Here is a 115,343-nt window from a genome sequence, read left to right on the forward strand (position 1 = left end):
AAGAAGATCCTCGACGACGCCGGGTGGAAGCCGGGCGCCGACGGGGTCCGCGTCAAGGACGGCGTGCGCGCCGAATTCCCGCTCTGGTACCTCTCCGGCGACAAGCTCCGCCAGGACCACGCCCTCGCCTACGCCTCCGACGCCAAGAAGGCCGGCATCGCCATCAAGACCCAGGCGGGCACCTGGGAGGTCATCGAGCCGCGCATGAAGGACGACGCGGTCCTCGCGGGCGGCGGCTCGCCCGGCGACCCCGACTTCGACCAGTACACCCTGCTGCAGTCCTCCCTCGCGGGCGACGGCTTCAACAACATGGCCTGGTACGACAACAAGGCCGTCGACACCGCCCTGGAGGCGGGCCGGCGCACCAACAAGGACGCCGAGCGCAAGGCCGCGTACACCACCGTCCAGCAGGAACTGGTGAAGAACCCCGGCTACACCTTCCTCACCCACATCGACCACCTCTACGTCGTCGACGACAAGTGGGACACCCTCACCACCCAGATCGAGCCGCACGACCACGGCCTGGCGTCCGGCCCCTGGTGGAACGTCGAGGACTGGAAGCCGAAGAAGTGACCTCGGCCGTCGCTGTGCGCCGTCGGCTCCCCGGCGGGCCGATGGCGCGGATGGCGGGTCGGCGGATCCTGTTCGCCGTGCCCGTCCTCCTCGTCGTCACCTTCGGCGTCTTCGCCGTCGCCGACGCGTCCCCCTTCGACCCGGTCAAGGCGTACGCGGGCACCGCAGGCCTCACCTCCTCGCAGGCCAACCTCGACCAGCTGCGCGCCAACCTCGGCGTCGACCAGCCGCTCGTGACCCGCTGGTGGAACTGGATCACCGCCGCCCTCACCGGCGACCTCGGCGACTCCGGCGTCATGCGCCAGCCCGTCGCCGACGTCATCACCGAACGCCTCGGCTGGTCCACCCTGCTGGCCGCCACCGCGTTCCTGATCGCGATCGTGCTCGGCGGCGGGCTCGGCGTGCTGGCCGCACGCAAGCAGGGCGGCTGGCTCGACCGCTGCGCAGGCTCCGCCGCGTACACCCTGGAAGCCGCGCCCGCCTTCTGGCTGGGACTGCTCGCCATGTGGTTCTTCGCGCTCAAGCTCGGCGTGCTGCCCGCGGGCGGCCTCACCGACACCGACAGCGACGTCATCACCTTCGGCCAGGTCGCCTCGCACCTGGTGCTCCCCGCGTGCGTCCTCGGCATCACGCAGCTGCCGTGGTTCTTCCTGTACGTACGCCAGGGCGTCGCCGACGCGCTGGAGGAGGACCCCGTACGGGGTGCGAGGGCACGCGGCACCAGCGAGCGCACCGTGCTCTTCGGGCACGCCCTGCGCTCCGGGATGCTGCCCGCGCTCACCCTCGTCGGCTCGCGCGTGCCCGAACTCATCACCGGGGCGCTCCTCGTCGAGACGGTCTTCAGCTGGCCCGGCATCGCCGCCGCCACCGTGCAGGCCGCCACCTCCGTCGACTTCCCGTTGCTCGCCGCGCTGACCGTGCTCGCCACGGCGGCCGTGCTGGTGGGCAACCTCCTCTCCGATCTCCTGTACGGAATCGCCGACCCGAGGGTGGGCTTCGATGGCTGACACCACTGCACGGCCTTCGCCGGAGCAGGTGCGCTGGCGCACCCACGGGCGCACCCGCCGATCCACCCGCACCCTGCGCATGCGCACCTCCGCGGTGATCGTCACCCTGGTGGTGCTCGCCGTCCTGGTCGTACCGCCCCTGGTGAACCTCGACGAACAGGCCGTCGACCTGGCCCTGAAGCTCCAGCCGCCGTCCCCGGCGCACCCCTTCGGCACCGACGACGTCGGCCGCGACCTGCTGCTGCGCTGCGTCTACGGGCTGCGTGTGTCCCTGCTGGTGGGACTCGTCGCCGCCCTGGTCGCCACCGTCATCGGCACCGCCGTGGGCGCGGCGGCCGCAGCCTTCGGGGGCTGGGTCGACCGGATCGTCATGCGCCTGGTCGACACCTTCTCCTCCGTGCCGCACCTGCTGCTGGGCATCTTCATCGTCGCCATGTTCCGCCCCGGAGTGTGGCCGGTGATCGTGTCGGTCGCGCTCACACACTGGCTGTCCACGGCACGCATCGTGCGCTCCGAGGTGCTGTCCCTGCGCTCGCGCCCGTACATCGACGCGGCCGTCTCCGGCGGCGCCTCCCGGCTGCGCGTCATCGTCCGCCACCTGCTGCCGGGGGTGATGCCGCAGGCGGCGCTCGCCGCCGTCCTGATGGTGCCGCACGCCATGTGGCACGAATCGGCGCTGTCCTTCCTCGGCCTCGGCCTGCCCAGCCACCAGGCCAGCCTCGGCAACCTCATCCAGACCGCCCGCAGTTCCCTGCTCGCGGGCGACTGGTGGCCGACGCTCTTCCCCGGTCTCTTCCTGATCATCCCGACACTCGCCATCGCGGGCCTCGCGGGTGCCTGGCGCGAGCGCATCAACCCGCGCCGCCGATCGGAGCTGATGCTGTGAGCACCCGTCCCGCCGAAGCCGTCGTCATTGCTCCCGTCGCGGACACCGCGCCCGTTCTCGCCGTACGCGATCTGTCCGTACGTTTCCGGATGCGCGGCGGCAGGCACGTCGCCGCCGTCACCGGGGCCTCCTTCGACCTTCCGGCGGGGGAGTGCCTGGCCCTCGTCGGCGAGAGCGGCTGCGGGAAGTCCGTACTGGCCTCCGCGCTCCTGGGGCTGCTGCCCGGGAACGCCCAGACCGCAGGACGTGCCCTCCTCGGCGACACTGACCTGCTCGCCGCCGACGAGAAGACCCTCGCCCGTACGGTACGAGGACGACGCATCGGACTCGTACCGCAGAGCCCGGCCGCCCACCTCACCCCCGTGCGCACCGTCGGCGACCAGCTCGCCGAGACGCTGCGGGAACTGACCGGGGTCCGCAAGGCCGACCTGAACAAGGCGGTGCTCGCGGCCGCCGAGCGGGCGTCCTTCCCCGTCGGACACCTCGACCGCTACCCGCACGAGTTGTCCGGCGGCCTCGCCCAGCGCGCGGCCACCGCCCTCGCCCTCGTCGGCGACGCGCCCCTGCTGCTCGCCGACGAACCCACCACGGGCCTCGACCGCGACCTCGTGCACCGCACGGTCGACGAACTGCGCCGCCACGTCGACAAGGGCCACGCCCTGCTGATGATCACCCACGACCTGGCCGCCGCCGAGCGCATCGCCGACCGGATCGCCGTCATGTACGCCGGACGCATCGTCGAACTCGCCGACGCCAAGAGCTTCTTCGGCACACCGGGGCCCCGCCACCCCTACGCGCGCGGGCTCCTGGCCGCCCTGCCCGAACGGGACTTCACCCCGATCCCCGGCATGCCGCCCGAGCTGGGCGACCTGCCGCAGGGGTGTGCCTTCGCCGCCCGCTGCGCGCACGCCGCCGAAGCCTGCGACGCCCAGCCGGAGTTCGCCGACGGCATCGCCTGCCACTACCCGCCGGACGAAGGGGCCTCCGCCCGGGCTCCGCAGCCCTTGCCCGCTCCGCAGCCCTTCCCCGAGGAGCACACCGGTGCTTGAACTCGCCGCCGTCACCGCCGGATACGAACGCGGCCGCCCCGTCGTCCGCGACGCCCACCTCACCGTGCACCCGGGGGAGTCCGTCGGGCTGCTGGGCCCCAGCGGCTGCGGCAAGTCCACGCTCGCTCGCGTGGCCGCGCTGCTGCACCGCCCCGACGCGGGCACCGTCACCCTCGACGGCACCCGCGTCCAGGGCTGGCGGCACCGCGCCCCGCGCGCCCAGCGCACCGCGATCGGCGTCGTCTTCCAGCAGCCCCGGCTCTCCGCCGACCCCCGGCTGCGGCTGCGCGACCTGATCGGCGAACCCTTGCGGGCGACCGGGCGACGGGACGAAGTGCCGTCCCGGGTGGCCGAGTTGAGCGCCACCGTCGGCCTTGGCGACGACCTGCTGGGCCGCCGCCCGCACGAGGTCAGCGACGGACAGCTCCAACGGGCCTGTCTGGCGCGCGCGTTGGTGCTGCGGCCGCGCTGGCTGGTGTGCGACGAGATGACGGCCATGCTGGACGCCTCGACCACCGCAGCCCTGGTCGCCGTGGTCGAGGAGTACCGCAGCGCGCACGGTGCGGGGCTTCTGACGGTCGGTCACGACCGGGTGCTGCTGGAGCGGTGGTGCGACCGCACGGTGCGCTGGGACGAGGTCGCCCCGGGGGCGGCTCCCGTACAGGGCTGACGGATCAGGCCTCGTTGGGGTTGCTCGGCCGACCCTGCACCGCGTCCAGGCAGCCCCGTACCCAGGACTCGGGTGCGTCCTCGGCCTTCTTGCCGCCGTCGGCGACCCAGCTCGCGCAGCCCCCGGCGACGGCCTCCTTCACCTTGTCGCCGGTGCGGTCCATCTTGCGGATCTGCTGGCCCCGGTAGTAGCCGGCCTCGTAGCCCACGTTCTGCGCCCACGGCGGGCGCTCGTTGAACTGTGTGACGAGCACCCACAGGCCCGCCGCGAGGACGGCCGCCGCGACCACCCCCGCGATCAGGAGGTTCTTGCGGCGCGGGCCGGGGACATGGGTGGACAGCTCGCCTGTGAGGACCATGTGAGCACTCTTTCAGACGGTTCGCACGGATGATCCACCGGGTCCGCCCGGTCCGACGGGAGGCCGGTACGCCGACTGGGCGCACCGATGGCGGGAACTCGCGTGCGGGAACTGACACTTGGACGCCGAGGGGCGGATACTCTGCGGCACGCCCCGAAGCGCACCCCGCTGCACGCCCTTCCGATGCACTCTCCGCCGACCCCGGAGGCGCCCTCCTCATGTCGTCCCTCACGACCCGCCGCACCGCAGCCGCCGTCCTCGCCGGAGCGCTCGTGGGCGCCGCGGGCTGGGCCAGCACCCTGTCCGCCGCGGGCTCTCCGTACGGATCACACGAGGCCAAGCGCCCCGAACGCCCCCTGCGACGCGCGCACGCCCACAACGACTACCTCCACCGGCGCCCCCTCCTGGACGCCCTGGACCACGGCTTCACCAGCATCGAGGCGGACATCCACCTGGTCGACGGCCAACTCCTGGTCGCCCACGACCCCGCGGAGGTCGACCCCGAGCGCACCCTCGAAGCGCTCTACCTCGACCCCCTCGCCGCACTGGTGCGCAAGAACCACGGCACCGTCCATCCCGGACACCGCCGCCCGCTCAACCTGCTGGTCGACATCAAGACGCAGGGCGCGGCCACCTACCGGGAACTCCACCGCAGGCTGCACCCGTACCGGCGCATGCTCAGCACGTACGGCGGCGGCCGCGTCCGGCTGGGCGCGGTCACCCCCGTCGTCTCCGGCGACCGGTCCGCCCGCGCCCCCATGGAGGCACAGCGCACCCGGTACGCCTTCTACGACGGACGCCTGCCCGACCTGGCGACCCCGGTCTCGGCCTCGTTCATCCCGCTGATCAGCAGCAACTGGACGGAGAGCTTCACCTGGTCGGGCACCGGCCCCTTCCCCCGTGCGGAACGAGACAAACTGCACGCCCTGGTGCGCAGCGCCCACAAGCGCAGTCAACGCATGCGCTTCTGGGGCGCCACCGACACCCCGGGCCCGGCGCGCGACGCCCTGTGGCACGAACTGCTGGCCGCCCGCGTCGACCACATCAACACGGACGACCTGGACGCCCTGGAGACCTTCCTGCGCACGTACGACCCGGAGTCCGGCGGAAAGGGCCCCCGGGCGGTGTGAGCCTCAGCAGCGTCAGATCACCCGGGACCTGATCAGGAAGCGCACCCCTTCCGGCGCCTCCAGGGAGAACCCGCTGCCCCGGCCCTCGACCACGTCCACGATCAGCCGGGTGTGCCGCCACACCTCGTACTGACTCGTCGACATCCAGAACGGAACGCTCTCCTCCACGCCCTCCACGGCGAGCGAGGCCAGCAGCACGTCGGAGCCGCCCGTGCGGAACTCGCCGTCCGGGTAGCACATCGGGGCGCTGCCGTCGCAGCAGCCGCCCGACTGGTGGAACATCAGCGGCCCGTGGGCGTCCCGAAGCCGCCGCAGCAGTCCGGCGGCTTCGGGCGTCAGCTCCACGAGCGGAGCCTCGGGAACGGAACTCATGGGCACAGCCCCTCTCGCGTACGGTCGGTCGTCTTCGCCCAGCATCCCTCCCGGACGCTGTCACCGACACCCCGCGAGAGGGGAACGGGCCCTCCTGCGGCCCTAGTTGGCGAGCGCCGCCGACACGACCGCCTTGGCCTCCTCCTGGACGCGGGCCAGGTGGTCCGCGCCGTGGAAGGACTCCGCGTAGATCTTGTACACGTCCTCGGTGCCCGACGGGCGGGCCGCGAACCAGGCGTTCTCGGTGGTCACCTTGATGCCGCCGAGCGACGCGCCGTTGCCGGGGGCCGCGGTCAGCACCGCCGTCACCGGCTCGCCCGCGAGGGTGTCCGCGCCGACCTGCTCCGGCGACAGCTTCCCGAGCACCGCCTTCTCCTCCGGCGTGGCCGCCGCGTCGATGCGCGCGTACGCGGGCTCACCGAACCGGGCGGTGAGGTCCGCGTAACTCTCCGACGGCGTACGCCCGGTGACCGCAAGCATCTCCGAGGCGAGCAGCGCCAGGATGATGCCGTCCTTGTCGGTCGTCCACACCGAGCCGTCCCGGCGCAGGAACGACGCACCGGCCGACTCCTCGCCGCCGAAGCCCAGCGACCCGTCGGACAGCCCGTCCACGAACCACTTGAAGCCCACCGGCACCTCGACCAGCGTGCGCCCCAGATCGGCGGCCACCCGGTCGATCATCGACGACGAGACGAGGGTCTTGCCGACCCCGGCGGACGCCGCCCACTCCTTGCGGTGCGCGAACAGGTACGAAATCGCCGTCGCCAGATAGTGGTTGGGGTTCATCAGCCCGCCGTCGGGGGTGACGATGCCGTGCCGGTCGGCGTCCGCGTCGTTGCCCGTGGCGATCTGGTACCGGTCGCGCTGCTCGATGAGCGAAGCCATCGCGTACGGCGACGAGCAGTCCATCCGGATCTTCGCGTCCCAGTCCAGCGTCATGAACCGCCAGGTGGGGTCGGTCAGCGGATTGACCACGGTCAGATCGATCCGGTGCTGCTCGGCGATGCGCCCCCAGTACGCCACGGACGCGCCGCCCAGCGGGTCCGCGCCGATGCGCACCCCGGCCGCGCGGATCGCGTCCAGGTCGAGCACGGCGGGCAGGTCGGCGACGTACGTCCCCAGGAAGTCGTAACGCTCGGTGGTGTCGGCGGCCAGCGCGCGCGTGTACGGGATGCGGCTGACGCCCTTGAGGCCGTGCGCGATGAGCTCGTTGGCCCGGTCCTGGATCCACCCGGTGGCGTCCGATCCGGCCGGACCGCCGTTCGGCGGGTTGTACTTGAAGCCGCCGTCGGCGGGCGGGTTGTGCGACGGGGTGACCACCACGCCGTCCGCGAGACCGTTCGTACGGCCCTTGTTGTACGTCAGGATGGCGTGCGACACCGCGGGGGTGGGCGTGTAGCCGTCGGCCGCGTCGATCAGCACCCGTACACCGTTGGCGGCGAACACCTCGACCGCGGTGACCTTCGCCGGCTCCGACAGGGCGTGCGTGTCGGCACCCAGGAACAGCGGCCCGTCGATGCCCTGCTGGGCGCGGTACTCGCAGATCGCCTGGCTGGTCGCGGCGATGTGGTCCTCGTTGAACGCCGTGTTGAGCGAGGAACCCCGGTGACCCGAGGTGCCGAACGCGACCCGCTGGCGGGGCTCGGCCGGGTCGGGGTGGAGCGCGTAGTACGCGGTCACCAGCCGGGAGACGTCGACGAGATCTTCCGGCCGGGTCTGCTGTCCCGCTCGTTGGTGCGGCATCCGCCCGTTACCTCCATGGTGTGTCGCAGTGCGGTCGGCACATTGTCCCGGATCGGACGGGATGCGTGCACGCACGGGTGTTCGTGGGCGAAGGAGTCGTAACGGGACAGGAGTGACTCTCGTTGCGGCGGGTAGCAGGGCCGATGTCGGCGAGTGGAATACCGCATCAAATGGGTGGAAACTCGTCGGAGAGCCACAGAACCATCGAACGTGAGGAGAGGCACCATGTCGTCGAAGCGCCGCCGCAAGAAGAGGGCACGTCGCAAGAACGGTGCCAACCACGGCAGCCGTCCCCAGTGCTGAGCCGTCAGCGGTGAATCACCGCTGACGGTGGTGCCCGAGTGGCGCTTCTCCCGGATGCCGGGAGGGGCGCCGCTCTGCGTTGCGTGCGGGTTCGTTGTGCGCCCCGTTCCGTGCGGGTTCGTTGTGGCTGGTCGCGCAGTTCCCCGCGCCCCTGATGGCATGCCCTCCGGGCAGCCATCCCCTGCGCGGAAGTGTGCGGCGTACGGACAGTAGAGTTTCGGCTGCGTCGTCCACCGAGCACCGAGGTACCGTCCGTGACCCCCGCAGCACCCACCCACCCCGCCCCACCTGCGGTGACCGTCATAGGCATCGGCGCGGACGGCTGGCCGGGCCTCCCCGAGCGGTCACGTTCCGTGCTCCAGGACGCCCAGGTCCTCATCGGCGGCGGACGCCAGCTCGATCTGCTGCCCGCCTCCTGCGCGGGCGAGCGCGTCTCCTGGCCGTCGCCGCTGCGCCCCGCCGTCCCCGGGCTGATCGCCGCCCACGCGGGCCGCCGGATCGCGGTCCTGGCCAGCGGAGACCCGATGTTCTACGGGATCGGGCGCGCCCTCACCGAGACCTTCGGCCCCGACGCCCTGCACGTCCTCCCGCACCCCTCCTCCGTCTCCTACGCCTGCGCCCGCGTCGGCTGGCCGCTGGAGGACACCGAGGTCGTCACCCTGGTCGGCCGCCCGGCGGCCCGCCTGGCCGCGGCCCTGCACGACGGACGCCGGGTCCTGGTGCTCAGCGCCGGCGCGGACACCCCCGCCACCGTGGCGTCACTCCTGCGCGAGCGCGGCTTCGGACCGAGCCGGATGCGCGTACTGGAGCAGCTCGGCAGCGAGGACGAAAACGCGCTGGAGGGCACCGCAGACACGTGGTCGCACGCCCCCGGCGACCCCCTGAACGTCATAGCGATCGACTGCACCCGCGCACCCGACGCCCTGCGCCTGGGCGCCGTGCCCGGCCTCCCCGACGACGCCTACGAGCACGACGGCCAGCTCACCAAGCGGCACGTCCGCGCGGCCACCCTCGCCACGCTTGCCCCCGCACCCGGCGAACTCCTCTGGGACGTCGGCGGCGGCTCCGGCTCCATCGCCGTCGAGTGGATGCGTACGCACCCCTCCTGCCGGGCGATCACCGTGGAACGCGCCCCGGTACGCGCCGAACGCATCGCCCGCAACGCCGACCGGCTGGGCGTCCCCGGCCTGCGCGTGGTGAGCGGCCGCGCCCCGGCCGCCCTCGCCGACCTGCCCACCCCCGACGCCGTCTTCATCGGCGGCGGACTCACCGCACCCGGCCTCCTGGACGCCTGCTGGGAAGCCCTCCCGCCCGGCGGCAGGCTGGTCGCCAACACCGTCACCCTGGAGTCCGAGGCGCTTCTCGCCTCCTGGCACCGCGGCCACGGCGGCGACCTGGTACGACTCGCGGTCGCGCACGCGGTGCCGGTGGGCGGCTTCACGGGCTGGCGTCAGGCGATGCCGGTCACCCAGTGGTCCGTCACCAAACCCTCCTCCTCCCTCCCTGGAGCTGTCTCATGACCGTGTACTTCATCGGCGCCGGCCCCGGCGCGGCCGACCTGATCACGGTGCGCGGCGCCCGCACGCTCGCCGCGTGCGGGGTCTGTCTGTACGCGGGCAGCCTCGTCCCCCGTGAGCTGCTCGCCGAATGCCCGCCGGACGCGCGTCTCGTCGACACGGCGCAGCTCGACATCGAGCAGATCACCGCCGAGCTGACCGCGGCCCACGCGGCCGGCCACGACGTCGCCCGCCTCCACTCCGGCGACCCGTCGGTCTTCAGCGCGGTCAACGAGCAGATGCGCCGCCTGGACGAGGCGGGCATCCCCTACGAGGTGATCCCGGGCGTCCCCGCCTTCGCCGCCGCAGCGGCTTCCCTGAAGCGTGAACTGACCGTCCCCACCGTCGGCCAGACCGTCATCCTCACCCGCATCGCGCAGCGGGCCACGGCCATGCCGGAGGGCGAGGACCTGGCGACGCTGGGGCGCAGCGGGGCGCTCATCGTGCTGCACCTGGCCGCGCAGTACGTGGACCGGGTCGTCTCCGAACTGGTCCCGCACTACGGAACGGACTGCCCGGCGGCAGTCGTCGCCTACGCCTCCCGCCCGGACGAGATCGTGCTGCGCGGCACCCTTGAGGACATCGCGGCGCAGGTCAAGGAGGCGGGTGTGCTGCGCACGGCGGTCATCATGGTGGGCCGCACGCTGGGCGCGGAACAGTTCCACGACAGCCACCTCTACTCCCCGGCCCGCGACCGCCACGTGTGCTGAGCGGGTCCGCCGCGGTCCTCAGATCGCCATCGCCTCCTGGGTCCACCGGCTCACCCGGTACGGCACCCACCAGGCCAGCGGGCCCAGGTGCAGGACCAGACGTTCCTCGGTGAAGTCGTCGAGGGCGTCCTGGGGGACGGAGTCCTGGGGGGCTCCGTGGGCGAGCGCGTCGACGGCGGTGCGGTAGTGAGGTTCGTCGGCGGTGAAGCGTTGCAGGTTGCCCCAGCGGCGGTCGCGGATCTGGAAGAAACCGGGGCCGTTGCGCCACAGGCACTTGCCCAGGTAGTGCCCGCTGCGCCAGGTCGCCAGCGCCGCTTCGGGCTGTGCGTGGCCGTGCAGCGTCCGGGGCGGCTGGAGGTGGCTGAGGACCAGGGTGTCGTCGGGGCGGGCCGGATCCAGGCGCAGGTCCCATTCGACGAGTACGGCCCGGGCGGTGAGGTCGCGAACCAGGCTGAGCGCCCGTACGGTGCGGCGGGCCGCCGCGAGGCCGTCGGTCGCGGTGAGATCGACGGGCTCGGGCAGCAGGACCCGGCGGGCGCCGCTGTCCCAGAGCCGGTCGGCCTCCTCGTCCACGGGGCCGGTCAGTTCGAGATCGCCCAGGAGCATTCCGGGCAGGGCGCAGGCGGCCTCGTCGTAGTCGCGCCAGGCGGTGACGGTGAGCGGGGCGGTCGTCTCGGAGGGGGCGAGGGCTGTGTCCATGGCGGCGGTCTTTCGTCTCGGGGCGGGGGCGGGCCGGTGCGCGGGAGGGGTCAGACCGGTACGGGGGTGAGGTCCGGGGCGGTGTCCTCGGCCGGGTCCGGGGCGGGCGCCGCGTGCAGGTGGCGCATGAAGTCCAGGCGCAGCAGGTCCTCGTTGACGGCTGCCGGGGCGAGATGGACGTAACTCCCGGCATCGGTGAAGACCAGCCCGAGACGCACCCACTCGGTGAGCAGCTCCACGACGTCGGCCTCGGTGCGGTCGTGGCCGCGCACGCGTGCGCTGGCCTTGCGCAGGAGGGCGGCGGGGGCGTGCGGCTGGTCCAGCAGGCGGAACAGGGCGACCTCGAACGGGTCGGTGAGCTCCTTCGTACGCCAGTCGAAGGCGCGCCGCCTGCTGACCAGGACGATCCGGCTCCCGAGGTCGGTGTGGGTGAGGCGGGCGTCCGCGTGGTGCTTCTTCCACAGCGCGAGGGCGTCGTTGAGGGCGGAGACCGTGGGCTCGGAGATGCCGCGCTCGGGGGCCTCGAAGACGTACGCGAGGTCGTAGAGCTCCTTCTCGGGGAGGTCGTACGTGAAGCGGTAGTGCGCCTCGGGGCGCAGCCCGTCGAAGCCGAGCTCGGGGCGGTTGAAGTACGGGCTGAAGCGCTCGATGGCGATCCGGGCGGAGAGGTCGACGGGCGGGTCGAGGTGTTCGAGGGCGGCGATCTGGCCGATGACGCCGTCGTAGTCCTCGGCGCTCTCGCCGGGGAAGCCGTGCAGATAGTTCCAGGAGACGGAGAGGCCGGTCTCGGCGCCGTCGCGGAGCATGCGGACGTTCTGGCAGCCGCTGACGCCCTTGTCCATCAGGTCCAGGACACGGTTGTTGAGGGACTCGATGCCGGGCTGGACGTAGATGAGGCCCGCGTCGGAGAGCGTGCGCAGCTGGTTGCGGCGCATATTGGCCTTGATCTCGATGTGCAGGCGCAGGTCGTAGCCGCTGTCGATGATGCGGGGCAGCACGGTGTTGAGGTAGCCCATGTCGAGGATGTTGTCGACGACGTACATGTCGAGGACCTTGTGCCGGCGCGCCAGGTCCATGATCTCTTCGTAGAAGACGTCGGGGCTCTTGCTGCGGAACTGCATGAAGGAACCGTTGAGCCCGCAGAACGTGCAGTGGTGCTTCTCGCCCCACCAGCAGCCGCGCGCACCCTCGACGACGAGTTTCGGCTCGACCCAGTTGCGGGCGACGGAGGCGGCCAGGCGCTCGAAGTAGCCGCTGTAGTCGGGCGGCAGGATCGTGGCGGGCGGCAGCGGACTGGTGGCCATCGCGTTGGCGACGGACTCGCCGTCCTCGGTGCGCCGGCAGAGCCCGGAGACCTTGCTCAGGTCGCCGCCCTCGCCGAGCGCGGTGAGCAGCTGCGGGAAGGCGGCCTCGCCCTCGCCCCGTACGACGAAGTCCACGAAGTCGAAGTTGCGGTGCAGGGCCGCGCCCTGTTCGGCGTCGCAGTTGGCGCCGCCGATGACCGTCTTGATGTGCGGGGCGAGGCGCTTGACGTGCTTGGCGGCGGCCAGCGCGGCGGTGTTCTGCTGGAAGGTGGAGGTGAAGCCGACCACGTCGGGGTTCTCGGCGACGATGCGCCGGGCGATCTCGTCGACGAACTCCGGTACCACCGCGTGCAGTTCGTGGGACATCTGCATGCGGGCCTTGTTCAGGCGGGACCGCATGGTCTCGGTGAACTCCTTCTCCCGCCAGGCCGGGTCGTCGTACAGGGCCGAGGAGAACACCCAGTCGCCGCAGCCCATGAAGTACGAGGACAGCGCGTAGTACTCGTAGTCGTCGGCGGTGAACTCGGTGCGGGCGGTGATCCAGTCGGTGAATTCGAGATTGGCGTGCAGGACGGTCGCCGACGCGCCGGGCACGCGCTCGTCGACGCTGCGTTTGAGTATCCCCAGGGCGAGCGACGGAAGGTCGATGGGCGACCAGGGCATGTTGACGAGCAGGACACGCACGGGGAGCACTCCTTGGGGGTGGTGGGGGAGGGGCGGAACCGGTCCGGGGCGCGGACGCCCCGGACCGGCCCTTCACTGAGGAGCGGCGCTGCGGCCGCTCCTCAGTACGGGAGGGGGGTAGCCCCTACTCCTCTTCCTGGCCTTCCTCGGTGTTGCGGAAGGGAACCGTGACGGTGATGCCGACGCTCGGCTTGCGGTTCTCCTCGTCACCCGCGAGCGGGTCGTTGTTGATGATGTCCTTCTGCATGGTGGGTCGTCCTCTCCGTGGGATGGTGCGGTGTGCTGCCTCCGGCCGGTGCGGCGGCGTGCTCCGCGGGGCCGGACTCCCCGCGCCGGATGGCGGGGGATGCTGTGGGGGTGGTGGTACGCCGACGGCGGCCGGCGGCGTTGGCGCCGCGCAGGGTGCGGTCGAGGAAGACGACCGCCTCGCGCAGGGCGTGCACGTGGTCCGCGCCGTCGTAGCCGTCGTGGCCGGTGTCCAGCCACACGACCTCGTACTCCTTGTGATGCTTCGTCAAGTCCGTTATGTACGAGCGGACTTGGCCGGGCGGGCACTTGGCGTCGTGCCGCGCCGCGACGATCAGGAGGGGTGCGTCGAGGTGCGGGAGATAGGTGTGGGGCGAGCTGCGCGCGTAGAGCTCGGGCAGTTCGTCGGGAGTGCCGCCGAAGAGGCGTTCGTCGAGGGCGCGCAGTGCGGGGGTGGTGGTGGCGTGGGCGAGGGCGAGATGGGCCACGGGCTTCACGGCCACTCCCGCCTGCCAGAGGCCGGGGTGCGTGCCGAGCGCGAGCAGGGTGAGGTAGCCGCCCCACGAAGTGCCCCACAGGGCGAGGGAGTCGGGGTCCGCCCAGCCGCGTGCGACGAGCCCGTCGCGGGCGGCGACCAGGTCGGCGACCTGGGTGAGTCCGACGCCCTCGCTCATCGCGGTCCGCCAGGCGGGCCCGTACCCGGTGGAGCCGCGGTAGTTGACGCGGGCGACGCCGAAACCGGAGGCCACCAGGGAGTGCACGATGCCGTCGTAGGCGTCCCGGTCGTGGTCGGCGGGCCCGCCGTGCACGAGGAACACCGTGGGCACGGGGCCGCGTGCCCCCTCGGGCAGGGTGACCAGGGTGTGCAGGTCGCCGTCGGGGCCCGGGGTCCACAGGTCGTGCGACACGCCGGGCACGGGGACCGGCAACCGGGGCAGGGACGGCAGTGGAGTGCCCGCGCTGGAGAGGGTGCGCGGAGGCTCCGCGGTGCTGGTCCAGAGTGTGTGGAGGTCGCCGCCCGGGTGTTCGGCGGCGTCCAGGAGGGTGCCGGGGGCGGTGGGCAGGACCGTGAGCGTACGGGCGTCGAGATCGGCGAGGTGCAGCACGCTGCGACCGTGCCGGTCCTGCCGGACCAGGACACCGCGGCCCTCGTGCCGCCACCGTGCGGTGATCTCGGTGTCGAACGAGGCCCAGGTGTGGGGGACGGGGTCGCCGCCGGGCCGCCAGGTGGCGAGGAGGTAGCGCCCGCCGTCCTCCCGGACGAGCAGAAGGTCCTGGGCGCCGGGCCGGGGCGTGAAGCCGAGCGACCACAACGCGCCGCCCTCACCGCCCAGTCGGGCGACGCGGGAACCGTCGCAGGTGCGGAACACCGTGACGGCCCGCGCGGAACGGGCCTGGCCGGCGACGGCCAGCAGCTCCCCGTCGGAGCTGATGCCGGTCAGCGACGCCTGGTACGGAAGGTGTGCGACCGGGCGGGCGACACCGCCGCGCGACCCCTGGTGCACGGTGGTGCTGACCGCGTCGCCCAGCGCCAGGGCGACGATCCCGCCGGCGCTGACTGCGAGCCCGCGCGCCTGACCCACCGGTGTCCCGCGCAGTCCGTCGTACGTCGGCCCCCCGTCGAAGGCCTGGAACCGCCACCGGCCGTTGCCGTGGGCGTCCTCCTCGAACCACCACACATGGGCGTCGGCGTCGATCGAGCAGTGGAAGGTGCCGCCGGGCCGGCCGGTGACCTGCCGGGCGGTGCCGGTGGCCGTGTGCCAGGTGAAGACCTCGCAGCGGCCGTCGGCGTCGGCGGTGAACACCATGCGGGCGGGATCGGCGGCGCACACCTCGGGCAGGGCCGCGCGGAAGACGCGGTAGCCGGGAGCGGAGGTCTGCGGGGCGGGCGAACTGGGCCCGGCTCCGGCGGCGGCCGTCACGGGGCGCCCCCGGTGCCGTCGTCGGACCGCCCCGGCTGCCCGGCCGCGGGAGGGGCGAGGCTACGGGGGCGGGCCCAGGTGGTGTACGCCGCCAGTGCCAGCAGTGCCCCGGCACAGCCGAGCGCGGGACCCGCCGCACCGGCCCCGGCGAGCAGGCCCGCCGCCGCAGGACCGAGCGCGGCGGCCCCTCCGGCACCGGTGGCCAGGACCGCCCCGGCGCGGGCCTGGAGGTGCACGGGGGTGGCGGCGATGGCCCGGGACTGCAGGACCACGGTGGCCACGGGCATGGCCAGGCAGATCCCGCCGAAGAGGGCGGCCTGCCACCAGGGCGATCCGGTGGTGGCGAGCGCTCCGGTGAGCGGCACGAGCAGCCAGGTCACCGCGAGGACGCTGCGCGCGGCGCCGATGCGCACGGCCAGCGAGGGGGCGGCCAGGGCGCCCGCGATTCCGGCGGCCCCGGCGACGGCCAGGACCGCGCCGGTGGCGGTGCCGCTGTGGCCGTCGCGCTGGAGGGTGAACAGGACGCCGAAGTACAGCGCCGCCAGCACCCCGTTGACGACGGAGGTCCACAACAGCACCAGGCGCAGCACCGCGGAGTCCGCCACGAGACGCAGTCCGGCGGCGAGTTCGGCGCGGGGCGAGACGCGGGGGCGCGCGGAAGCGGCGACCGGGGCGCCCTGCGGTCCGTCCGGGGTCCGGCCCGTCGGTCCGCCCGTCGCCGCCCCGCGGTCGTCCGCCCGGGCCGGGCCCAGGGCGCGCAGATCGGCCCGCATGAACCGCACGCAGACGGCGGTCACCACGTACGAGAAGGCATCGACGGCGAAGGGCAGGGCGCGGCCCACCTGGTACAGGGCACCGCCGAGCACCGGCCCGAGGACGAGGGCCAGCCGGTCCCCGACCTCCAGCCGCGCCACCGTACGCGCGTATCCCTCGGGCGGGGAGAGCAGGGCGACCGTGCCGCGCGCGGCGGCCTCGTACACCGCGGTGGCGAACCGTTCCACCAGCACTCCGGCCAGCACCAGCGCCAGCGGCGGTCGGCCGGTGGCGACCGCGACGGCGACGACCGCCATGGCCAGCGCGGCCACGCACGCGGCCCCCATCATCACGGGTTTGCGGGCCCCCCGATCGGCGGGAACGGCCGCCAATGGGCCGATGACCAGGCCGAGTACGGCGGACGCGGCCACCACCCCACCGACCGCGGCCGGCGAGTGGCCGAGGGCCAGCAGCAGAAGCGGAAGGACCACACCGGAGGTCTGGCTGCCGAGCGCGTCGGCGGTGTTGGAGCACCAGAACAGGCGTGCGTCGCGCGGCGCGACCCCGGCTGTCGCAGGGCCGGACGCGACCGCGACGCGGTCCGTGTGCGACGCCGAAGTCTTCGCCATCCCCGCTCCCCTCCGGTTGCCCCTGAGCCCGTGACATGTGTGCGGGACCGCACACCGCCCCTGCGGGCACGGCAAAGCCGTTCACCATTGGTCCAAGAAATTGCAGAAACTGCGAAGGAACTGAAACGAGCCGGAGCCTAACCACCCGTCTTCGAACGCCACAAGACCTCCGTTGGCGGTGCGGCGGGCTGTCGTGCGGCTCAATTCCGCTTGTGGGAAGGGAGGTTGTACGAGGTCGCTGCGTACGTACGACGCTTACCGGGCGAGGGGCGCCGGCGCTGCGCTGCGCACGCGGGAGACGGAAGGGACCGCGAGGGGCGAATTCGCGCGGGCACACACACGGACCGCAGCGACCCGGTACGGAACCGGACCGGCGCCTTCCCGAAGGCGAACGCCCGCCTCACGTGCCCCGCGCCGCATGCGGCGGACGTGCTCCGGGCGCAGGGCAATGCTTCGACGAAGCCGCGCTCTTCGGGGGGCGGCGCCGAAAGCCCTTTCCGTCGCCATCATTGGCCGGAAGAGGTCGGGAGCCACCGTGGCGTCGGCCGACGTTCGTACGGGCCGGCCGACGCCACGCGCGTTCACTTCGTCCGTTCGGCCTCGGCGATCCAGCTCTCCAGCTGTTCGACGGTGGTGGCCGGATCGGCGACCAGCTCCGCGAGCCGGTCGTCGGCGGAGTTGAGCGTGGCGAGGGCGGGACAGCGGTGACAGGCGTCGACGCCCGTCTGGTTCCACCACTTGCAGCGCGGCCGCAGGTGGCACCGCGGTACGGGTCCGCTGTCACGCGGGGCGGGCAGGGTCTGGATGCGCCGGATCAGACCGCAGTCGTCGCCCACCCGGTTCGCGCAGGCGGAGGTGCAGTGCGAGGCGAATCGGAGCACCCGGCCGGGAGCGATGCCTTCGGGGATGCTCGGCAGTACGTCTGCCGCGGGCACCGGTGCGTCGAGGTAGACGACGTTGCCGTGCTCGCCCGACCGGACGCCCAGGACGAGGGACTCGGGACGGTGGGCGTCCCCGCTGGGACACCAGTTGACGTGGTCTGTGCCGGGTTCGTCCACAGCGCGCATCTCCGCGCGGTCAGGAGGACGCGGACTCGGCGGCGGCAGGGTTGAGGATGAGGCCCAGGATCGGCCCACCGGTGGTCCCGCCGCCCTGCTGCTGTTCGGCGGCGACGGCCTTCTGGAGGTGGGCGGAGAGGCCTTGCGCGTCGGTTCTCTCGGCCGCGTTGGCGACACCGCCTGCGGCGAGAAGGCCGGTGACGAGGGCCGCCGTTGCGGCTGCGGTACGGAGGGTGGGGTTCATTCGCTCACTCCTTGACCTGGACGTGACAATGGGCAAGGGCGACCGTATGCACCAACTCCCGTGCGGGGAAGGCGTCGTGAAGCGTACTTCTGTTGGTCACAGTGGCGAGGGTGACGTAGGTGACACAAGTGCTCCCGCCCCGCTCAGCGCACCTCGCTGCGCCCCACGATCGTCCCCGCCCGGTCGATGCAGATCACGTCCACCGCCACCGGCGCTCCCCGCAGCACCGTCAGCGCCTCGTCCCGGGCCGCCACCGCCACCAGGTCGCCCAGCGGGACTCCCCGCGCCTGGCACAGCTGGAGGGCCGCAAGCCCCGTGTTGGCCGCGGCCACCTCCGCCGCCAGCGACGCGTCCGCCCCGCCCCGGCGCGCCAGCTCCGCCAGGAAGCCCTTGTCGACCTGCGAGCGCGCCGAGTGCAGGTCCAGATGCCCCGCCGCCAGCTTCGACAGCTTGGCGAAGCCCCCGCACACGGTCAGGCGGTCGACGGGATGCCGCCGTACGTACTTCAACACCGCCCCCGCGAAGTCCCCCATGTCGAGGAGGGCGATCTCCGGCAGCCCGTACTCGGCGACGACCGTCTTCTCGGACGTCGACCCCGTGCACCCGGCCACGTGCCGGTGCCCGGCGGCCCGCGCCACGTCCACCCCCCGCCGGATCGAGTCGATCCACGCCGAGCAGGAGTACGGGACGACCACACCCGTGGTCCCCAAGATGGACAGCCCGCCCAGAATCCCCAGCCGCGGATTCCACGTGGAGCGGGCGATCTCCTCGCCGTTGTCCACCGACACCGTCACCTCGACGTCACCGGTGCCCCCGTGCGCGGCAGCCACCAGCGCCACATGGTCGCGGATCATCTGCCGCGGCACCGGGTTGACCGCCGCCTCACCCACCTCAAGCGGCAGTCCGGGCAGCGTCACCGTGCCGACGCCGGGACCGGCGCGGAAAACGACGCCCGAGCCCGGCGGCAGCCGCCGTACCGTCGCCCGTACGAGAGCACCGTGCGTGACATCGGGGTCGTCGCCCGCGTCCTTGACCACCCCGGCCATCGCCGTCCCGTCGCCCAGCTCCTCCACGGCGAGCGCGAAGGCGGGTGTCTGGCCGCGCGGCAGGGTGATCGTCACCGGGTCGGGGAACTCGCCGCTCAGCAGCGCCGTGTACGCGGCCGTGGTGGCCGCCGTGGCACAGGCCCCGGTCGTCCAGCCGGGCCGCAGACCGGTGTGCTTGAGTTGGGCGGTGCGCCCGCCCTCGGCCCCGGAAGCTCCGGAGCCTGCGGCGCCGCTCTTGTTCTTCTCGCTCATGTCACCCATGGATGGACCCGATGCACATACTCGTCCTCGGCGGTACGACGGAGGCCCGCCGCCTCGCGGAACTGCTGGCTGCCGAACTGCCCACCACCAGGGTGACCAATTCGCTCGCCGGACGGGTGGCCAGCCCGAGGCTGCCCCCGGGCGAGGTCCGTGTCGGAGGTTTCGGCGGAGCCGACGGACTGGCCGCGTGGCTGCGTACCCACGAGGTGGACGCACTCATCGACGCCACCCATCCTTTCGCCGAGACGATCAGTTTCAACGCGGCCGCCGCAGCCGCGAAGGCCCATGTTCCCCTGCTGGCACTCCGCCGGCCCGGCTGGACGGCGGCCGAGGGCGACCGCTGGCACCCGGTCGGCTCACTCACCGAGGCGGCGGCAGTGCTCCGCGCCCTGGGGGAGCGGGTCTTTCTGACCACCGGCCGGATGGGCCTGGCCGCGTTCGCCGCACTGGACGCGCAGTGGTTCCTGATGCGGTCGGTCGACGCACCCGAGGCCCCGTACCCTGCCCGGATGGAGGTGCTGCTGGAGCGCGGCCCCTTCACCCTCGACGGCGAACGCGACCTGATCCGACGCCACCGCATCGACGTCCTGGTCACCAAGGACAGCGGGGGAGCGGCCACCGCCCCGAAACTGACCGCCGCGCGTGAGGCCGGAATCCCGGTGGTCGTGGTGCGCCGCCCGCCGGTGCCGGACGGTGTGCCGGTGGCGGACACTCCGGAAGCGGTGCTCGCCTGGCTGACAAGCGAGCACCGGCCCCGGAGCTAGCGTGCACCGGCCCCGGAGCTGGCGAGCACCAGTTCCGGAGCTGGCGAACACCGGCCCCGGAGCCGAGAGGGTCAGGCCTCCGGGTAGCGGCGTGGCGTCCAGACCACCTGTTCGCCGCTGCCACCGCGCCGTACCCACTGCGTCTGCGACGACCCCACCAGCAGGATGGTCCGCATGTCGACCTCCTCCGGCACGAGGTCCCCGAGCCGCACGGTGCGCACGCTCTCCGTGGGACCGCCGACGTCCCGACCGAGCACCACCGGAGTGTCCGGCGAGCGGTGTTCGAGCAGCAGGTCCTTGGCCTTGCCCACCTGCCAGGTACGGCTGCGCGAACCCGGGTTGTACAGCGCCAGCACCAGGTCGGCCGACGCGGCGGCCCGCAGCCGCTCCGCGATGACCTCCCACGGCTTCAGCCGGTCGGACAGCGAGATCGTCGCGTAGTCGTGGCCCAACGGCGCACCGGCCTTGGCGGCAGCCGCGTTGGCGGCCGTCACACCCGGCAGCACCCGTACCGGAACCTCCGCGTACTCCTCCTGCGACGCGACCTCCAGGACGGCCGTCGCCATGGCGAAGACGCCCGGGTCGCCGCCCGACACCACGGCCACCCGGCGCCCGCGCCGGGCCAGGTCCAGGGCGAACTCCGCGCGCTCCGACTCCACCTTGTTGTCGGAGCCGTGCCGCACCTGCCCCGGCCGCACCGGCACCCGGTCCAGGTACGTCGTGTACCCGACCAGGTCGTCGGCGGCGGTCAGCGCACCCCGCGTCTCCGGCGTCAGCCACAGCGGCCCGGCGGGCCCGGTGCCGACCACGACGACCTCACCGTCGCCCGCGGAGGGTTCCACGGGTGCCGCGGTGTGCGCCGAACCGATCCGGCTCGGCAGCACCGCGACCGCGAAGTACGGCACCGAGTCGGCGTCCACGTCCGCCAGTTCGCCGGTGCGCTCGCCCTCCATCGTCGCGCGCTCCACGTACCGGGCCTCCGCCAGCCGCCCCGACGCCTCGAAGGCGCCGCGCACGGCCGGGAACGTACGCCCCAGCTTCATCACCACGGCGGCGTCCGTGGCGGCCAGACGTGCCGTCAGCTCCTCCTCGGGCAGTGTGCCCGGCAGGATCGTCAGCACCTCCTCGCCCTCCACCAGCGGGGTGCCAAGACGTGCTGCGGCGGCGCTCACCGATGTCACACCGGGGATCACCTCGGTGGGGAAGCGGTCCGCGAGCCGCTTGTGCATGTGCATGTACGAGCCGTAGAAGAGCGGGTCGCCCTCCGCGAGCACCGCGACGGTGCGCCCGGCCTCCAGATGCGCCGCCAGCCGGGCCGCGGCTTCTTCGTAGAACTCCTCCATCGCCGCCCGGTAGCCGCCCGGGTGGTCGGTGGTCTCCGTGGTGACCGGGTAGACCAGCGGCTCCTCGATGTGGTCCTCGCGCAGGTGCCTGGCCGCGATGGACCGGGCGATCGAGCGCCCGTGCCGGGCGCTGTGGTACGCCACCACGTCGGCGCCGGCGATGACCTCGACGGCCCGCACCGTCATCAGGGACGGGTCGCCGGGGCCGAGCCCGACGCCGTACAGCCGTCCCGTGCTCTGCTCGCTCACGCTTACTCTTCCTCGCTGGCGATCGCGTTCAGGGCGGCGGCGGCGATCGCGCTGCCGCCGCGGCGGCCGCGCACGATCAGGTGCTCAAGACCCGACTCGTGGGCCGCCAGGGCGTCCTTCGACTCGGCCGCGCCCACGAACCCGACCGGCACGCCGATGACGGCCGCCGGACGCGGCGCACCGGCCTCGATCATCTCCAGCAGGCGGAACAGCGACGTCGGTGCGTTGCCGACGGCGACGACGGAGCCCTCCAGGCGGTCGCGCCACAGCTCCATGGCCGCCGCGCTGCGGGTCGTCCCCAGCTCCTTCGCCAGGTCCGGCACCGACGGGTCCGACAGGGTGCACACCACGTCGTTGTCAGCGGGCAGCCGCTTGCGGGTGACACCGCTGGCGACCATCTGCACGTCGCACAGGATCGGCGCACCGGCACGCAGCGCGGCACGGGCGTCGGCCACCACGTTCGGGCTGAAGCCGATGTCCCGCACGAGGTCGACCATGCCGCAGGCGTGGATCATGCGGACCGCGACCTGACTGACGTCGGCGGGCAGACCCGCCAGATCCGCCTCGGCGCGGATCGTGGCGAAGGACTGGCGGTAGATCGCCGGTCCGTCCTTCTCGTACTGGTGCACTGTGCTGTCGCTCTCTTCTGCGGACGGGCGGGAGGGGAAAACGGAGTATCGGAGTACGGGATCAGGCGCGGGCGGCGGCCACGGCTGCGGGCAGCGCTGGTGATGCGACGACGACGGGCGCGGTGCGGGACTCCCCCCGTACGACGGACACCTCGTGCCCCTCGGGGGTGGCCACGACGTCGACCCGGTCGCCGTGCGGGTGCCCGCACCGGCGGGCGCAGCCCGACCAGTAGACAGGAAGCGCCCCCACGGGGCCCACGGCGGCCCCCGCCAGGGCCCGCACGTCGGACAGCGACTTCGCGCAGCCGGGGCGCCCGATGCACGCCCCGACACCGCTCCAGGGGGAGTCCGGGCCGGTGATCAGCCCGGCCGCGCTCAGGGCGGCGAGCAGCGCGGCGGCCCGCTCCGGTGCGACACCGGGGACGACGACGCCGCGCCACGGCGTCAGCCGCAGGGTGTTGTCGCCCGCCCTGCGCGCGGTGTCGGCCAGCAGCCGCCACTGTGCTGCGGTGATACGTCCCAGGGGCGCCCCCACCACCAGTGCCGCCGTATGTCCGGTGACCACACCCGGTGCGGGCGCAGCGGCCTCGTGCGGTGGCACCGGAGCCGGTGCGAGGGGCGCGCCCAGCTTCCGTACCACCTGTGCGAGGAGCGCATCCGGCCCCTGCGGCAGTTCGGCGATGCGCCAGGTGCCTGCGTCGGGGGCGCTGTCCAGAAAGGTTTCGGCAGCCACCAGGGCCGCATGCGCCGCCCGCGCACCAGGGACGCGTACCGCATCGGCGGCAGCGCCGACGCGCAACAGCGCGTCACCGTTGTCCTGTGCGAGGAGCGTCACGTCCGCCCCGAGGGCGTCCACGTCGCCGCGCCCGTCGTCGAGCGCGAACAGGAAGCGCCCCGACAGGGACACGGCGCGCTCGCTCGCGCACAGCAGCGCGTCCAACTCCGCCAGCCACGGGCCCACATCGGCGTGCCCGAGGCCGTCGAGACCCGACAGCGGGGAGGCCACCAGATTGCGTACGCGTTCGTGGCGCGCGGAGGGCAGCAGTCCCGACTCGCCGAGCCGGAGCGCCAGTTCGCCGCCGCAGTCGGCGGGCAGGGCGCGCAGCTGGGCGTTGCCCCGGGAAGTGAGGTGAATGTCACCCTCGCCGAGCCGCCCGGCCAACTCCCCGAGCACATCCGCCTGCTCCGCCGTCACGATCCCGCCGGGCAGGCGCACACGCGCCAGCGCCCCGTCGTCCGCACGGTGCAGCCGCAGGGATCCGGGGCACGCGTCACCACGGGTGCGCGGGGAGTTCTCGCCGGAGGCCGACGGCGAAGAGGCGGGTGGGGGCATGGCGGCGAGCATACCGACCCAAGGCCGACTCCTGTTCGACTGCCGGGTGCCGCCGACTTGACCCAGGGCTCTAATATGCCTGGTGGCGGGCCATGCGGTCCGTCGCGTCGTCCTCTCGGGGGCGGCAGTCGTCACCGAAAGGCGACAGGGGAGGAAGCCCGGTGCGATTCCGGCGCGGTCCCGCCACTGTGAGCACGGCCCACCGGCCGGGCGAGTCAGGAACTCCCTTCCGTAGCTTCTCGACTCCGTTCGAGCAGTCCGAACACCGCCCGGGGCGTGGACACCCCGAGGAAGGCCCGACGCCGCATGATCCTGCTCCTGTCGACGTCCGACACCGACCTGCTCAGCGCCCGCTCCTCGGACGGACCGGTCAGCTACCGCTACGCGAACCCCTCCCGCCTCGACCTCGCGGACCTGCCCGCCCTCCTGGAGGGCACCGACCTCGTCGTCGTACGCCTCCTCGGCGGCGTCCGCGCCTGGCAGGAGGGCCTCGACCAGGTCCTTGCCACCGGACGGCCCGTCGTCGTCCTCACCGGCGAACAGGCCCCCGACGCCCAGCTGATGGCCGCCTCCACCGTCCCCGTCGGCATCGCCGCCGAGGCGCACGCCTACCTGGCGCACGGCGGACCCGCCAACCTGGAGCAGCTCGCCCGCTTCCTCTCCGACACCGTGCTCCTCACCGGCCACGGCTTCGAGTCACCGGCGCCGGCGCCCTCCTGGGGCCCCCTGGAGCGCACCGCCCGCGAGGGCGTCGAAGGCCCCACCGTCGCGGTGCTCTACTACCGCGCCCACCACATGAGCGGCAACACCGCCTTCATCGACGCCCTCTGCGGCCAGATCGAGGAGGCGGGAGCCCGCCCGCTGCCGCTGTACGTCGCCTCCCTGCGCACACCGGAGCCGGAGCTCATCGAGGAGCTGCGCGCCGCCGACGCCATCGTCACCACGGTGCTCGCGGCCGGCGGCACCCGCCCCGCCGAGGCCTCCGCCGGCGGCGACGACGAGTCCTGGGACGCGGGCGCCCTCACCGGCCTCGACGTGCCCATCCTCCAGGCGCTGTGCCTGACCAGCCCGCGCGCCGCCTGGGAGGAGAACGACGAGGGCGTCTCCCCGCTCGACGCCGCCACCCAGATCGCCGTACCCGAGTTCGACGGCCGTCTGATCACCGTGCCGTTCTCCTTCAAGGAGATCGACGAGGACGGCCTGCCGTCGTACGTCGCCGACACCGAGCGCGCCGCCCGCGTCGCCGGGATCGCCGTGCGCCATGCCCGGCTGCGGCACATCCCCAACGCCGAGAAGAAGCTCGCGCTCGTCCTGTCCGCGTACCCGACGAAGCACTCCCGCATCGGCAACGCGGTCGGCCTCGACACCCCCGCCAGCGCCGTCGCCCTGCTGCGCCGCCTCCAGGCCGAGGGCTACGACTTCGGCACGGAGGAGGTCCCCGGCCTCGTCTCCGGCGACGGCGACGAGCTGATCTACGCCCTCATCGAGGCGGGCGGCCACGACCAGGAGTGGCTGACCGAGGAGCAGATGGCGCGCAACCCCGTGCGCATCCCGGCCGCCGACTACCGGCGCTGGTTCGCCACCCTGCCCGCCGAGCTGCGCGAGTCCGTGGAGCAGCACTGGGGGCCCGCCCCCGGCGAGATGTTCGTGGACCGCTCGCAGAACCCGGAGGGCGACATCGTCCTCGCCGCCCTGCGGCGCGGGAACCTCCTGATCCTCATCCAGCCGCCGCGCGGCTTCGGCGAGAACCCGATCGCGATCTACCACGACCCGGACCTGCCGCCCTCGCACCACTACCTCGCCGCCTACCGCTGGATCGCTGCCTCCGCCGACGACAACGGCTTCGGCGCCGACGCGATGATCCACCTCGGCAAGCACGGCAACCTGGAGTGGCTGCCCGGCAAGAACGCCGGCCTGTCCGCCGCCTGCGGCCCCGACGCCGCCCTCGGCGACATCCCGCTGATCTACCCGTTCCTGGTCAACGACCCGGGCGAGGGCACCCAGGCCAAGCGCCGCGTGCACGCCACCCTGGTCGACCACCTGGTGCCGCCGATGGCCCGCGCCGACAGCTACGGCGACATCGCCCGCCTGGAACAACTCCTGGACGAGCACGCCCAGATCGCCTCCATGGACCCGGCGAAGCTGCCCGCGATCCGCGCCCAGATCTGGACGCTCATCCAGGCCGCGAAGCTCGACCACGACCTCGGCATCGAGAACCGGCCGGAGGACGAGGGCTTCGACGACTTCATCATGCATCTCGACGGCTGGCTCTGTGAGATCAAGGACGTCCAGATCCGCGACGGCCTGCACGTCCTCGGCGGCGCCCCCGAGGGCGAAGCCCGCGTGAACCTGGTCCTGGCGATCCTGCGCGCCCGCCAGATCTGGGGCGGTACCGCTTCCCTGCCCGGCCTGCGCGAGGCCCTCGGCCTCGACGAGTCGGCGGCGAAGCGCACCGACGCCGACGCGATCGAGGAGCAGGCGCGCGGCCTCGTACAGGCGATGGAGGACGCGGACTGGGCCGTGGAAGCCGTCGCGGGCGTCGCTGCGGGCCACCCGGCCGCCGTCGCCGACATCCTCGACTTCGCCGCTCGCGAGGTCGTCCCGCGCCTGGCCGCCACCACCGACGAACTCGCCCACGCCGTCCACGGGTTGAACGGCGGCTTCGTCCCGGCGGGCCCCTCCGGATCCCCGCTGCGCGGTCTCGTCAACGTCCTGCCGACCGGCCGCAACTTCTACTCCGTCGACCCCAAGGCCGTGCCCTCCAAGCTCGCCTGGGAGACCGGCCAGGCCCTCGCGGACTCCCTCCTCACGCGCTACAAGACCGACAACGGCGAATGGCCCACCTCCGTCGGCCTGTCGCTGTGGGGCACGAGCGCCATGCGCACGGCGGGCGACGACATCGCCGAGGCGTTCGCGCTGCTGGGCATCCGTCCCGTCTGGGACGACGCCTCGCGCCGTGTCACCGGACTGGAGCCCATCCCCGCCGAGGAGCTGGGCCGCCCCCGCGTCGACGTCACGCTGCGCATCTCGGGCTTCTTCCGCGACGCGTTCCCGCACACCATCGGCCTCCTCGACGACGCGGTACGCCTCGCCGCCTCACTGGACGAGCCCGCCGAGGTCAACTACGTACGGGCGCACACGCAGGCCGACCTCGCCGAGCACGGCGACGAACGCCGCGCCACCACCCGCATCTTCGGCTCCCGCCCCGGAACGTACGGTGCGGGCCTGCTCCAGCTCATCGACTCCCGCGACTGGCGCACCGACGCCGACCTCGCCGAGGTCTACACGGTCTGGGGCGGCTACGCCTACGGCCGCGAACTCGACGGGCGGCCGGCCCGCGAGGAGATGGAGACGGCGTACAAGCGCATCGAGGTGGCGGCCAAGAACACCGACACCCGCGAGCACGACATCGCCGACTCCGACGACTACTTCCAGTACCACGGCGGTATGGTCGCCACCGTGCGCGCACTGAAGGGCAAGGCCCCGGAGGCGTACATCGGCGACTCCACCCGCCCCGAGACGGTGCGCACGCGCACCCTCGTGGAGGAGACCTCGCGCGTCTTCCGTGCCCGCGTCGTCAACCCCAAGTGGATCGAGGCGATGCGCCGCCACGGCTACAAGGGCGCCTTCGAGCTCGCCGCCACCGTCGACTACCTCTTCGGGTACGACGCGACGACCGGCGTGGTCGCCGACTGGATGTACGACAAGCTCACCGAGACGTACGTCCTGGACCCGACCAACCGCGAGTTCCTCAAGGAGGCCAACCCCTGGGCGCTGCACGGCATCGCCGAGCGCCTCCTGGAGGCCGAGTCCCGCGGCATGTGGGCCAAGCCCGACCCGGCGATCCTGGACGCGCTGCGCAAGGCGTACCTGGAGACCGAGGGCGACCTGGAGGGCGACGAGTAGGCGTTCGCCGTACGGGGAGGCGCTAGGCCGCGGCGAGCGCCTCCCCGTACACGTCGAGGGCGGAGCGCGGGGCACGCCCGAGCAGGGTGCGCAGCGCACCGCGCTCGACGCCCGAACCGTCCAGGAAGCCGCCGGCGACGGCCGCGTAGGTGCTCATCAGCATCGGCACCTGGAAGGGGAGTGCCTGGCCTGCGGCTATGAGCGCCTCCCTGGTGCGGGCCAGGGAGGTCGGTTCGTACGTCCCGCCGGTCGCCGCCGCCAGGTCCGCGCCGCCGAGCGCCTCCTCGCCGACGAGCTCGTACACGCGCCCCGCGTGCTGTGCGGGGGCCGCCGCCACCAGGGCCGCCGCCTCCGCCAGGTCCTCGCGCGCCACTGCGGCCAGGCGGCCCGCACCCAGGGGTGCCGCGATCGTGCCGTCGGGGCCGGGGGCGGCGATCGCCGCCAGGAACTCGGCGTACAGACCGTTGCGCAGGATCGTCCAGTCCAGCGGGCTCTCGCGCAGTCGGCGCTCGGTCCAGCGGTGGGCTAGCGCATACGTCAGGTGGTCGCCGTCACCGCTGAGGCTCGTGTAGACGACGTGCCCCACCTTCGCCTTCTCGGCCGCCGAGATCACCGAGTCGTGCCGGGCGATCACCACGTCGTCCTCGCCGTAGCCCGCCGAGATGAGCAACAGGGTGTCCACGCCGGTGAGATCCAGGGACGCGGGATCGTCGAAGTCGATGCGCCGCTCGGACGGCGAGCGGGGGGTGCGGGTGCCGAGGACGACGTCCTCGCGCGGCGCCAGCCTCGTCGCGACGAGCTGTCCGAGAGCGCCGGTGGCGCCGGTGACCAGAATCATGGAAGTGCCTCCTGAGTGGTGTGTGGTTCCATCCTGGACAGGAGAAACCGATCGCATAAGGAGGCACTTTCGTGTCAGTAGGGCACACCGCGGTAACCACCCCGCCCGCCCCCGGCGACCCCGTCATCAGCTGCGACACCCCGCAGGACGAGTGCGGTGTGCGGGACGTCCTGGACCGGCTCGGCGACAAGTGGTCCGTGTACGTGGTCGTCGAACTCGCCGCGGGCGTACGGAGGTTCAAGGAGCTCCAGCGGGCCGTACCCGGCGGCATCTCGCAGCGCATGCTCACTCTCACCGTGCGCCGTCTGGAGCGCGACGGGCTGGTGCACCGCACCGTGCACCCGACGATCCCGCCGCAGGTCGAGTACGAGCTCACCGAGACGGGCCACAGCCTCACCCACCTCGTCAAGGCGCTCGCCGACTGGTCGATCGCCCACCGCCCGGCGTTCACCGCGTCCCGGGCGGCCTGGGACGCGGCGCACCCCGACTCCGAGATCCGCTGACACCGGCACCGGTGCTCACGCGGGCTCCAGGAACTCCTCCAGGATTCCCGGGTGCGCCGCGCACGCCAGTGCCAGTGCGGCGCCGGGCTCCATGTCGCGTACGTGATAGCCGTGTTCACCCGCCGCCACGGCGGCGGTGAGCGTGACCAGGCCCGCCCGGCGGGTGAACGGCGACGTCGTGAGCGTCCACGCGGAGATCGCTCTGCGTTCGAGCGCGAGGGTGTCCCGGCTGAACGTGCCGGAGCGCACCAGCAGATGCGGCCCTGCGAGGGCATGGCCGAGGCTTCGGTACGCGTCCCGGGCCAGCAGCACAGTCACCGCTGTCGTCACGAGCGCGTACACCCACGCCAGATGCAGCAGTACGGGAGTGAACAGCGCACCCAGCACAAGGAGTGCCACGCTTCCCGGCAGCACCGCGAACAGCAGCCCCCGCACCACCCTGCGCCGTAGCGCCACCCTTGGGTGCGGGGTCAGTGGCACCCCGTCGAAAGGGTGCTCGTCGCGAGCACCGGAACCGGTGAGCGTTCCCACGGCGACCCGCAACGCCTCGTGCCGGGGTGCGGGCGGCACCAGTGCACCCCGTGCGTGGGCCTCCTCGCTGCTGCCGAGGCCGCCTGCGACAGCGGTCGCGCTCGCACCACCGGCGGCGCGCAGCAGGAGGGGTTCGCGCAGGAGCACTCCGTGCAGGCGGCTCCGTTCGAGGGCGACCGACCGGGTGGTCAGCAGACCGCGGCGCACCGTCAGGGTGTCGGCGTCCGTCCAGGCGGCCCGGTAGCCCCACCAGTTCTCCACGTACAGCACGAGTGCGCCGACCGAGCCGAGGGCGAGCACCGCGACCAGGGCGGCAGGCACCGTCAGCCACAGTGCGCTGCGGCCGAACTCGGTGAAGGCGTCCTGCACGAAGCCCACCCGCCACAGTTCGATGCCCACACCGTCCAGCACCCGGTACACCGTGCCGGCCGCCACCCCGACCCCGCCGAGCACCCAGAAGGTGAGCGGTGCGTACCGCAGCCAGCGCCAGTCGACGCTGCTCAGCTCGGGGTTCGCGGCCCGTCCAGGGGTGGCGCGGGCGAGCAGCAGCGTGCGCAGGCGGGCGGCCTCCGCGCGGGGCACCGCGTTGAGCACCGTCTCGGCGCCGCCGGTGCCGGACGCCCGCAGCACGGTGAGGCCGAGCAGGCGGTGCAGCGGGGTGGCCGTCAGATCCACACCGCGTACGCGCGACAGCGGCATCGTGCGCAGCGTCCGGCTGAAGACGCCGCCGCGCAGCTCGAACGCGTCCGAGGTGACGCGGTAGCGCGTACGGGACCAGCGGAGATGCCCGATCCCGGTGATCGCCGCGAAGGACACGGCGACCGCCGCAAGGGTGAACAGAGCGCTCGGCGGAAACCGACCCCCGGTCGCCAGCGCCGTCAGGGTGGTCGAGCCGAGCGGCGGCAGGAGCCATCCGCAGTGCACCAGCAGGGTGCGTGCGTCGGGACGCAGCCAGACGTCCGGGGCCGGTGCGCTCATGCGGCATCACCGACGGTGTCCTGCGCGGCCCGCCCGAGGTGCTCGGCGAGGGTGTCGGCGTCCGCGTCGGACAGGCCGGAGATCCGGATGTTCCCGGCGGTGGAAGCGGTGGTGACGGTGAGCGTGGTCAGCCCGTACCGCCGTTGCAGCGGCCCGCGCAGCGTGTCGACGGTCTGCACCCGCGACAGCGGGGCGACGCGCCGCTTCTGCCAGAGCCAGCCGCCCGCCGTGTACAGGGAGTACGTGCCGACCTCCCACGCGTGCACGGCGTACCGGCGGCGCGGCATCAGTACCGCGTACGCGCACGCCGGGGCGACGAGAACGACCGCCAGCAGCGGCAGCAGCCAGGGCAGCGCACCGGCGAAGAACAGCAGACAGAGCGCGAGGAGCGTCACTGCCGTGAGCAGCATCGGGCCGCTCACCGTGAGGAGCGCCTGGGCGGTCCACCAGCGGCGGGCCCGGGGGTCGACGGGGTGACGGGGCGGTCGCAGGCGCGGCGGACCGGCGAAAGACATGAACACGCTCGTTTCAAGTCAACTGTATTGGATGTCGAGAGGGTACAACGGTACAAGTGACTTGCAAAGGCGGGTCGTGTGGTGTCGAGGTGAAGAGGAGGGGGCCTGCGTGCCGAAGAAGGTGGACCACGAGGCCAGACGTCAGGAGATCGCCGACGCGCTCTGGCGGATCGCCGTCGCGCGCGGTCTCGACGGCGTGAGCCTGCGCGACGTCGCCGCGGAGGCGGACATCTCGCTGGGCAGGCTCCAGCACTACTTCCGTACCAAGGACGAGATGCTGCTGTTCGCCATGCGCTCCGTGAGCGCCCGCGCGGACGAGCGCATCCGGGAACGCATCGAGGCCGTCGCCGGAGCGGTCGCCGAGGGGGTCCTTGCCGTCCCGCCGCCCCGGATCGTGCTGCGGGAAGTGCTGGCCGGGATGCTGCCGCTGGACGAACGCAGCACGGTCGGCGCGCTCGTGGGGGCCGCCTACTTCGCCCGCGCCGTCCACGACGAACGCCTCCAGGCCGAGGCCCGCGAGGGCATCCCCGGACTGGCCGCCTTCCTCGGGGACCTGCTGAGCCGGGTCCACGAGGAGGGCGGGCTGAGGGCGGAGTACGCGGACGCCGACCCGAAGGACGAGGCGATGCGGCTGATCAGCCTGGTCGACGGTCTGAGCACGTACATCCTGCTCGGCGTGCACAGCGGCGAGACGGCGCTCGGGCTGCTGGACGGGCAGTTGGAGCGGATGTGGACGGACGGGCGGTGACAGTGGGTCACGTATCCTCGCCGGAGCACGGGCCCGCTGGGTGCGGGCGAGCGGAGAACGGGGATCGGATGGCAGGCGACACGGCCGGTACGGACGAGCGGCGGGCGGCGGAGGACGGCTCCGCGCGCACCTCGCTCACTGCCCCGCGCACCTCGCTCAGTGCCCAGGCCCGCGAGGCCGTGCGGCAGCGCATCGTCGACCGGCGGTACCCGATGGGCTCCCGCCTGGTCGAGCGCGAGGTCGCCGAAGAGCTCCGGATGTCCCGGGTCCCCGTGCGCGAGGCGCTGCGCGCGCTCGTCGCCGAGGGGCTGCTCGAACTGCTGCCGCACAGCGGGGTGCGCGTCCGCCGCCTGGAACGGGAGGACGTCCACCACCTGTACGAGGTGTGGGAGCCCCTCGCCGTCCAGGCGTCCCGTCTCGCGGCCCGCCGGGTGGCGGCAGCGGCGGGGGAGACGCAGGGGGTCGCCGAACTGCGTGCCCTGATCGCCCGCGCCGAACGGGCGGCCGAGACCGGTGAGGGGGAGCGCGAGGTCGCCGCGCACACGGCGTTCCACGAGGAGATCGTGGCGCTGGCCGGCAATCCGCTGCTGGTGCGCACCATGGAGCAGCTGGGCTGGCAGCTCCAGCTGCTGTTCGGGATGCGCGAGGAGCCCGCGCACATGCGGGCCCAGCACGCGGAGATGCTGCGGCACATCGCGGCGGGGGACGAGGAGTCGGCGGCGGCCAGCACGTTCCTGCATGTGCGGGACAGTCGGGCGGTGGCGTTGCATTCGCTGTTCGGGGATGCTTTGTATACCAAGGGGTGAGTGGGGGGATGTTCCTGGTGGTGATTGTTGGGTGATGGCTTGCTGGATCTTGTTCCGGCATCGCGCTTGGTATACAAAAGTGCGAACGGTCGGCGCCCCACGCCGTCCGTCCCCGGACCGTCAGGCACCGAAGGAGTCCCCCCATGGTTCCCCCTCCCCTCTCCCGGCGCGGCGTCCTCGCCGGAGCCGCCTCCCTCGCGGGCGCGAGCGCCACCGCCTTCACGCCTGCTGCGGCGGCTGCCGAAGCAGGCGGTCACGACCGGCACCCCCGCGAATCCGTGATCTTCAAGAACGTACGGCCGGGCGGTGCCAAGAAGGCCGTCGATCTGGTGGTGGTCGACGGCCGGATCAGCGACCGTCCCGCCCCGCGCAACGCGCGCATCATCGACGGCGGCGGGCGGCTCGCGCTGCCGACGCTCGTCGACGCGCACATCCACCCCGACAAGACCACCTGGGGCGGCTCCTGGCTCTCGCGCAAGCCCGCCAAGGGCATCGCCGACTACTGCGCCCAGGATGTCGAGGTGTTCCGCAGCGAGCGCAGGGACGTGGGGGAGCGGGCGTACGGGCTGATGGCGCACGCCGTCACGCGCGGCACCCGCGCCATGCGCGCCCACGCGGACGTCGCACCGGCCTACGGGCTCAAGGGCGTCGAAGGCGTCGCCGAGGCCCGCGAGCGGCTGTCGCACGCGCTGGACGTGCAGATCGTCGGCTTCCCGCAGCACGGGGTCATCCGCACGCCCGGCACCGACAAGCTGCTGGAGGAGGCGGCACGCAGCGGGCTCGTCGACATGATCGGCGGAATCGACCCGATCAGCTTCGACCATGCGCTGGACGAGCAGCTCGATCTCGTCTTCCGGCTCGCGGACCGGTACGGGGTCGGGGTCGACATCCACCTGCACGACCGGGACGAGAAGGGCGTCAAGGTGCTGCGGGGGATCATCGAGCGCACGCGGGCGCTGTCCCTGCGGGGGAAGGTGACGGTCAGTCACGTCTTCTGCCTGCCGAAGATGTCCGAGGGGGATCTGGAGAGCATGGCCGCGGATCTGGGCGAGCTGGACATCGCCCTGACGACGGTGGCCCCGAACGAGTCCCTCGTGCTGCCCATCGCCAAGCTGCGTGAGCACGGGGTGCGGGTCGGGCTCGGGTCGGACGGGGTGCGGGACTCCTGGAGCCCGTTCGGCAACGCGGACATGCTGCACCGGACGCACATTCTCGGGTGGGTCACCGATGTGCGGCTGGATGCGGAGCTGGAGGACGTCTTTGCCGTGGGGGCGCACGGTGGGGCCGATGTGATGGGGCTGGGCCGGGCGACCTTCGAGCCCGGGGCGCCGGCGGACTTCATGCTGATGCGGGGGGAGTGTGTGCCGCAGGTGGTGGTGGACATGCCGGGGCGGGATGTGGTGGTGCACGGGGGGAGGGTGGTGGCTCGCGGGGGTGAGCTTCTCTGAGGGCCTCAGCTTCGGTGCGGCTCGGCCCGGTGCGGCTCGATCGGGTGCGGGCCGCACCCCCCCCGGCGGGAGGCCCCGCCCCCGTGGGGCCCAGCCCCCTTCTTCCCCGTAGGCCCCTTGCGCGGTGGTGCCGCCCCTTCCCCCTCTTCCCCTCTTCCCCAGCCCCCTCGGGCGGCGGGGCCGCCCTCCCCCTCCCTCCCCCCTCGTCGCCTTGGGCGGCGGGGCCGCCCCCCGGGGGCGGGACGGGCGGGCAAGGGGGCGGCCCCTCCCGCTCCCGGCCCGCCCGGGTGCCGCCCCTGCCCGCACCTGGGGCGCCGGATGCGCGCAGCCCCGGGGCCCACGGGGCGCCTCCCGGTACCGGGCAGGTTCAGCCGTGGCCCGCCGGGCCAGAGGGTCCCCAGCCCCACCCCTTCACCTAAACCCGCGGGGCAATTGCACGGTTCCGTGCAGGAGCGTCGTGGCTGGTCGCGCAGTTCCCCGCGCCCCTATAGGGGCACGGTCGTGCCCGCGCGGCGGAGTCGCAGATCGGGGCCCGTGCGGGCCCCTTCCCACTCACCGGGAAGGAGGTGCTGCGTCCGTCCCCTCCCAGTGGAAGGCTCCCGTCCGTGACGGGCCGCGGCACCCGCCGCACCCCCACGGATCCGAGGAGATACCGCACTTGAGTGAGAACACCCCCGCCACCGACACGGACGTCCTCGTCGTCGGAGCAGGCGTCACCGGCCTCTACACCGTCCACAAGCTCCGCACCCTGGGCTACCGGGTGCGGGGCTTCGACCGCGCCGCTGACGTCGGCGGCGTGTGGTACTGGAACCGCTACCCCGGCGCACGCTGCGACGTGGAGTCCTTCGACTACTCGTACTCCTTCGACGAGGAGCTCCAGCAGGAGTGGGACTGGAGCGAGAAGTACGCCACCCAGCCCGAGATCATGAAGTACCTGCACCATGTCGCCGACCGGTTCGCGCTGCGTGATGCGTACACCTTCGAAACCTCCGTGCTCAGTGCGGAGTTGGACGAGGAGTCCCTGACCTGGACGGTGCGGACGGACGGCGGAGAGACGGTCACCAGTCGATTCGTCGTGTTCGCCGTCGGATGTCTGTCGAGTGCCCAGCGGCCCAATGTCCCGGGCCTTGATTCCTTCGCCGGCGTCTCCTACCACACCGGCGAATGGCCGCACGAGGGCGTCGACTTCACCGGGCTGCGCGTCGGCGTCGTCGGGACGGGGTCCTCCGGGATTCAGTCGATCCCGGAAATCGCCGCCCAGGCAGCGCAGTTGACGGTGTTTCAGAGGAGCGCCAACTACTCCATCCCTGCCGGGAACAAGCCCCTCGACGACGCCCAGCGCGAGGCCGCCAAGGCGGACTACGCCGAGCGGCGCCGACTTGCCCGGCTCAGCGGCGGCGGCTCGCCCTTCACCACGTACCCGAAGAAGACCTTCGAGGTGGACGAGGAGGAGCGGCGCGCGGCGTACGAGAGGCGCTGGGAGTTGGGTGGGGTGCTGTACTCCAAGACCTTCCCGGATCAGCTTGTCGATCGCAGTGCGAATGATGCCGCTCGCGTTTTCTGGGAGGAGAAGGTCCGTGCTCGGATTGCGGACCCGGCCGTGGCCGAGCTGCTCGTTCCGGGGGACCATCCCATCGGCGCCAAGCGGATCGTCACCGACTCCGACTACTTCGAGACGTACAACCAGCCGCATGTGCGGCTCGTCAGCCTGCGGAAGAATCCGATTGAGCGTGTCGACGCGACGGGTGTGACCCTCGCCGACGGTGAGCACATTGCCCTCGACGCCCTCGTCTACGCCACCGGCTTCGACGCGATGACCGGCTCCGTGGACCGCATAGAGGTACGGGGAAGGGGCGGGCGCACGCTCAAGGAGGTGTGGGCGGCCGGGCCGCGTACGTATCTCGGACTCGGCACCGACGGTTTCCCGAACTTCTTCAACCTCACCGGCCCCGGCAGCCCCAGCGTCATGGTCAACGTGATCCTCGCCGGCGAGCAGCACGGCAACTGGCTCGCCGACCTCCTCCAGTACATGGACGCCCACGGGCACCGCGCCGTCGAGGCGACCGGGGACGCCGTCGAGGACTGGGTGCGCGAGTGCCGCGACCGTGCCGAGGCCACCCTCCTCATGGAGGCGGACTCCTGGTACCTGGGCGCCAACATCCCCGGAAAGCCCCGGGTGTTCATGCCGTACGTCGGCGGCTTCAAGGTGTACCAGGACGTCATCGACGAGGTCGCGGCCAGCGGGTACAAGGGGTTCCGGCTCGTCTGACGTACGCACTGGGAGGGACGTGGAGAGGGGGTGCAACGGACTCGTTGCACCCCCTCTCCACGTCCCCCCTCTATCCGTGCAGCGCCCCCCGCAGCGCCGCGAACGCGTCCGTGCGGGCCGCCAGCGCCTCCGGCAGTGCACCCGCCATGGAGAGGAAGCCGTGGAACATGCCCGGCAGGTGCGCCAGTCGTACGTCAACCCCCCCGCCCGCCAGCGCGTGCGCGTACGCCCACGCGTCGTCGCACAGCGGGTCCAGGCCGGCCGTCACCAGGTGCGTCGGCGGCAGCCCCGACAGGTCGGACCGGTGCAGCGGCGTCGCGTACGGGTCGGTGCGGTCGGCCGCCTCGGGCAGGTAGCCGTCCCAGTACCAGCGCAGGTGGTCGGCGGTGAGGAAGTAGCCCTGTGCGTTGCGGCGGTGCGAGTCGCCGCGTCGCTCCGGGTCCAGCATCGGGTAGTACAGCGCCTGGCAGACCAGCTCCGGGCCGCCCCGGTCGAGCGCGGTGAGGGCCATGACCGTCGCCAGGTTGGCGCCCGCGCTGTCCCCGGCGACCGCGAGCCGCCGTCCCGCGTAGTGCTTGGCCGCCCACAGCAGCGCGGTGTAGCAGTCGTCGGGGGCGGCGGGGAAGGGGTGTTCGGGTGCGAGGCGGTAGTCGACCGAGATCACGACCGCCTGCGTCTCGACCGCCATCGCGCGGCAGAAGCCGTCGTGGGAGTCGAGGCCGCACACGCAGAAGCCGCCGCCGTGCGCGAAGACGACCACCGGGGTGCCGTCCGCGCCGTCCGTCGGGTCGTACACCCGTACCCGCACCCCGTCCGCGTCCTCGTCGGCGACGTACGCCACCTCGATCCCGGAGGGAGGGGGCGCGGGCCGGGAGGCGAAGAAGGCGCGCACCTCCGCGATGTCGGTCACCTCGGTGCCCAGTGCCGGGAAGTTCGCGGTCGAGAGGTCGATCAGCCGGCGTACCTCGGGAGTGGGTTCCACGGTCATCGTCACGCCTTTCCGGCCGGGGTCGCCCGGCGCTCCGCCAGGGCCCGCAGCTCGTTCTTGAGGACCTTGCCCGCGGCGTTGCGGGGCAGGGCGTCCACGGGTACGAACCGGCGCGGCACCTTGAAGTTGGCCAGCCGCTGCCGGGTCCAGGACGTCAGCTCGTCCGCGTCCGGAAGGCCGCCGTCCGCCGCGACCACGAAGGCCACCCCGACCTCGCCGAGGCGGGCGTCCGGTGCGCCCACCACGGCCGCGTCCGAGATCGCCGGGTGGCCGCGCAGGGTGTTCTCCACCTCGGCGGGATACGCGTTGAACCCGCCGACGACGTACATGTCCTTCAGCCGGTCGGTCAGCGCCAGGTACCCGTCCTCGTCCAGGACGCCCACGTCCCCGGTGTGCAGCCAGCCGTCCGCGTCGATGGTCTCCGCCGTGGCCGCCGGGTCGTCCAGGTAGCCCTGGGTGACGTGGTAGCCGCGTGTGACGACCTCGCCCTGGCTGCCGGGCGGCAGGGGTGTGCCGTCCGGGTCCACGATGCGCAGCTCGACGCCAGGGATGGGGCGGCCCACACTCCGTACGAGCGTCTCGGCGGGGGAGTCCACCGGGCAGATGGTCACGACGCCCGTCGACTCGGTGAGCCCGTACGCGGCGAACACGTCGCGGGCGCCGAGGACCGTGCGTACGTCGTCGATCAGACCCGTGGGGATATTCGCGGCCCCCGTTCCCGCGAGCCGCAGCGACGACAGGTCGTACGCCTCGCGCTGCGGATGCGTCAGCAGGCCGTGGAAGATCGCCGGGGCGCCCGCGAGGACGCTGATGCGCTCCTCGGCGATGCGGCGCAGGGCGCGGTCCACGTCGTACACCTCCTCGGGGACGATCGTGGCCCCGCGCAGCAGGCACGCCACGATGCCCGCCTTGTAGCCGAAGGTGTGGAAGAAGGGGCTGATGAGGAGGTACCGGTCGCCCTCGCGCAGGGTGACGGCCTCCGCCCAGGCGTCGAAGACGCGCACCGTCTGGTGGTGGGTGGTCATCACGCCCTTGGGGCGGCCGGTGGTGCCCGAGGTGTACTGGATGTCGGAGAGGTGGTCGGGGCGTACGGCCGCGGCGCGCGCGGCCCGTACCTCGTCCGGCACGGACTCGCCGGCGGCCAGGTAGGCGTCCCAACTCGTCGTGCCGTCACCGTCGTCGGGGCCGGCATCACGCAGGACTACGGTGCTGCGCAGCGCGCCCAGGTCCTCGCCGGACTCGCGCAGCATGGCGACGTAGTCCGTGCCGAGGAAGCCGCGCTCGGTGAACAGCACCGTGCAGCCGCTGCGGCGCACGATGTCGGCCGCCTCCGCCGCCCGGTAACGGGTGTTCAGGGGCACCAGGACCGCGCCGACGGACACCGCCCCGAGCGCCGCCACCACCCAGGCGCGGCTGTTGGGCGCCCAGAGCGCGAACCGGTCGCCGGGCTCGATGCCGTGCGCGATCGCGGCCCGGGCGGCGGCCCGGATGCGCTCCTGCAACTCGGCGAAGGTCCAGCGGACCTCGCCGTCGACGAGCGCCTCACGCGCCCCGAAGGCGCGGGCGGCTGCGTCGGGCAGGTCGGCGAGGGTCGTCGCGGCGGAGAACGTGCCGGACGAGGCGGGACGGGAGGGGGCGGTGGGCATGAAGCCTCCGGCGTGCGGGAGTAGAACGGGAGGGGTACGAAGGGGAGCGCTGCCGGTGGCCATGACACCGGCCGAAGCCTCCCACCGGCCAGAGCCGGTTCCCGCTGAGCGGGATGATGCACGGCCAGGCTGCGTGGCGGGGGCGGGAAGCAGGGCGGCACCGGGCAGCGCGGCCCCTGGGCAGCTCTGCCCGGTGCCGTGCTGCCCGACGCGCAGGCGATGGGCGCTGCCACGTGCCGTCCGGAGCCGGAACCCCCGCGCGCGGGGTCAGAGGGCGTCGCCCCTGGTCTCCCGCAGGCGCCAGGCCGCCAGCAGCGAGGCCAGGATGCAGGCGCCCGCGAGCAGTACGAGGGGTGTGCTGCCCGGGAAGGACGCGTGCAGGGAGCTTGCGGCCAGGGGGACCAGGCCCGAGCCGACCAGCGCCGACATCTGGTAACCCAGCGAGGCACCGGTGTAGCGCACCCGGGTGCCGAAGAGTTCCGAGAGCATCGGCGCGAGCGGCGCGTACATGGCGTGCTGGAGCACCATGATCAGGGACATGCCGAGGATCAGGAGGCCCGGTGTGCCGGAGTCGACCAGGTCGTACACCGGCTTGATCGCCACCAGGCCGACGGCTGCCGCGCCCAGCACGACCCGGCGCCTGCCGAGCCGGTCGGAGAGTGCGGCGAAGGCCGGGATGGTGAACAGGCCGATCGCCGAGATGATCAGCAGGGCGTTCATCACCTCGCTGACGGAGTAACCGATGCCGGTGGCGTACGTCAGCATGTAGGTGGTGATGAGGCCGGTGAGCGCGAAGGGGCCCAGGCCCACCGCCGCCGCCAGCAGGGCCGTGCGCGGCTGCTTGAGGACCGTCAGCAGCGGCATCCGCGGCGGCTCCGCGTCCGCCGCCTTTGCCGCGGCCTCGCGGAAGAGCGGGCTCTCGGTGACCTTCACCCGGGTGTACAGACCCACCGCCATCAGCACCACGCTGAAGAGGAAGGGGATGCGCCAGCCCCACGACATGAACTGGGCTTGTGTGAGGAGGGAGTTGGCGGCGGCCACCACGCCCGCCGACAGCAGGAAGCCCAGCGAGGTGCCGGACTGCATCACTCCGCTCCACGCGCCCCGGCGCCCCGGAGCCGCGTGCTCGACGACCATCAGGGTCGCCCCGCCCCACTCGCCGCCGATCGCCAGACCCTGCACGATGCGCAGCAGCACCAGCAGGACCGGGGCGGCGATGCCGATCGACCGGTAGTCGGGGAGCAGCCCGATCAGGGCGCTGGCCGCGCCCATCAGGACCATCGTCAGGACGAGCATCTTCTTGCGGCCCAGCCGGTCGCCGAAGTGCCCGAAGATGATCCCGCCGAGCGGGCGGGCCACATAACCGGCGGCGAAGGTGCCGAACGCGGCGATCGTGCCCGCCGCGACGCTGGCCTGGGGGAAGAACGCCGTGCCGAAGACGAGGGCGGCGACGGTTCCGTACAGCAGGAAGTCGTAGTACTCCACCACGGTGCCGAGCAGGCTGGAGAAGGCGACGCGGCGCATTTGCGCGGCGTCGGCGGCGGCGACGGGCCCCTCGGCGGGAGGGGCGCCCGTGGGGACGGGGGACGACGGCATGACGCTCCTACGGGAGTGGAGGTACGGAAAGCGGGGATGGGCGGCCCGGACGGGGCACGGGCGGGTGAGCGGCAGCGCTGCGGCCCCCCGCGCGAGGTCGATTGTGCAAGCGGCGGACCGCATTGCCACCGGTCGGCCCGGAGGTTTCCCACTCAGCGGGAGCATGGCGTGAAGTCGCCCGCGCACAAGGGGAATTCACGGGCAAAGCCCTCCGGGAGCGGCTTCGGAAGTGCTCCCGCTCAGCGGGAAACACGGCTGCCCGCCCCCATCCCGGTCGCCCACACTGACGCTCCCACCCGAAGCCGCCCGGCAGGCCGTGCGGCGCGAGAGGAGCCCGACACGATGACCAGCGGCAGCCCGCAGAGCCCGACGGCGACGGACATGGCACGGCACGCAGCAGAGCAGGCGGACACGGCACAGCGCGCAGTACAGGCGGACGAGGCCCAGCACGCAGCACAGGCGGACACGGCACCGCAGGCGGACGGGGCGCAGCCCGCAGCGCACTGGGACGACACCTGTGACGTCCTCGTCGTCGGTTCCGGCGGCGGCGCCCTCACCGGCGCGTACACCGCGGCCGCACTCGGCCTCGACACCCTCGTCGTGGAGAAGACCGCCTACTTCGGCGGCACCACCGCCTACTCCGGCGCGGGCCTGTGGCTCCCCGGCAACCCCGCCCAGGAGCGCGCCGGAGTCGAGGACTCCGCCGAACTCGCCCGCGCCTACTTCCGCGCCGTCGTCGGCGACGCCGTCCCGCACGCCCTCCAGGACGCCTACCTGGACACGGCCGGCCCGCTCGTGGAGTACCTGGAGCGCGACGAGCACCTGCGCTTCGAATTCCGGCCCTTCCCCGACTACTTCGGCGCCCCCGGCCGCATCGACGGCGGCCGCAGCGTCTACCCCTGCGACCTCGACCAGCCCGAAGGCGGCCACCCCCTGCTCGCAGCCGTACGGCCGCCCGCCTGGGCCGAGCGCTTCGAACTCCCCGCCCCCGACGGCCCGTTGACCGACGGGCGGGCGCTGATCGGACGGCTGCTCCTCGCCCTGGAGGGCGCGGGAGGCCGCACCCGGTTGCGTACCGCACTCACCTCGCTCGTGGAGGAGGACGGCCGCGTCGTCGGAGCCGTCGTCACCGACGAGGCGGGGCACACCCGGCGCATCCGGGCCCGCAAGGGAGTCCTGCTCGCCGCCGGAGGGTACGAGGGCGACGCCGGTCTGCGCCGCGAGTGGCAGGGGCTGCGCGGCGCCGACTGGACCATGGGCCCGGCGGGCGCCAACACCGGCGACGCCCTCAAGGCTGCCGTCGAGCTCGGCGCGGACACCGGGCTGCTCGCCGAGAGCTGGTGGTGCCCGTCGGTGCTGTTCCCGGACGGGACGGCGGCGTTCGCCCTCGGCTTCCGGGGCGGGTTCTTCGTGGACGGCAGCGGGCGCAGGTTCGCCAACGAATCGCTGCCGTACGACCAGATGGGCCGGGCGCTGCTGGCCGCCCGCGCGGGCATGGACGACAGCAACCAGGTGTGGTGGATCTTCGACGGCCGGTACGGCGACGAACTCCCCGGCATCGTCGTCGTCCCCGCCGACCGCGCCGCCTTCACCGAGGCGGGCCTGTGGCGCACCGCCGACACCCTGGAGGACCTCGCCGTGACGCTGGGCCTCGACGCGGCCGAGCTGACCGCCACCGCGAAGACCTTCAACACGTACGCGGCCTCCGGCGAGGACGCCGACTTCGGGCGCGGCACCGACCCGTACGACCGCTTCTTCGGCGACGGCACGGGACCCAATCCGTGCCTGGTGCCGGTGGAGGAGGGGCCCTTCCACGCCGTACGGATCGTGCTCGGCGACCTCGGGACGAAGGGCGGCGTCCGCATCGACACCGACGCCCGCGTCCTGCGTGCCGACGGCACGGCCATCGAGGGCCTGTACGCGGCGGGCAACACGACGGCTTCCGTGACGGGCCCGTACTACCCGGGACCCGGCGCCCCCATCGGCTCGGCGATGGTCTTCGCCCACCGGGCGGCGGAGCACCTCGTGCGCGAGGCGTAGCAAAGGGCAGTCTCGTGCATGAGGTGGAGCAAAGGGCAGTCTCGTGCACGAGGCGGAGCAAAGGCAGTAAAGGGGTGACAAGAGGCGGCAGGGGTAGCAAGATCAAGACGGGGTAGGGAGCCCCTGCACCCGCTCCCCGGCCCCGTCCCGTCACGCGCTGCGAAGCCGAGGACGGGGTACTGGTTCCTTCCACAGGTCCACGGACCATACTGGTCGGGCCCCGTCTCCTCACAGAACGACTCCATGGCGAAGAACAGCACCCCCTCGACCACCGTCCCCGACACCGCGTGGCTGGGCCGCGGGCGCCACCTCGGGCCCGAGCCCGAGCAGGACGTCCGGCGCAACCTGATCGCCCTCAAGGCGGCCGGGGTGCTCGACGACTTCCTGGAACTCGACCCCGTCGAGGCGGCGAGCTCCACCGCCCTGCACCCCAGGGACGAGGCCGCCGACCCCGGCCCGGCGGCGCGCCGGCTCTTCGAGGCGCGCTGGCGGGCCGGCGACGGCGACGTCACCGTGCGCGCACAGCTCGTCACGTACGACCCGGAAGGCCGCCGCAAGGAGGGTGCGGGCGTCACCTGGGTGCTGGCCGCCGAGGCGGAGGCGCCGTGGGACGCGTACTGGCCCTCGCCCGCCACCATGTTCTGGCCGGACAGCGACCGCGTCCCGTGGGACTACGACACGGTCGCCGACGTGCGCCTGCGCGCCGCGAACCACCTCCCCAAGGACGACGACGACCTGCGTCACCTGCTGCGCGACTGCGCCCGGCAGAGCTGGTTCGTCCACCTCCTCGTGCACGAGGCCATGACCCCCGACGCACTCGGGCAGCGGCCGCTCTCCGGCCATCTGCCGCCCGGTCTGCGGCACCGGGTGATAGAGCACCGGGCGACCCCTGAGCAGGCGCAGATCGCCGACTTCGGCGTCAAGAAGGAGCTCGGGGTGCGGCTGCCGCGCGGCGGGGCCGTCGTCCTGCCCACGTCGCCGCCCGCACCGGAGTACGCGGCGGAGGACTTCACGGTGAGCACCGTCTTCCTCGACGGCTCGATCCCCACCGAGGTACTGGACAGGATCGCCGCGTTCGCGGCCCTCCCGCAGCCGATGTCCGCCGACGCCGAAGCGGCCCTGAACCGGCTGCGCCAGGGCTGGCACCTGCTCACCCCCGACGAGGAACTCGTCCACGCGCAGACCATGGTCACCCGGTACGCCGAGGCCCTGGACGCCATGACCAAGTCCCGCGACCTCTACCAGGAGGCGGCCGAGGCGGCCCACGCCGCCCTCGCGGAGGCCACCGGCGGCGAGGGCGTCCCGCGTCCGGCCGCCACGGACGGAGCGGGCTCGCCGCTCAGCGCCCTGACGAAGGCCTTCGGCCGGTTCCGGAAGTAGGTCCGGGCGGCGTCGGACCGCTCAGCAGGACGTTTCCTCGTCCGGGTGCAGGGCGTTCAGGATCAGGTCGAGGCCGAAGGCGAACTCCTCGGCGTACGCGTAACCGGGTTGCAGGGCGTGGGCGGTGGCCAGTTCGGTGAGGTGCGGGTAGGTGTCGGCGGGCATGTCCGCCAGGATGGCCCCCGCGACCTCGTCGAGTTCCGCCGCGCCCCGGAACGGCAGGCTCTGCTCCTGGAGCACGAATCCGTACACGTAACTGTCGATCAACGAGACGGCGTGCGCCGTCATCCGCACCGAGAAGCCCCCCGCGCGCAGCGCCCCGATGACGGCGTCGTGGTGGCGCAGTGTCGCCGGGCCCGGACGGCTGCGGGAGTCCATCAGGCCGACGGCCCAGGGGTGGCGGCACAGCACCGTGCGGGCGGACTCGGCGCGCAGCCGCATGGCGGTCCGCCAGTCCGCGCCGGTCCGGGGCAGCTCGATCTCGCCGAACACCACGTCTACCATTCCGTCGAGGAGGTCCTCGCGGCCCGCCACGTGGTGGTAGAGCGACATCGCCTCGACACCCAGGGGTTCGGCGACCGCCCGCATGCTGAGCGCGGCCGCGCCCTTCGTGTCGGCGACGGCCACCGCCGTACGGATCACCCGCTCCCGGGTGAGGGGAGTGCGTGGCGCCCCGGTGTCCCGCCCCTTGCCCATGTGCCGTTTCCTCTCGCCCCGTTGACGGCCTTACAGCATAAGGCTAGCTTCCCTTACGCCATAAGGTCGGCTTGTCGGCGAAAGGGATGCGCCATGGGCACGGATCGCGGTCGGGGGAAAAGGGTCTGCATCGTCGGAGCTTCGGGGAAGCTCGGGCAGTACATGGTCCGGCATGCGCTGGAGCGCGGTTACGAGGTGGTGGGCGTCTGCCGGGAGCGCAGTGTGCCCAAACTGGCCGCTTACGAAGGGCAGTTGACCGTGGTGCCCGGCGCGACGAACGACCCCGAGGTGATCCGGCGCGCGGTCGCCGACTGCGACGGCGTCCTGACGGTCCTGGTCCCCTGGGGGGTCCAGCAGTACGCCTCGGGCACGGCGCAAGCGGTCCTCGACCACGCCCGGCCCGGCGCACGTCTGGTCTTCTCGTGCGGCTGGCACATCACGAAGGACGGCCAGGACACGTATTCGCGGCTCTTCAAGCTCGGTGTACGGGCCGCCGCCGTGCTCGGCAGGCTGGTGCGTGCCGTCGAGATCGACGACCAAGTCGAGGCGTGCCGACGGGTGTTCGCCAGCGACACCCGGTGGACGGTGGTGCGCGGCAGCACCCTGGAGGAGGGCGAGAGCCAGGGCCTGCCCGTGTGGAGCCGGCACGTGGGCGACCCGGTCCTGGCCAGCGACCTGACCCGGCGCATCGACTTCGCGCTCTTCATGGTGGAGGCACTCACCGACGACAGCCTCGTCCACGAGGCCCCTGCGATCGTCGGCTGCCGCACCCCCAGTGCGCTCGCGCACACGGGGTGATCGTGGGTCAGGTCACCCGGTCGGTGTCCAGGCGGCGGGCCAGCTCCTTGAGCCGGTACTTCTGGGCCTTCGTCGCCTGGCCGACGACCAGGCCCCGCAGCGGTGCGGGGAAGGTGACCCGGACCGTCTCGCTCACCTGTGTGCCCGGTCCGTCCGGAGCCAGTGCGACCGTCGAGGTCAGTCGGACCCGCCCCGGGCTCACGACCTCGCTGACGATCCGGCGTCCCGGCCCGGGGAACGACATCGTCACCCGGATCGGGTTGTCCCAGCGCAGTGGACCCAAGCGGAAGCGTTCCACGGCGACGTACCGGACGGCGTCGTCCCGCGTGTCGACCTCGCGCACGGCGATCACCAGCGGCGAGAGCCCGACGTAGCTCTCCGGACGCGACAGGTGCGAGAACACCTGTTCCTCGTGGCCGGCGACCGTGACGCGACGGGTGAACTCCTCGGTGGGCATGGGCACATCATGCCCTGCGCGTTCATCCAGTGGGCCGGGAGTCCGTCAACTCCCGTATCTGCGCCGGGCTCAGATACGTCTCCTTGCGCTCGAAGTCGTCGAGCGAAGCGACCCGCCCCTCCTGGAGCCCGATCCGTACGTAGTCGTCCCCGGCCAGCGCGTTGAGCAGCCACCCGCCGACCGCCCGGTAGCGCGCGGTCAGCGTCCGCAGTGCCATCAGGTGGTACCCCGTCGTCACGCCCTGCGCGGCGAGGCCGCTCAGCGGTACGCCCAGGGGCTTGGCCACCGCCTGGGCACCGCCCAGGTCGACCACCAGGCCGAGGTCCCGGTGCCGGTAGTCGGCGGTGGGGAAGCCCCGGAGAGAGGCGATCAGGTTCATCGCCGCCGCCTTGCCCTGCCGGGTGGCGTGCTGGGCGGTGGGCGCGCAGACGGCGTCCGCCGAGGTCGCCAGGTCGGGCACGGACGCGGCGTCGCCCAGCGCGTACACCCCGTCGAGGCCGGGCACGGTCAGGCCCGCGGAGGTCACCAGGCGGCCCCGTTCGGTCTCCGCGCCCAGGGTCGCCACCAGCGGGCTGGGCGCGACCCCGGCCGTCCACACCAGCGTCCGGCACGGCAGCGTGCGCCCGTCGGTCAGGGTGACCGCGTCCCGGGTCGCCGCGGCGACCGAGACGCCCAACGAGATCCGCACGCCCCGCTTCTCCAGGACCCGCAGCGCCTTCTGCCCCAGCCTGTCGCCGAGTTCGGGCATCAGCTTCGGTGCTACGTCCACCAGGTGGCAGCGGATCTCCTTCGCGTCGAGACCCGGGTAGCGCTTGGCCGCACGCGTGGTGAGCCGGTGCAGATAGGCCACGGTCTCCGTGCCCGCGTAGCCGCCGCCGACCACCACGAACTGGAGGCGGGCGGCCCGTTCGGCCTGGCCCTCGGGGTCGTCGCCCGCCGCCGCGGCCAGGTCGAGCTGGGCGATGACGTGGTCGCGCAGGTAGGCCGCCTCGGCGAGGGTCTTCATGCCGATGGCGTGCTCGGCGACCCCGGGTATGTCGAACTGCCGGGTGACGCTGCCGGGCGCGAGGACCAGGTAGTCGTAGCGCAGGGTGCGTACCTGCTCGTCCAGGGCGCGGACCACGACGGCCTTCGCGGCGGCGTCCACGCCGATCGCCGTGCCCGGCACCAGGGTGGTGCGGCGCAGCATCCGCCGCAGCGGTACGGCGATGGACTGCGCGGTCAGCTTCCCGGCGGCGACCTGGGGGAGCAGTGGCAGGTACAGCTGGTGGTTCTGATCGCTGATCAGCGTGATCTCGGCCTCCCGCGCGGCAAGCCTGCGCTCCAGCCGGTACGCGCACTCCAGCCCGGCGAAACCGCCCCCGACGATCAGAATCCGCGGTGTGGCCATGACGTTCCTCCTGTGAGTCCAGTGACTTCTGTGACTCCTGTGATGAGTCCGGATCGGCAGCCGATCCGCTCTGCATCGAAGATCCCAGCCGGGCAGGTCACCGGGCATCGCTCGCCGGGCGGAACCGGCTCCCCCGCACGGGGGAGGAGCGGCTCCACCTGACGGCGAGTTCCGCGACCGGCGGGTGGTTAGGGTGGGCAGCAGGCCGTGGACGCGGGCCACCGACACGTCGTACGACCGGCCGGAACCGGCCAAGTCGCCGCACCGCAGGGGGATTTCATGACGGAACGGCAGCACGGCGGCACGGCTACGGTGACCGGCCGTACGGCATCCGCTGCACTGCCCCCGGTACTGCGCCTGTGGCTCGGGAGCGTGGCGGTGATCGCCGCGCTGGTCGTCGCCGGGATCGGGTTCGCGTTCGCCGGGGAGAGCGAGTCCGGGGCGCTGGACAGTTGGCTCGTCGACCCGACGGCCGACAGCATCGGCCCGCCGTGGCGGGCCTTCGCACTGGCCGTGGACTTCCTCGGGGAGCCCGTGGGCGCGGTGGTCCTGGTCGCGGCCGTCGCGGCGGGGTGTCTGCTGCTGCGGAGTCCGCGTGCGGCGGTGCTCGTGGTGGCTTCGGCCGTCGTCGCGGTGGGGGTGGCGAAGCTGCTCAAGTACGTGGTGGGGCGCACGATTCACGGGCCCGAGAACCTGTCGTACCCCAGCGGGCACACCACCTTCCTCACCGCCCTGGCCCTCGCGCTGGCCCTGTTCGCAGTGGGCCGGTTCGGGCTGGGGAGGGCCGCCGGGCTGCTGCTCGTACTCGGTGCGGCGCTGGTCGCGGGCGGGGTGATGGGGTGGGCGGAGGCCGCGCTCAGCGCGCACTACCCGACCGACGCCGTCGGCGGCTGGTGCACCGCGCTCGCGGTCGTACCGGCGACGGCCTGGGTGGTCGACAAGGTGGCCGACGCCGGTGGTACACGGGGCTGACGGAGGCCGAAGACTGCGCGACCGGCGTCTCCGGCCCGGCTGCGGAACACGGGTTTCCCAGCCGCCCGCCCGCCGAGCCGCGGCGTGGGGCCGCCTGTGTGCAGCACACCGCGCACGCCGCGCCCGTCCGGTCGATGTCCGCGTCGCTGAGCGCGCTGCTCACCACGGCGGTACGGACGCTCAGGCCACAACGGTACGGGCGCTCAGGCCCGGCTGCGGAACACCGGCTTCACCGGCCGCCCGCCCAGCCACGGCGTCGGGTCGCCCGCATCGAGCGCCTTGCGGTACACCGCGCACGCCTCGGCCACCACCTCGACCGTCCGGTCGACGTCCGCGTCGGTGAGCGCGCTGCTCACCACGAAGGAGGGGGCCAGTACCCCGCCCGTGAGGAGTTGGCGCAGGAACAGCGTGCGGTACTCCTGCGAGGGCCGCCCCTGCTCGTCCAGGGTCGCGAAGACCAGGTTGCTGGCCCGGCCCCGGACGACGACGTGCTCACCCACTCCCATGCCGGCGGCAGCCGCCCGCACTCCGGCGGCCAACCGGTCCCCGATCGCGTGCAGTTGAGCGGTGATGCCCTCCTCGGTGTACGTGGTCTGCACGGCCATCGCGGCGGCCAGCGCGTGTGTCTCCGCGCCGTGCGTGGTCGACAGCAGGAACACCCGCTCGCCCGGATGCCGCAGCCCGCCCCGCTCCATCAGCTCGCGCCGCCCCGCCAGGGCCGACACCGCGAAGCCGTTGCCCAGCGCCTTGCCGAAGGTGGACAGGTCCGGGGTGACCCCGAACAGGCCCTGCGCACCCGCCTCCGACCAGCGCAGACCCGTGATCATCTCGTCGAAGACCAGCACGCACCCGTGCCGGTCGGCCAGCGCGCGCAGCCCCTCCAGATAGCCGGGCGCGGGCTCGCCGGGCTCCAGGATCAGGCAGGCGACCTCGCCCGCGTACCGGGCGAGCAACTCCTCGGTGGCGGCCAGGTCCCCGTACGGGAAGGACACGGTCAGCTCGGTGATCGCGCCGGGGATCCCGGCGGACATCGGCGTCGTGCCGATGAACCAGTCGTCGACGGAGAAGAAGGGGTGGTCGCCGCAGATCGCCACCCTCGGGCGGCCGGTGACCGCGCGGGCCAGCCGGACCGCTGCCGTCGTGACGTCGGAGCCGTTCTTGGCGAACTTCACCATCTCGGCCGTCGGCACGGTCGCCAGGAAGCGTTCCGCCGCCTCGGCCTCGATGATCGACGGCCGGGCGAAGTTGCTGCCCCGCTCGATCTCCCGGCGCACTGCCTCGTTCACGCACGGGTGGGCGTGGCCCAGGCTGACCGAGCGCAGGCCGGATCCGTACTCGATGTACCGGTTGCCGTCGACGTCCCACACGTGGGCGCCCCGGCCGTGGCTGATCACCGGGGCCAGGTCCTCGGGGTACTGGTCGTCGCCCTTGGCGTACGTGTGCGCGCCGCCGGGGATCAGGGCATGCAGCCGCTCGTTCGCCGCCCGGGAGGCGGGAAGGCTGAACTCTGCTTCGTCCAAGGTCACTTCAGCTCTCTCCCTGTACGTGCTTGAGTGCCTCGGCCAGGCTCGGCGCCTCCCGGTCCCGCGCGGACATCAGCGCCGGGGGCAGCGGCCAGGGGATGGCGAGGTCGGGGTCGTCGAAGGCGATCGTCACGTCCTCGGCCGGGTCGTGCGGGCGGTCGATCCGGTACGAGGTGTCGGCGGTCTCCGTGAGCGCCTGGAAGCCGTGCGCGCACCCCGCCGGGATGTAGAGGGTCCGCTGCGTCTCGTCGGACAGCTCGAAGAAGCCCCGGCCCAGGTACGTCGGCGAGTTCGGCCGCAGGTCCACGACGACGTCGAAGATCCTCCCGTACGAGCAGCGCACCAGCTTCGCCTCGCCCGCCCCCGAACGCAGATGCATCCCACGCAGCACACCGCGCGCCGAACGGGACACGCTGTCCTGGACGAAGGCGTACGGGTCCAGACCCACCGAGCGGACCACCTCGACGTCGAACGTGCGGCAGAAGAAGCCGCGTTCGTCGCTGTGCGGCGTCGGCTCGAAGAGGTACGCGCCGGAGATCTCGGGTACTTCGGTCACCTTCACGGGGTCTCCCGCATACGGTCGTGGGCGGCCGCTGGGAACAGGGCCTCGGTCAAGTCGCGGAACTGGTCGCGGAGTTGACGCTCCGCCTCCCGGTTCCGTTCGGTCAGGGTGTTCCGCAGTTCTGCCCCGTGCTTCTCCAAGTCGCGGAACTGTACGAGGAGTTGGTCGGCGTCGACCTCGCGCGCCGGGTGGCGGTAGGCGCCCAGCCCCATCCGGTCCATGAGGGCGTCGCTCTTCGCCGCGTAACTGAGCGCCAGCGTCGGTGTTCCGGCCTTCAGCGCGCACACCAGATTGTGGTAGCGGGTGGCGACCACGCTCTCGGCGTCCGCCGCCTCCCGCATCAGCGCGTCCAGCGAGGTTGCGTCGGAGGCGCTGACCAGCGGCGAGTCCACCGCCCGAAGGATCGCCTCGACCACCGACGTATCGCACGCGTCGCCGGTGAGCAGCCGCACCCGCCTGCCGTCCTCGACCAGCGCCCGTACGAAACGGGTCGTCCCTTCGAGATAGCGCCGGTGGATCTCCTCGGCCCGCGCCCGGTCGTCGTTGCCGCCGTGGAAGTCCATCACCCCCACACAGACCTGCCCCGGGGGAGCGGAGGCCTGCGGGGTCGGCAGGGCGAACGCGAGGTCCGGGTAGACCTTGTCGCCCGACGTGTCCACGCCCATCCGGCGCATGGCGTCGCGCGACAGGTCGTCGCGGTAGGAGCGGTACGCGGCCAGCTTCCCCGACCAGCGCACCAGCGCCCGCGTCGCCCGGTCGCGGATCGGCGCGGCCCCGACCCCCACCAGTGCCACCGGTGTGCCCAGCGCCCGGCCGCTCGCGCACAGCAGGAACAGCGCGTACGGGAAGCCCCACGGCCGCAGCGGAAGCGTCGCCTCCAGCACGCCCATGCCCGGCACGATCACCACGTCGTGCCGCCGCACCCAGGCGGCGGTGCGGGCGGCGTCGACGACCTTGCCGAGCGCCTTGCCCGCGACGGCGCCCGCCCGGGAGGCGGTCCGGTACTCGCCCCGGTACCAGTGCAGCCGCGTCGCAGGAATCCGGTACCGGGCCCGGACGGCCTCGGGGCCGCCGCACAGGGCGTCCACGACCGCGTCCGGGTGGTCGGCGCGCAGGTACTGGAGGACGGCTTCGAGGGACCCGTCGTTGCCGAGGTTCCCCGAGCCGAGCAGCCCGAACACCCCTACCCGGACGGGCCTCCCGCCCGCACCGCGACGACGACTCACGCCCGCCCCTCGACGACGGCTCACGCCCGCCGCCCTTCCCGGCCGGCGACGATGTCGTCCACCTGCACCGCGAGCAGCGCCGGATCGACCGGCGCCCGGTCCTCCACCCGCTCCCCGGCACCCGGCCTGGCCCGGCTCCCCGCCCATTCGGCCAGCGCGAGGTAGCAGCTGCGCCGGTCCGCCGAGGACAGCGGTGCCCGCCGGATGGCAGAGACGAACCCCCCGACGTACTCGGCGAGCAGTCGCGGTGTCGGGTGCAGCAGGCCCGCCCGGCGGGGGTCCAGGTTGACGCACCGGGAGCGCTTGGAGGGGTTCGCCCGCTCGGCCCGCGTGGGGTGGTCGCGGCGGAAGTACAGGAGTTCCGGCACCTGGTGGAAGGGGCCGTGCAGGCCGATCTCCGCGACGAAGGTGCGGTCGGCGTGGTGGTAGCTGTCGTGCGGCTTGACCCGGCGCAGCACGTCGGCGCGGATCACCCCGTAGAAGTCGTCGCCGCCGGGCTCGAAGAGCATGCTGCGGAAGCGGACGGGGGCGCGCGGCGAGTCGGTGGCGAGCGTGTACGGGTACGGGACCTTCACCTGGCCCGTCTCGTCGATGACCGCCTGGTCGGCGTGGGCGAGGATCACGTGCGGGCGCTCGTCCAGGGCCTCCACGCAGCGCTGGAGGAGGGTGCGGGCGTACAGGTCGTCGTGCGAGGCCCACTTGAAGAGTTCGCCGTGGCACTGGGTGAAGACGTAGTTGTGGTTCGGTGCGGCGCCGACGTTCTTCGGCAGCCGGATGTAGCGGATGCGGGCGTCCTTCTCGGCGTACTGGCGGCAGATGTCCTGGGTGGCGTCGGTGGAGGCGTTGTCGGAGATGACGAGTTCGAAGTCCTCGTAGGTCTGGCCGAGCAGCGCGTCGAGGGACTCGGCGAGGTACTCCTCGCCGTTGTACACGGGAAGCCCGATGCTGAGCCGGGGGTGAGCGGTCATGGTGTCCTCACTTCGCGATCGGGGGAAGGGGCTTCATGGCTTCGGGGCTTCATGCGTGGGGGAGCGGGGGACGTTTTCGCAGCGTGGAGCGCAGCTCCAGCCACCACACGACCGAGCTGACGGCGGTCGCGGCGGCGACCCCCCAGGCCGACCCGAGCGTGCCGCCCGCCGCCGCCCCGCCGAGCCCGCCCCCGACGTAGCAGGCGGACGCGAAGAGCTGGCAGCGCAGGCTGCGCCGGGCCGCCGCGAGGGCCCGCAGTCCGGCCGCCGCCCCGGTGCCGAGCCCGGCCCCCGCCACTCCGAGCGTGGCCGGAACGATCAGCTGCGAGGCCGCTTCCCAGACCCCGCCCAGCACCAGCTCGCCCAGCCGGTCGGGCACCAGCAGCAGCGCCGCCCCCCACAGCAGGGCGGCGACGGCCTGCCCGCCGCCGAGCAGGAAGCAGAACCGGGCGAGCCGGTGCGGGGTCTGCCGCAGCACCCGGGCCGCCTCGGCGACGGTGACCAGCGAGAGCCCCATCAGTACGGCCAGGAACGGGCCGAGCAGCAATTCGGCGCCGCGCACCGCGCCCACCGCGCTCACCCCGACGATCGCGCCGAGCCCGTACGCCCGGACCTGGCTGGCCCCGCTGAGGCTGACGTTCTCCACCAGGTAGCGCAGGCCCAGGTCGCGCTGCTCGCGCAGCCAGCCGAACGCCCGGGTGAGGCGGGGCCGTACCCCGGACTGGACGCACCCGTACCCGGCGGCCAGCGCGGCGGCCGCACCCCACGCCAGTACGAACGCACCCACACTGCCCACCCGGGCGGCGATCAGCAGCGCGGGGACGAGCGCGACGCCCCACACCAGGTCGTTGACGAACGCCTTGCGTCCGGCGCCCGCCGCGAAGAACGCGAACCGCCAGGCGTCCTGGAGCAGCAGCCCCGGCAGGACCACGCCCAGACAGAGGAACGCGGAACCCACCGCACCGCCGAGGGCCAGCCCGACCAGCACCGACACCACGCCCAGCACCGTGCCGACACCGAGCGCCGCCCCCGAGGACCGGCCCGCCGCCGCACGCCACTCCGCTTCCGGCGCCCCGCTGAAGCGGACCACCAGGGGGTCGGTGGCCAGCCCGCGCGCGACGTTGAGCACCACGCCGTACGTCAGCCAGGCCAGGCTGAACACGCCGAACGCGGCCAGCCCGAGCGAGCGTGCCACGTACAGGCCGACCGCGAAGTTGGTCAGGCTGGAGGCGGCCTGGTCGGCGAGCCCCCAGGTCAGCCGCCCGGCCATGCCCCGCCGGCCGGCCGGACGCGCGGGCTGCGTCGCGGCCGGTTCCGCGGGCTTGTCCCCCTCGGCGGTCACGTGGCTCATGCCTTGATCAACCCGGCGTCGCGCAGGGCGTCGGCCGCGACCCCCACGGTGTCGAAGGGCAGCCCGGACCGTTCGGCGACGTCCAGCAGGCTGTGGGTGCCGTCGGACAGGTTGAGCACCCAGAGCATGGCCAGCTGCGCCTCCTTCGCGTCGCTGCGCCCGCCCAGCGAGTCGTAGAGACCCCGCCGCCCCAACTGTGGTTCACCGTAGGGGCTTTGGTTGACGTAGTGCCGGTTTCGGTCGAGGACGGCGAACGCCTCGCGGCACACGGCGAGGGTGTCCGCCATCGCGTCCGCCGACACGAAGTCCGGGTTGTCGCCCGAGGTGTGGTACTCGGGGTACGCGGCGTACGGGGTCCGGGTGAGCGAGCCCACGCCGAGGTTGAACCCGGGGGAGCAGTACTGCCGCTCGTCGTACCCGTACGGGGTGAAGTCGTGCGTGCTGTGCGGCCGTTCGGAGTTCACCAGCACGTACCGCATCACCCGGTCGATCTCCGCGTCGCCGCGCCTGCTCCTCTTGTACGTCAACGGGCCCCGGTCGCCCGCGCACGCCAGCACCAGACCGTGCTTGACCCGCTCCACCCGGTTGCGGGCCAGCCAGGTGATCGCCCCGACGGTGCCGGGAGCGTAGATGAACCGGTAGGTGTAGTAGGGCTGTTGCTCGGCCAGCTCCCTGGCCAGGAAGGTCGCCACCGCGATCCCGGCCAGGTTGTCGTTGGCCAGGGAGGGATGGCAGGTGTGGCAGGAGACGATCACCTCGTCGGTCACCTGCCCGGGCACCACGTGCTCGGCGTAGGTGAGGTGCCCGTCGGCCAGGGTGGAGTCGATCCGCACCTCGTAGTCGCCGTCCGGCAGCGCGTCCAGGGTGTTCTGCGACAGGCAGAAACCCCACTGCGGCTGGTAGTAACTGGTGCGGTACGGCACCAGGTCCGGCTGCTCCGGCAGGGTGTACAGGTGTGCGCGCAGCTCGGACAGCGGCATGGTCCGGTGGACGGGGACGCTGTAGCCGAGCACGTGCAGGCTGGACGCGGCGAAGTCGACGACCCGCCGCCCGGAGGCGTCGGCGACGTACGCGTCCCGGATGTTCCACTCCTGCGGCACCGTCCAGTCCAACACCCTTGTGCCGGTGGGCACTTCCCGGACCTGGAGCGGCAGGTACTCGCCGACGATGTCCAGGGTGGCGCGCACCCCGTCGCCGGTGATGCTCCGGCACAGCGGGTACAGCCGCCGCACCAGCTCGTGCATCGCCCGGCCTTCGTCTTCCGCCGTCATCCGCGCCACCGCAGCGTGCCGTCGACCGTGCCCGCCTCGGACGCCGCGCGGAGCACGGCTAGGCGGGTGAAGCGCTGCTCGAAGGACTCCTGGGTGAGCCCGAACTTCCGGTAGGCGTCGGCGAGTTCGTTCGCACCCTGGCGCACCGTCCAGTTGCACTCGAAGCCGGGGAGCGCCGCCCGGAAGCGGGAGAAGTCCACCCGGTACGAGCGCGGGTCGGCCCCGTTCTCCCCGGTGATCACCACCTTCGCGCCGGACACCGCCTCGGCGACCTGCTCGGCGATCTGGGAGACGCGGACGTTGTTGACCTCGCTGCCGATGTTGAACGCCCGGTCGTGCACCGCCTCGCGAGGGGCCTCCAGGGCCTTGGTGAAGGCGCGGGCGATGTCGGCGGCGTGCACCAGCGGACGCCACGGGGTGCCGTCCGACAGCACCAGCACCTCGCCGGAGAGCAGGGCGTGGCCCACCAGGTTGTTCAGCACGATGTCGGCGCGCAGCCGGGGCGAGTACCCGAAGGCGGTCGCGTTGCGCATGTACACCGGGCTGAAGTCGCCGTCGGCCAGCGCGTGCAGGTCGTCCTCCACGCGCACCTTGGACTCCGCGTACGGGGTGACCGGGCGCAGCGGGGCGTCCTCGGCGACCAGGTCGTCGCCGCCGGAGGCCCCGTACACCGAGCAGGTCGACGCGTACAGGAAGCGCCGCACGCCCGCGTCACGGGCCAGCTTCGCCAGCCGTACCGACGCGTGGTGATTGATGTCGTACGTCAGTTCAGGCGCCAGCGAGCCCAGCGGGTCGTTGGAGAGCGCCGCCAGGTGGATCACGGCGTCCACCCCGGCCACGTGCTCGGCGGTGACGTCCCGCAGGTCGACCCGGTGACCCGCCGGGTCGTCCGGGGTCGGGCCGAGCACACAGTCGGCGAAGAGACCGGAGTCGAGGCCGACGACCTCGTGGCCGGCGGCGGCCAGCACCGGGGCCATCACGGTGCCCAGGTAGCCCTGGTGTCCGGTGAGCAGTACGCGCATGGTTCAGTCCCCCAGGTGGAGCGTGAGTTTGGTGACGGCGAACGCCTCGGCGTACCGGGCGTGGCATTCGATGCCGCGGATGCGGGCGAGACCGAGGAAGGCCTCGCGGTCGTACCAGGGGCGGTGGCGTTGCGAGGGGTAGTGCTCCTGCAGCAGCCGCACCTTCTGTTCGGCGGTCTCGGTCGACAGCGGCTGGTAGGCCTGCATGCGGCCCAGGTCGCCGTCCCACTTGACGATCTCGTAGCCGAGGACCAGGTGGTCGCGGAACGCGGTCGGGATGAGCTGTGCCAAGCCCCGGTGGTCCTGGTGGGCGTCGTCGGTGCGTGGCGCGAGGACCAGATCGGGGTCGGTGCGCCCGCGCAGCTCCTCGACGGCGGCCTTGGCCTCGTCCCACTGCGAGGGAAGCCGGCCGTCCGCCAGTTTGAGCACGGTCAGATGCAGGTCGGCGCCCGGGCAGAAGGCGGTGAGCGCGGCCGCCTCCTCCTGCTCGCGCGCGGTGCCGCCGCCGGTGAGCACCAGGGCGTCGACGCGGAGGCCCGGATGCGCCTGACACAGCGTCAAAAGCGTTGCTCCTGCGCCGATCGCGATGTCGTCGCAGTGCGCGCCCACCGCGACGACCCGTTCCAGGGGGCCCGCCCCGAGCCGTATCACGCCCCCGCCCGGACGCGGTCGTGCTCCCACACGGCCCACGGGCGGTCGCCCCGGGCGTACGCGTCGTCGAGTGCGGCGCGCTCCTTCACCGTGTCGGTCGGCTTCCAGAAACCGCGGTGCTGGTGCGCCACCAGGCGTCCCTGCTTGGCGAGTTGACCGCAGCCGTCGGCGACGAGGTCGCCGCCCTCGGGTATGTGGTCGAAGACCTCCTGGCGCAGCACGAAGTACCCGCCGTTCTCCCACAGAGGCAGCTCGCTCACCGCCGTGATACCACCCACCAGTCCGTCCTCCCCCAACTCCACGCAGTGGAAGGATGATTGGGGCGGCACGACCATCATCGACGCCCCGGCGTCCCGCTGCGAGAACTTCTCGATCATCTCCGGCAGCGGGGCGTCCGTCAGCACGTCCGCGTAGTTGGCGAGAAACATCTCGTCGCCGTCCAGATGGTGACGCACCCGGCGCAGCCGCTCGCCGATCGGCGACTCGATGCCGGTCTGCGCGAAGGTGATCGTCCAGTCGGCGATGTCGGTGGACAGCAGCTCGGTCTTGCCGCCGCGCAGCACGAAGTCGTTGGACGTCGTCTCCTCGTAGTTGAGGAAGAAGTCCTTGATGTGGTGCGCGCCGTAACCCAGGCACAGGATGAACTCCCGGTGCCCGAAGTGCGCGTAGTAGCGCATCACGTGCCAGATCAGCGGGCGCGGGCCGACCATGGCCATCGGCTTGGGCACGTCGTCGGAGGCACCGTTGCGCATCCGCATCCCGTACCCGCCGCAGAACAGGACGACCTTCATGACGACACCTCGACAATGCTCAGTTCCGGGATGGGAAAGACGAGGCGGCCGCCCCAGTCGTGCACGAACGACAGCTGCTCGATCAGCTCGTCGCGAAGGTTCCACGGCAGGATCAGGACGTAGTCCGGCTTGTCCTCGGCGATCCGCTCGGGCGCCAGGATCGGAATGCGGCTGCCCGGGGTGAACCTGCCGTGCTTGTAAGGGTTTCGGTCCACCGTGTACGCCAGCAGGTCGGGGCGGATCCCGCAGTGGTTGAGCAGCGTGTTGCCCTTGCCCGGCGCCCCGTACCCCACGACCGCTTTGCCGTTCTCGGCCGCGTCGATCAGGAACCGCAGCAGGTCCCGGCGCACCTTCGCCACCCGGGCCGAGAACTCGGCGTACCCGGACAGCTCCTGGAGCCCGGCCGCCTTCTCCCGGTCCAGTACGTCCGACACCCGGCGGGACGGCTCACCGGCCACCTCGGCCGGCCGGGCCCACAGCCGGATCGAGCCGCCGTGCGTGGGCAGCAGCTCGACGTCCACCAGGGTCAGTCCACCACTGGCCAGCGCCCGGATCGCGGAGGCGACCGTGTAGTACTGGAAATGCTCGTGGTAGATCGTGTCGTACTGGTTCTCCTCGATCAGGGTGAGCAGGTGCTGCACCTCGATGGAGACCCACCCGTCGTCGGCGACCAGGGCGCGCAGCCCCTGGGTGAAGCCGACCACGTCGGGGATGTGCGCGTACACGTTGTTCGCCACGACCAGGTCCGCCGGACCGTGCTCGGCGCGGACGGCGGCTCCCGTCTCCGGCGACAGGAACTCCGTGACCGTGGGCACCCCCGCCTCCCGCGCCGCCGCCCCGACGTTCACCGACGGCTCGACGCCCAGGCAGCGGATCCCCCGGTCCACCACGTGCTTCAGCAGATAGCCGTCGTTGCTGGCGACCTCCACCACGAAGGCGTCCGGGCCGAGCCCCACCCGCTCGACGGCACCGGCGACGAAGGTGCGCGCGTGCTCCACCCAGGAGGTGGAGAAGGAGGAGAAGTACGCGTACTCGCTGAACGTGTCCTCCGGCGTGATCAGCGGCGGTATCTGTGCCAGCCAGCAGTCGGTGCAGACCCGCAGGTGCAGCGGATACGCCGGCTCCGGCAGGTCCAGTTGCTCCGCGCTGAGAAAGCTCTCGCACGGCGGCGTCGCCCCCAGGTCGACGACGCTCGCCAGCGCCGCCGAACCGCACAGTCGGCATCGTGTCATCTGCTGCCCCCATCCCCGCCCGCGCGGGAGTCCCGCAGCGGGCCCGATTTCCCCACCGGCGGCGCGCCGTTCGCGCCTCCGGACGACCGCCCCGCGATCGCGGAGCGGTACCCCTCCACCAGACGGTCCAGCCCGACGGACGGGCTGTACCCCTGCTCGTAGCGGAGCCTGGCCGCACGGCCCAGCTCCTCGTTCGCCGCCGGGTCGGCCGCGACCTTGCGCAGGCACGCGGCGAGCGAACCCGCGTCGCCGGGCCGGTGCAGCAGTCCGCTCGCCCCGTCCTCGACGAGTTCCGTGAAGCCGCCGTGCGCGGCGGCGACGACCGGCACTCCGGCAGCCATCGCCTCCGCCGCCACCAGCCCGAACGTCTCCAGAGCCATCGACGGCGCGACCACGGCCACCGACCGGGCGATGGCGCGCCGGCACTGCGCCGGGTCGTACAGGCCGACGTACCGCACGTCGTCGCGGCCCGCCGCCCACGCGGCCACCTCCCGCTCCAGCGGCCCCGTACCGGCCAGCATCAGCGGTACCCCCACGCCGCCGCCCGCCGCGACCTCGTCCCACGCCGACATCAGCAGCCGTACGCCCTTGGCCTCCGACAGCCTGCCCAGGAAGAGCAGGTGCTCGCCCGCGCCTTCCCGGTACACCCCGGGGTCGGGCACGAAGTTGGGCTTGAGCGCCAGCAGTTCGGCCGGCATCCCGGCGCGCACCAGCAGGTCGCGCTGCGCCTTCGAGATGCAGAAGAACCGCTCCACCCCCGACCACCAGCGCCGCCGGTTCACCGCCATGCCGACCGCCACCGGCACCGTCGCCAGCCGCGACTCGCGGTAGCAGCCGTGCCGTACGGCGGGCAGCGGCGATCCGGCCGTCACGCACTTCGTGCACTGGCGGCCGTCGCGGCGCAGGGTGCCCGGCGGGCAGATCTGGTTGTAGTTGTGCAGCGTGGCCACGACGGGCACGCCCACGTCGGCGCAGGCCGCCAGCACCGAGGGCGACAAAAGCGGGAAGACGTTGTGGACGTGCACCACGTCCGGCCGCTCGGCACGCAGCCGGGCCGCCAGCTCGGTGCGCACCGCGGGGTTCCACGGCACCAGCAGCGGCACCGCCACCTTGCCCAGCAGGGAGCGGGCGGCTATGTCGTCGCTGTACCGCTGGAAGACGCCGACCCGGTGGCCGCCCGCGCGCAGCAGCTCGGTCTCCTGGTCGACGACCCGGTTCTCGCCGCTCGGCTGCGCCGACGAATACCGGTTGTGCACCACCATGACGTGCAGGCCGCCGTCGGAGGAGGTCGCGTCGGAAAGGTTCATGTCAGCCTCCGGGCCCAGCGCGGGACGTGTCGTCGGGGAACTGCGGGCGTCGGAAGATGCGTGTCCCCGGAGGGCGCCGCCAGCAGCGACGCCGCCAGGGCCAGGTGCAGCAGATACGCCGAGGCGTCGCCCAGACCGGCCTCGGTGTAGGAGGAGATCCCGACGTAACTGATCAGGAAGATCGCGCAGGCCCGCTGGAGCGACGGCGGCCGCAGCAGCGCCACGCCGCCCAGGATCAGGAACATCGCCGCGACCACGGCGGTGCCGACCAGGCCCTGTTCGTCGTAGACCGCCAGCCAGCTGTTGTCGATCGGCAGCCCGCCGAACGACTTGTCGCTCAGCCCCGTCCCGAACAGCCGCTCGGTGAGGGTCCGGGGCGCGTCCAGCAGCGCGTCCCACACCGTGGCACGGCCGGTCAGGCTGGTGAGGTACTCCGTCGACTGCCCGCGCAGGAACCACGCCTGCAGCGCGGAGGCGAACACCACCGCCGCCACCGTGCCGCCCACCACCGCCCAGGTGAAGAACCGGCGGGCCGCCGCACTGGTCAGCAGCAGCGAGCCGATCGCCAGCACCAGCGCCACCAGCATCCCGACCGTCGCCGTCCTGGTGTGGCTCAGCAGCAGCAGCGCCAGCGACGGCACGACCACCACCATCGCCGCCCGCCAGCCGGTCCGGCGCCCCAGCGCCAGCAGCACGGCAAGACCGATGATCACCGCCGTGTACTGGCCGATCTGCGGCGGCGTCAGCGGCCACAGCGCACCCACCAGCCGGCCCCCGTACAGATCGGGCATGGCCGCGCCCGGCGAGATCGCCAGACCCGCCACCACCGACATCAGCACCACGAAGTACATCCGGATGTGGGTGCGCACGAACCCCAGCCCGCCGTCCCACCAGCGGCTCAGCAGCCACAGCGTGGCCACGAACAGCATCAGCCTGCCGCACCGGAACAGCGCCCCGAACCCGGCCTCCAGACTCACGCTGGAGATCAGGCTCGGCACCAGCAGCAGCGTGAGCAGGAACAGGAAGGAACTCGCCCGGATCCGCAGCCCGACATTGACCGCGAGCGCCAGCGTGAACGCCGCGACCAGCGACCCCATGGTGACCATCTGGATCAGCGAGCGGGGGATCGGGAAGATGGTCTGCGCCCCCGCCGAACCCAGCACGTTGAGCCCCAGCAGCACCCACGCCGCCCTGGCCGCCTTCGGCGTGCCCGCCGGACGCGGCCCGGTGTCGCGGGCGGTGCGCATCAGGTCCGAGGCCATGTCACCCACCCGCCCGCTGGCCGAAGGTGCTGCCGACGTCCTGCCGGTAGGGGGCGTCCTGCCACTGCGCCGAGTCGATCTTCACGGCCGGGTCGTCGGCGACGAAGTTCCACGGCCCCCGGTACTCGTTGTCGTACCAGCGGTTCTGCTGCTTGTGGATCAGCGCGTCGGACACCTTCTTGGCCTTGTACGGCGACCAGTCGGGCCAGGTGCCGTAGTTGGACAGCACCGCCGAGCGGGCGCACTCCGCCGTGCACCCCAGGGCCGCGGCGTCCACCGTGAAACGGTTGTCGTGGACGTCGACACGCTGCGTCTTCCACCGGCAGTCGTCGTACAGCGGCTTCTTGGCGATCGCGGGCTGCGCACAGCTCTTGGTGTCCTTCACCAGCAGCGTGCAGTAGCCGGTGGAGGTGTTGGCCGGGCTGTTGCAGAACCGGTTGGAGTTCTCCCAGAGGGTGATGCCGTTCCAGTTGTTCTCCAGCAGGTTCCGGTAGATGTCGATCTTGTTCGTACGGGCCTTGATGCGCGGCTCGCCGCCCGCCTCCGAGACGTAGATCGTCGCGTACGGGAAGGTGTCGCCCCGGTCGGAGAGCCTGCGGCCCTCGACGACGTTGTTCCGCCGGAAGGTGTTGTTGCGGACGATCGTGTTGTAGCTGGTCTCGTACATCAGCCCGGCGCCGTCGTTGGCCTCGATGACGTTGTTCTCGAAGAGGAAGTCGTTGTTGTTGTTGTCCGCCCACAGACCCGCGCCCCGGTTGTCGTGCACCCAATTGCCGCGCACGTCCGCCCCGTTGACCGCCCAGAACTTGATCCCGGCGGTGCAGCCGCAGCCCGGGCGCTTGCGCTCCCAGTCGTCGGTGTTGTTGCCGGTGACCTCGTTGCCCTCGACCAGCAGACCCCGGATCGAGTCGCCGTCCTTGTAGGCGTTCACGCCGTACTGCCCGTTGTCGCGCAGGCAGTTGGCGCGGATCTTCTGCCGGGCGCCGACCATCATCCCGCCGCCCGCGTTCTTCTGGATGGTGTTGTGCTCGATCACCCAGCCGTCGGCGGAACTGTTGTTGACCACGCCCTCGTCCTGCGGCGGGATGAACCCCTGCACGGTCAGGTACCGCAGGGTGACGTCGGGGGCGGGACCGCCGAACGCGTACTGGTTCACCTTGAGGCCGTCCACCACCGCGCCCGGTGCACCCAGGTAGGTGTTCCCCTTCTTCGGCAGTACCTGCGCGTACTGCTTGGGCACCAGCCGGTGCGTGCCGGGGCGCAGCCAGAACGTGGTGCCCGCGGGGCTGCTCTCCGTCTTGGCGGCCAGGTCGCCGACGACCGCGGGGTCGACGCTCACCGCGCCCGCCGGCGCCTGCTCCGGCCCGGCGGGCGGCTTGGCGCAGACCCGGGCCACGGCCGTGGCGGGCGCACCGGTCGAGGTGGGCGCGACACTCGGTTTCGGCCCGTCGTCCGGTGTCCCCGTACAGCCCGCCACCGCGAGCACCAGCAGTGCCCCCGGTAACGCCCAGATCCGCCCCAGCTTTCCCACGCGTCCCCCTAGTCGCCGAACCCGAGCACGGTGACGAACCCCTGCCCGTCGTCGGTGAACCCGGTGCCGACCAGGGTGGTGGCGGGCTCCTTGCGTCCGAACCCGGGGGAGTACCAGCCGAGCGGAGGCCCGCTCTCGCCCCGGTGCGCCCGCCACATCAGCGAGCCCGGCAGCTCCAGCACCGCCGTACGGTCCTCGCCGTCCCGCGTCCAGGTGAGCCGGGCCCGGCCGTCCACCAGGTCCGCGCCGACCCCGGGACCGAGGTGGAACGCCAGCCGTACCGCCCGGCGGGGACCGCTCACCTCGTCGACGATACGCAACTCCCGTGATTCCGCGTCCAGTTCGACGCTGCGCCGGTGCATCGACTCGCCGTAGCCGTCGTGCTCGGCCGACCAGCGCGAGGCGCCCACGTTCAGCACCCGGGTGTCGGCGTGCCGCGTCCACAGGAACGGCCCGCCCGAGACGGACTGGTCGACGCCGTCCAGCTCCACGGTGTTGTGGCCGAGCGTCGAGCGGAAGTACGACCGCCACTCGGGCTGCCCGTGGTAGCAGTACGTCCCCGGGTCGGCCAGCACGTCGACCCCGTCGAGGCGCACCTCCACGGACAGTGCGTCCGCGTGCGCGTGCGCGGCGATCGACAGGAACCCGTGCGGCCCCCCGTCGCAGCGCACCCACAGCTTCCCGGGCCCGCGCAGCAGGGTCATCCCGGCGTCGGCGAAGTGGCCGGGACGCTCGGCCGGACGCGTCACGCCTTCTTTTCCGTACGGTCGCACCAGCGCGGCCAGCAGGGGCGTGCGTACGTCCGTGACCGCGACGGGCGGCCACCAGCCGAGCCTGCCGAACACGGCGTCCCCGGTGCTCAGCAGCGAGGCCCACCGGTCGGTGCCTACGCCGTCCACGACCAAGCCGTGCCCGTCGTCCGCGTCGCCCTGGCGCGGCGGCCGCAGCCGGTCGTCCACCACGGCCGCCAGGGCGTCCGTCATCCGCAGCAGCACCAGCCGCACCGTCGCCGGGACGGGTACGTCGGCGGCGTCCGCCTCCGCGAGCGCGGCCAGCCCGAGTTCCAGGACGAGCCCGTGGTACTCGCTGGCCAGCTCCCGGTTGAGCCCGGAGGGGAAGGTGTTGGCGCGCAAGTGCTGCTCCAGCGAGCGCAGGGCGTCCGCCCGCCACTGCTCCGAGGAGGGGAACCAGTCGAACGCGCAGGCCGCGGCGAACTGCCCGGCCGCCTCCGCGATCACATGGTTGTTCGCGGAGGAACCCCGGCTGGGGAAGGCGGCCAGCCAGCGCTGGTGGTGCCAGATCTGGTTGCGTGCCACCGGGTTGCCCTCGAACAGGGCACTCGCCCCCGGCCACCCGTCGAGCAGCCGCCGCACCCACACCCAGGACAGCAGCCGGATGCCGAGCTCGATGCCGCTGATCCAGTGCACCCCGCGCAGCGGCGCGTTGGCCGCCCACCACGACTTCAGGTGCGCCGCCACCCGCTCGGCGTACCGGTCCTCGCCGGTCACCGCGTAGGCGGCGGCCAGCACGGTCAGGTACTGGTGCCGCGACAGCTCCCAGATCTGCTTGATGTCCCCGGACAGCTCCTCGTCCCGGTAGGGCAGCCCGAAGGCGTACCCCCACGGGGCGTGCCGGCCCGTCTTGGGGTCGTACCACCAGTCGGGGTCGACGAGGTCGGTGCGCTCCACCCCGAAGTACGTGATGTGCCCGGCCATCAGCCGGTCCGCCTCGGCCACGAGACGCCCCACGGCCCCCGCCGGCACCGCCTTCAGCGTCCCGGGCGGCAGCACGGAGGTGAACCGGGCGCCGGACACGGGCGGGCAGTGCGGCGGATCGGCCCGCCAGCGCCACCTGCGCACCGCGTCCAGGGTCCGGCCGCCCACCTCGCGCGGCCCCATCCGGGACAGCCGCCGCAGGTACCAGGCGGGACTCATGAGGCTCATCGCGTCCTCGCCAGCGTCACCGGGGTCCCACTGGCGAGCCCGGTCCGCACCGCGAGGGTGGCCGCCGTGGTGGCGGCCAGGGACTCCAGCGACACCGGCATCGGGCCGCCGGAGCGCACCGCCCGTACGAACGCGGCCAGTTCGGCGTTCTGCCCCTTGTCCCGGGCCTTCGGCAGCCGGGAGCTGACCCACCGCTTCTGCCCGTAGACAGACGCCCGCACGAAGTCGTCCAGCCGCAGCACCTTGCCGTCCGCGACCAGGTCCAGGGTCTCCTTGGGGAAACTCGACGCACCGGTGGTGACGTAGCTGAGGGTGGCGGTGGAGGCGTCCGGGTAGCGCAGCACGACCTGGAGGTCCTCGCCACCGGGCGAGGCGACGGCATACACGGAGACCGGGTCGGCGCCGAGCAGCCAGCTCGCCGTGTCGACGAAGTGCCCGCCCTCACCGGCGAACCGGGAGCCCTCGGTGTCCTGCTGGAGGTACCAACTGCCGTGCTGGAGCGAGCCCGCGTTGATCAGGTAGCGCAGGCTCGCCGGGCCCGTGCGCTCGCCGAAGCGGTGCTTGGCCTCCTGGAGCAGGGGTGCGAAGCGGCGGTTGAAGCCCACCTGGAGGCGGTCGTTGCCGGTCTCCTCCACCGTCGCGAGGACCCCGGCCAGCTCCTCCTCGGTCAGTGCGAGGGGCTTCTCCACGAACACCGCCTTGCCCGCCGTCAGGGCCTTGCGGGTCAGGTCGGCGTGCGAGCTGTGCCGGGTGACCACGAACACCGCGTCGACCGCATCGTCGCCGAGCACCGAGTCCAGGTCGGTGGTGGCGGACGCGAAGCCGAACTTCCGTTGGGCGTTGGCCCCGGACAGCGACGTCGTGGTGACCACCGTCGACAGCTCGACGCCCTCGCGCCCCGTCAGGTGCGGCAGCAGCATCGACGTGGCGTAGTTCCCCGCACCGACGAACGCCACCCGCACCGCCCTGCCACGGGAACGGGCGGGGGCGGAAGGCTGGACCCGTACCGTCGGCACGGCCACCTCGGGCGCCTCCACCACCCCCGTGCCCTCCGGGTACCGGAACAGCACGGCCACGGCCTTCAACTCGCCGTCCTTCAGGCTCTGATACGTCTGGACCGCGTCCGCGAAGTCCGCGACGTGGGAGACCAGCGGCTCCACGTTCACCCGGCCGCGCGCCATCAGGTCCAGGAAGCACGCCAGGTTGCGGCGCTCCGTCCAGCGCACGTACCCGATCGGGTAGTCGCGCCCCTCCAGCTCGTACGAGGGGTCGTAGCGCCCGGGACCGTACGAGCGCGAGAAGCGGACGTCCAGCTCCTTCTCGTAGTACGCGTTCCACGGCAGGTCGAGGCGGCACTTGCCGATGTCGATCACCCGGCCCCGGTCCCGGCTCAGGCGCGCCGCCAGCTCCACCGGCTGGTTGGAGCCGCCGCCGGCCGCCAGGTACACCTGGTCGACGCCGTGCCCGCCGGTGAGTTCGGCCACCGCGCTCTCCACGGCCGCCGACGTGGGATCGCCGCAGGCCACCGCGCCCAGGCGCTCGGCGAGTTCGCAGCGCCCACGGTCCGGGTCGACGCCCACCACCCGTACCCCCGAAGCCGTCAGCAACTGCGCCACCAACTGGCCGATCAGTCCCAGACCGATGACGAGGGCCACCTCGCCGAGCTGCGGCTCGCCCTGACGCACCCCCTGCAACGCGATCGACCCGACGGTCCCGAACGACGCCTGCCGGGGATCCAGACCGTCCGGCACCGGCGTGTAGAGGTTCTTCGGCACCCAGTTCAACTCGGCGTGCAGCGCGTGCTCGTTGCCCGCGCACGCCACCAGGTCGCCGGCCTTCACGTCGTCGACGCCTGCGCCGACCTGCTCGACCACCCCGCACAGCGAATAGCCCAGCGGCGTGTACGAGTCGAGCTTGCCCATCACCTTGCGGTACGTCGCGGGCACCCCGTTGGTGGCCACGCTCTGCATGACCTTGGCCACCTGGTCCGGGCGGGAGCGGGCCTTGCCGACCATCGACATGCCCGCCTCGGACACTTTCATGAGCTCCGTGCCGGTGGATATCAGCGAGTAGACGGTGCGCACCAGCACCCCGCCCGGCTTGCACCCCGGCTCCGGCACGTCGAGCACCGCCAGCTCGCCGCTCTTGTAGTTCTGCACTACCTGCTTCACCCGTGCTCCTCAGTTTTCCTCGGCCGTCGTGCGAGCGCTCGGGCCCGAGGTCGCGTCGCGGTACCAGTGCTCAAGGGTCAGTACGTGCCACAGATGTTTGGAGAAGTCCCGCTGCCCGGCGGCGTCCTCGGCGACCATCCGGGCCAGCGCGTCCCGCCGCAGGAACCCGGAGCGCACCAGCACCCCGTCGTTGACCACCTCGCGCACCAGCGGTGCCAGGTCCCGGCTCATCCACGCCCGCAGCGGGGCACTGAACAGGCCCTTCGGCCGGTAGACGATCTCCTTCGGCAGGATCGACGTCGCCGCCTCCTTCAGGACCGCCTTGCCCTGCCGCCCGGCGATCTTGCGGCTGCCGGGGAAGGCGAACGCCGCCTTCACCACCTCGACGTCCACGTACGGCACCCGCACCTCGGTCGACGCGGCCATGCTGGAGCGGTCCGTGTAGGCGAGGTTGAGACCCGGCAGGAACATCCGGGCGTCGCCCAGGCACATCCGGTTCACGAAGTCGTCGAGGTCGTTGTCCTCGTAGACGTCCCGGTGCTCGGTCAGCACGTCGTCGACCGTCCCCGCGAGATCCGGGTTGATCAGCGCGAGCAGCTCCTGCTGGTCGTACATCGTGTAGCTGCGCCGGAACGCGGTCTCCTCCGGCAGGTCCGCGAACGACAGGAACCGCTTCGCGAACCGCACCGACCGGTACCCGCGCCGCGCCGTGGCGACCGGCAGCCGGTCCACGACACCGCCGATGCCCCGCCGCAGCGGACGCGGAACACGCTGGTAGCGCACGGCGATCAGGTTGGCCAGGTGCTTGCGGTACCCGGCGAACAGCTCGTCCGCACCCATCCCCGACAGCATCACCTTCACCCCGGCCTCACGGGCCGCCCGGCAGATCAGGTACGTGTTGATGGCAGCCGGGTCGCCGATCGGCTCGTCCAGGCTGTACGTCATCTGCGGCAGCAGGTCCAGCACGTTCGGCGCGATCTCGATCTCGTGCAGGTCCACCCCGAACCGCCCCGCCACCTGCCGGGCGTAGCGCAGGTCGTCCGGCATCGCCTCGAACTTGGCGTCCTCGGCCCGGAAACCGATCGTGTACGCGGAGATCCCCGGCCGGTCGCGGGCGGCCAGCGCGGTCAGATAGCTGGAGTCCAGACCGCCGGACAGGAACGTCGCCACGGGTACGTCGGAGAGCAGATGGAGCCGGGTCGACTCGGCGACGACGGCGGCCAGGTCCGGCAGGTCGCCGCTGCGCGCCCGGGCCTGGCCCTCGGCGGCGACGTCCTTCAGGTTCCAGTACCGGCCGCGCCGCACCTGCCCGTCGGCCCGCACCCGCAGCCAGCTCCCCGGCGGCAGCTTCTCCGCCCCGCTCAGCGCGCACCGCGAGTCCGGCACCCAGTAGTACAGCAGCGAGGCCACCAGCGCCGCGTGGTCCACCTCCAGCGAACCGCCGGTCGCCGCCGCCAGGGCCTTCAGCTCGGACGCGAAGAGGAGACCCTCGCCGCGCCGCACCAAAAACAGCGGCTTGATGCCCAACTGGTCTCGGGCCAGCACCAGTTCACCGGTGCGCTCGTCGAAGATCCCGAACGCGAACATGCCGCGCAGCCTCGGTAGGCAGTCCGTGCCCCAGCGCCGCCACGCCTCCAGCACCACCTCCGTGTCGGAGGTCCCGCGAAAACGCACCCCGCCGGCTTCCAACTCCGCCCGCAGTTCCGGTGCGTTGTACAGCTCACCGTTGTAGGTGAGGGCGAGTCCGTCGGAGACCATCGGCTGGGCACCGGTCTCCGACAGGTCGATGATGGCGAGCCTGCGGTGCCCCAGGTGCACCGTCCCGTCACCCGCCGGATGGTCGTAGCGGCCCGCCCCGTCCGGGCCGCGATGGGCCAGGACGTCGGTGAGCCGGTCGGTGACCGCCTTCCCGTCCGGCCACCGGTACGCCCCTGCTATGCCGCACATGATCTACCGCACCTCCGTCTCGTCGTCCGGAACCCGTGCCGCCCACAGCGGCAGCCGCTCCGTACGCGGTTGCCGCGACCCGTTCTGGTGGGTCTGCGGGTCGTTCCGGTCGCTGTGGTGTGGGTGCGGTTCGTTCCGGTCGGCCAGGCCGCGCAGCGCGGTGTGCACCACGTCCCACAGCGTGCCGTCGGTACGGTCGCGCGGATCGGCGTCGATCAGCACCACGCCGATCACGGGAATGTGCTGGTCGGCGAGCTGCCGGGCCACCGTGTGCAGCCAGGCGGTGCTGCCGTGCCCGGTGCGTACGACGAGGACCGTGCGGCTGCCGAGGTACTGGAGGTCGGTCCACGCGGTGCCGGGCGCCACCGAACCGACGCCGATCTGGCGTTCCTCGGCGCGCAGGGACCCGGCGCGCTCGCCGCCGACCACGTCCGGGTCGCCCGGCTTCGGGCGGCGCTTGGCGAGGCGGGCACCCGGCAGTCCGTCGACGACCACCACCGGGCCGTCCTGCGCCAGCGTTCTGGCGAGGTCCAGGGCGATGGTGCCCGCGCTGCGGGCGCAGCCCAGCTCCAGCAGCGACAGCGGCTCCGTCGAGCCGCGCACCGTACGCGCCAGCGACGTCGCGAGCCGGGCGCGGGCCGCCCGGGTCCTGCGCCGCCGCCACAACAGGCCCGGCCTGCCGGGAAGTTCCGCGACGACCGAGGCGCCCAGATGTGCGGCGATGTCCCGGCGCAGCACGGGCCGGTCGCCCACCACCGAGCCGACGGCGGCCAGCGCGATGCCCAGCACCAGACCCAGGGCGAGCCCGATGCCGCCCTTGGTGGCCAGGCCCTTGAGCAGGGAGTGCTTGAGCGCGCGCGGGGCGTCCACGATCTGCGTGCCGGACACCAGCCGTGGCGTGCCCGTCCCGGCCTCGGCGGCCCGCTGGTCGAAGTCGGCGATCCGCGAGTTGAGTTCCGCCCGGCGGGCGTACAGCGTCTCGGCGCCGGCCGCGCCCTTGGGGTCGGTCGTCGGGGGCTGCTTGCCGATCGTCTCGTTGACCTGGGCCAGCTCGACGCGCATCCGGTCGCGCTGGTCCAGCAGGGCCTTGGCCTCCGCCTTCGCGGTCTCCCGCATCCGGCGCACATGGTCGGCGACGAACGCGTTGGCGAGGGCCCCGGCACGGGCCACCGCCTCGGTGTTGGTCTTGGCCTTCACCTCGATCTGGAGGAGGTTGTTGGTCAGGCCGAGCCCCGTGTAGTCCTTCAGGAAGTCCTCCGCCTTCTCGGCGGAGTCCAGGGAACGCAGCGCCGCGTCGGCGATCCGGGTGGTGCCAAGGAGCGCCACGTCGGTGCGGATCAGGGTGCCGGTGTCGTTGGGCTGGTCCTCCCGGTGCGCGACCAGGACCTTGGTCACCGCGGTCGGCGGGGGCGGCAGCAGGACCGCGAGAGCGGAACCGGCCACCAGGCCCAGGAACGCCAGCGTCAGCCACAGGCGGCGGCGCCTGCGTACGGCCGCCACCAGGGCCTGCAGGTCGATGAGCGGAGCGGTGGCGGGCGGCTCCGGGTGCGCCGTTGCGTGTGTGGTCACTTCGCGGCTCCCGTCGTGCTGCCGCTCGCCCGCGCGGGCTTCTTCGTGCCGCCGGTGCTACCGGTGCCGCTCACCGGGAGCGGGGCGGGCGTGCTGTCGTCCCCGGGAGCGGCGGTGGAGGTGCGGGCCGGGCGGCCGCGGACCGTACCGGCGACGACGACGCCGACGAGGTCGTGGCTGCTGTCCGCGCACGCGTCGGCGATGCCGGAGAGGTCCTCGGCGGTCCAGTTGCCCGCGCCCAGCACGACCAGGGCGCCGGACTCGGCCTCGCGGTCGGGCACGGTCGGGCGGCCCACGGCGATCTTCACCACCCGCAGTGCGGGCGCCGCCCCGTCGGGTTCCTTCGTGGCCTCGGCGACGAGCTGGCCCGCGGCCCGGTCCGCGACCGGGTCCTCGTCCGGCACGAGCACCAACAGACCGCTGTTCGGCGGCAGTTGGTCCCGCAGACGGGCGCGCACCCGCCGGTAGCGGATGCTCCGGTCGGCGTCGTCGCCCGACCGCTGCGGCGGCGGCACGTCCCACCGGGTGTCCGTGCCCAGCAGTCTGCTCATCCGTACCAGCGGGCCCCGGCCGGGCGAACGCCCGACGTTCGCCTCCTCCGGTACGTCGACGGTGCCCAGCAGCGCGGAACCCAGCGCGGCGGCGATCTCCGGCCCCGTGCGCAGCCGCCGGTTCGCCCGCGCCACGGTCAGATGTCCGATCACGGCGAGCAGGAAGAACAGCACCGCCCCCGCCGCGATGAAGTGCAGCCGGGTCGGCGGCGTCTGGCCCACCGGGCGGGCCGCCGGACCCATGACGACCAGATCGGCCTTGTTGTTCGCCGGATCGGCCTGGTCCAGCTTCTCCATCGCCTTCTCCAGCGTGGTGCGCAGCCGCTCCAGGGACGTGCGCGCCTGCACGCTCTCCACGGAGCGCCCCGGATCGGCCGCCTTGGACAGCTCGGAGATCCGCCGGTTGGTCTGCACCACCTGCTGGCGCAACGCCTCGGCCTCCGTGTCGGAATCGGTGCTGCCGCCCGAGATCCGGGCGGCGAACGTCACGAACTGGCGGGCCAGCACGTCCGAGAGCCGCTGGGCGCGCTCCGGGGTGTCGGCCGCGCCCGAGATCTTGATGATGTTCCCGTCGGCGGCGGATGCCGCCACCTGCTTGCGCAGCTCCTCGCCGTCGACGCCGCTCCAGCCCAGTGCGGCCGCCGTGCGGTCGACCACCACCGAACTCGTCGCGATGTCCACCTGCGTCAGCAGCTCGCGCTGCTCCCACTGCCCCGGCAGCAGCACCGAGGCCGTCGCCGTGTACCGGGGCGGGAAGACCACCGAGACGCCGTAACCGACGAGCGCCCCCACCAGCGTCAGGACAGCCAGAAGCCGCCACCGGCGGCGGAGCATCCGTCCGACGGTGGCGAGGCGGATCGTGTCGTCGCTCAAGGGCGCAGCCTCCTTCGCACCCTGCGCGCCGACAGCGCCGCGCGGCACGCCGCGTCGTACGCCGCCAGCAACTGCGTCTGCGAATTGCGCCAGGACAGCTGGCCGCCGATCCGCTCCTGACCGGTCTTGCCCATGCGGGCCCGCCGGTCCGGGTCGTCCAGCAGCTCCGCGATCAGCTCCGCGAACGCGCGCTCGTCGTTGGCGGGCGCATACACGGCGGCGTCACCGGCGGAGACGCGTGCCTCCTTGAGGTCGAAGGAGACGATCGCCCGGCCCATCGCCATGTACTCCAGCACCTTGTTCATGGTGGAGACGTCGTTGAGCGGATTGCGCGGGTCGGGGGAGAGGCACACGTCCGCGCTGGAGAGGTACCGCACCAGGTCGGCGTCCGGGATGCGCCCGGTGAACTCCACCCGGTCCTCAAGACCCAGCTCCCGGGACAGCTCCACCATCGCGTCGAAGGCGTCACCGGCTCCGACGAACACCGCGTGCCAGTCGTCGCGCTTGATTTCGTCGCGCAGCTTCGCCAGGGCGCGCAGCGCGTAGTCGACTCCGTCCTGGGGGCCCATCACGCCCAGATAGCACAGCAGATGACTCTTCCCGCGCTTCAACTCCGGCTCGGGCGGCACCGGTTGGAAGCGGTCGGTCTGCGGTGCGCTGCGCACCACGAACACGTCCTCGGGCCGCTTGTTGCCCCGGCGCACCGCGACGTCCCGGTAGCTCTCGTTGGTGGCGATCACGACGTCCGCCGCCTTGTACGTCATCCGTTCCAGGGCGCACACGGCCCGGTACAGCGCGTCCTTGCCGCGGCCGAACCGGGACAGGTACAGCTCCGGCACCAGGTCGTGCTGGTCGAAGACGAACCGCGCCCCGAGCCGCTTGAGCCGCAGCGCGGGCAGGAACAGCAGGTCCGGCGGGTTGCACGCGTGCACCACGTGCACCGGGCCGACCTTGCGGGCGAGGCGGTCGGTGTGCCACAGCGCCGCACCGTACTCCCGCAGATAGCCGGCCGGGCCGCCGGTGGCCGCCCGTAACGGATAGCGGTGGATGTGCACCCCGTCGACCACGGCCTCCGGTTCGGTGTCCCGCTTCTCGCCGCGCGGGCACACCACATGCACCTCCCAGCCCGCGTCGCGCAGCGTCGTGCACTCCTGCCACACCCGCCGGTCGAAAGGCACCGACAGGTTCTCCACCAGGATCAGCGCACGCCGCATCGTCCCACCCCCGTTGTCGTCGTTACCAAGCACGTCGTTACCAGGCAAGGCCCAGGTACCCCGGTTCCGTCCGGCGCGCCTCGGCGTCGGGGAGGCGTACGAGATCCACGATCACCGGGCCCTCGCCGTGCGGGAGCGCGGCCAGGACGGCCGGGTCACGGGTGCCGACCAGGCACACGTCGGCGAAGTCCAGGACCTCGTCCACGGAGTCCGCGAGGAGCTGCGCCAGGTGCGGCAGCCGGTTCTCGATGTACTCGCGGTTGGCGCCCAGCAGCCGCGACAGGCTCACGTTCGCGTCGTAGATCTTCAGGTCGTAGCCCTTGCCGAAGAGCCGCTCCGCGAGTTCCACCAGCGGGCTCTCGCGCAGGTCGTCGGTGCCGGGCTTGAACGAGAGACCGAACAGGCCCACCCGGCGCTTGCCGGTGCGCTCGACCAGGTCGACCGCCCGCTGGAGGTGGTCGGAGTTGGAGGGCAGCACATGGGAGAGGATCGGCACCGACACGTCCGCGCGCTGCGCCGCGTACACCAGGCTGCGCAGGTCCTTGGGCAGGCAGGAGCCGCCGAAGGCGAAGCCGGGGCGCAGATAGGCGGGGCTGATGTTCAGCTTGCGGTCGGCGAGGAAGACGTCCATCACCTGGTGCGAGTCCACGCCGAGCGCCTGGCAGACCGCGCCCAGCTCGTTCGCGAAGCCGATCTTCAGGCCGTGGAAGGCGTTGTCGGCGTACTTGATCGCCTCGGCCGTCGGCACCGGCACCCGGAACACCTCGCCGGGCAGGGCCTCGTACAGCGACGCCACCGTGTCGCCGCTGGCCGTGTCGAGCTGGCCGATGACGGTCTTGGGCGGGTCGAAGAAGTCCCGCACGCTGGTGCCCTCGCGCAGGAACTCCGGGTTGACCGCGACCCCGAAGTCCACGCCCGCCGTGCCGCCGACGGCCTTCTCCAGGATCGGCACCAGGAGGTTCAGGCAGGTGCCGGGGAGCATGGTGGAGCGGAAGACGACGGTGTGCCGCGGGGCACCCCGGCCCCGCTCGGCGAGTACCGCCCCGATCTGCTCGGCGACCCGCTCCAGATAGGTGGTGCACAGGCTGCCGTTGGGCTCCGACGGCGTGCCCACGCAGACCAGGGACACGTCGCTGCCCAGCACCGCCTCGCGGACGTCGTCGGTGGCCCGTAACGCACCCGTCCGTACGACGTCGGCTATCAGCTCGCCTATGCGTTCCTCGACCACCGGGGCCTTGCCGTCGTTGACCAGGTCCACCTTGACCCGGTTGACGTCCACCCCGATGACCTCGTGGCCCATCCCGGCCAGGCACGCCGCCGACACGCAGCCCACGTAACCGAGCCCGAAAACGCTGATCCTCATGCCCCGTTCCTCCCCCCAGGCAGGCCGGTGCGGCCTGCGATGCGATCCGTGCGGCCCATCAGTACGCCCCCTGCCCGTGCAGCACCGCACGGAGCGTCTTCCACAAGATCACCGCGTCCAGGGCGAGCGACCAGTCCTCGACGTACCGCAGGTCCAGTCGCACCGCCTCCTCCCACGGCAGGTCGCTGCGTCCGCTGATCTGCCACAGACCGGTCAGTCCGGGCTTGACCAGCAGCCGCCGCCGGATGTCCGGTCCGTACGCAGCCGACTCCTCCGGCAGCGGCGGCCGCGGGCCCACCAGCGACATCGACCCGGTCAACACGTTGAACAGCTGCGGCAGTTCGTCGATGGAGTACCGGCGCAGCACCGCCCCGACCCGGGTCACCCGGGGGTCCCGGCGGACCTTGAACAGCAGACCCGCCCCCTCGTTCAGGGCGGCCAGCTCGGCCCGTGCCCCGTGCGCCCCGGCGACCATCGTGCGGAACTTGAAGATGGTGAACTCGCGGCCGTCCTTGCCGACCCTGCGCTGGCGGTAGACCACCCCGCCCCGGCTGTCCACCAGGACGAGCAGGGAGACGAACACCAGCAGCGGTGCGAAGAACAGCAGCAGGAACGCCGCCCCCAGCCGGTCCACGACCGCCTTCACCACCCGGTGGCCGCCGGTGAACACCGGCATGCTGACCCGCAGCAGCGGAATGCCCAGTACCGCGTCCACGTGCAGGCGCGGTCCCGCGACCTCCATCAGCACCGGTGCCACGACCATCTCGGCCTCGCTGCCCTCCAGGTTCCAGGCCAGGCGTTGCAGCCGGTGCGGGGACCAGTGCGCGTCGGGAGTGATGGCGACGACCCGGTAGCCGTCGCGGTGCACATGGTCGGCGACGTCGGTCAGCCGGCCGACGACCGGCACCCCGTCCACGTCCAGCTGGTCACCGTTCAGCCCGAGGCCGTCGCTGGTGCACACGCCTTCGACCCGCCAGCCGAGGTGCGGGAACTTGCGGGTCCGGCTGATCAGATCGCGTACGGTCTCCGGACTTCCGGCGGCGAGCACGGGCCGCAGACAGCGGCCCTCCTTGCGCTGCTTGTGCAGCCACAGCCGCAGCAGATAGCGCGCGATCATGATGACGACCACGATCATCGGCATCGCGACGAAGATCCACAATTTGATGTTGCGCGAGGTCAGGGCGATGCCGCCCAGCGCCAGGACAACCGTCGCCGTGAACAGCGAGCGGCTGAGCCGGCGGAATTCCTCGGCGCCCTGCCCCAGTACGGCCGGAGCCCAGGACCTGCTGACCGCGAGCGCGCCCAGCACGAGCAGCTCGGTGCCGACGGCGAGAATGTTCCACTTCTCGTGCCAGTTGGCGGCGTCCCTGACTCCGAAGAAGTTGCCGATCGCAAAGACCACGACGGCGGTGGCCACGGTGTCGCTGACGATCACGGTACGTCGGTACCGTGCCTCCCAGTCGGCCGAAGGCCTGCTGATTGCCCCGTTCCTCGGGCGCTGCTGCGCCGGCGGAAACGGGCGGACTAAATCCCCTCGCTGCACGGGACCCCCCAGGTCGCCAGTGGTTCGACGTGTTCGCCCAACACTGCTTCCTCCCCCCCCAGGAGACCCCCCGGTCCCCGCACTGTTCCCCTTGTGCGGACTGTGCCCCTCGTGCGGGATGCCCCCCGGCTCCCCGCGTCGGCAAAGGACACGAGATGACGCAATTGCCGGGCCTTCGCGGCACCGGACTTATTGATCATTAACAGTGCTTCGTGGTCGAACAGCCGAAGCACGGTCAATCTAGACCATCGGGGCTGGGTTGGAGAGGGCATGTGAGAAATTCGTGACCAACCTTTGAGGATGGCTCCCGGGAGGGCTTGGCAAGCCGATCCCGGGGTAGACGCGGTGGCCTTCCGTCGAACGGAAGTCCGCCTTCCTCGCCGCTCCCGGGTCACCCCGCCGTGTCGAAATCCTTCTGGAACACGAGGACTTCGGTCGAGGCGACACCCAGCGGAGCCAGGAACTCCGCCTCCAGCCGGCAGCCCAGGCTCGCGAACAGGTCCACGCACGCCCGGCGCGGCATCGCGGCCGGGTACGAGTCGTGCCCGGGGCCGCCCTTGGTCGCCCAGGTGTGCACCGCCTCCGGGTCGAGACAGTTCTCCGTCATGACGTCGAAGACGATCCGGCCGCCCGGCCGGGTGACCCGCGCCATCTCGAAGAAGTAGCGCGCCGCCACCAGGAAGGTGACGGTGTTGAAGACCTTGTGCGCCTGGACGAGGTCCACGCTCGCGTCGGGCGTCGCGGCCAGGCTCGCCCCTGCCGTCGGCCGCGCCACCACGCCGAACGTCTCCACCAGGTACGCCGCCCAGGGCTCGGCCGTCTCGTAGATCTCGTACCGCTCCGGCGAGCACTCCTTCAGCGTCTTCTCCAGGTACCTCCCCGACCCGGGCCCGATCTCCAGCACCGTGCGCGGAGCGGCGGCGAACACGCCCAGGCCGCCCAGCTTGTCGATCGTCGACTGGGTGGCGCCCGGCGTCCCGTTCATCACGTCGTCGAGATAGTCCCCCACGGAGAGACCCGCGGCCCGTGCGGCCCGCATCGTCGCCTCGAACGGCAGGAAGTCGTCCACTCCCTGACGGTGGTTGGTGCTGCGTACGATGTCGAACCCCACCCGCCCCAGGAGCCTCTTGACTCCCGCCTTCACCACTAACGTCCCTTTGTTCGCAGCACCCATCGAAATCCCCCCACATGGTCGTTTTCAGCGTTCGCGCCAGCTTAGGTCGGCGGGCGAACGGGCGCAGGGGGACGCCGAATTCAGTACGGGGCGCGCAGGGGCGCGCGGCCGAAGCGGCGTGCGCCGGGCGGTCGGTCAGCAGCGTTCTTCGAGGGCGAAGGCGAAGACCTCCTCGGGCCGCAGCCGGGTCCCCTCGAACAGGGCGGTCTCGAACGCCTCGTGCCCCAGCGCCTGCCGCGCCCACCGCTCCGCCTCGTCGTGCGGCGCCCGCCAGTACGCCGAGCCGAACCAGGGGACACCGACGGTGTTCCACTCCTCCTCCGCCGCCCCCAGCAGCACCGCCGCCCGATGGCACCGGCCCTCGGCAGCCGCCAGACACCCCAGCAGGTCGACGACCATGGCCGTGCCCAGCCGGTCGCGGAAGTCCCGCTTCATGCGCAGGCACTCCCGCGCGTGCCGGGCCGCCACCACCCGCTCCCCGCAGGCCCATTCGGCGAAGGCCTGGACGTACAGGGCATAGGAGAGAGCCCACTTCTCCTCGTGCGCCCGGCAGACACTGCGCGCCTTGCGGCAGAGTTCGACCGCCTGCCCCGGCACGTCCAGGAAGACGCCCGCCAGGGCGAGTTGGGCCTGCGCCAGGATCACCATGCTGTTCGTCTCGCCGCACGCGGCGTACAGCTCCAGGGCCCGGGCCAGCAGCGACCGCGCGTGCACGGGCTCGTCGCGGAGCAGGGTGGCGGTGCCCGCCATGTGCGTGCCGTGGGCCAGCGTCATCCCGTCGCCGAGGCGCCCGGCCAGCTCCCGGCACTCCTGGGCCCGGGCGAGGCTCTCGGCTACGTCCCCGCGCAGATACGCGATCCGGCTCATCACCCACAGCGCCTTGGCGCGCTCCCGCGACGGCGCACCGGCCGCGCGCAGCGCCCGCTCCAGCCAGCGCTGCGCCTCCTCCACGTACCCGCACGCCACCCAGAACGAATACAGGGCGGCAGCCAGCCGGGCACCGGCCAGGCCCTCGTCCGGCGCGGCGAACGAAAAGCCCAGCGCCTCGCGGAAGTTGGCGTGCTCCAGCCGCAGCCGCTCCGCCCACCGCGCCTGACCGGGGCCGAACCACTGCGCCTCGCCGCGCTCGGCCAGCGCCAGGTAGTGGTCGCGGTGCCGGCGCCGCAGTGCGGTCCGCAGGTCCGCGTCGTGGATCTGGTCGCGCCCGTACTCGCGCAGGGTTTCCAGGAGCCGGAAGCGGATGCCGGCCCCGCAGCGCTCACGGATCAGGACCGACTTGTCCACGAGACCGTCGACGAGGTCGTAGATCTCTCCGGCCGGAAGATCCTCACCGGCGCAGACGGCCTCGGCGGCCTCCAGGTCGAAGGTGTCCGTGAACGTCGACAGCCGTACCCACAAAAGCCGTTCGTCGTCCGTGCACAGATGGAAGCTCCAGCACACCGTCGCCCGCAGCGTCTGGTGGCGGGGCAGCGCGGTGGGCCGGGCCGTCGTGAGCACCCGGAAGCGGTCGTCGAGCCGGGCCAGCAGCTGGTCGGGGTCCAGCGTCCGCAGGCGCCCGGCTGCCAGCTCGATGGCCAGCGGGATGCCGTCGAGGCGGCTGCAGATGCGGGTCACGGTCGCCCTGGTCTCCGCCGACATCGGGAACCCGCACGGCACCGCGGCCCGCGCCCGGTGCGCGAACAGGGTGACGGCCGGCGTCTCCTCGTCGGGCCCGCCCTCGCCCAGCACCCGCAACGGCGGTACGGGGACGATGCGTTCCCCGTCGACGGCCAGCGGCTGCCTGCTCGTGGCGACGACCCGCAGCCCGGTCGCGGCCCGCAGCAGGGTGTCCACCAGCACGGCGCAGGCGTGCAGCAGGTGCTCGCAGTCGTCGAGGACCAGCAGTATCTCCCGCTCCCGCAGATGCCGCACCAGCGAGGCCAGCGGAGCACGGCCCGTCTGGTCGTGCAGGTCCAGCGCCGCGGCCACGGCGTGCGCGACGAGCCCGGGGTCCGAGAGCCCGGACAGCTCGACCAGCCACACACCGTCGCGGAAGGAGGGCTGGAGGTTCAGTGCGGCGCGCAGCCCGAGCCGCGTCTTGCCGACGCCGCCGACACCGGTGAGCGTGACGAGGCGGTGGCCGGCCAACAGCTCGCGCACACGCGCCAGTTCATGGTCGCGGCCGACGAAACTGGTCAGCTCGGTGGGCAGGTTGCCGGGCGTCCTCAATACGGCACGGCTGCTCTCCGGCTGCGGGCCCACGGCCCCCGGGCGCACCCCGGCCCCGGTGCGGGACGGGACGGCGCCGCCCCGGCGGGAGGCGTCGTCGGCTGCCGTACGGGATGCGGCGCGGGGCAGGGGAGGGGGCTCGGTGGGGTCTGCCGGGTGGGGTGTGGTGCCGGTCTCCGGGCGGAGGGCGGCATTGGTGGCGGGGTGGGGCGCGGCGCCCGGCACCGGGCGGGCTGTCGTGCCAGTGGCCGGGTGGGGCGTGGCGCCCGGCACCGGCTGGGACGCAGTGCCCGGCACCGGGCGGCGGCCTGCGCCGAGGATCGCCGGGCGGCCCGCGCCGAGGACCGTCGGGGGGAAGGCGACCGGCGGGTCCAGGGCGGCGTCGGCGGCCAAGATCTGCTGATGCACGCGCCGCAGCTCCGCCCCCGGCTCGATGCCCAGCTCGTCCGCCAGCAGACGACGCGCCTCCTGGTAGGCCCGCAGCGCCTCGCCCTGCCGGCCACAGCGGTGCAGGGTCCGCATCAGCAGACCGTGCAGCCTCTCCCGCAACGGGTGCGCCGCGATCAGGCGGCGCAGCTCGCCGACGAGATCCGCGTCCGCGCCCAACGCCAGATCGACCTCGATGCGCTCCTCCAGCACACCCAGCCGCTGCTCCTCCCACCGGTCCCGCTCGGCGTCGAGCAGCGGGCAGGCCAATCCCTCGCACAGCCGCCCCTGCCACAGGTCCAGCGCGGCGTGCAGCGCCTCCGCCGCCGCGGGAAGGTCCCCCGCGGCACGGGCGGCGCGCCCCCGCTCCCGCTGCTCGGTGAGCAGGGTGCAGTCCAGGGCGTCCGCCGGAACCGTCAGCACGTAACCGGCCGCCGTCCAGTTCAGCAGTCTCGACGGGGCGCGCGCCGGGCGGCCCGGCTCCAGCACCCGGCGCAGTCCCGCCGCGTGCCGCTGCAACAGGTTCACCGCCCGCCCCGGAGGCGCCGTGCCCCACACCGCCTCCACGAGGGTCTCGCGGGACACGGGCCGGTTGACGTGCAGCAACAGCACGGCGAGAAGCACCCGCTGCTGCACGGGCCCGGCATCGAGTTCCTCTTCGCCGCGCCACACCCGCAACGGGCCGAGCAGATCGAACCGAAGCGTTCCGGACATCGATTGATCCTCCAACGACGCCGCCCTTGTGGGGCGGTCGCCCTCAAGCCAACCGGCACGACGCCCTCCGGACAACCCCCGTGAGGCCCCTTCGTGCCGGCAGGGACGGGTGCCGAGACCCGCCCCGCATCATTGACCCGCACGAGGACCTGCCGTCCCACCCGGGCGCGCCGCGCCGTACCCGGCGGCGGCCGTCCGGCAGGGAAGGCCCTCGTGCGGGAGACCTTCCGCGTCACTCCCCGTGAAGGACGCACGCACGGCGCCCGACGGTGCGCGGGAAGGGTAAAACCGGAGTCACGTCTTACGGACACGACGGCCCGTCACCACGACGAAGAGACGGCCGGGCCCGTGGGCCCGGCCGTCTCCGCCTCCTTCACCGTCCTCCCGGGACGCGTGTCCGTCCGTCGCCCCTCGAGTCGCCTCTCACCCCGTCGCACCGTCGAGCCAACGGCCGAAGAACCGCCGCCCCCGCTCCTCGGCCGCCTCCGCGTACCGGTGGGTGTCCGTCCGGATCTGCTGTACGGACACACCGGGCGCCTGCGAGATCTCGTGCGCATGGCCGATGAGCCAGGACTCGACGGCCGAGCCCCGCAGCTCCGGGTGGAACTGCAACCCCAGCACGGTGCGCCCGATGGCGAAGGCCTGGTTGCGGCAGACCGGGGTGGAGGCGAGGTGCGTCGCCCCCGGCGGCAGGTCGAAGGTGTCGCCGTGCCAGTGCAGTACGGGCCCGGTCAGCGCGGCGAGCGGGGACACCGCCCCCTCCCCGGACAGGTCCACGCGCCCCCAGCCGAGCTCCTTCGCCTCGGCCGGGAAGACCTTGGCGCCGAGCGCGGCGGCGATGAGCTGCGCGCCCAGGCAGATGCCCAGCAGGGGTTTCGCACGCGAGAGGTGGGCCCGTATCAGCGCCATCTCCTCCTCCAGGAAGGGGTACGCATCCGTCTCGCCCGCCCCCATCGGCCCGCCGAGCACGACGAGCAGATCGGGGCGGCGTCGTTCGACCCGTGCCCGCACATGACCCTGTGCGGCATCCACGTACGTGACGTCGAAGTCCCTGTCCCTCAGCACCTGTTCGAAGGAACCGAGGTCCTCGAAGGCGATGTGCCGGATCGCCACTGCTTCTGCCATTTCGCTCAACTCCGCATTCCGAAGGTGTTGTTGTCCTGCGCCGCATGCGCGGGGTGTTCACAGGTCCAGTACGAGCCGGGAGCCGCGGCAGCGGGAGACGCAGATCATCATCGTTTCCCCGGCCGCCTTCTGCCGGTCGGTGAGGATCGCGTCCCGGTGCTCGGCGACACCGTCGAGGACGCGCGTCTCGCACGTCCCGCAGATCCCCTCGCGGCAGGCCGCGAACGCCCGCACGCCCGCCCGCTCGGCCACGTCCAGGATCGACTCGTGCGGCGCCACGTCCAGCGTGAGCCCGGAGCGGTGGCACACCACCTCGAAACCCGTGGAGCGTTCCTCCTGCTCCGGCGGCACCGGCCGGGCGCTGAACCGCTCGGTGCGCAGACTGTCGACGGGCCAGTCGGTGCAACGGCCCTCCACGGCGGTGACCAGAGGCTCGGGCCCGCAGCAGTACACCAGGCTGTCCAGGCGCGGTGCGTCCAGCGCCTGCGCCAGCGGGAGCAGTCCCGCCTCGTCCTGCGGATGGATCCTCACCCGGCTTCCGTAGGAGGCCAGTTCGTCGAGGAAGGCCATGGAGGACCGGGAACGCCCGCCGTACAGCAGCTCCCAGTCCCGCCCCGCCGCCTCCGCCTCGGCGACCATCGGCAGCAGGGGCGTGATGCCGATGCCTCCCGCGATGAACAGATAGCGGGGCGAGGGATCCAGCGGGAAGTGGTTGCGCGGCCCGCGCACCAGCACGGTCGCCCCCCTGCCCAGAGCCTCGTGCACATGGCGGGAGCCGCCGCGGCCGCCGGGTTCGAGCAGCACGGCGATGCGCCAGGCGTACCGGTCGGCGGGATCGCCGCACAGCGAGTACTGCCGTACGAGACCGATCTCGGGAAGCACCAGGTCGATGTGGGCCCCCGGCGTCCAGCGGGGGAGCGGACGCCCGGCCGGATCGACGAGCGTGAGGGTGACGACGCCCTGTGCGGCGCTCTCCCGCGCGCCGACGCGAAGGACGGTGGTGCATTCCTGACGTGGTCCGGGTGCCGGCGGTGCCAGCAGTTCCATGGTGTCGACTGACATGTCGTACGTACTCCTGCGTTCTGTGCGAGTGGATCGGGACGGATGAAAACGGATGAAAGGAGGGAGGGCAGAACGTGGTGACACGGCCCGCGGACCGGCGCAGTTCCGGTCCGGGGGCCGTGTCACGGGTGCATCCGGAGGGCGCGCCGCCGCCCATTGCGGCGCGCCGTGCGGATGCGGTGGGGACAGGCTCGGTGCGTCTCCCTCGCCACGCACCGGGCCTTCCCGGTCAGGCGATCAGTCCCTGCCGCGCAAAGCTGTCACGCGCGGCGGCGGAGTCCAGGAGTCCGATCTCCTGCGCCATCGAGACGATCTCCGAATAGTCCAGTGCCGTCAGATCGGCGGCACCGGAATTCCTGCATTCCCTGATCATTTCCTCGGCCTGCGGGAAATCGAGCTGCCGCAGCAGGGAAAGCCATACGTCCAGTTCCCGGTCCGCGAACCAGACCACGGGTTCGGCCAGCACATCGGCGAAATCGGCCCGCTGCGATTCCGTCAGCTTGTGCGAGAACAACTGTGCAAGGGACATGAACAGCGGGCTGTGCACCATTTCGTCGTGCCGGTGTGCCGCCACCGTCATACGGTTGAACGACTGGATCTCCAGGCTTTCGCTGAGCAGATGCAGGTAGTCGCTGATGAAGATCTCCGACACCACGGCCGTGGCGAACTGGATCATGCGCCGCTGCCCGGGATCGGCGGAGCCCTGCTGCCGCTTCTTCATGTGGCCGACCAGGTTGAACTGGGGAATCACCAGATCTTCCAGCCCGCGACGGCTGCGCGTCAGACGGCTGGCCTGCTCCACCAAGTGCACGTGGTACACCTCGTCGACCATCGTCTCGCAGACCGCGGTCTGCGAGGCTTCCGAACGCAGTCCGGGCATGGTCCCCTGGAGGATGTCGAGACAGGTCGGGTTCACGATCTCCGTCTCGATCTGCACCGTCTTGGCGTTGTACATCAGCCAACCGGCACTGAGTATCCGCGACTTCAGCTCGGGCGGACTCGACAGGTACTGCGGCATGTGCCGGAACGGCAGGAGGCTCTCCAGGAAGTCCTCCTTCCCCGCCTCGAAGAACGGTTCCAGTTCCTGCTTCTTCACCTGGGCCCGGCGGGGCCAACTTGCGGCCAGCCGCTCCAGCATGATCTGGGTGTGGGAAAGGTCGTCGGTCCCGGCCTTCAGGTCCGGGCCTTGATTCGTCAACACGAATTCTTCTCCAGAATGAGTGGCGTCGGATTTCCGTGGCGCCCGGTCATCGGTTGCGTCCCGCGGCGAATTCGCCGTGGAACATCATCAGTCCGTCGTCGCAGTCATAGATCTTGGCGACCTTGTCGGTGTTGGTGTCGATCCGCACCAGGTGGTCGCTGACGAAACTGGAGACGAACACGGAGTCCTCGTCGAACATGGCCGTGGCGGTGTGCGCGTTGCGGAAGTCGGCGGGCAGTTCGCGGCCGGGACGCAGCCTCTTGAGGAAGACGGGGTGTGCGGGGTCCTGGATGTCCCAGATCGAGATGTAGCCGTCCCGCCCGTAGTTGAAGGGGCTGTCGAACTGCGGCCCCCACGAGTCCTCCTCCGCCACGTACAGCTTCCCCTTGGCGATCGTCAGGTCCGACGGCGACCGGTACATGCCCGCACCCGTCGCCGTGCGGGTGGGCGCGATGACCTGCTCGGCGGTGTCCAGCTCGGTGTCGATGAGCCAGACGCTCGGCCCGACGACCGTGGCGCCCTGCGGCGTCCTGGACGTGGACCCGACCTGCATGGTCCCGACGTAGGCGTAGCGGTTGTCGATCCAGCTCGCGTAGTGCGCGAACGCCCCGTACTCGGTCTCGGTCCCCAGCGTGATCGCGTGCGTCGCCACGACCGCGCCGGTGTGCCGGTCCGGCCGGTACACCCGCACTTCCCCGATGTCGTAGTCGTACCCGACACCCAGCCCGACGCTGCCCTCCGCATTGAAATTGACCCCGTGGGTCTGTCGCGTCAGCGCACGGTCGGAGTACAGAATCCGCTGCTCCAGCGTGCCGTCCGACCTGATCCTGAAGCCGCGCACGCGGTCGTCCGTGTAGTGCGTGATGTACGTGAACTTCGAGCGCGGCAGGAAGGTCGGGCCGTGCGTCTGCGTGTACAGGGGCCGCGTCCACGGCATGATCGGCTGCTTCGGCGAGGTCTGCTTGAGGTTCGGCATGTCGGACGGCGTCCCGGCGGCGTCCAGCGCAACGATCTGCCGGATCTCCACATCGGCCATGCCGGCGTCCCAGTCGATGCCGTTCAGGTGCAGTACGACGATGGATCCGTGGAACGGCGGGATCGCGTCCGTGGCGATGTACACGGTCACCTCGTCGGAGGCGATCCACGAGTGCTGGAGGCTGGCCGGCCGCCAGCCGTCGAGGCTCTCCAGCGGGACCGTGACGAGCTTGTCCTCCTCGGCATGGACGAGGACGAGCTCCTTGGACATCATGTTCACTCCGGTGAGGATGTGCATTCCCGACTGCTCCTTGTACGCGAGGGTTCGTGGGCCTCCGACGAGAAGTCGAGAGGCAGAACCCAGCGTGGGGCCGGGGGTTGCAGCACCCCTTGCAGAACTCGTTGCAGCGGCTTGGCACACGGTCCGGTCCGCCTGCGCCCGGCCGCGTACAGGCGAGCCGGGGACGCCCTCCCGCACGGCGTTCGCCGCCTCCTCACGAGGCGTCAGATGACGGCCAATCAGGTGGAATCGTCGTGGAACGGCGCAACGCCGTGCGCCAGCCTTCGCGCGTCCGCGGGTCCGTGGCTATGCAGGGCGTATCGACAAGCGGTTCTTCTGCTGATCGGAGAACGGCGTGTTGGTGCACCCTCCCGCTCCGAAGCACTCAAGGAGACGCTTTGACCACCCCAGCCCACGGTGCGCATCGGCGCAGACCCGGGCGCGCCACCCACAGCCGCGCGCTCTCCATCGGCCTGGCACTTCCGCTCATCACCACCGGCAGCCTCCTCGGCGCCGCGCCCGCCCAGGCGGATGCCGGCGACGGCACCGTGAAGGTGCGGGTCGTCCGCGAGGTGAACGCCAACGGCACCTGGGACCGGGTGCTGGAGCCCGCCCTGAACCAGGTCGAGGTCCGCCTCACCGACGACGCGGGCAACACCGTCACCGCCAGGACCGGCGCCGACGGCGTCGCCGAATTCACCCCGGCCACCACGGCCCTCAAGGGCGGCAAGTACCGCGCCCAGGTGATCAACCCGAAGCCGGGCGTCCTGTTCTCGGCCTTCGCCGACCACGAGGGCGGCCTCCTCAAGGGCGACGTCAACGCACTGACCAGCACCGAGGAGTTCGTCGACGTCTCCGGTGGCCAGAACGTCGAGTTCACCACGGCGTTCTGGAACCCGGGCGACTACTGCCAGAAGAACGCCGATCTGGTGACGGCCTGCATCGGCAAGGACTCCTCCGACGGCCCCGAGGCCGACACCCGCCGCACGCTGGTGTCCTTCCCGTACAACGCCCGGGGCAACAACAACCAGACCACGGACATGGCGACCAAGGGCGACACCGGTGCGCTGTACGGCATCGGCTGGTCCAAGCAGAAGAAGTGGGTCTTCTCCGGCGCCTTCGCCCGCCGCGCCTCGAAGTTCGGTCCCGAGGGCCCCGGCGCGATCTACCTCTCCGACCGGGCGAACGGCAACGCCCTGTCGCTGTTCACGAAGGTCCCCAACGTCGGCACCACCGCGCACGACATGGCGACCGACATGGACCTCTCCTTCAGCCCGAGGGTCACCAAGGAGTCCCTCGGCGACGTGGAGGTCTCGGAGGACGGCAAGGACCTGTACGTCGTCAACCTGAACGACCGCAAGCTCTACCGGTACGACGCCACCCAGAAGACGGCCGACGCCCCCAAGGCGTCCTACGCCATCCCCGACCCGGGCTGCGCCTCCGCCGACGACTGGCGGCCCTTCGGCCTCGGCGTGCAAGACGGCACCGTCTACGTCGGCGGCGTCTGCTCCGCCGAGTCGACACAGAACAAGGCGGACATGCGGGCGGTCGTCCAGACCTTCGACGCCGCGGCCGGGACCTTCACCGGCGTCGTCATGGACCAGAAGCTCGACTACCCGCGCGGCATCGCGGACAACCTCCCGGCGAATTGCAAGGGGCCGGCCTGGTACCCCTGGGCGGACGGCTACCGCGACCAGCAGGACGGCAAGAACTGCACCACGCGCTACGCCTACCCGCAGCCGATTCTGGGCGATGTCGTCGTGGACACCGACGGCGACCTCATCCTCGGCTTCCGCGACCGGCACGCCGACCAGACCGGACAGGGCCTGCGCACCAAGATCGGCGGAGGTCTGGCCGACCCGTCCTCCGGCGGTGACCTGAACCGCGCCTGCAAGGGACCGGACGGCAAGTTCGTCCTGGACGGCAACGGCGGCTGCACCAACAACGGCACCCCGCAGAACAACGGCGGACAGCCCGCGAACGTCCTGGAGTACTACCCCGGTGAGTGGCGGACCGTCTGGCACCTCGAATCGGCCTTCTCGGGCATCGCGCTCTCCAAGGTCGAGGACACCGTCGCCACCTCCGGCATCGACGTCATCGACACCACGTACAACAGCGGCACGATGCACGTGAACCGCGACGGCTCCAAGCCCTCGCCCAACGCCCAGGGCGGCAACATCCTGAACACCGCCTTCGGCAAGGGCGGCGCCATGGCCGACCTCGAGGTCCTCTGCGACGAGGCGCCGATCCAGATCGGCAACCGCGTCTGGTACGACGTCGACAAGGACGGCATCCAGGACCCGGGCGAGAAGCCGGTCCCGGGCGCCACGGTCAACCTGTACGACGCGAACGGCAACAAGGTCGCCACCACCGTGACGACCAGCCGCGGCGAGTACTACTTCGACAACTCGAACGTGCCGGGCGGCCTGAAGTTCCGCACCCAGTACACGATCAAGATCGACAACCCGGCCGACTACGAGGACGGCGGCCCGCTCTTCCGGTGGGCGGTCACCAAGAACGACGCGGGCGACAACGACTTCATCGACAGCGACGGCAAGGTCCCGCCGGGCGGCAAGTACCCCGAGCACACCATCACCACCGGTGACGCGGGCCAGGACAACCACACCTACGACTTCGGCTACAACCAGCCGGACGGCAAGGTGAGGATCGTCAAGACCGACGCCGCCACGGGCAGGCCGCTGGCCGGGGCGAAGTTCCAGCTGTGGCGGGAGTCCAATTCCCAGGACGGTCTCCAGATGGACGGTGACACGCCGGACACGAAGGTCGGTGCCGTCTGCACGACCGACGAGCGCGGTCTCTGCACCTCGGACAACGTTCCGCTCGGCGCCTACTACTGGCAGGAGACCGAGGCACCCGACGGCTACCGGCCGCCGGCCCAGCCCGTCTTCGGTCCGCTCGTCCTGGACTTCGACAACTACACGCGGGGCGCGGAGGCGAAGGCCACCAACCAGCCGGACGGCAAGGTGCGGGTCCTCAAGACCGACGCCGCCACGGGCAGGCCGTTGGCCGGGGCGAAGTTCCAGCTGTGGCGCGAGTCCAACTCCCAGGACGGTCTCCAGATGGACGGTGACACGCCGGACACGAAGGTCGGTGCCGTCTGCACGACCGACGGGCGTGGTGCGTGCACCTCGGAGAACGTTCCGCTCGGTACGTACTACTGGCAGGAGACCGAGGCTCCGCAGGGCTACCAGCCGCCCGCCAACCCCGTCTTCGGCCCGTTCGTCCTCGACCTCGGCAACGTCACCCAGGGCGCTGAGGTCAAGGCCGCCAACGTGCCGTACCAGGACGAGCCCGTGAAGGGCGAGATCACCATCGTCAAGAAGGACGCCAAGACGGGCAGGCTCGTGCCCGGCGCGGTCTTCCAGCTCTGGGAGGAGACCAACGGCACCCCCGGCCTCCAGCGCACCGGCGCCCGGGCCGACTCCCTCGCCGACCCCGGCTGTGCCACGGACGCACAGGGCAGGTGCCGCTACGAGAAGCTCGACGAGGGCGCGTACTACCTGTACGAGACAGCGGTCCCCGACGGCTATCAGTTGCCCGCGAACCGCACCTCGGGCCCGCACCGCATCAGCAAGAACAGCCTCAGCGTCACCGTGACGCTGAAGAACCAGCCCAAGGAAGAGGAAAAGAAGAAGAAGTGACCCGGCCGCTCCCGCACGGAGCTGACCGGTCGTCATGACCGGCAGGTGGCCCCCGCCCTCCTCGGCGGGGGCCACCTGCCGTGGCGCTCCGCATCCCGCACCCGGCGCTCCTGGATGCTGTTCGCGTACGGACCATCCCCCCCGGGATGTTGTTCGCGCACGGACGCCCCTCCCGCGATCCGTCACCCACCACACCCCAGCGCCTACCCACCGACCGAGCACGTCCGGCGCCCACGCGCCGAGGAGGAAGAGGAACCCATGGCCCGTCCGCGCCGTCCTTTGCTCTGGAGCGCCTGCGCCCTGCTCGTCGCCACCGCGGCCGTGGCGGGTGTCGCCGCCCGGGGAGCGGGTGACGAACTCGATCCCCGCCCGGTCACCGTCGCCGAGGCCCAACGGCTGGCGATGGCGCGCTTCAACGCGTACGAGAGCAGCCCGCTCGCCGTGGCCGTCCAGGTGCCCGACGGGGCGGACACCACCGAGGTGCACGGTGTGCTGGACTACCGCGCCCACCGGGCGGTCGGCGTGTACCGGAGCGGAACGGCCACTGCCCGTACCGCCGGTGCGCTGGCCTGGGACCAGAGCGGTCTGGCGGTGTCCACCGGCACGGCCGGGGCTGCCGACACCACCGCCCCCGGCATCACGGCGACGGCCAAGGCCGTTCCGGCCCGGGCGTGGTCGCCGCGTGCCTACAGCACGGACCCGATGGACGCGGCGCTGCGCCTGACGATGTCCCTGGCCGGGAACCGTCCCGACAACGCCCAGCTCCTCGCCCAGTCAGGACCCAGGCGACTGCGCGAGGAACAGGTCGACGGGCGCGTGCACACCGTCTTCTCGGGGCCGCGCCCCAAGAACGCCGCCGCCGGTTCCGTCTCCCCGCTGACCTACTGGGTGGACGAGCAGGGGCGGCTCGGCCGGGTGGAGATGGTGCTTCCCGGACTGGACCGGCCCGTCCGGCTGGACCTGCGACCGCTCGCCGCGAAGGTCCGGGTCCCGGACTCCCCGTGGAGGCGGACGCCCTGACGGACCCGGCCCCTCCACCCGTCACCCCGTCCCGTCAGCCGCCCGCGGGCAGCCGGTAGGCGTTCAGGTCCACCGCGCCCGGCAGCCCGTGCGCAGGGCGGACGGCCGCGCGAGCGCCACCGGGAAGCTGCGGCTGCGGTCCGGGCGCTGCGACCTCGCGGAAGGAGATGCCCGGCGGGACCTCGGCCGAGGGAAGCCGGGGGCGTCCGCCGGCCAGCGCTGTGTCGCGCCCCGGACACCGGGTGACCTCGGGCGGCAGGGCGGCCGGGAGGCTGCGCGTGCTTCCGTTGCCCTCATAGCAGTTGCCGCCCGTGCGTGCTGCCTCCAGCAGCAGCCCGGCAGGAGTCCTGGCGTCGACCGCGTTGTCCTTCAGGGTGTTGCCGCGCACCGGATAGCCCTGCACGTCCTGGAGGCGGAGGGCGGCCACGCGGTGGTCCCGCAGGAGGTTGCGGGCGACGAGGTTGCGGGTGCCGCCGCCGATGCCGATGCCCACACCGAAGCCTCCGTCGGCCTGTTCGGGGCTGGCGGCGTCGTTGTTCCCGGTGACCGTGTTGCCGACGACGGCGGCGTCGTGCTGCGGGCCCAGGGCTTCGAGGTTGTTCGAGTTGACGGTGATGCCCACCCGGTTGGCCCGCACCGTGTTCGCGACGAAGGCGAGATGCGTCGAGGCGTTGGTGACCTCGATGCCGATCGCGTTGTGCTCGACGGTGTTGTGGCGCACGACCGTGTTGCAGGGGTCGCACTGGCCGACGTAGATCCCGGAGTCCGAGTGTCCCGAGCCGTAACTGTGCTCGATGACGCCGTCGCGCGCGTCGAACGCGTAGATGCCGTACAGCGCGTTGTTGTGCGCGGTCACGTACGAGGCGCGGAAGCCCCCCAGCGCGGGGAACTTCGCCGTGTCGAGCGGGTCGTAGCCCGAACCCCCGGCCCCGGCGCGCTGGAGTTCCCGGTCGGTGACACCGGTGAACAGCACGCCGTTGGCGAGGTGGTTGCGAACTGTCAGGTTCTCGACGACCGAGCCCGCGCCCGTCACGGTGATGCCGTTGAAGCGGGTGAACTGACCGTCGACGACCACCTTGTCGCGGCTCTCTCCGCGCAGGACCACGCCGGGACGGCGCAGTTGCACCTCCTCCTTGTACACACCGGGTGCCACCAGGACAAGATCACCCGAACGTGCGACGTCCACGGCTTCCTGAATGGTCGGATAGGCGGCGGGAACGCGGAGTTCGGCGGGTCCGCCCGTCGGACCGGGCCGGGCAGTGCCGTGGGGGCCCGCACAACCCGTGAGCGCCGCCGAGCCCAGGGCCACAGCGGTGAGTGCCGAACAAAGGCCGCGGAAGAGGCTTCTGCCTACAAATGGGTGCATGGGGACAGGTGTAACTTATGGGCGGCTTCCTCTGGCGCCCGCGACCCGTCGGTTCCGGGCGCACCGCGGGCTCGGCCGCACTCCACGGAAAGGCTCCCGACACCCATGCGTGGTGACCTCCCCGCCCACCGTCCGGGCTCCCTGGGACGTCGCGCGGCACTCGGCGCGCTTCCCGCCGTCACCCTGGCCGCTGCCGGATGCGCTCCCTCAGCCCCTGCCGTCCGCGAGGCAGCACCCGGACAGCAGGGCGGCACAAAGGCCGGCGCGCAGCCGTCCAGCCAGCGAGGCGTGACGGAGCCCCCTGCTCCGTATGTGCTCCTGACCTCGTACGACCTGCGCCACGCCGATCAGGCCGCCGTCACGGCCGCCCTGCTGGCGTGGCCGGGTGGCCGCGGGGCCGGTCCCACCGGCACCGTCGTCGCGCTGCCCGGTCTGTACCGCGCACTGGGGCTGCGCACTCCGGCACTGCTCCGCGAACCGCCGCGTTTCCCCGGAGACCGGCTCGACCCGGCCCGTTCCGGTGGCCACCTGCTCGTCCTGTGGGCAGGCCCGACGGCCGCCGCGTGCCGGGAGGAGGCCGGCCGCTTCACAGCCTCCACGCACACCGCTCTCGCGCCCCGTTGGCGGCAGGAGGGCTTCCTGCCGCCCACCACGCCCGGGGCGACACCCCGCAACCTCTTCGGCTTCAAGGACGGCACGGAGAACCCTCCGCCCTCGGAGTACCGCCGCTGGCTCTGGCACCCCGACGGCAGCACGTACCTCGTCTACCGGCGCATCCACATGGACACCCGAGGCTTCGCCGCCCTGCCTCCCTCCGCTCAGGAACGGGTCGTCGGCCGTCACCGGGACAGTGGTGCACCGCTCGGCGGCACCTCGGAACGCGATCCGGTGGACCTGTACGCGAAGACGCCCGAGGGCCAGTACGTGATCCCGGTCGACGCGCATGTCCGGCTGGCCCACTCACGGCTCGACCAGGGTGCCCGCATGCTCCGCCGCGGCTACTCCTACGACGACGGGCCCGCAGGACGCGGACTGCTGTTCCTCGCCTTCATGCGGGACCCTGCCCTCTTCACCCGGGTCCAGCAGCGGCTGTCGGAGTCCGACGCGATGAACCGCTTCACCGAACACCGGGCCTCGGCCGTCGGCTACGTGCTCCCGCGGTTCGGCGAGGGGCGGCCCGTGCGCTGGAACTGACCGACGGCCCATGCACTGGAACCGACCGACGGCCCGTGCGCCGGAACCGACCGGGGGAGACCCGTGTCAGCGCAGCGGATCGTCCAGCGGCACGTCGACCGGGATGAGGTGCCCCCCGAAGGCGTCCGCCACGATCGCGTCCGCCTTCGCAGCGTCGGGATTTCCGACGGCCCGGTTGGGCTTGCGGCCGAACACATACAGCCGATCCCCGACGCCGAGCAGTCGGTACAGCCGCTCGGCGTCCTTGACGTACATGTTCACGCAGCCGCCCGAACCCGACTCGAACAGGTCCTTGTACGTCCCGTGCAGCGCCTGCCCCCCGTTGAAGAACTGCGAGAACGGCATGGGAGCGCCGTCGTAGACGGTGGAGAAGAAGGTGCGGTTCTTCCGGTAGATCCGCTGCCAGCCGGTCCTGGTCTCCAGACCGGGCCGCCCGGACCGGACGGGCACCGGCCGGAAGACGACCTTCGTGCCCTTCTGCACCCACAGGATCTGCCGCGACAGATCCACGCAGGTGACGCGGTACGTCCGTACAGGGCACCGTTTCCCGGCATTGGGATTCCTGCTCGCGTCGTAGACGAGCGTGTAACGGTACGTCTTGAGGTCGGGGAAGCCGTTCGCGGGAGTCAGCTTCAGATCCCGCTGGACCTTGCGGATCGCCACGCAGTCGGCCTGCGACATGCGGCCGTCCACCGGCAGACCCAGCCGCTTCTCCAACTGCCGCTGGTAGGGGCCCGCGTTGGCCGTGCAGCTCTCCGCGGGCGCGGAGGCGACGAAGGACGGGGCGGCCACCGCGTTCGTCGGACCGGCCTGCAGCAGCCCCGTCGCCAGCACCAGCGCCCCCGCTGCCGTCCACCGTCGTCGTCCCACATCTGCTCCAGATGTACGAGTGCCGTCTGCCTACCTGCGTCAGGAACAAGGAAGCGGGCCGCCGGGACCGTACGCCACTCGGGTGGGCCGAGCGGGGGAGAGGCGACGGACGGTGCGACGGGACATGTCCCGGCCGTACCGGCCGGGCCGCTTCACCGGAGGTCCGGCATGTCCCTGAGCTGCCTGCGCGAGGTGATGCCGAGTTTGCGGAAGATGTTCCGCAGGTGGGCGTCGACCGTGCGCGGGCTGAGGAACAGACGTCCGGCCACCTCCTTCGTCGTCGCGCCCGCCGCGACCTGGCGCGCGATGTGCGTCTCCTGCATGGTCAGGCTGTCGTACGTGTGCCCGGAGCGGCTGCGGGCCACTTCACCCGTCGCGCGCAGTTCGTCGGCGGCCCGCCGGGCGAACGCCTCCATGCCGGTCCCGGCCAGCCGTCCGTGCGCGGCACGCAGTTGCTCGCGTGCGTCACGGCGCCGTCCCGCACGGCGCAGCCACTCCCCGTACCGCAGCTGCGCCCGCGCCAGGTGCGGGACCAGCGAACTGCCCGTCAGGTGCTCGATCGCCTCCCGGTGGTCGTCCTCCGCGTCGCTGACCAGCGCCCGGGCCCCTGCCGCCACGCCGAGGGCGAAAGGGGTTCCAGCGGGTTCCGTACGTTCGACCAGGGACCCCAGCGCCGATTCCGCGGCGGCGCTCTCGCCGCAACGGACCGCGGCCTCCACCAGCTCGGGCAGCGCGATGCCGGTGAGGAAGAGGTCGCCGCCCGCCACCGCGCGCCGCGCGGCGGCCAGTGCGGCCGGGTAGTCGGCCAGGCCGTTGTACAGGACGGCCGTCGCCCAGTGGGCGTTCCCGGTCAGTTGTCCGGCGGGCCTGCTCGTCAGCTCGGTGAACAGGTCGAGCACCTCCTGGCGGCGGCCGCGCAGCGCCGCCAGATGCACCCTCGGGTAGAGCTGCGGCAGATCACCGACGGCGTCGGCGACCGCCTCCTCCTCGGCGATCGCATCCATCGCCCGCCCGAACTCGCCGGTGAACACCGTGGACAGGGCGAGCTGCGACAGCCCCAGCCGGATGGTCATCGGCGAGCCCGAGTCCCGTCCGGTCCGCACCAGCCATGCGACGATCCCGGCGTGCAGGTCCAGGTCCCACAGCTCGCCCGCGAGCACCGTGGCGAGCGCGGGCGCCCGGGTCCACCCGACAGCTCCGCTGTCACCGTCACCGTCACCGGCCAGCGCTTGCCGGAGGACCGGCACCCCGGCCCGGTGCCCCTCGCTGTGCAACAGCACCAACGCGTCGAGAAGATCCACCGTCTTCGAGGAAGGCGGTGCCGTCCGGGCCGCTTCCAGCACCCGGCCCATGACCCCGGCGGCCTGCCCCACGGCGAGCCCCATCTCCAGCGCGGCCACGAAGCACTCCCGCGCGCGTTCCGGATCTCGTACGGCGAACCGGCGCGCCGCCCGCAGGATGAGTTCCGGACCCCGCACGGCCCGGTCCGAGCCCTGGCTGAAGGCGATCTGCCCACGCAGCAACTCCACGGAAGCGTGCTGGAGTTCATCGAGCGACGCGGTGTCCATGCTGGTCAGCAGCTCGCCCGCCGCATCCGCCCGGCCCGCCGCGAGCGTGGCCCGCGCGGCGGCGAGCACGCGTACGGACTGCTTGGCGGGGTCGAGCGACAGCTCCGCCGCTCGTTCGAGGAACGCGGCACCGGCGGACACGCCCCCACGCGCCTGTGCACGGGACGCCGACGACTCCAGCTCCGCCGCGACCCGCTCGTCCGGGCCGGTGGTGGCCTGCGCACGGTGCCAGGCCCGCCGGTCGGGGGCGGCGACGGGGTCGGTGGCGTCGGCCAGCGCACGGTGTGCCGACCTCAGTTGCCCGGGTTCGGCCGTACGGTAGGCGGCCGAGCGTGCCAACGGATGACAGAACCGGGTACGGGTGCCGAACCGCACCAGCCCGGACGTCTCGGCGGCGGCGCTCGCGGCCGGCACGCCGAGGCCCAGCAGTTGCGCGGCAGGCCACAACAGGCCCGGGTCGCCCGTGGGGTCGGCGCTCGCCAGGATCAGCAACATCTGTGCCTCCGGCGGCAGTTCCCCCAACCTGGCCGCGAAGCTCCGCTCGATGCGGCCGGCGACGGGGGACGGTGTCGGTGGCGCGAAGCCGCCCGCCTTCGGCAGTTCGATCAGGGCCAGCGGATTTCCGCGTGCCTCGGCGAGCAGACGATCACGCACCCGCTCGTCGAGCGTCACGGTCTTCTCCTCGGCCAGCAACTCCTGCGCGTGCGCGTCGCTCAGGCCGCCGACCGTCAGACCGGGCAGGTCGTCCAACCCCCGTAGGACGTCGGAGTCGCGGGCCGCGAACACCACCGCGATCGGCTCGGCCGCGACACGCCTGGCCAGGAACGTGAGCGCCTCGGCGGACGCGGCATCCATCCAGTGCGCGTCGTCGACGAGGCACAGCACCGGCCGCTGCGCCGCGGCGGTCGCCAGCAACTGGAGCGCGGCCAGACCGACGCGGAAGGCGTCCGGCGTACCGTCGGACAGCCCGAACGCGACGAGCAGCGCATCGCGGTAGGCGGGCGCGAGCGTGTCCAGGTGCGCCAGTACCGGCACGCACAGCTGGTGCAGTGCGGCGAACGGCAGCTCCCCCTCGAACTCGGCGCCGGACGCCCGGATGACCTGGAAGCCCTCCGGAGCAGCCCGCCCGACGTGTTCCACCAGGGCGGTCTTCCCGATGCCCGGCTCGCCACGGAGCACGAGCACACCGCCCCGGCCCTGTTCCGCCGCGCCGACGAGGGCGAGGAGGCGGGCGATCTCGTCGTGCCGGCCGAGGAGGGGACGGGAGGGCGTCGTGGACATGATCAGCACCCTAGCGGCGAAGCCGCCCGGCCACCGGCGCCGACTGCCGCCGCAGCCACCGGCGTACGTAGGTGATTTTCACCGACGCGAGCGAAGACCGGCTCACGGGAACCTCAGGACATGCACCACGGGGAACCGGACGGGACACCACCGGGGAAGCCCCTCCACCACCCGTACGCACACACCCCAGAAAGGCACACCACCATGAACGCACCCACCGTGCTCGTGACCGGCGCGACCGGAACGATCGGCACCGCCCTGATCCCCGCCCTGCGGGCCCGAGGCGTCACCGTACGCGCCATGATCCGCGACGCCGGCCGCCCCGTCCCCGGAGCCGAGAACGTCGTCGCCGACCTCCGGGACCCCGCCTCGGTCCGGGCCGCGCTGGACGGCGTCGACGCGGCCTTCCTCAACAGCCCCTCGGCCCCGGACGCCGCCGACCTCCAGATCCGCTTCGCCGACCTCGCCCGCGCCGGTGGAGTACGACGGCTCGTCCTGCTCTCCCAGTACGCGGCCCGCGCCGACTCACCCGTACGGTTCCTGCGCTGGCACGCCGAAGTCGAAGCACACATGGCGACCCTCGGCCTCGACCACACGGTGCTGCGCCCCAACCTCTACCTCCAGGCCCTGCTCGGCCTCGCGGACACCATCGCCCAGGGTTTCCTCGCCGCGCCCATCGGCGACGCCGCCGTCAGCGCCATCGACACCAGGGACATCGCGGACGCCGCCGCGGCCGTACTGACCACCCCGGGACACACCGGCCACACCTACACGCTGACCGGCCCGCGCGCCGTGACCCACACCCAGATCGCCGAGGCACTCTCCACGGCCACCGGACGGCACATCACCTTCCACGACACCTCCGCCGAGCGGTTCACCGCCGCGCTGACCGGTGTCCTGCCGCCCTGGCAGCTCGGCGGACTCGTCGAGGACTACGCCCACTACAGCGAGGGAGAGGCCGCCGAAGTGCACACGTCCATCCCCGACCTCACCGGACACCCCGCCCGCGACCTCACGGACTTCACCCGCGACCACGCCGCCGCGTTCACCCCGGCCGCGACCACCGCCTGAAATCCTGAAAGCCTGAAAGGAAACCCGATGATCTACCACCACAACCGCTTCGTCTTCAAGAAGACCACCACCGCCCCACAGCGCGAGGAAGCCTTGGCCAGCCTGCGCAACCAGGGCGCGTCCATCGACGCGGTCGTGCGGTACGTCGTCGGCAAGGACGTCGGCGGCGAGTTCGAGTACGGGGCCGTCTTCGTCCTCAAGGACCTCGACGGCTACTGGGAGTACCTGACGGCACCCTCACACGCCCACACCGACAGGATCGGCCTTCCGCTGCTGGAGTCCTTCGTCTCGTACGACACCACCGACGAGGACGACCCCGACATCGCACAGAAGATCGCCGCCCTGCACACACGCCGCTACACCGCCGACCCGGCCCTCAGAAGGCTGGTGGCCGCCCTCCCCTCCTACACCGGCAGCAGCGCGCCGAGGTAGGCGCCCGCTGCCCACGGGGCAACCGGACTGCTCGTGGCCCGCACCAAGGGGCCGCCCGGCGAGACGGCCTCGCTTCGGGCGCGCGTACGAAGGAACTTCATGCCGAGAGCAATGGGCTCCGTCGAGAATGAACCCATGGAACCCAATGAACCCGTTGTCGACATGAACCTTGGTGACGAGATCCAGACCCGCGAGGAACTGGCCACGTTCGTGCGTGGCCTTCGGGAGGAGTTCCTGCGCCAGGGCCAGGAGTGGGAAAACGCCGACCTGGACACCTTCCTGGAAGCTCTGGCCGCATGGATCGACGACGCAGAGGGCTCTTACCGCGATTTCGGAAAAGAGCTCCCGCGGGAGGGCGACTGGACCTTCTTCGCGCAGAGCCTCAGGGCGGCCACCATGTACGAGTGACCGCTCCGGGCGTACGTCAAGCTTCGGACCCGGTGCCCCGCCCCGCAAATGACGAAGGTGACGCTGATCAGCAAGCCCCACGAGACCCACTTCGACAGCGAGACCGGTTCCCAGCCGTCCAACTGGTACGGGTAGCGCCAGACTCCGAGCCAGGTGGCCGCGTTCTCGGCCACCCACAGAAAGAAGCCGATCAGGGCGAAGGACAGCGCCAGCGGCATCCGGTACCGCCGCTCCGCGATCGTGAAGTGCACGTACGTCCCCGTGGTCACCGCCAGCAGCATCCCGCCGAGCAGCCAGCGCAGGTCCGGGAGCCAGTGGTGGCTCAGGAAGTTGACGTACAACCCCAGGGCCAGCACGGCAGTGCAACGGGCCCGGTAGCCGGTCAGCGTCAGGTCGAACAACCGCCAGGCACGGCATACGTAGCTGCCGACGGCCGCGTACATGAACCCTCCGAACAGCGGCACACCGGCAACCTTGGCCAGCCCCGGCTCGGGATAGCTCCACGAACCCACCTGCACCTTGACCACCTCGAACGCGAGCCCCAGCACATGGCAGACCGCCACGACCGCCACCTCCCGCCGGGTCTCCCACCCCAGCAGGAGGCCCACGGCGGTGAGGAGCACCGCGTACGCGAGCAGCAGGTCGTAACGCGCCACCGGCATGGCCGGGAGCAGCTTCGACGCGGCCATCCCGCCGAACAGCGCGAACGCGAACGCGCAACAGCGCGCCTCCGTCCACCCGAAACGCCCCAACTGCCTGACGAGCAGACCCACTTCGCATGCGTTCCTCAACATGCTCGTGTAGAGCGTTCGGAGGGCGACAGGGTTGCGCAGTTCGCCCTGCGGCGCAGTCGAATCAGGTGGAGAGCGCCGAGGTGTTGCGACCCGAAGCCGCAGGTGCGGCGGAAGAGGTCTCGTGCCTTGTCGAGCGTGGGGACGAGCCGTCGTGGTGCTGCGGCCCTCGTCCGTGGCCGGAGCCAGTTCGATCGTCAGGGGAAGTCCGGTGCGTCGTCCGTGGCCGAGCCCTCCAGGTACGCACCGTCGGCGTTCCGGACGAAGCACAGCACCGGTTCGCCCCGGACCCACTGGCGCTGGTTCGGTTTCTGGTAGGCCAGCTTCAGGCTCATGTTGCCCACATAGGCGTTCTTGAAGTTGCTGAATTCCCTTTGGCACTTCAGGCGGGCGTCCTGTGACAGGAGAGTCGCCCCGGGGTAGTCCGTACCGGACAGGGAGGGGGGCGTGGCGATCACCTCGTACTCGTGGAGGTCATCGCAGTCCACGGCCAGCAGGCTCCCGTCCTCGAAGTCCACGCAGTCGCCGAGGGACAGTTCGTCCCGTGGCACGGGCGTAGGGGACGGTTCGTCGGTGACGCTCTCCGTGGGAGACGGAGATTCCGGTTCGGTCGATTCAGGAGACGGGGACTCCGGTTCGGTCGATTCAGGGGACGGGGAGTCGGTCTCCGGCTCCGGTGTCTCCGTTGTTTCGGTTTCCTCGGGGGTCGTTTCCTCAAGCCCCGAGCCCGTGGTGACGGTCGACCCGTCGGGGAAGACGCCCAGGCCGACCGCGGCCGCCCCGGCTCCTGCGACGGCCATCACCGCGACCGCGGCCAGCAGCGCGGGGCGCAGCCGGTGCCGGCGGCCGTGCGGGGCAGGCACGTCGCGGTCGGCCGGGCCGGGATCCCGCGGAGTCCGTACGGAGCGGCGGCGGGGGGAGTAGGGGATCTGGTGCTCGCCGGGAAGCGAAGTATAGGGATCTCCGTCGTGTTCGTGGTCCGATGTGCCCATATCAGGAGAGTGCCAGTGAAATGCTCAACGAGGGGCGGGTCGGAGGGATTTGGGGGAATGTGGCACGGACGGTTGCCTTGTGCATGCCCCGCGCGGGACATTGCTTCGAGGGTTTGCCGAGCACGGCGGAACCGGCTGCCGCACGGTGACCGGAGCGGACCTCCGGCGGTGCGCTCAGGCGGAAGGAGCGGCCATGGCCGAAGTCGGTATCGCCGGATACGCGCGATGGGCGTCGGATCTGAACGACGTACTGGACCGGGCGCCTTCGGGCGGCGGGGGCGTCAACCCCGAACTGAGCCGCAGGCGGGCGGAGTTCGGCCGCGCCGTCGACCGGCTCGCCGAGGAGGCGCGCGATCCCCTCACGGTCGGCGTGGTGGGGGAGTACAGCGCGGGAAAGTCCCTGCTGATCGAAGCCCTGCTGGGCCTGCCCGACCTCCTGACGGTCAGCGACGTGGCGACGACGGGGAACATCACCGCCCTCCACGTCGTCCAGGCCGCGGACGAGAGCGCCGCACCCTCCGTCGAGAGCCGTGAAGTCGTCTACTGCACCGCTGCCGAGATGACCGAGCTGATGCAGCACCTCCACCACAAGCTCACCGAGGTGGCCGCCCTGGAGAACCTGGGCGAGCAGGCCCTCGCCGACCTGCGGGCGGCGCGGCCCTCGGAGCGGGGCCGGCAGGCGCTGACCGAGTGGTACGGCCGGTACGCGGAGGCCGAACTGGGCGCCAAGACAGCCTCCCTCATCGACGAGATCCGGAAGCAGGACACCGCGTACGCGCACGCGCACCTGCTGGGCCGCCGCTACCAGCTCTCGGAGGACCAGGCCAAACGGGCGATGTCCATGCCGGACTTGAAGCTGAAGTCCTCAGGGCCCGGTGCGCGCTCCCTCGGGAACCCGGAACAGGGGGAGCAGATACCGGACGACGTGCTGGTCGCCTCCGTTCCGCTGATCCGCCGCGTGAACATCCGGCTGCGCGTGCCGCGCCGGATCTGGGACCTGGGGGAGGCCGGTGCGCTGACCCTGCTGGACTCCGCGGGCCTCAACAGCTCCGACTCCAGGGAGCGGGACCGGTTCCTGAGCATCCGCGAACTGCGGGACGTGCACACCATCCTGATCCTCATCAGCGCCCTGCGCGGACCCGTCGGCAGCGAGCAGGACTTCCTCGACATGCTGCGCCGACCGACGAACGACGGACGGCCCCAACGGTCCGAGGAGGCGCTCCGCAGGAGCCTGCTCGTCGCAGGCGGCCGCTTCGCCGACCTGCGGGTCACCGCCCGAACCCTGCGTGCCGTACTGCTGGACACGTCGGAGGCCCTCACCGAGCGCCGGCTCCTCGGGCTGGCGGAGACCGCCATGCTCAACAAGCTGGTCACCGCCGCCTACAAGCTCCCTCTCGGCAGGCAGGAGAAGCAGCTGTCCCTGGTGTCCGCCGTGGTGGGTCTCGAATCGATGGCGGCGAAGCGGACGGTGGACCTCGACCCTGCCTTCCGCGCCCGGCTGGGCTTCGACGAGACCCTCGCCAAAGCGATGCCTGTCGTCAACACGTGGCGGGAAGTGGCCGCGCGCCTGGAGGCAGACGATCCCGGAACGCCGCTCGGCAGGGCCTTGGGGGAGTACGCCAGGGACGGCGGTCTCGACCATCTGCGCGGGCAGCTCACCCGGCACGCCAGGGACCACGGCGGGGCCATCAAGCTCGATGCCGTGCACCGGCGCGCACAGGCGGTGGACACGATGCGGCTCGCTCTCATCAAGGCCGAACGGGAATACACCGAAGTCGAACACACGCCGGAGTACGAGGACTTCCACAGCGCGCTCTCCGACACCCGCCGACTGCTCGCGGAGCTCCGCGAGCGCCTGGTCCTCGGCATCGCACCGGGCGTGCGGGCGCAGGAGGAGGCCCGGAGGGAGATCGAGGCGGAGGCGGCGTACCTGGTCGCGCGCTGGCCCCAGTGGAAACACATCTTCAGCGCGGTGGACCGGAACAAGCAGCTCATCAAGGCGCGAACCGGCGAAGAGGCGCGCGACCCGGGAAGTCTCAGCGCCCGTGCGGCGCAGAAGGCGAAGGAACTCGGTCTCCACGTTCCCGACACGCAGGCGGACCAGCGGAGCACGGCCGTCCCTGGTGAACCGGGCGAACTCCTCCAGCAGTTCCGCGACTGCCACCGCCGACTCCTGCACTTCGTGCACAACCAGGCCCTCGCCGGGTTCGAACAGCGGCTGGAGGGCTACGCGGACGCCATGGACGAGCTGTACGAGACATGGGAGCGGCTGCTCTCCGACGAGGGACGGGGCGCCCGCAAACCGGAACACAACCAGCGACTCTCGGAACTCCTCTACATCGCCGACATCGACGACTGGACCGACCGCCTGCGACGGGCGTCCGAGACGGCATCGGAGGCCGTTGCCCCCGAGGCCGCCTACCCCCTGCGCCTGGACCGGGCCTTTCCCTGGCACCCCGCTCCGCCGGAAGGACGCGACGAGCTCGAACAGCACGTCGTGCACGCCCTGCGGATACGACGAGAGCTGGTCGCGGCCCTCGTCCACGCGGTGCAGGGACATCTCGCGCGGGGAGAGGCCGTACTCATGTCCGCGGTCGACAAGCACATCAGGGATGCCGAAGAGACAGTCAACGCACCCGAAACCCTTGATCTCCACCTGCCAGGAGCGGACCTCGAGGGCGCAGGGCGGCGGAACGACCCGTGGGACGTGGCCGTGCGGCTCGAAGCACTGCCGCAGCCCGCCTCCAGTTCGGGCACGTCGCGCCGACTGCTTCGACAGGCAAAGCGGTCGAAGTCCTGACCCGGACACGAAGGGAACGATGACCATGGGGCTCCAGGCGGACTTCACGTCCTCAGGACCGGGCTGCGTACCCGACGGGCGGGGTGCGGGATTCACCCTCACCGGGCCACGGACCGCCCTTGAACCGCCCGCGCTGCGACTGGCACCGACCACGGGCGGAGTCCTCGTCAGCCGTACCGAGATCCTCACCCCCGTCGGCGTGCCGTCCGAAGTGATCGATCCGCTGCGGGCGTGGTACGCCGACGCGGAGGGCCGCGTGCTCCACGATCCCGCACTCGTCGGCGGCAGCGGGACCGTCTCCCTGCCCGGAGGGCTCCGGTTCTCCGAGCTGCCCCTGCGGATCCGTATCCAGTACCACGAGATGAACCCGGTCACGGGCCGTCCGGTGGGAACCATCCACCACACGGTGGAAGCCGCCACGACACTGCACGTGAATCCGGCCCAGGAACCCCGGCCCGCACCGGACGTCCCCGCCGCCACACTCAGCAGGCGGCAGGAAGAGGCCCAGCAGACCGTCCCCAGCGGGATCTCCGCGGCGGAACCGGAAACGGTGCGGTCCCCGACCGGGAAGGACTTCGCCGAACGCGTGCCGCAGGACGCGGTCAGGCACCTCGGATTCGCCGCCGTCGACTTCGGTACGACCAACTCCACCCTGACCATTCACGACATGCGGCAGCTCGAAGTGCGCCCCATGGCCCGCCGCCAGGAGAAGCGGCTGCGGGCCGAACTCACCGACCTCCTGACGGACCCCGCGGCGGCCGGCCCCGACGGAGCCCGGTGGCGGCAGCTGCTGCACGACGTGACGCGCCAGCTCCTCCCCGAGTCGGCCGCGGAGGCGGGCGGCGACCCGGGCCGCGCACTGGCGGAGTCCCTGCGTTCGGGGCACGGCGGAAGCAACGAGGTGCACAAGCTATGCACCGCCCTGGAAGTGCAGTTGTCGCGGGTCGGCGAACCCCTTCAGCGTCGGATCGCACCGCGCCTCCATGCCTGCTACGACCGTGCGTTCGCGGAGCTCCCCCTGGACAGCCTCCGCCTCTTTCCCGCCGAACTCGACCAGGTGGGCGGGGCCGAGGTGGCCAGCCGCATCGAAGTGGTGAGCCACACGCCCGACCTGCGGGTCCGGATGGGCGAGGAACGGGTCGCGGTCGGCGGAACCGGCGGTGGCACGCCGCGCGCCTACCGGGGCCTGAAGCAGTACCTCGGCAGGGACCGGCCGATGCCGGAACTGCCGGCGCACCCGGACGGCAGTCCGGTAACGGCGGACGACCTCATCCGCGAGGGACTGCGCTACCTCCTCGACCAGGGCGACGAGTACATCGCCGCCAATCCGCGGGAGCTCCAGCAGGGAAAGATCGACCACGTCGTGATGACCTACCCCACCGTCGCCCCGCCCGCGGTACGGCGGCGCCTGCGGGAACTGGTCGCGGCCGAAGCGGACGGCCTGGGCGTCACGCTCGTGGACACCCAGTTCGACGAGGCCGTGGCGGCAGCGCTCTTCTTCATCATGAAGGGTCTCGGCGGTGACTTCGGCGCCGGTGTCGAGGCGTTCCGGGCCCGCTGCCGGGAGCTGCCGGGCACCTTCGGCAAAGCGTGGCAGCAGAACGCCCTGATCCTCGACGTGGGCGGCGGAACCAGCGACGTGGCCCTGATCAGCCTGCACCTGAAGGACCGCACCCCCGACCCCGCGCCCGGCGAGGACGAGCGGTTCACCGGCAGGCTGTACGTCCTCACCCCCAAACTCCTCGGTTCCACCGGGCATCTGCAACTCGGCGGGGACCTGATGACGCTCCGCCTCTTCCGCTGGTACAAAGCGGCGCTCGCGGACCACCTCCTGCGGACCCGGGCGGACGACTACGACCGGGTGATCGGCAGTCTCAAGGAACCCTTCGCCGCGGACGGCCGTTACGCGGCCGGTTCCCTGCTCGACCGGAACCCGGAGTCCGACGGCTACCCGGGCGACCTGGTCGACATGGCGGTGCGGACGCGGTGGAGCGGACTGCACGAGACGGAGCGCAGCGAGGCCGAACAGGCCTTCTGGATGCTGTGGCGGATCGCCGAAGAGGCCAAGTACCAGCTCGGCGCGGGCAAGGCGGAGTACGTCCCGCCGCCGGAGGAGATCGCGGCGCTCCTGACGCGCAGCGGCGCGACGGGGGACCCCGATGCCGAATGGGCACCCCTCATGACCGCGGCCGTCTTCGAAGGGCTGCTGGCAGGCACCGTGGACGAGATCATGGACCTGGTCGCGGCCATGGCCAGGAAGCTGCCGCAGGGCCAGGAACTCGACCGCGTCTTCCTCACCGGCAAGAGCAGCCGCATGCCGATGATCCGCGCCGCGCTGGAACAGCGCCTCAACGCGGAGGACGACGTGCACTGGAACCCCGCCGGCATCGAGGTGGAGGAGAAGGAGTACGCCAAGCTCGCGACCTCCATCGGCGCCTGTTGGGGGCATCACGTACGACGCTTCGCGCACAATGAGCGAACGGCCCGCAGCGTGCTGCGCCGGGGCAGGTACGTCCTGCGCATCGAGGTCGACAACCTCCGCTACTACCTGCCCAGTGACTTCGGCGCCACCTTCCAGCTCGGTGCCGCCGCCACACCCACCGACGCGATGCTGAAGGCCGGCACCGGGCTGAGCCCCATCGGCCCCGGCGGCATCTGGGCCGTGCGCAGCGACTGGGACCAACTGCCGCGGAGCCTGGTGGTGCACCGCGGTACCGGCACCAGCTGGGCCCTGTGGGGCTGGTTCGACCCCGACGTCCGCATCAAACGCCATGAGCCGGGCTTCGTACTGGACCTGGAGCAGTGGACGGCGGAGGCGCAGTTCCAGGTGGAGGTCGACGCCGACCTCTTCCTGCACGTCCACCTGTGCCGCGGCGCACCGCAGTACGTGGTCGAAGGCAGGTCCTCCCCGATCGCCTTCGACCAAGCCCTCGACGAGCAGGGCGCGTGGAAGCCGGTCCAGATCGTCGTCGACACCCGGGTCGCGGGGGACCGGCCCGACTTCGGCGCGGTGGTCTTCGACCTGCCCGAGGACCCGCGAGAGGGCCTCACCCTCTTCGACCAGACCTTCAGGACGGGCCAGGAGGCGGGTGCCCGAGAGCTCCGCGGTGCGTTGAGCGGCTGGCTGGACCCACCCTCTCCCGACGGCTGGTCGTTCTACCTGAGGTTCCCCGACGACCCGGACCGGCCGGACGAACTCATCGACGTCGTCCCGATCCCTTCGCCCATGCACGCCGAGGCGCAGGCGAAGGGCGGGGAGCTGTCGCACGAGAACGCCGAGTACGTGGCGACGCTCGACGAGACGGGCCGGCTGCGGGTGCACCGGGCCCCCGTCCCCTACTGGTCGGCCGGGTCCCTCGCGGAGATGTGGCAGAAGAAGGGATCTGTGTTCCGCGTGGCCATGGAAGACGCGCAGTCGGCACACTTCGCCGACCGCGACCCGTTCAACGGCAGGCACTGAACCGCCGTGGAGGCGCTGAAGAAGCTGTGCACGGAGCCGGGATCACTGATCGCCCTCACACTGCGCGCCCAACTCGTCGGCGTACGGGCCGCGTTGGCGGAGGTGCTCGAAGCGCTGCCCGAGGATCCGGGGGCCGCCGCCGGGCGAGAAGCACTGCGTGAACTCGACGCGGTCCTGGAACGACAGGAGCCGGAGGGCGCCGCCGCTGTGGACGCGTACGCCCCCACTCGGGCAAGGGAGACCCACGCCCTTGCCGGGCTGGCGGCCGAGCTGGTGGCGAGCCCCGAGGCGTCGAACTACCTGGGACCCCTGACCGTACCCGCGGAGACCGAAGCCGTGTTCCTGTGGCGGTGGTTCCACCTCACGCTGCTGAGACTGCCCGCCGCGCAGGCCCACCGGTGGAGGGAGCGCGCGGCCCGCCTCGCGCCGGGCCCCGAAGCGCAGGCCGCCGGGCAGTGGGTCCAGTGGCGCGCGCTGAACCGCGCATGGGACCTGGTGCCGCCCCTGCCGGACAGCGGCGCACCCGGACTGCGCATCGCGGCCGACGAGCAGGCGACGGCCGACCCCTCGCCCGCCGCCGACCTCTCGCCCGCCGCCGTCTACGAGGTGCTCGCCGACTGGGTGACAGGACTCGCCGCATACGACACCGAGCTCCACCACTGCCTTGAGGTACTCACCCACCGGGGCCTGCTGCCCCTGCACGAGGCCGGTCACCGCAAGGCCTACGAGCAGGAGCTGCGCCACCGCATCGCCCGGCTGGCCCGGCAGCCGCAGGACTCGCCGGAGGCACTGCGGGCGGCGCTGGCGGTGGACGAGGCGCTCTGCTCGGTACTGCACCTGCCGCCCGCCGCACCGGGCAGCTGGTGGGCGGAGGTCGCCGGGACCTCCCAGCACACCGTCCTCGAACTGCGGCGCAGGGTGCGCGGCAGAGGCGCCGACGTCGCCGTGGAGGTACCCGCCCCGCACTACCGGGACGCCCGGCAGCGGACCGGCGGGAACGACATCCCCCTCGACGCGGGCGGCCTCAAGGGGCAGGTGCTCGCCGTACTGCGCCTGTGGGCGCGGGTGGAGGGCCAGGAAATGCGCGGGCGGGTGGTGTATCGCGGATGAGGGAAGAGACGGCAGGGCGGGAGCGGTGGCCGACGAAGACCGAGTACGCCGACGCCGTGCAGGACCCCCGGTCGGCCTTCGCCGAGCCGCGGCTCCAGGAGGGCGTCGTCGAGCAGGGCCCCCTGGGCATGCCGCTCACCAGCTCCGGCCGCAACGCGGTGGTTTTCCGGCTCCAGGGCCCCGACGGCTTGGTGGCCGTACGCTGCATGACGCGGGAGCCGGCCGAAGGCGCCCGCCGGTACGGTGCCCTCGCCCGACATCTCGAACGTTCCCCCTGCTCCGTGCTCACGGCGGCGCAGTGGGTGCCACGGGGGATTCTGGTACGGGGCGCATGGTGGCCCGTGGTGCTCATGCCCTGGGTGCCGGGCGGCACCCTGGACACGGTCGTGCGCCGGCACCTGGGAACCGCGGACGCGCTGCTGCACCTGGCGGCCAACTGGCGGGTCGTCGTCGAGCAACTGCGGCGCTCGGGGGTGGGCCACGGAGACCTCCAGCACGGGAACGTCCTCGTCGACGACGATCTGAGACTCCAGCTGGTGGACCTGGACTCCGTGTGGGTGCCCGGCGCCGGGGACTGGCCGAGGGCCGAATCGGGCCACCCGGACTACCAGCACCCTCGCCAGGAACTGCGGGCGAAGGGCTTCGCGCTGGACGCCTTCTCCGCCTCCGTCATCTTCCTGTCCGTACTGGCCGTCGCCTCGGACCGCGCACTCTGGGAACTGCACACGCAGGAGAACCTCATCTTCCGCGCCGACGACTTCGCGCACCCCGGCAGTACGGACGTGTGGCGGCAGCTGCGGGACTCCCCGGACCGCTACGTGAGAGCCCTCACCGAGGCGCTCGCCGCCGACTGCGGCCGGGCCGCCGAGCACGCGAGAGGACCGGAGGAACTCCTCGCGGACGTACGGTGATGGGGGCGGTCTCCGCTTGCGGCCGTACGGTGATTCAGGCGGTCACCGCCGCCCGGCAGCGCACCAGCGTGACGTCGTCCTGCTCCAGCTCCCCCCGCGCCCACAGCGCGCACACGGTGTTCTCCAGCTCGTCGGGTACGACACGGCTGAGGAAACGCCACACGTCACCCCCGTGGGGCGCGCGGCCCAGCGCCCACTTGGCCAGGGCGTCCGTCATGAGCAGGAGGACATCCCCCGGCCCGCAGGAGCCACGCGTGGTGCGCAGTTCCGTCAAGGAGTTCTCCCACTCCGGGCCGGAGGTCGGGACCAAGTCGGGCACGGAGCCGAACTGATCGGCCGAGTCCAGCGGAAAGGCCTCCACCACCATCTCGTCCCGCAGTGCGAACAGACAGGTGTCGCCCACGGCCACCGCCCGCCACCAGACACTGTTCGCGCCCGGCGGCGCCGGATCGACCACGATGCCGAGCAGGGTGGCGAAGCTGCCCCGGGCGGCGGCGTCCCGCACGTAGGGCGGCGCGTCGTCGGGGATCTCCAGCGAGGCCGTCCACTCCCGCCCCGCCGCGGCGGCCCAGGCACGCACGGTGGCGTCGGTGAGCTCGGACGGCGGTTCGGCAACGAAGGTCTGCACCAGGCACCGTGCCCACTCCCGCGAACCCAGCGCGCGCGAGGCACCGTCGGAGAGGGCGATCCGTCCCCGGCCGAGGTCGAACGCCGCGGCGTCCTCGCTCGGCTCGGCGGGAGACTTGGCCAGCCCCATCACCTCTACGTCGAAGCCCACGTGAGGTCCGTGCCCTGCGCCCGGTGCCCGTGCGGGGACGCTCACCCTGCCCGTACCCGGCCGGTCGTCGCCGTTCCGATGCGCATGAAGTCGATCAGCTCCGGGACGTCGGCGTTGTAGACGAAGCCGCGTGCGCCAGGGAGGATCTGCTTCTCGTAGCCTGCTTCCTCCACCAGGCTCATGGGCAGTTCACTCGACATCTCGAACAGAAGCCGGCTGTTCTCGTCGGAGTGCGAGGGCGGCGTGGTGGGGAAGTACACCGTTTCCTGGTTCTGCGCCGAGAGATGCAGATTGAAGAGGAGCACGTTGCCGTCGGCGGTGCCCAGCTTCCGCAGCTGGGCCGCGGCCCTGCGGGGGTCGCCGTCGGTGGAGATGCCGTCCGTGATGTGCAGCACGATCGGCGGAAACGAATCCCGGTGGGCCGAGACCCAGCCCTTGAGCAGCTGCCGTGCCTGCCGCAGCGCGGCACACATGGGGGTCGACCCCTGCCACACGGGGTCCAGCCACACCATGGTCCGACGGCTCACCAGCCGGTACCGCCCGTTCTCGTCGGCCGCGAGCTTCTCGCGGGTGACCACGCGCGCGTACGAGGGAAGCGACGAACTGGGCACCAACCCCTGGGACTTGCCGTCCCCCACGAGCGGAGCGACCCCGTCGGGACCGCCGTAGCCGATCACCCCGACGTCGAAGTAGTGCCGGGGATCCTCCCGCACGTTCTTCGTGCACTCGATCAGGACGGCGTACAGCACGTCGTTGGTGGTCTCGCTCAGCACCTGTGCCTTGGGTATGTCCGAACCGCCGATCGGTTCGTGCATGGACCACGACTGGTCCACCAGGAACAGGAAGCAGCCGGGCCGTCCCCGATCGATCCGTTGTTGGTAGGTCACCGCGGTGCCCCCGTCCTCAGGTTGCCGCCGGCTCCGGCGATCCCGTGTTCGCACCCGCAAGAGAGCCAAGTCCCCGGGCCGCTCACCGGCGCCCTCGGGAGGCACCAGCATGGCATGCGCCGGTGCCCCGCCCAAGACGAATGCCAGGACTGCCTGCCGACTTCGAAGCGTAGTAACAGAGTCTGGCGGCCCCGGACTTGGACGGGACGCAGGACCTGCTGTCCGTCCCACCGGCCACCCCGGGCGGTGGTGCCGTGGCGCCCCGGATGTTCCGTGCCGCGGGCCCCCTACCCGTCGCACGTCCGGGGACGCCAGGCTTCACCATGGTTCGGGTGGTTCCTTCGTGCGTGCGTGCGTGCGTGCTCAGCGCTGCGCGCCGACGGCCCGGCACCCGTGGACGAGACGCCCGCGCTGCTGCCGCACCTGTTCCAGGGAGTCCCTGAGGGAGTCGAGCTGGCCCGTCACGAGGATCCGTTCCGCGGGAGTCGTCCAGCCCGGCCGCCGCCAGGATTCCCGGAGCGTGCGCCAGACGTCCTCGTCCTGGATCGTCGCGATGAGCCGGAGGATCGCCTCGACCTTCGCGTCCAAGACCTCCGCCTCCTCCGTCACCTTCCCCTCCCGGTCGTCGGGGACGAGCTTCTGGGCGGCCACGTCCACCCTGAGGCGGACCCGCGGGTCGACCGCCTCCTGGAGCGCGGCCTCGTCGACCACGAGGCAGTCGATGGCCGCTCCGGCCTCCGCCGGATGCCGTTTCCGCAGGGATTCCTCGAAGAAGGACATCTCCTCGTCGATGCGCTGGTCGTCGAGGGACTCCGTGGCGGCCGCCATCAGCTTGTGCACATGGACGATGTCGCCCGAGTCCCTGTCGTAGTACACGCGGATCTGCAGCACCCGCAGATCTTCGCCCGGTCCACCCGGCTGTTGTGTCATGAGGTCCTCACTCCTCAGTCCCACGGGGACAGTTTGGCGACGGCGTAGGCGTACTCATTGATCACGCGCACTGTGAAGGTGGCCGACAGACAGTTCGCGATCCACTGCGAGCTCAGCGCCCCGTCCGGTTCGGGCGAGAGGCCGACGAGGATCTGGTCGGAGCTGGGCTGGTAGCGGACCGCGGAGATCCAGGCGTAGGCGGCTCCGCTGCCCGACACCCGTGACAGTTCGGTCTCGGCGAAGGCCCACCCCCTGCTGCCCGCCCTGGCGATGGTCAACGAGATCTCGTGTCGACCGCCGCTGATCGCCCACAGGCCGCCGCTGTACACATTGCTGATCGGCATCCTTCCCCCTCTTCGTCCGGCGTTTTCCGACCGCCGGCGGTGTTCCCGACGGACCTGAAGCGTGCCGCTGACGTACCGACAACAACTCGGTCGTACTGCGGGTTTGGCGAATGCGGTTTCCGGTATTCAGGATGTGCACCAGGAAAAGGGGAAGCCATGGTCGTGCCCAGTCACGGAGCAGGCAGCGGACGCCGTGCCGACAACGACAAGGACCACCCCGCGCCGGACGAGACGGCGCAAAGACTCACCGCACTGCTGCTCATCGAGCAGCGGGCCGTCGATCCGGGTACGGTGCCGACTCCGCAGTCGAACGGGCCCGGGGGCGCGTCGCCTGCCAGGTGGCTCGGCCCCGCGGCGGCGCTGGCGGCAGGTGAACCCCGGCGTGCACTGGCCCTGTTGAACGGGCTCGGGCCGGATGCGGGGCCGGCGCCCTCCCGGGGGCACGAGGAAGACCCGCTCGCGCGTGCCCTGGAGGCCGCAGCCTCGGCGATGGACGTCAACTGGCAGCCCGGTTGCTCTCTCGTACCCCTGCGTCCGGAAGCGCTCGCCGCCCATCGTGGTGTCGAGGAGTCCCTCACCTCCCTCCCGGACGACCGGCTGCGTCTGTGCGCGCACCTCGCGGGACAGCACATCCCCGTCCTGCTCTCCGCCCGGACGACGCTCGGACACGTCCTGCGCGTGGCAGCGGCCCGGGAGCAGTCCGCACGGTACGGGGTGCTGCCGCCCCACGGATCGGACGAGGACCTGCCGCAGGCACGGCGCGCAGCGCTGCACTGGTTCGACGAGCTGTACGAGAAGGTCGCCGCATCGGGCCACCGCGATGCCGCGGCGTGTCATCGGCTGCTCGCCGCAGACCTCCGGGTCCGGGCGGGCCACAGGCCGGGCGCTGAGCTCCTGCTGGACCAGAGCCTGCGGTACGCCACCGCCACCGCCAGCCCGGCCACGGCAGGCCTGGCGGCCCTCCTCACCGGCGACTGGTGGCTGGGTGCGCCCGGTGCGGCGGAGCAGTGCACTGCCGTGGCCGAGGCGCCCCCACGGCGCGCACTGGCCCGTGCCGCCCATCAGTACACGCAGGCTGAATCGCTGTACCGGCAGGCGGGATCCCGGCGCGGCCAGGCTGCAGCGCTGCTGCGGCTCGCCCACGTACAGCGTCTGAACAACGACGCCGCCGCCTGCCGCGCCACCGTCGACCGTGCTCATGAACTGGCCGTCGCGGCGGGCGACGGGGCATGCGTCGCGCTGCTGCGCGTCCACCGGATGCTCGATGGGATCGCGGCGGGCGAGGACGAGAGCGGCGAGGGCCCGGAGCAGGTCGTGCACTGGGCGCAGACCGTCGGCAGCGCGTCGTGGCTGCGCGGACTGCGCGAACTGGTGCTGCAACGCTCGGAGTTCTGGAGCGACCAAGGCGAAGTCGTCCTCAGCAGCCGCGCTTCACAACTGGCCCGACGGCTCTCCCCGCAAGAAGACGGAACCGCTTCCGGCGGTGCGGCAGCGGACAACCCCGCCGTTACGTCCGAAACGGCGCCCTTGCTGCGCGCCCGTCACCGGCTCTCCGGCATCGTCCTCACCGACCTGGAACTGCAGGACCGACTGGCCCGCCTGCGGAACACGTCCCGGCAGGGCCGGGAGCCCGGCCTGGCCGACTCCCTCGGTGTCATCCAGTGTGCGGAGGTCTTCCACCAGCAGGCGTGCGCCCTGCGCGACCCGGACATGATGGCCGCCTCCCGCTCGCGCATCGAGCTCGCGATCGGCGTGGGCACGAAGCTGACGATCGCTGCCGAAGAGCTGCATGCCCTCCTCGGCATGCTCCGCGCCGACCTCGTCTCCTGCACGGCCCAGGAGACCTTCTTCCGGTCCCGCCGGGCCCGTTCGGCCGGACTGGAGCAAGAGGCAGAGCAGCTCGCGCGGCAAGCTCTGGCGCAGGCCGACTCGATCCCCGACGAGGTCCTGCGGGCAGTCCTGCGCTGCGCGACCCTCGCCGACCTGCGGGAAGGGAAGGCCGCCGAAGCGGAGGCACAGGCGGTCGAGCCGCACCTGTCCGCGATCCAGGCGGCCGGACTCTGGCTACGACTGCGCCACCCCGACCGCGCGGCGGAACACGCTCGTACGATCGGCCGACGCGGCCCGGACCCGGACCATCCCTGGGAGCTGCCCGCGATCAGGGCCGAACTCGCCCTGGCCCGAGGTGCCCACGACGAGGCCGTGCACCAGGCACACCAGGGCCTTGAGGCCTACCAGGCCCATTCCGTACGTCTCGCCAGGGACGCCTTGCGGGCCTCCTTCGCCGACGACCCGGTGGTGGCCGGTCTCCACCACGCGGCAGTGCTCTCCTCCCTCGCCAGGGGCGGGGACTCCGCCGCAGCCGACTCCTTCGCCGCAGCCGAGCGTGGACGCGTCGGCTTCCTGGGGACCGTGGGAGCCCGGGATGCCGCAGGCAGTGACGCTGCGGCCCAGGAGACCGTGACGAACTGGCTCGCGGCCGAGACACGCTGGTCGGCCGAGTACGAGGAACAGGCGGCAGCCCTCCGCAGCGAGACGGCAAAGGGCCCGGCCGCCGGGCCGCACAGCGCTCCCCGACAGGCCCGTATCGACGAGGTGGGAAGGGCACTGAACACCGCCGAGGCGGAAGTCCGCAGGAAGGTGCCCGCAGCGCTGGGTGCCTCCGTCACCGGGTCCCTGCCGGACGCGGCCGCGGTGGCCGAGGCACTGCCTCCCGGCGTGCTGCTCCTCTCGTACCACCTCTACGACGACGACCTGATCGGGTGGGCGATGACGCACGGAACGCTCCGTGCCGAGCGCCTCAACTGCTGGCAGCACCGCGTGGTGGCCGCCGCGAGGCGCTTTCGCGACTGGTGCGCCACGGGTGGCCGCAGGGGCGCGGAGCAGGACGGCAGGTGGCTGAGCGAGGTGCTGCTGCGGCCTGCCGCCGCCCAACTGGCCAACCACCACAAGGTGATCGTCGTCCCTCCCGCCTCGCTCTCCCTGCTGCCCTTCCACGCACTGCCCTGGGACGGCGACGTACTCGCCGCCACCCATGACGTCTCCTACCTTCCTTCGGCCACCCTCCTGGCCCGCAACCGGAACCGGCCCCCGGACCGGCCCTGGGCGGAACTCTCCGCCCTCCTGGTGGGCGACCCCGCGAGCGACCCGAGTCACGGCCTCGCGGAGCTGCCGGGCACGGCGGCGGAAGCGGTGGAGATCGCCCGGCTGCTGCCCCGCCACCGCCTGCTCACAGGAGCCGCAGCACACCGCGGCGCCCTCCTCGCAGCGGCACCGGGCTGCTCGGTGCTGCATCTGGCCACCCACGGCTTCGTCGACGAACTGGCCCCGAACCGCAGCAGGTTGAAGCTCGCCGGTCATGACTTCCTCGGCCTGGCAGACCTGCTGGTCGCGGCGCACGCCCCGCAACTGCTGATGCTGTCGGCCTGCGACACCGGGCGCGGCACCGCCACGGCGGGCGGCGACGTCCTGGGGCTCACCAGGGCCGCGCTGATCACCGGGGCACGCCATGCCGTGGTCTCCCTCTGGCCGGTGAGCGACAGCACCGGATGCCTCGTGATCACCAGGACGTACCGGCAGCTCGTCCACGCCGGCACGATCTCCGTCGGTACGGCACTGGCCCGTGCCCAGCGCGAGGTACGCGAGCTCTCCGGGCCCGAGCGGCGGCAGGAATTCCGGGCCCTGGCGGAGCACGCCGGTGTCCGTCCGGGGCCGGCCCGGCGAGACCGGAGCTGGGAAGCGGCCAGGGACAGCGAGCCGCTCGCCCAGGTGCATGCCGAGGACCGGCACCCGTACCACTGGGCGCCCTTCATCCACGTGGGGGTTTGAGTGACATCACGAGCGCTGCTGATCGGCGCCCAGACCTACGGCCTGACCGGAGTGCACCGGGACGTGCACCTCATGCGGACAGTGCTGAGGGAGCACGGCTTCACGGACGTACGGACCCGCACGGAGGACCAGGCCGACTACGCGGGCATCAAGGAGGGCCTGGACCTCCTCGACGCTGCCACACAGCAGGACGACCCCGTGGTCGTCTATTACTCGGGGCACGGCGCCCTCCTCGGCCGGCTGCAGTACCTGGTGCCCGTCGACATGGAGTCCAGCACCCCGACGGACTTCCGCGGACTCCTCGCGGAGGAACTCACCGCCGCCGTCCGACGGCTCGCCCTCAAGACCACCAACATCACCGTGATCCTGGACTGCTGCCACTCCGCAGGGACAGTCCGGGAAGGGGCGCAGACCCCGGCGCGCCGGACACTGAAATCCGTCGGACTGCCCCGTGTCGCACACGACGCAGCGCTCGTCCGGGCGTCCGGACTCACCGTCCCCGGCGACCCTCTGGTTCCCGGTGTCGTACGCCTGGTGGCCTGCCAGCAGCACGATTTTGCGTACGAGGCCGAACTGCG

91 protein-coding genes and 1 riboswitch (2 of these 92 only partly in view) are annotated in these 115,343 nt (G+C 72.1%); of the genes, 32 read left to right on the top strand and 59 right to left on the bottom strand.

The features are described from left to right. The 5 genes from IE269_RS28455 to IE269_RS28475 form a co-directional block, all read left to right on the top strand. On the top strand, positions 1 to 573 hold the 3' end of the coding sequence (locus IE269_RS28455) for an ABC transporter substrate-binding protein (protein WP_189826040.1). It extends 1,026 nt beyond the left edge of the window; 573 of the gene's 1,599 nt are visible here — the last part of the coding sequence; the start codon falls outside the window, past its left edge; its stop codon occupies positions 571 to 573. Between the two features lie 41 nt (positions 574 to 614). After that, complete coding sequence (locus IE269_RS28460) at positions 615 to 1,580, top strand: ABC transporter permease (RefSeq protein ID WP_189826174.1); 966 nt, start codon at positions 615 to 617, stop codon at positions 1,578 to 1,580. Next, positions 1,573 to 2,466 carry an ABC transporter permease gene (locus IE269_RS28465; protein ID WP_189826041.1) on the top strand — a complete coding sequence of 298 codons (894 nt, stop codon included), beginning with the start codon at positions 1,573 to 1,575 and terminating at the stop codon, positions 2,464 to 2,466. The genes IE269_RS28460 and IE269_RS28465 overlap by 8 nt, the downstream gene beginning before the upstream one ends. An 89-nt stretch (positions 2,467 to 2,555) precedes the next feature. After that, positions 2,556 to 3,515, top strand: a complete 960-nt coding sequence (locus IE269_RS28470; RefSeq protein WP_189826173.1) for an ABC transporter ATP-binding protein — start codon at positions 2,556 to 2,558, stop codon at positions 3,513 to 3,515. Further along, positions 3,508 to 4,185 (top strand): ABC transporter ATP-binding protein, encoded by a 678-nt coding sequence (locus tag IE269_RS28475; RefSeq protein ID WP_189826042.1) that lies wholly within the window; start codon positions 3,508 to 3,510, stop codon positions 4,183 to 4,185. The genes IE269_RS28470 and IE269_RS28475 overlap by 8 nt, the downstream gene beginning before the upstream one ends. Positions 4,186 to 4,189: 4 nt before the next feature. Here the strand turns inward: IE269_RS28475 and IE269_RS28480 are convergent, their stop codons facing one another. Beyond that, complete coding sequence (locus IE269_RS28480) at positions 4,190 to 4,543, bottom strand: hypothetical protein (protein ID WP_189826043.1); 354 nt, start codon at positions 4,541 to 4,543, stop codon at positions 4,190 to 4,192. 218 nt (positions 4,544 to 4,761) lie between these two features. On the opposite strand from IE269_RS28480, the gene IE269_RS28485 reads away from it, so the two are divergent. After that, on the top strand, positions 4,762 to 5,673 hold the full coding sequence (locus IE269_RS28485; protein ID WP_189826044.1) for a phosphatidylinositol-specific phospholipase C/glycerophosphodiester phosphodiesterase family protein: 912 nt from the start codon (positions 4,762 to 4,764) through the stop codon (positions 5,671 to 5,673). 12 nt (positions 5,674 to 5,685) lie between these two features. Here the strand turns inward: IE269_RS28485 and IE269_RS28490 are convergent, their stop codons facing one another. Next, the gene (locus IE269_RS28490) at positions 5,686 to 6,045 is read right to left on the bottom strand and encodes a DUF779 domain-containing protein (RefSeq protein WP_189826045.1); all 360 of its coding nucleotides are present in this window, start codon (positions 6,043 to 6,045) and stop codon (positions 5,686 to 5,688) included. Between the two features lie 102 nt (positions 6,046 to 6,147). Next, positions 6,148 to 7,788 carry a phosphoglucomutase (alpha-D-glucose-1,6-bisphosphate-dependent) gene (pgm, locus tag IE269_RS28495; protein WP_189826046.1) on the bottom strand — a complete coding sequence of 547 codons (1,641 nt, stop codon included), beginning with the start codon at positions 7,786 to 7,788 and terminating at the stop codon, positions 6,148 to 6,150. A 225-nt stretch (positions 7,789 to 8,013) separates the two neighbouring features. Between pgm and IE269_RS43830 the strand changes: the two genes are divergently transcribed. The 3 genes from IE269_RS43830 to cobM all read left to right on the top strand — a co-directional run bounded on the left by IE269_RS43830 (position 8,014) and on the right by cobM (position 10,357). Continuing rightward, on the top strand, positions 8,014 to 8,091 hold the full coding sequence (locus tag IE269_RS43830) for a 50S ribosomal protein bL37 (protein WP_373312619.1): 78 nt from the start codon (positions 8,014 to 8,016) through the stop codon (positions 8,089 to 8,091). Between the two features lie 254 nt (positions 8,092 to 8,345). Beyond that, entirely contained in the window at positions 8,346 to 9,611 is a 1,266-nt protein-coding gene (gene cbiE, locus IE269_RS28500; RefSeq protein WP_189826047.1) for a precorrin-6y C5,15-methyltransferase (decarboxylating) subunit CbiE, read from the top strand. After that, positions 9,608 to 10,357, top strand: coding sequence for a precorrin-4 C(11)-methyltransferase (gene cobM, locus IE269_RS28505; protein WP_189826048.1), 750 nt, complete (start codon positions 9,608 to 9,610; stop codon positions 10,355 to 10,357). The genes cbiE and cobM overlap by 4 nt, the downstream gene beginning before the upstream one ends. An 18-nt stretch (positions 10,358 to 10,375) precedes the next feature. Here cobM and IE269_RS28510 read toward each other — a convergent pair whose 3' ends face one another. The 8 genes from IE269_RS28510 to IE269_RS28540 form a co-directional block, all read right to left on the bottom strand. Continuing rightward, the gene (locus tag IE269_RS28510; RefSeq protein ID WP_189826049.1) at positions 10,376 to 11,056 is read right to left on the bottom strand and encodes a DUF5825 family protein; all 681 of its coding nucleotides are present in this window, start codon (positions 11,054 to 11,056) and stop codon (positions 10,376 to 10,378) included. A gap of 50 nt (positions 11,057 to 11,106) precedes the next feature. After that, positions 11,107 to 13,044 carry a RiPP maturation radical SAM C-methyltransferase gene (locus IE269_RS28515; RefSeq protein ID WP_189826050.1) on the bottom strand — a complete coding sequence of 646 codons (1,938 nt, stop codon included), beginning with the start codon at positions 13,042 to 13,044 and terminating at the stop codon, positions 11,107 to 11,109. A 124-nt stretch (positions 13,045 to 13,168) separates the two neighbouring features. Further along, positions 13,169 to 13,291 carry a hypothetical protein gene (locus tag IE269_RS43335; RefSeq protein WP_268253629.1) on the bottom strand — a complete coding sequence of 41 codons (123 nt, stop codon included), beginning with the start codon at positions 13,289 to 13,291 and terminating at the stop codon, positions 13,169 to 13,171. Continuing rightward, positions 13,251 to 15,212: an alpha/beta hydrolase family protein gene (locus IE269_RS28520; RefSeq protein WP_308436990.1), complete on the bottom strand. Its 1,962-nt coding sequence runs from the start codon at positions 15,210 to 15,212 to the stop codon at positions 13,251 to 13,253. Before IE269_RS28520 ends, IE269_RS43335 begins: the two co-directional genes overlap by 41 nt. Next, the gene (locus tag IE269_RS28525) at positions 15,209 to 16,594 is read right to left on the bottom strand and encodes an MFS transporter (RefSeq protein WP_189826051.1); all 1,386 of its coding nucleotides are present in this window, start codon (positions 16,592 to 16,594) and stop codon (positions 15,209 to 15,211) included. Before IE269_RS28525 ends, IE269_RS28520 begins: the two co-directional genes overlap by 4 nt. Before the next feature lie 581 nt (positions 16,595 to 17,175). Continuing rightward, entirely contained in the window at positions 17,176 to 17,661 is a 486-nt protein-coding gene (locus tag IE269_RS28530) for a hypothetical protein (protein WP_189826052.1), read from the bottom strand. A 10-nt stretch (positions 17,662 to 17,671) separates the two neighbouring features. Next, entirely contained in the window at positions 17,672 to 17,896 is a 225-nt protein-coding gene (locus IE269_RS28535; protein WP_189826053.1) for a hypothetical protein, read from the bottom strand. 143 nt (positions 17,897 to 18,039) lie between these two features. Beyond that, positions 18,040 to 19,194: a cobalt-precorrin-5B (C(1))-methyltransferase gene (locus IE269_RS28540; RefSeq protein WP_189826054.1), complete on the bottom strand. Its 1,155-nt coding sequence runs from the start codon at positions 19,192 to 19,194 to the stop codon at positions 18,040 to 18,042. Between the two features lie 20 nt (positions 19,195 to 19,214). Here IE269_RS28540 and IE269_RS28545 point away from each other — a divergent pair, with 20 nt between their 5' ends. Continuing rightward, positions 19,215 to 19,967 carry a cobalt-precorrin-6A reductase gene (locus IE269_RS28545; RefSeq protein ID WP_189826055.1) on the top strand — a complete coding sequence of 251 codons (753 nt, stop codon included), beginning with the start codon at positions 19,215 to 19,217 and terminating at the stop codon, positions 19,965 to 19,967. Between the two features lie 71 nt (positions 19,968 to 20,038). Here IE269_RS28545 and IE269_RS28550 read toward each other — a convergent pair whose 3' ends face one another. The 3 genes from IE269_RS28550 to cobG form a co-directional block, all read right to left on the bottom strand. Further along, positions 20,039 to 21,559 (bottom strand): precorrin-2 C(20)-methyltransferase, encoded by a 1,521-nt coding sequence (locus tag IE269_RS28550; RefSeq protein WP_189826056.1) that lies wholly within the window; start codon positions 21,557 to 21,559, stop codon positions 20,039 to 20,041. Between the two features lie 2 nt (positions 21,560 to 21,561). After that, positions 21,562 to 22,188 carry a precorrin-8X methylmutase gene (locus tag IE269_RS28555; protein WP_189826057.1) on the bottom strand — a complete coding sequence of 209 codons (627 nt, stop codon included), beginning with the start codon at positions 22,186 to 22,188 and terminating at the stop codon, positions 21,562 to 21,564. Between the two features lie 61 nt (positions 22,189 to 22,249). Beyond that, on the bottom strand, positions 22,250 to 23,533 hold the full coding sequence (cobG, locus tag IE269_RS28560; RefSeq protein ID WP_189826058.1) for a precorrin-3B synthase: 1,284 nt from the start codon (positions 23,531 to 23,533) through the stop codon (positions 22,250 to 22,252). A 97-nt stretch (positions 23,534 to 23,630) separates the two neighbouring features. After that, positions 23,631 to 23,765: riboswitch (cobalamin riboswitch) on the top strand. A 62-nt stretch (positions 23,766 to 23,827) separates the two neighbouring features. Between cobG and cobN the strand changes: the two genes are divergently transcribed. After that, positions 23,828 to 27,427, top strand: coding sequence for a cobaltochelatase subunit CobN (cobN, locus tag IE269_RS28565; protein ID WP_189826176.1), 3,600 nt, complete (start codon positions 23,828 to 23,830; stop codon positions 27,425 to 27,427). 22 nt (positions 27,428 to 27,449) lie between these two features. Here cobN and IE269_RS28570 read toward each other — a convergent pair whose 3' ends face one another. After that, positions 27,450 to 28,265: an NAD(P)H-binding protein gene (locus tag IE269_RS28570; protein WP_189826059.1), complete on the bottom strand. Its 816-nt coding sequence runs from the start codon at positions 28,263 to 28,265 to the stop codon at positions 27,450 to 27,452. A gap of 71 nt (positions 28,266 to 28,336) precedes the next feature. Here IE269_RS28570 and IE269_RS28575 point away from each other — a divergent pair, with 71 nt between their 5' ends. Then, positions 28,337 to 28,768 carry a winged helix-turn-helix transcriptional regulator gene (locus tag IE269_RS28575; protein WP_189826060.1) on the top strand — a complete coding sequence of 144 codons (432 nt, stop codon included), beginning with the start codon at positions 28,337 to 28,339 and terminating at the stop codon, positions 28,766 to 28,768. 15 nt (positions 28,769 to 28,783) lie between these two features. On the opposite strand, the gene IE269_RS28580 is transcribed toward IE269_RS28575, so the two are convergent. Continuing rightward, positions 28,784 to 30,277 carry a PH domain-containing protein gene (locus IE269_RS28580; protein WP_189826061.1) on the bottom strand — a complete coding sequence of 498 codons (1,494 nt, stop codon included), beginning with the start codon at positions 30,275 to 30,277 and terminating at the stop codon, positions 28,784 to 28,786. Beyond that, the gene (locus tag IE269_RS28585) at positions 30,274 to 30,792 is read right to left on the bottom strand and encodes a PH domain-containing protein (RefSeq protein WP_189826062.1); all 519 of its coding nucleotides are present in this window, start codon (positions 30,790 to 30,792) and stop codon (positions 30,274 to 30,276) included. Before IE269_RS28585 ends, IE269_RS28580 begins: the two co-directional genes overlap by 4 nt. A 109-nt stretch (positions 30,793 to 30,901) precedes the next feature. On the opposite strand from IE269_RS28585, the gene IE269_RS28590 reads away from it, so the two are divergent. From IE269_RS28590 to IE269_RS28605, 4 genes are all read left to right on the top strand, one after another. Further along, entirely contained in the window at positions 30,902 to 31,540 is a 639-nt protein-coding gene (locus tag IE269_RS28590; protein ID WP_189826063.1) for a TetR/AcrR family transcriptional regulator, read from the top strand. A gap of 68 nt (positions 31,541 to 31,608) precedes the next feature. Beyond that, the gene (locus IE269_RS28595; RefSeq protein WP_189826064.1) at positions 31,609 to 32,346 is read left to right on the top strand and encodes a GntR family transcriptional regulator; all 738 of its coding nucleotides are present in this window, start codon (positions 31,609 to 31,611) and stop codon (positions 32,344 to 32,346) included. Between the two features lie 143 nt (positions 32,347 to 32,489). After that, positions 32,490 to 33,794, top strand: coding sequence for an amidohydrolase (locus tag IE269_RS28600; protein ID WP_189826065.1), 1,305 nt, complete (start codon positions 32,490 to 32,492; stop codon positions 33,792 to 33,794). A gap of 658 nt (positions 33,795 to 34,452) precedes the next feature. Further along, a complete protein-coding gene (locus tag IE269_RS28605) occupies positions 34,453 to 36,063 on the top strand; it encodes a flavin-containing monooxygenase (RefSeq protein ID WP_189826066.1) in 1,611 nt (536 codons plus the stop codon). A gap of 70 nt (positions 36,064 to 36,133) precedes the next feature. Here IE269_RS28605 and IE269_RS28610 read toward each other — a convergent pair whose 3' ends face one another. The 3 genes from IE269_RS28610 to IE269_RS28620 all read right to left on the bottom strand — a co-directional run bounded on the left by IE269_RS28610 (position 36,134) and on the right by IE269_RS28620 (position 40,293). Then, positions 36,134 to 37,051: an alpha/beta hydrolase gene (locus tag IE269_RS28610; RefSeq protein WP_189826067.1), complete on the bottom strand. Its 918-nt coding sequence runs from the start codon at positions 37,049 to 37,051 to the stop codon at positions 36,134 to 36,136. A gap of 2 nt (positions 37,052 to 37,053) precedes the next feature. Continuing rightward, on the bottom strand, positions 37,054 to 38,697 hold the full coding sequence (locus IE269_RS28615) for a FadD3 family acyl-CoA ligase (protein ID WP_189826068.1): 1,644 nt from the start codon (positions 38,695 to 38,697) through the stop codon (positions 37,054 to 37,056). A gap of 267 nt (positions 38,698 to 38,964) precedes the next feature. Then, on the bottom strand, positions 38,965 to 40,293 hold the full coding sequence (locus IE269_RS28620) for an MFS transporter (RefSeq protein ID WP_189826069.1): 1,329 nt from the start codon (positions 40,291 to 40,293) through the stop codon (positions 38,965 to 38,967). Between the two features lie 342 nt (positions 40,294 to 40,635). On the opposite strand from IE269_RS28620, the gene IE269_RS28625 reads away from it, so the two are divergent. Both IE269_RS28625 and IE269_RS28630 read left to right on the top strand, forming a co-directional pair. After that, positions 40,636 to 42,333 carry an FAD-dependent oxidoreductase gene (locus IE269_RS28625; protein ID WP_229898320.1) on the top strand — a complete coding sequence of 566 codons (1,698 nt, stop codon included), beginning with the start codon at positions 40,636 to 40,638 and terminating at the stop codon, positions 42,331 to 42,333. A gap of 243 nt (positions 42,334 to 42,576) precedes the next feature. Then, positions 42,577 to 43,713 (top strand): hypothetical protein, encoded by a 1,137-nt coding sequence (locus IE269_RS28630; RefSeq protein WP_189826070.1) that lies wholly within the window; start codon positions 42,577 to 42,579, stop codon positions 43,711 to 43,713. 21 nt (positions 43,714 to 43,734) lie between these two features. Here IE269_RS28630 and IE269_RS28635 read toward each other — a convergent pair whose 3' ends face one another. Next, positions 43,735 to 44,409, bottom strand: coding sequence for a TetR/AcrR family transcriptional regulator (locus IE269_RS28635; protein WP_189826071.1), 675 nt, complete (start codon positions 44,407 to 44,409; stop codon positions 43,735 to 43,737). A 93-nt stretch (positions 44,410 to 44,502) separates the two neighbouring features. Here IE269_RS28635 and IE269_RS28640 point away from each other — a divergent pair, with 93 nt between their 5' ends. Beyond that, positions 44,503 to 45,207: an NAD(P)-dependent oxidoreductase gene (locus IE269_RS28640; protein WP_189826072.1), complete on the top strand. Its 705-nt coding sequence runs from the start codon at positions 44,503 to 44,505 to the stop codon at positions 45,205 to 45,207. 7 nt (positions 45,208 to 45,214) lie between these two features. Here IE269_RS28640 and IE269_RS28645 read toward each other — a convergent pair whose 3' ends face one another. Then, complete coding sequence (locus tag IE269_RS28645; protein WP_189826073.1) at positions 45,215 to 45,664, bottom strand: SRPBCC family protein; 450 nt, start codon at positions 45,662 to 45,664, stop codon at positions 45,215 to 45,217. Positions 45,665 to 45,686: 22 nt separating this feature from the next. Then, positions 45,687 to 47,054 (bottom strand): NAD(P)/FAD-dependent oxidoreductase, encoded by a 1,368-nt coding sequence (locus IE269_RS28650; protein ID WP_189826074.1) that lies wholly within the window; start codon positions 47,052 to 47,054, stop codon positions 45,687 to 45,689. 279 nt (positions 47,055 to 47,333) lie between these two features. Between IE269_RS28650 and IE269_RS28655 the strand changes: the two genes are divergently transcribed. After that, positions 47,334 to 48,026: a phosphatase PAP2 family protein gene (locus IE269_RS28655; protein WP_229898321.1), complete on the top strand. Its 693-nt coding sequence runs from the start codon at positions 47,334 to 47,336 to the stop codon at positions 48,024 to 48,026. A gap of 203 nt (positions 48,027 to 48,229) precedes the next feature. On the opposite strand, the gene IE269_RS28660 is transcribed toward IE269_RS28655, so the two are convergent. From IE269_RS28660 to IE269_RS28790, 27 genes are all read right to left on the bottom strand, one after another. After that, positions 48,230 to 49,546: a glutamate-1-semialdehyde 2,1-aminomutase gene (locus IE269_RS28660; protein WP_189826179.1), complete on the bottom strand. Its 1,317-nt coding sequence runs from the start codon at positions 49,544 to 49,546 to the stop codon at positions 48,230 to 48,232. A gap of 7 nt (positions 49,547 to 49,553) precedes the next feature. Continuing rightward, positions 49,554 to 50,111 (bottom strand): dTDP-4-dehydrorhamnose 3,5-epimerase, encoded by a 558-nt coding sequence (rfbC, locus tag IE269_RS28665; protein WP_189826075.1) that lies wholly within the window; start codon positions 50,109 to 50,111, stop codon positions 49,554 to 49,556. After that, complete coding sequence (locus tag IE269_RS28670; protein WP_189826076.1) at positions 50,108 to 51,337, bottom strand: polysaccharide pyruvyl transferase family protein; 1,230 nt, start codon at positions 51,335 to 51,337, stop codon at positions 50,108 to 50,110. Before IE269_RS28670 ends, rfbC begins: the two co-directional genes overlap by 4 nt. A 20-nt stretch (positions 51,338 to 51,357) precedes the next feature. Then, positions 51,358 to 52,305, bottom strand: a complete 948-nt coding sequence (locus IE269_RS28675) for a glycosyltransferase family 2 protein (protein WP_189826077.1) — start codon at positions 52,303 to 52,305, stop codon at positions 51,358 to 51,360. A 49-nt stretch (positions 52,306 to 52,354) separates the two neighbouring features. Next, positions 52,355 to 53,656 carry an MATE family efflux transporter gene (locus IE269_RS28680; protein WP_189826078.1) on the bottom strand — a complete coding sequence of 434 codons (1,302 nt, stop codon included), beginning with the start codon at positions 53,654 to 53,656 and terminating at the stop codon, positions 52,355 to 52,357. Next, positions 53,653 to 54,927, bottom strand: a complete 1,275-nt coding sequence (locus IE269_RS28685; protein ID WP_189826079.1) for a DUF4910 domain-containing protein — start codon at positions 54,925 to 54,927, stop codon at positions 53,653 to 53,655. The genes IE269_RS28680 and IE269_RS28685 overlap by 4 nt, the downstream gene beginning before the upstream one ends. Then, positions 54,924 to 55,949, bottom strand: coding sequence for an NAD-dependent epimerase/dehydratase family protein (locus tag IE269_RS28690; protein WP_189826080.1), 1,026 nt, complete (start codon positions 55,947 to 55,949; stop codon positions 54,924 to 54,926). The genes IE269_RS28685 and IE269_RS28690 overlap by 4 nt, the downstream gene beginning before the upstream one ends. Positions 55,950 to 55,952: 3 nt before the next feature. After that, positions 55,953 to 56,600 (bottom strand): PIG-L deacetylase family protein, encoded by a 648-nt coding sequence (locus IE269_RS28695; RefSeq protein ID WP_189826081.1) that lies wholly within the window; start codon positions 56,598 to 56,600, stop codon positions 55,953 to 55,955. Then, positions 56,597 to 57,391 (bottom strand): sugar phosphate nucleotidyltransferase, encoded by a 795-nt coding sequence (locus tag IE269_RS28700; protein WP_189826082.1) that lies wholly within the window; start codon positions 57,389 to 57,391, stop codon positions 56,597 to 56,599. The genes IE269_RS28695 and IE269_RS28700 overlap by 4 nt, the downstream gene beginning before the upstream one ends. Continuing rightward, positions 57,388 to 58,623, bottom strand: coding sequence for a class I SAM-dependent methyltransferase (locus tag IE269_RS28705; RefSeq protein ID WP_189826083.1), 1,236 nt, complete (start codon positions 58,621 to 58,623; stop codon positions 57,388 to 57,390). Before IE269_RS28705 ends, IE269_RS28700 begins: the two co-directional genes overlap by 4 nt. After that, positions 58,620 to 59,894, bottom strand: a complete 1,275-nt coding sequence (locus tag IE269_RS28710; RefSeq protein WP_189826180.1) for a glycosyltransferase — start codon at positions 59,892 to 59,894, stop codon at positions 58,620 to 58,622. The genes IE269_RS28705 and IE269_RS28710 overlap by 4 nt, the downstream gene beginning before the upstream one ends. A 32-nt stretch (positions 59,895 to 59,926) precedes the next feature. Further along, a complete protein-coding gene (locus IE269_RS28715; protein ID WP_229898322.1) occupies positions 59,927 to 61,192 on the bottom strand; it encodes an O-antigen ligase domain-containing protein in 1,266 nt (421 codons plus the stop codon). A gap of 1 nt (position 61,193) precedes the next feature. Further along, on the bottom strand, positions 61,194 to 62,723 hold the full coding sequence (locus tag IE269_RS28720) for a right-handed parallel beta-helix repeat-containing protein (RefSeq protein WP_229898323.1): 1,530 nt from the start codon (positions 62,721 to 62,723) through the stop codon (positions 61,194 to 61,196). Between the two features lie 8 nt (positions 62,724 to 62,731). Then, positions 62,732 to 64,657, bottom strand: a complete 1,926-nt coding sequence (locus IE269_RS28725; RefSeq protein ID WP_438817643.1) for an alginate lyase family protein — start codon at positions 64,655 to 64,657, stop codon at positions 62,732 to 62,734. Between the two features lie 5 nt (positions 64,658 to 64,662). After that, positions 64,663 to 66,837, bottom strand: a complete 2,175-nt coding sequence (locus IE269_RS28730) for a bi-domain-containing oxidoreductase (RefSeq protein WP_189826085.1) — start codon at positions 66,835 to 66,837, stop codon at positions 64,663 to 64,665. A gap of 9 nt (positions 66,838 to 66,846) precedes the next feature. Further along, entirely contained in the window at positions 66,847 to 68,784 is a 1,938-nt protein-coding gene (gene asnB / locus IE269_RS28735; RefSeq protein WP_189826086.1) for an asparagine synthase (glutamine-hydrolyzing), read from the bottom strand. 3 nt (positions 68,785 to 68,787) lie between these two features. Beyond that, a complete protein-coding gene (locus IE269_RS28740; protein WP_189826087.1) occupies positions 68,788 to 70,353 on the bottom strand; it encodes a Wzz/FepE/Etk N-terminal domain-containing protein in 1,566 nt (521 codons plus the stop codon). Next, a complete protein-coding gene (locus tag IE269_RS28745) occupies positions 70,350 to 71,777 on the bottom strand; it encodes a Wzz/FepE/Etk N-terminal domain-containing protein (RefSeq protein WP_189826088.1) in 1,428 nt (475 codons plus the stop codon). Before IE269_RS28745 ends, IE269_RS28740 begins: the two co-directional genes overlap by 4 nt. Continuing rightward, positions 71,774 to 72,991, bottom strand: a complete 1,218-nt coding sequence (locus tag IE269_RS28750) for a glycosyltransferase family 4 protein (protein ID WP_189826089.1) — start codon at positions 72,989 to 72,991, stop codon at positions 71,774 to 71,776. Before IE269_RS28750 ends, IE269_RS28745 begins: the two co-directional genes overlap by 4 nt. Positions 72,992 to 73,028: 37 nt before the next feature. Beyond that, entirely contained in the window at positions 73,029 to 74,354 is a 1,326-nt protein-coding gene (locus IE269_RS28755; RefSeq protein WP_189826090.1) for a nucleotide sugar dehydrogenase, read from the bottom strand. 58 nt (positions 74,355 to 74,412) lie between these two features. Continuing rightward, entirely contained in the window at positions 74,413 to 75,897 is a 1,485-nt protein-coding gene (locus tag IE269_RS28760) for a sugar transferase (protein ID WP_189826091.1), read from the bottom strand. A gap of 391 nt (positions 75,898 to 76,288) precedes the next feature. After that, positions 76,289 to 77,071: a methyltransferase domain-containing protein gene (locus IE269_RS28765; protein ID WP_189826092.1), complete on the bottom strand. Its 783-nt coding sequence runs from the start codon at positions 77,069 to 77,071 to the stop codon at positions 76,289 to 76,291. 135 nt (positions 77,072 to 77,206) lie between these two features. Beyond that, positions 77,207 to 80,419, bottom strand: coding sequence for an AfsR/SARP family transcriptional regulator (locus tag IE269_RS28770; protein ID WP_189826093.1), 3,213 nt, complete (start codon positions 80,417 to 80,419; stop codon positions 77,207 to 77,209). 423 nt (positions 80,420 to 80,842) lie between these two features. Continuing rightward, the gene (locus tag IE269_RS28775) at positions 80,843 to 81,544 is read right to left on the bottom strand and encodes a glutamine amidotransferase (protein ID WP_189826094.1); all 702 of its coding nucleotides are present in this window, start codon (positions 81,542 to 81,544) and stop codon (positions 80,843 to 80,845) included. 57 nt (positions 81,545 to 81,601) lie between these two features. Next, positions 81,602 to 82,591: a PDR/VanB family oxidoreductase gene (locus IE269_RS28780; protein WP_189826183.1), complete on the bottom strand. Its 990-nt coding sequence runs from the start codon at positions 82,589 to 82,591 to the stop codon at positions 81,602 to 81,604. Positions 82,592 to 82,835: 244 nt separating this feature from the next. Beyond that, positions 82,836 to 83,744, bottom strand: a complete 909-nt coding sequence (locus tag IE269_RS28785) for a diiron oxygenase (protein WP_189826095.1) — start codon at positions 83,742 to 83,744, stop codon at positions 82,836 to 82,838. 109 nt (positions 83,745 to 83,853) lie between these two features. Further along, complete coding sequence (locus tag IE269_RS28790) at positions 83,854 to 85,080, bottom strand: lactonase family protein (protein WP_189826096.1); 1,227 nt, start codon at positions 85,078 to 85,080, stop codon at positions 83,854 to 83,856. Positions 85,081 to 85,460: 380 nt separating this feature from the next. On the opposite strand from IE269_RS28790, the gene IE269_RS28795 reads away from it, so the two are divergent. Together IE269_RS28795 and IE269_RS28800 are read left to right on the top strand one after the other, a co-directional pair. Then, positions 85,461 to 88,724, top strand: coding sequence for an MSCRAMM family protein (locus IE269_RS28795; protein WP_229898325.1), 3,264 nt, complete (start codon positions 85,461 to 85,463; stop codon positions 88,722 to 88,724). Positions 88,725 to 88,982: 258 nt separating this feature from the next. After that, on the top strand, positions 88,983 to 89,744 hold the full coding sequence (locus IE269_RS28800) for a hypothetical protein (RefSeq protein ID WP_189826098.1): 762 nt from the start codon (positions 88,983 to 88,985) through the stop codon (positions 89,742 to 89,744). Between the two features lie 34 nt (positions 89,745 to 89,778). Here the strand turns inward: IE269_RS28800 and IE269_RS28805 are convergent, their stop codons facing one another. Further along, on the bottom strand, positions 89,779 to 90,930 hold the full coding sequence (locus IE269_RS28805) for a right-handed parallel beta-helix repeat-containing protein (RefSeq protein WP_229898326.1): 1,152 nt from the start codon (positions 90,928 to 90,930) through the stop codon (positions 89,779 to 89,781). 468 nt (positions 90,931 to 91,398) lie between these two features. Between IE269_RS28805 and IE269_RS28810 the strand changes: the two genes are divergently transcribed. Beyond that, a complete protein-coding gene (locus tag IE269_RS28810; protein ID WP_189826100.1) occupies positions 91,399 to 92,304 on the top strand; it encodes a Dyp-type peroxidase in 906 nt (301 codons plus the stop codon). A 66-nt stretch (positions 92,305 to 92,370) separates the two neighbouring features. Here the strand turns inward: IE269_RS28810 and IE269_RS28815 are convergent, their stop codons facing one another. Both IE269_RS28815 and IE269_RS28820 read right to left on the bottom strand, forming a co-directional pair. Continuing rightward, positions 92,371 to 93,174 (bottom strand): L,D-transpeptidase, encoded by an 804-nt coding sequence (locus IE269_RS28815; protein ID WP_229898327.1) that lies wholly within the window; start codon positions 93,172 to 93,174, stop codon positions 92,371 to 92,373. Positions 93,175 to 93,326: 152 nt separating this feature from the next. Beyond that, positions 93,327 to 96,023, bottom strand: coding sequence for an ATP-binding protein (locus IE269_RS28820; protein WP_189826101.1), 2,697 nt, complete (start codon positions 96,021 to 96,023; stop codon positions 93,327 to 93,329). 204 nt (positions 96,024 to 96,227) lie between these two features. Between IE269_RS28820 and IE269_RS28825 the strand changes: the two genes are divergently transcribed. The 3 genes from IE269_RS28825 (at position 96,228) to IE269_RS28835 (ending at position 97,934) form a co-directional block, all read left to right on the top strand. After that, the gene (locus IE269_RS28825; RefSeq protein ID WP_189826102.1) at positions 96,228 to 97,094 is read left to right on the top strand and encodes an SDR family oxidoreductase; all 867 of its coding nucleotides are present in this window, start codon (positions 96,228 to 96,230) and stop codon (positions 97,092 to 97,094) included. Between the two features lie 27 nt (positions 97,095 to 97,121). Then, on the top strand, positions 97,122 to 97,526 hold the full coding sequence (locus IE269_RS28830) for a Dabb family protein (protein WP_189826103.1): 405 nt from the start codon (positions 97,122 to 97,124) through the stop codon (positions 97,524 to 97,526). Between the two features lie 135 nt (positions 97,527 to 97,661). Further along, complete coding sequence (locus tag IE269_RS28835; RefSeq protein WP_229898328.1) at positions 97,662 to 97,934, top strand: DUF7660 family protein; 273 nt, start codon at positions 97,662 to 97,664, stop codon at positions 97,932 to 97,934. Here IE269_RS28835 and IE269_RS28840 read toward each other — a convergent pair. Both IE269_RS28840 and IE269_RS28845 read right to left on the bottom strand, forming a co-directional pair. Beyond that, positions 97,847 to 98,728, bottom strand: coding sequence for a DUF817 domain-containing protein (locus IE269_RS28840; protein WP_189826104.1), 882 nt, complete (start codon positions 98,726 to 98,728; stop codon positions 97,847 to 97,849). The two genes, IE269_RS28835 and IE269_RS28840, sit on opposite strands and share 88 nt — an antisense overlap. A 194-nt stretch (positions 98,729 to 98,922) precedes the next feature. Further along, complete coding sequence (locus IE269_RS28845; RefSeq protein WP_189826105.1) at positions 98,923 to 99,717, bottom strand: hypothetical protein; 795 nt, start codon at positions 99,715 to 99,717, stop codon at positions 98,923 to 98,925. Between the two features lie 193 nt (positions 99,718 to 99,910). Here IE269_RS28845 and IE269_RS28850 point away from each other — a divergent pair, with 193 nt between their 5' ends. The 4 genes from IE269_RS28850 to IE269_RS28865 are packed head-to-tail and all read left to right on the top strand — an operon-like array spanning position 99,911 to position 107,998. Then, positions 99,911 to 102,517, top strand: a complete 2,607-nt coding sequence (locus IE269_RS28850) for a dynamin family protein (protein ID WP_189826106.1) — start codon at positions 99,911 to 99,913, stop codon at positions 102,515 to 102,517. 19 nt (positions 102,518 to 102,536) lie between these two features. Continuing rightward, a complete protein-coding gene (locus IE269_RS28855) occupies positions 102,537 to 105,977 on the top strand; it encodes an acetate and sugar kinases/Hsc70/actin family protein (RefSeq protein ID WP_189826107.1) in 3,441 nt (1,146 codons plus the stop codon). Between the two features lie 6 nt (positions 105,978 to 105,983). Continuing rightward, positions 105,984 to 107,087, top strand: coding sequence for a DEAD/DEAH box helicase (locus IE269_RS28860; RefSeq protein WP_189826108.1), 1,104 nt, complete (start codon positions 105,984 to 105,986; stop codon positions 107,085 to 107,087). Continuing rightward, positions 107,084 to 107,998 (top strand): protein kinase family protein, encoded by a 915-nt coding sequence (locus IE269_RS28865; protein ID WP_189826109.1) that lies wholly within the window; start codon positions 107,084 to 107,086, stop codon positions 107,996 to 107,998. Before IE269_RS28860 ends, IE269_RS28865 begins: the two co-directional genes overlap by 4 nt. 34 nt (positions 107,999 to 108,032) lie before the next feature. On the opposite strand, the gene IE269_RS28870 is transcribed toward IE269_RS28865, so the two are convergent. The 4 genes from IE269_RS28870 to IE269_RS28885 form a co-directional block, all read right to left on the bottom strand. After that, positions 108,033 to 108,776: a protein phosphatase 2C domain-containing protein gene (locus IE269_RS28870; protein WP_189826110.1), complete on the bottom strand. Its 744-nt coding sequence runs from the start codon at positions 108,774 to 108,776 to the stop codon at positions 108,033 to 108,035. A 41-nt stretch (positions 108,777 to 108,817) separates the two neighbouring features. Continuing rightward, positions 108,818 to 109,663: a vWA domain-containing protein gene (locus tag IE269_RS28875; protein ID WP_189826111.1), complete on the bottom strand. Its 846-nt coding sequence runs from the start codon at positions 109,661 to 109,663 to the stop codon at positions 108,818 to 108,820. A 363-nt stretch (positions 109,664 to 110,026) separates the two neighbouring features. Further along, entirely contained in the window at positions 110,027 to 110,593 is a 567-nt protein-coding gene (locus IE269_RS28880; RefSeq protein WP_189826112.1) for a hypothetical protein, read from the bottom strand. Positions 110,594 to 110,607: 14 nt separating this feature from the next. Beyond that, positions 110,608 to 110,937 carry a hypothetical protein gene (locus IE269_RS28885; RefSeq protein ID WP_189826113.1) on the bottom strand — a complete coding sequence of 110 codons (330 nt, stop codon included), beginning with the start codon at positions 110,935 to 110,937 and terminating at the stop codon, positions 110,608 to 110,610. 156 nt (positions 110,938 to 111,093) lie between these two features. Between IE269_RS28885 and IE269_RS28890 the strand changes: the two genes are divergently transcribed. After that, positions 111,094 to 114,765 (top strand): CHAT domain-containing protein, encoded by a 3,672-nt coding sequence (locus IE269_RS28890; RefSeq protein ID WP_189826114.1) that lies wholly within the window; start codon positions 111,094 to 111,096, stop codon positions 114,763 to 114,765. Further along, positions 114,766 to 115,343 carry the 5' end (the start) of a caspase family protein gene (locus IE269_RS28895; protein ID WP_189826115.1) on the top strand. The gene runs 1,387 nt beyond the window's last position, so the window shows 578 of its 1,965 coding nt (coding positions 1-578); it begins with the start codon at positions 114,766 to 114,768; the stop codon falls past the right edge of the window.

Source organism: Streptomyces spiroverticillatus, from assembly GCA_014650415.1.
In the GTDB taxonomy this organism is placed as follows: domain Bacteria; phylum Actinomycetota; class Actinomycetes; order Streptomycetales; family Streptomycetaceae; genus Streptomyces; species Streptomyces spiroverticillatus.

Bases quoted from the DNA above. Each gene is read 5' to 3' on its own strand.
- IE269_RS28460 (WP_189826174.1), top strand. From the start codon at position 615: ATGGCGCGGATGGCGGGTCGGCGGATCCTGTTCGCCGTGCCCGTCCTC.
- IE269_RS28465 (WP_189826041.1), top strand. From the start codon at position 1,573: ATGGCTGACACCACTGCACGGCCTTCGCCGGAGCAGGTGCGCTGGCGC.
- IE269_RS28470 (WP_189826173.1), top strand. From the start codon at position 2,556: ATGCGCGGCGGCAGGCACGTCGCCGCCGTCACCGGGGCCTCCTTCGAC.
- IE269_RS28480 (WP_189826043.1), bottom strand. From the start codon at position 4,543: ATGGTCCTCACAGGCGAGCTGTCCACCCATGTCCCCGGCCCGCGCCGC.
- IE269_RS28485 (WP_189826044.1), top strand. From the start codon at position 4,762: ATGTCGTCCCTCACGACCCGCCGCACCGCAGCCGCCGTCCTCGCCGGA.
- IE269_RS28490 (WP_189826045.1), bottom strand. From the start codon at position 6,045: ATGAGTTCCGTTCCCGAGGCTCCGCTCGTGGAGCTGACGCCCGAAGCC.
- pgm (WP_189826046.1), bottom strand. From the start codon at position 7,788: ATGCCGCACCAACGAGCGGGACAGCAGACCCGGCCGGAAGATCTCGTC.
- IE269_RS43830 (WP_373312619.1), top strand. From the start codon at position 8,014: ATGTCGTCGAAGCGCCGCCGCAAGAAGAGGGCACGTCGCAAGAACGGT.
- cobM (WP_189826048.1), top strand. From the start codon at position 9,608: ATGACCGTGTACTTCATCGGCGCCGGCCCCGGCGCGGCCGACCTGATC.
- IE269_RS28510 (WP_189826049.1), bottom strand. From the start codon at position 11,056: ATGGACACAGCCCTCGCCCCCTCCGAGACGACCGCCCCGCTCACCGTC.
- IE269_RS43335 (WP_268253629.1), bottom strand. From the start codon at position 13,291: ATGCAGAAGGACATCATCAACAACGACCCGCTCGCGGGTGACGAGGAG.
- IE269_RS28525 (WP_189826051.1), bottom strand. From the start codon at position 16,594: ATGGCGAAGACTTCGGCGTCGCACACGGACCGCGTCGCGGTCGCGTCC.
- IE269_RS28530 (WP_189826052.1), bottom strand. From the start codon at position 17,661: ATGCGCGCTGTGGACGAACCCGGCACAGACCACGTCAACTGGTGTCCC.
- IE269_RS28535 (WP_189826053.1), bottom strand. From the start codon at position 17,896: ATGAACCCCACCCTCCGTACCGCAGCCGCAACGGCGGCCCTCGTCACC.
- IE269_RS28540 (WP_189826054.1), bottom strand. From the start codon at position 19,194: ATGAGCGAGAAGAACAAGAGCGGCGCCGCAGGCTCCGGAGCTTCCGGG.
- IE269_RS28545 (WP_189826055.1), top strand. From the start codon at position 19,215: ATGCACATACTCGTCCTCGGCGGTACGACGGAGGCCCGCCGCCTCGCG.
- cobG (WP_189826058.1), bottom strand. From the start codon at position 23,533: ATGCTCGCCGCCATGCCCCCACCCGCCTCTTCGCCGTCGGCCTCCGGC.
- cobN (WP_189826176.1), top strand. From the start codon at position 23,828: ATGATCCTGCTCCTGTCGACGTCCGACACCGACCTGCTCAGCGCCCGC.
- IE269_RS28570 (WP_189826059.1), bottom strand. From the start codon at position 28,265: ATGATTCTGGTCACCGGCGCCACCGGCGCTCTCGGACAGCTCGTCGCG.
- IE269_RS28580 (WP_189826061.1), bottom strand. From the start codon at position 30,277: ATGAGCGCACCGGCCCCGGACGTCTGGCTGCGTCCCGACGCACGCACC.
- IE269_RS28585 (WP_189826062.1), bottom strand. From the start codon at position 30,792: ATGTCTTTCGCCGGTCCGCCGCGCCTGCGACCGCCCCGTCACCCCGTC.
- IE269_RS28595 (WP_189826064.1), top strand. From the start codon at position 31,609: ATGGCAGGCGACACGGCCGGTACGGACGAGCGGCGGGCGGCGGAGGAC.
- IE269_RS28600 (WP_189826065.1), top strand. From the start codon at position 32,490: ATGGTTCCCCCTCCCCTCTCCCGGCGCGGCGTCCTCGCCGGAGCCGCC.
- IE269_RS28610 (WP_189826067.1), bottom strand. From the start codon at position 37,051: ATGACCGTGGAACCCACTCCCGAGGTACGCCGGCTGATCGACCTCTCG.
- IE269_RS28615 (WP_189826068.1), bottom strand. From the start codon at position 38,697: ATGCCCACCGCCCCCTCCCGTCCCGCCTCGTCCGGCACGTTCTCCGCC.
- IE269_RS28620 (WP_189826069.1), bottom strand. From the start codon at position 40,293: ATGCCGTCGTCCCCCGTCCCCACGGGCGCCCCTCCCGCCGAGGGGCCC.
- IE269_RS28625 (WP_229898320.1), top strand. From the start codon at position 40,636: ATGACCAGCGGCAGCCCGCAGAGCCCGACGGCGACGGACATGGCACGG.
- IE269_RS28630 (WP_189826070.1), top strand. From the start codon at position 42,577: ATGGCGAAGAACAGCACCCCCTCGACCACCGTCCCCGACACCGCGTGG.
- IE269_RS28635 (WP_189826071.1), bottom strand. From the start codon at position 44,409: ATGGGCAAGGGGCGGGACACCGGGGCGCCACGCACTCCCCTCACCCGG.
- IE269_RS28640 (WP_189826072.1), top strand. From the start codon at position 44,503: ATGGGCACGGATCGCGGTCGGGGGAAAAGGGTCTGCATCGTCGGAGCT.
- IE269_RS28645 (WP_189826073.1), bottom strand. From the start codon at position 45,664: ATGCCCACCGAGGAGTTCACCCGTCGCGTCACGGTCGCCGGCCACGAG.
- IE269_RS28650 (WP_189826074.1), bottom strand. From the start codon at position 47,054: ATGGCCACACCGCGGATTCTGATCGTCGGGGGCGGTTTCGCCGGGCTG.
- IE269_RS28655 (WP_229898321.1), top strand. From the start codon at position 47,334: ATGACGGAACGGCAGCACGGCGGCACGGCTACGGTGACCGGCCGTACG.
- IE269_RS28675 (WP_189826077.1), bottom strand. From the start codon at position 52,305: ATGACCGCTCACCCCCGGCTCAGCATCGGGCTTCCCGTGTACAACGGC.
- IE269_RS28680 (WP_189826078.1), bottom strand. From the start codon at position 53,656: ATGAGCCACGTGACCGCCGAGGGGGACAAGCCCGCGGAACCGGCCGCG.
- IE269_RS28685 (WP_189826079.1), bottom strand. From the start codon at position 54,927: ATGACGGCGGAAGACGAAGGCCGGGCGATGCACGAGCTGGTGCGGCGG.
- IE269_RS28690 (WP_189826080.1), bottom strand. From the start codon at position 55,949: ATGCGCGTACTGCTCACCGGACACCAGGGCTACCTGGGCACCGTGATG.
- IE269_RS28700 (WP_189826082.1), bottom strand. From the start codon at position 57,391: ATGAAGGTCGTCCTGTTCTGCGGCGGGTACGGGATGCGGATGCGCAAC.
- IE269_RS28705 (WP_189826083.1), bottom strand. From the start codon at position 58,623: ATGACACGATGCCGACTGTGCGGTTCGGCGGCGCTGGCGAGCGTCGTC.
- IE269_RS28715 (WP_229898322.1), bottom strand. From the start codon at position 61,192: ATGGCCTCGGACCTGATGCGCACCGCCCGCGACACCGGGCCGCGTCCG.
- IE269_RS28725 (WP_438817643.1), bottom strand. From the start codon at position 64,657: ATGAGTCCCGCCTGGTACCTGCGGCGGCTGTCCCGGATGGGGCCGCGC.
- asnB (WP_189826086.1), bottom strand. From the start codon at position 68,784: ATGTGCGGCATAGCAGGGGCGTACCGGTGGCCGGACGGGAAGGCGGTC.
- IE269_RS28750 (WP_189826089.1), bottom strand. From the start codon at position 72,991: ATGCGGCGTGCGCTGATCCTGGTGGAGAACCTGTCGGTGCCTTTCGAC.
- IE269_RS28755 (WP_189826090.1), bottom strand. From the start codon at position 74,354: ATGAGGATCAGCGTTTTCGGGCTCGGTTACGTGGGCTGCGTGTCGGCG.
- IE269_RS28765 (WP_189826092.1), bottom strand. From the start codon at position 77,071: ATGGGTGCTGCGAACAAAGGGACGTTAGTGGTGAAGGCGGGAGTCAAG.
- IE269_RS28770 (WP_189826093.1), bottom strand. From the start codon at position 80,419: ATGTCCGGAACGCTTCGGTTCGATCTGCTCGGCCCGTTGCGGGTGTGG.
- IE269_RS28775 (WP_189826094.1), bottom strand. From the start codon at position 81,544: ATGGCAGAAGCAGTGGCGATCCGGCACATCGCCTTCGAGGACCTCGGT.
- IE269_RS28780 (WP_189826183.1), bottom strand. From the start codon at position 82,591: ATGGAACTGCTGGCACCGCCGGCACCCGGACCACGTCAGGAATGCACC.
- IE269_RS28785 (WP_189826095.1), bottom strand. From the start codon at position 83,744: ATGCTGGAGCGGCTGGCCGCAAGTTGGCCCCGCCGGGCCCAGGTGAAG.
- IE269_RS28790 (WP_189826096.1), bottom strand. From the start codon at position 85,080: ATGCACATCCTCACCGGAGTGAACATGATGTCCAAGGAGCTCGTCCTC.
- IE269_RS28800 (WP_189826098.1), top strand. From the start codon at position 88,983: ATGGCCCGTCCGCGCCGTCCTTTGCTCTGGAGCGCCTGCGCCCTGCTC.
- IE269_RS28820 (WP_189826101.1), bottom strand. From the start codon at position 96,023: ATGTCCACGACGCCCTCCCGTCCCCTCCTCGGCCGGCACGACGAGATC.
- IE269_RS28825 (WP_189826102.1), top strand. From the start codon at position 96,228: ATGAACGCACCCACCGTGCTCGTGACCGGCGCGACCGGAACGATCGGC.
- IE269_RS28830 (WP_189826103.1), top strand. From the start codon at position 97,122: ATGATCTACCACCACAACCGCTTCGTCTTCAAGAAGACCACCACCGCC.
- IE269_RS28835 (WP_229898328.1), top strand. From the start codon at position 97,662: ATGGAACCCAATGAACCCGTTGTCGACATGAACCTTGGTGACGAGATC.
- IE269_RS28840 (WP_189826104.1), bottom strand. From the start codon at position 98,728: ATGTTGAGGAACGCATGCGAAGTGGGTCTGCTCGTCAGGCAGTTGGGG.
- IE269_RS28845 (WP_189826105.1), bottom strand. From the start codon at position 99,717: ATGGGCACATCGGACCACGAACACGACGGAGATCCCTATACTTCGCTT.
- IE269_RS28850 (WP_189826106.1), top strand. From the start codon at position 99,911: ATGGCCGAAGTCGGTATCGCCGGATACGCGCGATGGGCGTCGGATCTG.
- IE269_RS28855 (WP_189826107.1), top strand. From the start codon at position 102,537: ATGACCATGGGGCTCCAGGCGGACTTCACGTCCTCAGGACCGGGCTGC.
- IE269_RS28865 (WP_189826109.1), top strand. From the start codon at position 107,084: ATGAGGGAAGAGACGGCAGGGCGGGAGCGGTGGCCGACGAAGACCGAG.
- IE269_RS28880 (WP_189826112.1), bottom strand. From the start codon at position 110,593: ATGACACAACAGCCGGGTGGACCGGGCGAAGATCTGCGGGTGCTGCAG.
- IE269_RS28885 (WP_189826113.1), bottom strand. From the start codon at position 110,937: ATGCCGATCAGCAATGTGTACAGCGGCGGCCTGTGGGCGATCAGCGGC.
- IE269_RS28890 (WP_189826114.1), top strand. From the start codon at position 111,094: ATGGTCGTGCCCAGTCACGGAGCAGGCAGCGGACGCCGTGCCGACAAC.